Source organism: Cellulomonas sp. T2.31MG-18 (assembly GCF_964266755.1).
In the GTDB taxonomy this organism is placed as follows: domain Bacteria; phylum Actinomycetota; class Actinomycetes; order Actinomycetales; family Cellulomonadaceae; genus Cellulomonas.
In genome coordinates this window covers 672750-788092 of the sequence record NZ_CAXWGW010000002.1, presented here as the reverse complement: position 1 = coordinate 788092, position 115343 = coordinate 672750, and the positions used below count along the sequence as shown (strand labels likewise).

The window sequence follows — 115343 nt, the reverse complement described above, 5'->3', positions numbered from 1 at the left end:
GGAAGCAGGACGCCCTCGCCGCCAACGCCCAGGCGGTGCTGTCGCTGGGCAAGGAGCTGCACGGTCGGCTCGCGACGATGGGCTCGCACCTCGCGCGGCTGGGCCGGGCGATCGACGCGACCGCCTCTGCGTACAACCAGACGGTCGGCTCCCTCGAGACGCGGGTGCTGGTCAGCGCCCGGCGGTTCGCCGACCTGCACGTCACCGACGCCGAGCTGCCCTCACCACCGCCCGTCGACCCCCGCCTGACCACGCTGACCGCACCGGAGCTGCTGGCCTCGACCGACGAGCGGCTGGTGGTGCTGGAGCAGGCCGCGCTGGCGGAGGAGGACGGTCGCCGGGACGCCGCCGCGCTGCGCGCCGAGGCGGCCTCGCCGCACGCCGGCCCGACGGAGGTCGCGGGCTGACCCTGGGGCGGCAGCGGTGCCGCGTGAACGGCCTGCGCGGGCGGACATCCGTGCCGCGAACGAGCGGACCGGCCCGACGTCGGCCGAACGCTAGACGCCCTGGACGTCCAGCGAGCGCCGGCCCTCGCGCGCCGGCCGCGTCTCGGCGCCCGCCGCCTTCAGGTCGGCGCGCAGCTCCCGCGGCAGCGAGAACATCAGGTCCTCGGTCGCCGTGCGGACCTCCTCCACGTCGCCGAAGCCGAGCTCGGCCAGACGGGTCAGCACGTCCCTGACCAGGATCTCCGGCACCGAGGCGCCGGACGTGACGCCCACGGTGGCCGCCTCGGCCACCCAGGCCGGGTCGATCTCCGCGGCGGTGTCGATCCGGTGCGCCGCGCGGGCACCCGACTCGAGCGCCACCTCCACGAGCCGCACGGAGTTCGACGAGTTCGCCGAGCCGACCACCACGACGACGTCGCACGACGGCGCCATCTTCTTCACCGCCACCTGGCGGTTCTGCGTCGCGTAGCAGATGTCGTCGCTCGGCGGGTCCTGCAGCGCGGGGAACCGCTCACGCAGCCGTCGGACGGTCTCCATCGTCTCGTCCACCGACAGGGTGGTCTGCGAGATCCACACGACACGCTCGGGGTCGCGGACCTCGACGGCGTCCACGTCGTCCGGGGAGTTGACCACCTGGATGTGCTCGGGCGCCTCCCCCGACGTCCCCTCGACCTCCTCGTGCCCGGCGTGGCCGATCAGCAGGATGTCGAAGTCGTCGTCGGCGAACCGCACGGCCTCCTTGTGCACCTTGGTGACCAGGGGGCACGTCGCGTCGATGGTGCGCAGGGAACGAGCGGCGGCGGCCGCCCGCACCGCCGGTGAGACGCCGTGCGCCGAGAACACCACCCGGGCGCCCTCCGGGACGTCGTCGGTGTCCGCGACGAACACGGCACCGCGAGCTGCCAGCGTGTCCACCACGTGCCGGTTGTGCACGATCTCCTTGCGCACGTACACCGGCGGGCCGTAGTGCTCGAGCGCCTTCTCCACGGCCACCACCGCACGGTCCACGCCGGCGCAGTACCCGCGCGGCGAGGCGAGCAGCACACGACGGGCCACGTCGGACGACGGGCTCGCCGCACCCGCGTCGAGCACGGCCAGGTCCACGGCCTTGTCCACGGCACGGTCGACGGCGTGGTCGACGGACGGACGGTGGGGGTTCACCGCACCAGTCTAGGTCGGGCCTCGGGACCGTCCCTGGGCGGCCGGCGGCGGACGCGTGCAGGTGCCGTGGGCGGCATGGGGCAGTCTGGTGACCGTGAGCGCATCGGCCGATCGGGCGACGGACCGGGCAGCGGAGCGCGCGACGTTCCCACCGCCCGGCAGCCCCGTCGTCCGCCCGCAGGACCCGGACCTGACGGCCCGCGGCCCGCTCCCCCTCCGCGCGGCCGACACCACGCCGGACCGCCCGTGGCCGGTCCGCCACCTCGCCCCGAAGATCGCCGACTACATCGCCCGGATGCCGCCGGTGTGGGTCGAGGGCCAGGTGCTCAACCTCAAGCGGTGGAACTCCCTGTACTTCCTCACGCTGCGGGACACGGACCTCGACATGTCGCTGTCCGTCACCGTCCCGGCGGGCGCGATCGCCTCCGTCGCCGACCGGCTCTCCGACGGCTCGCACCTCGTCGTGCACGCCCGGCCCCGGTACCACGAGAAGCGGGGCGAGCTGACGTTCGCAGCCGACGCCGTGCGGCTGGTCGGCCTGGGCGAGCTGCTCGCGCGGATCGAGCACCTCAAGGGCGTGCTGGGGGCGGAGGGCCTGTTCGACGAGGACCGCAAGCGGCCGCTGCCCTTCCTGCCGGCGGTGGTCGGGCTCGTGTGCGCGCAGCAGGGGGACGCCGAGCACGACGTGGTCTCCAACGCGCGGGCCCGCTGGGCCGCGGTGCAGTTCGAGATCCGGCGGGTCACCGTCCAGGGCCCTCGCGCGGTGCCGGAGGTGACGGCCGCGATCGCCGAGCTCGACGCCGACCCGCGGGTCGAGGTGATCGTCGTCGCGCGGGGCGGCGGGTCGTTCGAGGACCTGCTCCCGTTCAGCAACGAGGCGCTGGTGCGCGCGGCGGCGGCCTGCCGCACGCCTCTGATCAGCGCGATCGGGCACCACCTCGACTCTCCGCTGCTCGACCTGGTGGCCGACTGGCGCGCCTCCACGCCGACGGACGCCGCGAAGCGCGTGGTCCCCGACGTCACGGAGGAACGCGCCCGCCTGACGCAGGCGCGCCACCGTGCCCGCGCGGCGGTGCTGGGCCGCCTGACGCGTGAGCAGTCGACGCTGGACCACTGGCGCGGGCGGCCGGTGCTGGCACGTCCCGTCACGCTGGTCGAACCGCACCAGCTCGCGCTCGACCGGCTGGTGGACCGCGGCCGCCGGACGGTCGGCGCTGCGCTCGCGGAGGCAGGCATCGCCACGGCGCGCCTCGCCGCACAGGTGCGGGCGCTGTCCCCGGCCGCGACGCTCGACCGCGGGTATGCGGTGGTGCAACGCGCTGACGGCGGGGTGGTGCGCGACCCGGCGGAGGTCGCCGACGGCGAGCCGCTCGCGGTCCGCGTGGCGCGGGGCCGGTTCGCGGTGACCGTCTCGACGCCCGCGACGGCAGCGCAGCCGGACGGGGCCGCCGGCCGTCGCACGCCGCGTCGGTGAGGGCTGGTTGACTTCTCCCGTGCCGAAGCCAGCCGTACCGCCGACCGATCCGAACGCCGACGTGCAGGGCCTGGGGTACGAGCAGGCACGTGACGAGCTGGTGGCCGTGGTCGCACGCCTGGAGAGCGGCGCCGGCTCCCTCGAGGAGGCCCTGGCGCTGTGGGAGCGGGGCGAGGCGCTGGCCGCGCGCTGCCAGCAGTGGCTGGACGGCGCGCGCGAGCGGCTGGCCACCGCGGCGGCACCCAGAGGCGCAGGTCAGACGAGCACGGCCGGCGCGGCCGGCGCGCAGGACGAGCGGCCGCAGCAGCAGGCCGGTAGCGACGACGAGGACGGGGACGACGAGTGAACGACGCACGGGCGCTGGTGATCGGTGAGGCGCTGGTCGACGTGGTGGTGCGCGAGGACGGCAGCCGTGAGGAGCACCCCGGCGGCAGTCCGGCGAACGTGGCCCTCGGCCTCGCCCGGCTGGGCCGCGAGGCGGACCTGCTGACGTGGCTGGCGCCTGACGCCTACGGCGACCGCGTCCGTGAGCACCTGGCCGCGTCGGGGGTGCACGTCCTCACCGCGCCGGTGCACGCCACCCGCACCCCGGTCGCCGTGGCGCATCTCGACGCCACCGGTGCCGCGACCTACGAGTTCGACCTGGAGTGGGACCTGCCGGCGACGTGGGACGGCGACGACGTCGACCCGGTCGTGGTGCACACGGGCTCGATCGCCACCACGTTGCAGCCGGGCGGCGGCGCCGTGGCGCGTCTGGTGGCGGCGCGCCGTGCCACGTCCACCATCAGCTACGACCCCAACATGCGTCCGGCGCTGATGGGTTCGCCCGCGCAGACCCTGCCGGTGGTGGACGCCCTGGTCGCCGCCGCGGACGTGATCAAGGTCAGCGACGAGGACCTGCTGTGGCTGCACCCCGACGAGGCGCCGGACGACGTCGCGGCCCGATGGGCGACGGCCGGACCGGCCGTCGTGGTGGTGACCCACGGCGGTGAGGGCGCCTTCGCCGTCACGTCCACCGGTCTCCGCGTGCAGATCGTCGCGCCACGCGTCACAGTGGCGGACACGGTCGGTGCCGGGGACTCGTTCATGAGCGGCCTGATCGACGGCCTCTGGACGGCCGGGCTGCTGGGCGCCGACCGGCGCGCGGCGCTGCACGCGATCGACGAGGGGACGCTGACGGCTGTGCTCGAGCGGTGCGCGCGGATCGCCGCCATCACCGTGTCGCGCGCCGGGGCCAATCCCCCGACTGCTGCGGAGGTGGATGCATGACGAGCACGACCGATCGACCGACGACCCCGGGACAGGCCTGGGCCGCGCTGCTCGAGGGCAACGAGCGGTTCGTCCGGGGCGAGATGGTGCACCCGTCGCAGGACGCGGCGCACCGCGCGGCGCTCAGCTCGAGCCAGGCGCCGTTCGCGGTCGTGTTCGGCTGCTCCGACAGCCGTGTCGCGGCGGAGATCGTGTTCGACCAAGGGCTCGGCGACGCCTTCGTCGTCCGCACCGCAGGTCACGTCATCGACACCACGGTGCTCGGGTCGATCGAGTTCGGCGTCGAGGTGCTCGGCACGCCGCTGGTGGTGGTGCTGGCCCACGACAAGTGCGGGGCGGTCGCGGCTGCCGCCAAGACGCTCGCCAGCGGTGAGCAGGCGCCGGGGTTCGTCCGCGCGGTGGTCGACCGGGTGATCCCGAGCATCGTCGGGCTGACCAGCACCGGGAAGCCGCTGGACTCCTTCGACGCCGCGGAGCTCGGGCACGAGCACGTCCGGCAGACCGCGCACATGCTCAACGACTACTCGGCCGTGCTCTCCCGGCGGACGGCGGACGGCAGCTGCGCCATCGTCGCCGTCGAGTACACGTTGGAGGACGGCCGCGCGAAGCTGGTCGAGACGGTCGGCCGCCTCGGCTGACCTGCGCTGTTCCGCGCACACTGTGCGCGTGCACAGTCGCTTCCGCCACGTAGATCTCACCTCTCGATCGTCGCCAGGGCGCCTCGGACTGGGAACGTGTACAGTCCCCGGCAGCCCTGGCGACGTCGTCGTCCCCGGGTAGGCCGGAGTGCACGCCGGCCGTTCCTGTTCGAGCGATGACGATCGAGGGGAAGACCACATGCACGCACGTCTGCGCGGTCCGGCGTGGGCCGTCGCGACCACCGTCACGCTGGGAGTGCTGCTGCTCGCCGCCGCACCCGCCACGGCGGACCCCGGCAACGGCCAAGGGCCGGTCCCGGCCGGCATCGTCGTCCGCAAGGTCGACAACCTGCCGCCCGACTTCGCCTCGGGCGTCGACGTCTCCACGGTGCTGGCCGAGGAGGCGAGCGGCGTCGTCTACCGGGACGCCGACGGCCGCCCCACCGACCTGTTCACGCTGCTCAAGGCGTCGGGTGTGAACTACGTCCGGGTGCGGGTGTGGAACGACCCGTACGACACGGCCGGTCACGGCTACGGCGGCGGCACCGTCGACATCGACAAGGCCGTCCAGATCGGTCGCCGCGCGACGGCGGCGGGGCTGCACCTGCTCGTCGACTTCCACTACTCCGACTTCTGGGCGGACCCGAGCAAGCAGCGGGCGCCCAAGGCCTGGGCCGGGTACTCCGTCGCACAGACGGTGGCGGCCGTGGGCGCCTACACCGCCGCGAGCCTGCAGAAGCTCAAGGCCGCCGGCGTCGACGTCGGCATGGTGCAGGTGGGCAACGAGACCAACAACGGCGTGGCCGGCGTCACCGGCTGGCCGGCGATGAGCCAGGTGTTCTCCGCGGGCAGCGCCGCTGTGCGGGCGGTGTTCCCCCAGGCCCTCGTCGCGCTGCACTTCACCAACCCGGAGAAGGCGGGCTTCTACTCGACCGCCGCCGCCCAGCTTGCTGCGAACCACGTGGACTACGACGTGTTCGCCAGCTCCTACTACCCGTACTGGCACGGGACGCTGGACAACCTGACGGCCGTGCTGAAGCAGGTGGCGGACACCTACGGCAAGAAGGTGATGGTCGCCGAGACCTCGTGGGACTACACCCTCGCCGACGGCGACGGTTTCCCCAACACGGTCAACGCCTCCACCGCGACGGACCAGTACCCCGCGAGCGTCCAGGGCCAGGCGAACGAGGTCCGCGATGTGATCCAGGCCGTCGCCAACGTCGGCGCCGCCGGCATCGGCGTCTTCTACTGGGAGCCGGCGTGGGTGCCGGTCGGGCCGCCGAGCGCGCTGCAGCACAACATCGCGCTGTGGCAGTCGACCGGGTCCGGCTGGGCCACCAGCTACGCCGGCTCGTACGACCCCGATGCCGCCGGTATCGCCTATGGCGGTTCCGCCTGGGACAACCAGGCGATGTTCGACGCCACGGGGCGGGCTCTGCCGTCCCTGTCGGTGTTCCGCTACGTCCGCACCGGCGCCACGGCTCCGCGGGCCGTCTACACCGTGCAGCACGTGACGGCGGCGGTCGACGAGGGGACGCCGGTCAGCCTGCCGACCACCGTCCAGGTCACCTACAACACCGGTGCGGTCAAGGCTGAGCCGGTCACCTGGAGCGACGCCCTGCAGTGGATCTCGGGTCCGGGGACCTACACGATCCCGGGATCCACCCACTCGGGCACGCAGGTCAGCGCGACGGTCACCGTGACGGCGCCGAACTACGTGGTGAACCCGAGCTTCGAGCAGTCGGACCTGTCGATGTGGCAGCTGACCGGCACGGGCGCGTCCATCAAGTGGACGTCCGACGCCTCCGACGGGCACGAGGCGCTCGCGTTCTGGGCCGCCCAGCCGTACGCCTTCACGCTGACCCAGCACGTCACCGGCGTGCCCGCGGGTGCGTACACGCTCACCGCGACCGGTCAGGGCGGGTCGCTCGGCGCCAGGGACTCGGTGCTGCTGGCTGCCACGACGACGGCCGGCACGACGACGGCGCGGTTCGCGCTCACGGGGTGGCAGCAGTGGTCGCACCCGTCGGTGCCGGTGCAGGTCGGTGCCGACGGCGCCGTGACGGTGACGGTGACGGGCTCCCTGTCCGCCGGTGCGTGGGGTGCCGTGGACGACGTACGGCTGGTGCGGGCCCACCCCACGGTGGACCGGACGGCACTGAAGGCGCTGGTCGACCGCGCGACGGCCGTGGACCAGGCCCGGTGCACACCGCCGACGGCGCGCGCGCTGCAGCGGGCGATCGAGATCGGCCAGGTGGTGCTGCAGGCCCAGTCACCGGCCGGCGACGTGGTGGACCGCGCTCAGCAGGTGCTGACGGCGGCCCTCGACGGGGTCCGGCCCCTCGGCGGCGGGCGCTGACCCCAGTCCGTCGCAGGGCGGCGGCGACGACCCCCGCCCCGGAGCGGCGGCCGCGGCCGGACCGGTCTCCACGACGGTCCGCCGCGGCCACCGCGGTCCTCGCGGCGCGGCGCGGGCTGCTGCGACGCCTGCGGCAAGATGGGTCCATGACCCCCACCACCGGCAGTGCCGCCGTGCCCGCGGACGCGGGCTTCCGCATCGAGCACGACACGATGGGCGAGGTGCGCGTCCCCGCCTACGCCCTGTACCGCGCGCAGACGCAGCGCGCCGTGGAGAACTTCCCGATCTCCGGCAGCCGTCTGGAGCGGGGTCACATCGAGGCTCTGGCGCGGATCAAGAAGGCGGCAGCCCGGGCCAACGCCGAGCTCGGCGTGCTGGCCGGTGACGTCGCCGACGCGATCGTCGCGGCGGCCGACGAGGTGGCGTCCGGCGCGCACGACGAGCACTTCCCGGTGGACGTCTACCAGACCGGCTCCGGGACCAGCTCGAACATGAACACCAACGAGGTGATCGCCACGCTGGCCACCCGGGCGCTGGGCCGCGAGGTCCACCCGAACGACCACGTCAACGCCTCGCAGTCGTCCAACGACGTGTTCCCCACCTCCGTGCACGTCGCGGCGACCGCCGGCGTTGTGCGTGACCTGGTGCCGGCCCTCGAGCACCTCGCCGAGGCGTTCGAGGCGAAGGCCACCGCCTGGGCCGACGTCGTGAAGTCCGGCCGCACCCACCTGATGGACGCCACGCCCGTGACCCTCGGCCAGGAGTTCAGCGGCTACGGCGCAGCGATCCGGTACGGCGTCGAGAGGCTGCAGGCCGCTCTGCCGCGCGTCGCCGAGGTGCCGCTGGGCGGCACGGCGGTGGGCACCGGCATCAACACGCCCGCCGGCTTTCCGCAGCGCGTGATCGCCCTGCTGCGCGAGGACACCGGCCTGCCGCTGACCGAGGCGCGCAACCACTTCGAGGCGCAGGGCGCCCGCGACGGCCTCGTGGAGCTGTCGGGCGCGCTGCGCACCATCGCGGTGAGCCTGACGAAGATCTGCAACGACCTGCGCTGGATGGGCTCCGGCCCCAACACGGGCCTCGGTGAGATCGCCATCCCGGACCTGCAGCCGGGCTCGTCGATCATGCCGGGCAAGGTCAACCCGGTCGTCCCGGAGGCGACGCTGATGGTCGCGGCGCGGGTGGTGGGCAACGACGCGACGGTCGCGTGGGCCGGTGCGAGCGGCGCCTTCGAGCTCAACGTGCAGATGCCGGTGATGGCCTCGGCGTTGCTCGAGTCCATCCGCCTGCTGTCCAACGCCTCCCGGGTGCTGGCGGACCGCACGGTGGACGGCATCACGCCCAACGTCGAGCGGTCCCGCGCGCTCGCCGAGTCGTCACCCTCGATCGTCACCCCCCTCAACCGGGTGGTCGGTTACGAGGCGGCGGCGAAGATCGCCAAGCACGCCGTCAAGGCCGGCATCACCGTCCGCCAGTCGGTGATCGACCTCGGTTTCGTCGACCGCGGCGAGATCACCGAGGAGCAGCTCGACACGGCGCTCGACATGCTGGCGATGACGAGGCCGCCGCAGACCCACTGAGCGCAGCAGCGGCCCGGCCACCCTGTAGAGGGTGCCGGGCCGCGCCCGTTCGGCGGCTGGGCCGTCGTGGGCCGCAGCCGTGCCGCAGCGGACCCCTCAGGCCGCAGCTGCCGCCGGCGCCTCGTCCGGCACGCTGCGCCGCTGCGCGCGCTGACCGTGCATCAGCAGGGCGGACACCAGCCCGAGCGCGAACACCGCGACCGCCAGCAGCATCGTCTCCGCCACGGCGGTGGCGAAGCCGTGGTGCACCGCCTGGAGCGCCGCGGCCTTGATCTGGTCGGCGACGGCCGGCGGCACCGACGAGGGCAGCTGCGGGGCCGAGGCGGACCCGGACGAGAACGCGGACCCCGACAGGTGCGAGAACCGGTCGAGGAACTGGCCCCGCACGGCGTCCGGGAGCGACGCCGCGGCGTCCTTCGCCGCCGCCGGCACCGTGTGACCGAGCCGCGACGTCAGCATCGCGACGATGGCCGCGGAGCCGATCACACCGCCGATCTGGCGGTTGGTGTTGAACGCGCCCGCACCCGCGCCCGCCGTCCGGTGGTCCAGCCCGCTGGTCGCCAGGTTGGCGAGCGGGGAGAACACGCAGGACGTGCCGAGCCCGAAGAACGCCATCGGGAGCAGCAGCCGCCACGGTGACGCGTCGGGGTCGATCCAGCGCGACACCCACGTGATCGAGACGATGAACATCACGAAGCCGAAGGTGACCACCCACTTCGGCGGGATGCGGTCGGAGAGCCGACCGGCGATCGGCGCCACCACCCCGGACACCAGCGAGGACGGCAGCCCGACCAGCGCCGCGTGCAGCGGCGAGAGACCTGCGACCTCCTGCAGGAACAGCGTGAACGGGAAGAAGATGCCGATCATCGCGAAGCCGACCGCCGCACCGGACACGTTGGCCAGCAGGAAGTTCCGGTTCCGGAACAGCCGCATCGGCAGCAGCGCCTCCTCGCCCCGCCGCACCTGCAGCCAGCCGAAGACGAGCAGCACCGCCACCCCGACGCCGATCACGCCCCAGACGGTGACCGGTCCGCGGATGGTCCCCCAGCTGTACGTCGACCCCTCCTGCAGGCCGAAGACCAGCAGGAACATCCCGCCGACCGACATCACCATGCCGAGCAGGTCCACCGAGCGCACGTGCCGCTCGAGCGACGGCAGCCGCGTGAGCGCGAACCACAGGGCGACCAGCCCGACCGGCACGTTGACGTAGAAGATCCACTCCCAGCCGACCGACTCCACCAGGATCCCGCCGAGCAGCGGACCGGTGATGGTGGCGACACCGGCCACCGAGCCCCAGATCCCCAGCGCCGCGCCGCGCTGCTGCGGCGGGAACACCCGGGTGATCATCGACATGGTCTGGGGCGTCATCAGCGCGCCGCCGATGCCCTGCACCGCGCGGGCGGCGATCAGCAGGCCGATGGACCCCGACAGGCCGCACGCCAGGGAGGACAGCGTGAACACCACCAGGCCGGCGATGAACACCGGCCTGGGGCCGAAGGTGTCGCCCATCCGGCCGGTGACGAGCAGCAGCACGGCGAACGTCAGCAGGTAGGCGCTGTTCACCCACCCGACCGTGGTCAGGTCGGCCCCGAACGACTTCACGAGGGTCGGCACGGCGATGTTCACGATCGTCGTGTCGACCATGATCATGAAGAAGCCGAGGCACAGGGCCGGCAGGATGCTCCACGGGCTGCGCCCGTGCAGGTCGACGAGCGCGCGTGGCGCGGTGGTGGACTGCCCGTTGCGGGACATGGGACCTTCCTCAGGGGCTGGCTGGGGCTACGGAGCAGCGTGCAGCACGCCACCGACAGAGCCGGTGCGTGCCAGGTAGAGGTCCGACTCCCAGGGCTCGGGGTCGGCTTCGAGACGGGCGACGACGTCGTCGAGCCAGGCGATCTCCGCGGCGAGCATCGCCCGCTCGTGGTCGACGTCGAGGACGAACCGCAGCGGCAGCTCACGCTCCGTCCGCAGCTGGGTGAGCGTCGACGTCGTGGACGCGTGCGCCGTGGCGAGCCGCTCCCGCCGCGCCGCGAGCGCGGCGAGGGCCTGGTCCCGTGGCAGGTGCGGCGCTTCCGCGAGACCGACGGCGAACGGCGGGTACGTCCGCTCGTCGTCCGCCAGCAGGCCGGTGAGCCGCGGGATCAGTGCCGCGGTGCCCGCGTCCGTGGCGCGGTACGTCGTCCGCTCCGGGCGCCGGCCCTGCCGCTCCGTCCCCACCGCCTCGGCGAGGCCGTCGGCGACCAGGCGTTCCACCGCGTGGTAGACGGCACCGACGGTCACCCGGGTGAGGCGGGTCTCGGCGCGCTGCTCGAGCGTGCGGAACACCTCGTACGGGTGCATCGGCTCCTCGTGCAGCAGCGCGAGCGTCATGACGGCGACGACCGACAGCTGCGGCATCTGCGCTCCCCTCAGTATGTTCCCTGCGGAATAGTCCGTGGAAACCATAAGGGGATGCCGCGACGCTCGGCAAGCGCACGAGCAGACGGGCGGTGCCGGGCCCTCCCCCGGCACCGCCCGTCTGCGTGCGGCCGTCCCTCCGCCGCGACTACCGCCTGGTGACGGTGACCGCCGTCTGCACCACGGGGGTAGCCCGGATGATCGGGGAGGACAGCCTGGCCGTGAGCGTCTGGGTCCCCGGCTGTCGCGCGGTGGCCCGGTAGCCCAGGCTGACGGACCCGCCGGGGGTCGGCGGGGCGGTGGTGATCGCCCACTCCGTCCCGGAGGCCGCGGTGATGTTCACGCCACTGGTGCCGTCGCGGTTCTCGGCCCCCGACGACAGGGGCGCACCGGCGGACCCGCCGAGCGTGCCGTAGGAGAACCACTGACCTTCGGTGGTACCCGTCTGGATCCAGATCTCGAACGAGCTGGCCGGACCGTGGCCCCAGGCCTGCACCTGGTCGTAGTCGACGACGAGCCAGTGGTTCGTCCCGTCGGACAGCGTGCCCACCCGGACGGCGCCGCCGCCGGTGGCCGGGTCGAGCGACAGGTCCGTCCAGTACGGGGCCAGCACGTTGTTCGGCCTGGCCGGGTCGGGGAACGTCTGCGTGCTGCAGCAGTCGTTGTCCTCGGCCGTTCCGCCGCCGACGACGACGTACCCGTTGGAGTCGATGGCGATCCGCGTGTACGTCTCCCCGCCGTACTGGAACGCCGGCACGTCGTAGTTGGTGATCGTCTCGTCACCGAACCCGGTGGCCGCCGGGATACCGAAGGACGACAGCGGCAGGTACCCACCTGCGGGGCTGACGCCGGGGGCGATGGACGTGATCGTCGGCGGCAGCGCCGGGCTCAGCGTGCCCGTCCAGCGCAGCCCCGACCGCGTGGCCGTCCCGGGCGCCGCCACCGAGGTGATCGGCAGACCGGGCGTCGACGAGACCTCGACCGTGGTGGGTGCAGCCACGGCGGCGAAGTTCGTCGCCGTCACGGTGCAGTCGGTGCTGGCACCCCGCGCCAGCGTGGTCGGGTCGCACGTCTGCGTCAGGTGGACCGCCGCGTCACCCGTGTTCACCACCACCGGCAGCACCGCCGGCACCGCTCCGCCGCTGGTCAGCGTGATCTGGCCGCTGTGCCAGCCGTGCGCGGTCGCCGTGCCGTCCACCAGGATCCGCAGCTTCTGCGTCTGGCCCGGCCGCAGCGTGAACCGCGCGGGCTGCACGGTCACCTTCAGCCCGTCGGCTCCGGTGGCCGTCGCCGAGAACGCCAGGGTGCGTCCCGAGACGTTCTTCGCCGTGCGCGTGGTGAGCAGCGCCCCCGGGAGCGGGTTCACCGCGATGCTCGGCAGGTCGAGGTCCACGCGGTGCAGCGGGTCGGTGGCACTGGCCGCCATGTCCTTCGCCGAGACGTCGAACGTCAGCGTCGGCTGCACCGCCCGGTCCGCCCGGATGGAGCCCGCACCGCGGTCGAACACCCCGGCCGGGCTGCCGTCGGCGTTGACCACCTGCTGCAGCGAGGAGGTCATCAGCGCCGACTTCACCTGTCCCGGCGTCCAGTCCGGGTGCGCCGCGCGGACCAGGGCGGAGATGCCGGTGGCGTGCGGGCTGGACATCGAGGTGCCCGCGATCGCCTGGTACAGCTGGCCCTTCGGGCCGGCGGGGATGTCCACCGGTGTCGGGGTGTTCCCGGCGAGCACCTGGACGCCCGGCGCGGTGATGTCCGGCTTGAGGAAGTCGCCCACCGGTCCGCGGGAGCTGAACCCGGCCATCACGTCGCCGGTGGCGGGCGTCAACGCCCCGGTCGCCCAGGTGGCCGTCACGCCCGTGTGCGCCGCGAGGAAGGCGAGCAGCTCGTCGTTGGGACCCTCGAGGTGGATGGCCGGCAGGAAGTGGTTGTCGGTCTCGGTGTCCGAGGCCGTCAGGTTGTACAGCACCATGCCGGCCGCACCGCCCTGGCTGGCGAAGTACCCCTTCTCGACGCGCCCGCCGCCACCGCCGCCGCGCTCGCAGACCACCACCTTGCCGGTCAGCGAACCGGCGGCGAACGGCTTGAGGCAGTACTGGCCGCCGGTGTAGCCGGGCACGTCCGCGGCGAGCACCACCGGAGCGTCGGTGACACCCGTCGTCAGCGTGGCGCCCGGCTTGCTGTACGTCGCGCCGTCCGCGGCCGTCAGGTGCAGCACCGAGCCGAACGCGCGGTCCGACGTCGACGCCCCGACGGTGGTCACCCAGGGACCGGCGTGGTTCGCGGTGCCGGCGGTGGGGCCGTCGTTCCCGGCGGACGCGTTCACGCTGATGCCGGCCTCGTAGGCGTCGAGGAACGCCAGCTCCACCGGGTCGGTGTACGCCGACGTGCCGCCGGAGATCGAGTAGTTGATCACGTCGACCCCGTCGAGGATCGCCTGCTGCACGGCCGCCACCGAGTCGGACTGGTAGCAGCCCGCCACGGCGCAGACCTTGTACGCGATCACCGACGCACCGGGCGCCATGCCGGCGACCGGACCGCGGTCCGTGCCGAGCAGCGGCGCGCTGGCGACGTAGCTGCCCGCCGCCGTCGTGGCCGTGTGCGTGCCGTGACCGTCGGCGTCGCGCACGGAGCACGCGGTGGCCGAGCAGTACTCGTCCTTGCCGATCGCGCCCTGGGCTCGGGCCGTGTCGAGGAAGGCGTACGCGCCGATCAGCTTGTCGTTGCAGGTGAACGCCGCACCGAGCGCCGGGTCGCTGCCGTCGCCGAACTGGCACGCCCACGGGCCGCCGGCCGGCTTGGGCAGCCCGACGTCGGTCAGCATCGGGTGCTCGGGCCAGATGCCGGTGTCCAGCACGCCGACGATGACGCCCTGACCGGCGTGGTCACGGCCGCCGAGCGAGGGCCACACCTTCTCCGCGCCGACGAAGGCCGTGGTGCCGTTCTCGAGCGCACCCGCGGTCGGGGTCGCGGTGGTACCGGCGAGCGCCGTCGTCGAGGTCCCGGAGCCCAGCTCCGTCTGCACGTGCTCGAGCGCGTCCTGCTGCACGGCCACCACGCCGGGCACCTTGAGCAGATCCTTGGCACGGTTGGCCGGGAGCGTGACCGCCAGACCGCCGTACGCGAGGTTGTAGGTGCCGCGGACGGTCGCGGACGGCACGGCGGCGCGCACGGCGGCCGAGGCCTTGTCCGCCTTGCCGCCCAGCAGGCGCAGGTACGACGAGACGTTCGAGTCGCTCGTGCGCAGCGCCTTGCCGGTCACCTCGGGGCTGGTCGCCGCGAAGCCCGCCACGTCGCCGGAGTAGGCGGCCGCCGCGTCGTAGTCGAGCTTGACCATGATCGTCGTCGGGGCGGTGTCCGTCCGCGCGAGCAGGGCGGGATCGCTCTGCGCGAGCCGCGCGCGGCTCGCCTTCGGGGTGTCGATCGGCGCCGACGAGGGGGTCACCGCCGCCGCCGTGAAGCGGTTGGTGGCACCCGGGTCCGGCGGCGACGCCTGCGCCGGGATCGTGCCGAGCGCGGTCGCGACCGCAGCCCCCACCGCCACTGCCCACATTCGGGTCCCCGACCGTCGAGTCATCGACGCCCCCTCTGTCAGTCACCACAGGTGTTACACAAGTTGGCCGGAACCGTAACGGGTGCGGGGCCGCGCTGACCAGGGGTTGACCAGGACGAATCGTCGGGCGCACACTCGCGCGCCCGTGTGCGGTGGCCGCACGTTGACCCGTCCTGTGACAAGACGTGTGACAAGACGTGTGACAAGACCTGTGACAACCGACCGCCGGCGGTGAGACGCCGGAGGGCGGGGACCCACGGTCCCCGCCCTCCGCGGCCCTTCGGCGGCGCTCTACGCCTCGATGCCCTCGAGCATCTCGGTGACGAGGGCGGCGACGGGCGACCGCTCCGACCGGGTCAGCGTCACGTGCGCGAACAGCGGGTGCCCCTTGAGCGCCTCGATCACGGCGGCCACGCCGTCGTGCCGACCGACCCGCAGGTTGTCCCGCTGCGCGACGTCGTGGGTGAGCACCACCCGCGAGCTCTGGCCGATCCGGGACAGGACGGTCAGCAGCACGTTGCGCTCCAGGGACTGGGCCTCGTCGACGATCACGAAGGCGTCGTGCAGCGAGCGGCCGCGGATGTGGGTCAGCGGCAGCACCTCGAGCAGGTCGCGGTCGAGCACCTCCTCGACCACCTCCTTGCTGACCAGGGCGCCGAGGGTGTCGAACACGGCCTGCGCCCAGGGGTTCATCTTCTCGGCCTCGTTGCCGGGCAGGTAGCCGAGCTCCTGACCGCCCACCGCGTACAGCGGCCGGAACACCATCACCTTGCGGTGCTGCCGCCGCTCCAGCACCGCCTCGAGGCCGGCGCACAGCGCCAGCGCCGACTTACCGGTGCCGGCGCGGCCGCCGAGGGACACGATGCCGATCTCCTCGTCGAGCAGCAGGTCGATGGCGATCCGCTGCTCGGCGCTTCGACCGTGCACGCCGAACACGTCCTGGTCACCGCGCACCAGCTGCACGTGCTTGTCGGCCGTCACGCGGCCGAGCGCCGAGCCTCGCGGGCTGTGCAGCACCAGCCCGGTGTGGCACGGCAGGTCGCGCGGGCCGTCGCCCGGTGCCAGCCCGTAGGTGAGGTCGATGTCGGCCAGTGCGACGCTCTCGTCCTCCCAGAGGTGCGACATCTGCTCCTCGGTGAGGTCCAGGGCGTCCATGCCGGTCCAGCCGGAGTCCACCGCGAGCTCGTGCCGGTACTCCTCCGCCCGCAGCCCCATCGCCGACGCCTTGACCCGCATCGGCAGGTCCTTGGACACGACCGTGACGTCGCACCCCTCCGCCGCGAGGTTGGCCGCCACCGCGAGGATCCGGGTGTCGTTGTCCCCCAGCCGGAACCCGGCGGGCAGCACCGTGGGGTCGATGTGGTTCAGCTCGACCCGCAGGGTGCCGCCCGCGTCGTTGACCGGCACGGGCGCGTCGAGGCGGCCGTAGGTGACGCGCAGGTCGTCGAGCGCACGCAGGGCGCTGCGGGCGAAGTAGCCGAGCTCCGCGTGGTGGCGCTTGGCCTCGAGCTCGGTGATGACGACCACGGGCAGCACCACGTCGTGCTCGGCGAAGCGCGCGATGGCCTTGGGATCCGAGAGCAGGACCGAGGTGTCCAGCACGTGCGTGCGGCGTCCGTCCCCGCCCGTCGTTCCGGACGTCGGGCTCGGGCTCGTCCTCGTGCTTGTACCGGGGGAGGTCGATCCGTTCTGCGCAGTGCTGACCACGGCAGGCTCCCTCCGGCGCATCAGCGCCGTGTCGGGCACCTCACGCCGACGTCCCCGCAGGGACCGCCGACGAGCGGCGACGGGGTGCGGTCGGCCGGCCCTGGTTCGGGCCGGACCGGCCCTCCTCCGCGGAGCGGATGCTCCATGGGCTGGCCTCCCGGGGACGGCGGGAGCCGTCCACTGAGCCGACGCTAAGTCCGTCGGGACGCCACCTCGCGCCGCGACACGCCCCGCTCGGAGGGATCATCCGGCCGACGACGAAGAGTTCACCTGGTCGTCGCACGGACGTCGTCGTGCGTCTCCTACAGGCCGAGCCGGCGCTCCCGCGCGGCGTACGAGCGCACCGCTCGCAGGAAGTCGACCTTGCGGAAGCTGGGCCAGTACGCCTCGCAGAAGTAGAACTCCGAGTGCGCGCTCTGCCACAGCAGGAACCCGCCCAGGCGCTGCTCCCCGGAGGTACGGATCACCAGCTCGGGATCCGGCTGGCCCTTGGTGTACAGGTGCGCCGCGATGTGCTGCACGTCGAAGTCGGCCGCCAGGTCGTCCAGGCTCGCACCCTTCGCGGCGTTCTCCCGCAGGTACGACCGGACTGCGTCGGCGATCTCGTGCCGCCCGCCGTAGCCGACCGCGACGTTGACGTGCAGGCCGACGACGCCCTCGGTGGCGGTCTCCGCGTCCTTGAGCGCCCGCGCCGTCTGCTCGGGCAGCAGGTCGAGCGCGCCCATCGCCTGCAGCCGCCACCGCCGGGTCGCCGCGAGGTTGCGCACCGCGCCCTCGATGATCTCCAGGAGCGGCCCCAGCTCCTCCGGGTCCCGGGACAGGTTGTCCGTGGACAGCATCCAGAGGGTGACCACCTCGACGCCGACGTCCTCGCTCCACTCGAGCAGCTCGGCGATCTTGTCCGCGCCGGCGCGGTGGCCGGTGGCCGAGGACAGCCCGATGCTGCGGGCCCAGCGGCGGTTGCCGTCGAGGATCACGCCGACGTGGCGCGGCACACGGTCCCGCGGCAGGCTCGCGGCCAGACGGCGCTCGTAGAGCCCGTAGAGCGGGTGTGGCAGACGCACGCCGACGACTCCTCCGGGTCGGGGTGGTGGCGGGAGAGCACCCCCGCTCGGCACGGGATCACGGTACTCCGCCGCCCTGGTGCGGGCCGCTGACGGAGGACCCCGGCGTCGACACCCCGAGCTACGCCCACGTAACCTACGGTGTCGTAGGTTCGTGTCAGCCAGCCGAGGAGACGCCGTGAGCTCGAGCCAGGTCCCCTCCACCGGGCACGGCGCGCCGGACCGGTCGCAGGCCGCGCACCAGGTGACCGAGGGGCTGTCCCGGGTGGGTCAGACGATGGCGGACCAGGTCAAGCCGCGGCTGCGCGGGTGGATCCACGCCGGGGTCGCGCCGCTGGTGCTGGCGGCGGCGATCGTGCTCGTCGCCCTCTCGCCGACCCCCGCCGCACGGTGGTCGAACATCGTCTTCGGCGTGTCCGCCGTGCTGCTGTTCGGCACCAGCGCGGTGTACCACCGCGGTCGCTGGTCGCCGCGCACCGCCGCGGTGCTGCGACGGATGGACCACACCAACATCTTCCTGATCATCGCCGGCACCTACACGCCGCTCGCCGTCCTGCTGCTGGACGCCCGGACGGCGCGCACGCTGCTGCTGGTGGTGTGGATCGGCGCCCTGATCGGTGTGCTGGGCCGGGTGTTCTGGCTGGGCGCGCCGCGGTGGGTCTACGTGCCGATCTACCTCGCGCTCGGCTGGGTGGCCGTCGGGTTCATCCCGTCGTTCGGGCGCACGGGCGGCGGTGCCGTCGCGTGGCTGGTGATCGCCGGCGGGATCGCGTACACCGTCGGCGCGATCGTCTACGGCACCAAGCGGCCCAACCCGAGCCCGCGCTGGTTCGGGTTCCACGAGGTGTTCCACACGCTGACGGTGCTGGCGTTCGCCTGCCACTACGCCGCCGTGTCGATCGCCACGTACCGCCTCCGCTAGCGGCGGCAGGGGCGTCGCGCCGGAGCAGGACCGGCGCGAGGGGCGGGGGTCAGCGCGGGACGACGGCGTACCGGCGGTTGGCCAGCGACGGGTTGGCGGCACGCACCTGGTCCAGCCGGTCCGCATCGAGGTCGACGGTGCGCAGCGCCGGCTTCTCGTCCATCTCCAGGCCCACCACGCCGTCCGGGCCGACGACGATCGAGCGGCCGACCACCCCCCTGCCGGCCTGGCCCACCGCCACCACGGCGCAGGTGTTCTCGATCGCCCGGGCGATCGCCAGCGCGCGCCAGTGCATGGCCTTGAGCGGTCCGTCCGCCCACGCCGCGGGCACCACGAGCACGTTCGCTCCCGCGTCCACCAGCCGCCGGGCCGACTCGGGGAACCGCAGGTCGTAGCACGTCAGCACGCCGAACCGCAGTCCCTGCAGCGACAGCACCAGGGGCGTCGCGTCGGCGGGGCCGGCCTCCAGCACGTCGGACTCGCGCGCGCCGAACGCGTCGTACAGGTGCACCTTCCGGTACGCGCCGACCAGCTCGCCCGCGCCGTCCACGGCGACCACCGCGTTGACGGCGTGCGCCGGGTCGGCCGACGGAAGCAGGGTCCCGGCGATCACCGCGACGCCGGTCCGCACCGCCTGCTCGCGCAGCAGGGTGACGAACGGCCCGTCGAGCGGTTCGGCGAGGTCGACGGCCACCGCTCGAGGGTCGAAGGCGCTCGTGTACTCGGGCAGCACCAGCACGTCGGCCCGGGCGTAGGAGGCCGTGCGGAACGCGTCGCGGACCGCCTCCCGGTTCGCCGCCCGGTCGGTGCCGGTGCTCAGCTGACCGAGCGTCACCCGCACCGAGGGACGCTCCGGCGGGACGGGACGGTCGGCCATGCGGACCTCCTGTGCAGGGGGCTGTGCGGGGTTGGCTGCGTGCTGAGGCTGCGGTACCCGACGACTGCGTCAGCCGGCGGTCGGCGGGGTGCCGCGCCCGTTCGGTCCGGCGCTCGGCGCGTCGATGCGGTCGTCCGTCGGCTCGGCGACCGAGGAGGTCGGTGGACCGCTGGGGCCGGGGGTCGTGCCAGGTGCGTCGAGGCGGGCGCTGTTGCGCTCCATCCGGCGCATGCCGCGCACCAACGAGATCGCCAGGCCGATCACCACCACCGCGAGGGCGAAGGTGAACAGGAAGCCCGCCAGACCGGGTGTGCCGCCGCCCGCCGGGTTGTCGTCCAGGTTGCCCACCGGCCCCGGTGCCGGCGTCGCGGCGGTCACCACCCACACCGCCAGTCCCGTCACCGCGCTCATCGACCCTCCACCAGACCCCGCACGCCCGCGAACAGGTCGTCCTCGGGCAGCTCCACCGGGACGCGCGCCTCGGCGAGCTCGAACTCCTCCCAGGGCCACACGCGGCGCTCCAGGTCACGGGGCGCGGCGAAGAACCACCCCTCGGGGTCGATCTGGGTCGCATGCGCCCGCAGGGCGGCGTCACGGCGGTCGAACCAGTCGGCGCAGACGATGCGCGTGGTGACGGGTCGCTCCGGGATCTCGCGGGCGGCGCGGGAGTCGATCCAGTCGCCGAACGGGCTCTCCAGCCCGGCCGCAGTCAGCGCGTCGTGCACGGCACGCATGCGGGACAGGGAGAAGCCGTGGTCGTAGTAGAGCTTGCGCACCGACCACGGCTCGCCGGTGCCGCGGTAGCGCTCGGGGTCGGCGGCGGCCGCGAACGCCTCCACGCTGACCCGGTGGCACATCACGTGGTCCGGGTGGGGGTAGCCGCCGGTCTCGTCGTACGTGGTCATGACGTGCGGCCGGAACTCGCGCACCAGGGCGACCAGCGGTTCGGCGGCGACCTCGAGCGGCTGCAGCGCGAAGCAGCCCTCCGGCAACGGCGGCAGCGGGTCCCCCTCCGGCAGGCCGGAGTCGACGAAGCCCAGCCACGTCTGGCGGATGCCCAGCGCAGCCGCGGCAGCGGCCATCTCCTCGCGGCGCACGGCACGCATCTCGTCGAGGTCGGTGATCTCGCGGCCGTAGCGGGGGTTGAGCACGTCGCCGCGCTCACCGCCCGTGCAGCTGACGACGAGCACGTCCACACCCTCGTCCACGTAGCGCGCCAGCGTCGCGGCACCCTTGCTGGACTCGTCGTCGGGGTGCGCGTGCACCGCCATCAGCCGCAGTCGCTCGTCGGCCACCGGACCTCCCCTGCTCGCTGCGTACCGCGCCCCGGGAGCCCGGGGCGCCGCGTCCCTGCTGCCTCGGACGCCGCCGGGCCGAGCCCGACGAGTGACAATGATCGCGCACGTCGCCCCGCCACCCGCAGGCCGCCGTCCGGAACGGCTGCGGACGGGACCCCGACCACCGCAGGAGCCGCCCCGTGACCACGGTCCCGACCCGCCCGCCGGCGGGCCGCTACGGCCCCGAGCCGACCACCGGCCGACGTCTGTGGGCACGCATCGGACTCGCGGCGCTCGTCGTGGCGACCCTCGCCGTCCTCGCGTGGCTCGGCTGGGGCGTGTTCCGCGACCCCGTGCAGTGGCGTGACGTGGGGTTCCACGTGGACGGCGCCTCGTCGATCGCAGTGACGTTCGACGTCACCAAGGCGCCCACGGCCACCGTCAGCTGCCGCGTGGTGGGGCTGTCGAAGTCGTTCGGGCACGTCGGCGTCAAGGACGTGACCGTGGGTCCGGCCAGCACGGGGACCGTGCGCGTGACGGCGACCGTGCCGACCGCCGAGGCGGCGGTGAGCGGCACGGTCACCGGGTGCGACGTCGTGACGTCCTGAGGCCGGCGCCGGGTAGCCCGCCGGGACGCGGGTCCCGGAGGTCAGAACGGACGCGCGGCGACGATCTCCACGCCGATGTCGCGGCCGTTCGGCGCGGTGTAGGACGTGGTGTCGCCCACCTTGCGGCCGTTGATGGCCGCGCCGAGCGGCGAGGTCGGGGAGAAGACGTCGATGTCGGCGCTGCCGGCGATCTCGCGGGAGCCGAGCAGGAAGGTCATCTCGTCGCCCGCGACGCTGGCCGTGACGAGCATCCCGGGCTCCACCACGCCGTCGTCGGCGGGCGTGCCGATGTGCACGTTGGCCAGCTTCGCCTTCAGCTCGCGGATGCGGGCCTCCTGCTTGGCCTGCTCCTCGCGGGCGGCGTGGTAGCCACCGTTCTCCTTCAGATCGCCCTCGTCGCGCGCCTTGGCGATCTTGTCGACGATGTCGCGGCGCCCCTCGCCCTCGAGGTGGGCGAGCTCGGCCGTGAGCCGGTCGTAGGCCTCCTGCGTCAGCCACGTGGCCTCGGTCGTCTCGGTCACGATCGCTCCTTCCATGCAGTTCACGTGCGTCCTCGTCGGGCGTACCGGTCGGCGAGCGGGGTGATGACCTCGCTGACACCTGGGCACGGCGCGACGACGGACGCGACGGTCGGGGTACCGGCCCGGTGATCGGCGGACGACGGCGACCCGGAGCCGGTGTGCGACGGGCCGCCCGTCCCCTCGCGGGGTCGGCGTAAACGGTCATCCTACCCGGCGATCCCGGAAGGGCCCGGTGAGGCGGTTCAGTCGAGCGCGACCGTGCCCTGGACGCCGAGCACCGTGTCGCCGCCCACCCACACCTGCTCGCCGTCCCGCGCGATGCGGATCAGCCCGCGCCGCCCGAGGACCGTCCCCTGCCGGATGGTGAAGCGGTCGGGCAGCCGCCCGGCTGATGTGAGCCACTGCCCGAGGCCGGCCGCGAGGCTGCCGGTGACCGGGTCCTCCTGCACGCCGACGCCGGGGTGGAAGGCGCGGACCTCGACGTCCGCGGGTCCGCCGGCAGGGTGCGGTGCGACCAGCCCGACGGCCTGGGCACCGATCAGGTCCCGGTCCGCCCGGGCCTCGAGCACGTCCTACGCGGTGGCCAGCAGCAGCGCCGCCCAGCCTGGGCCGTTGTCCACCCACTGCGCGGCCTGCACCCGGTCCGCCGGCACACCGACCGCCCTGGTCAGCCGCTCGCCGGTCGCGTCGTCCACCGGTCCGCTGCGCCGCAGCGGCGGTGCCGCGAACGCCGCCCGGCCCGCCACCGTCTCGTCGAGCCGGATCGGCACGAGGCCCACCGCGCACTCCTGCACCACCGTGCCCGGGTTCGCGGGGAGGCCACCCGCTGCGAGCCACGCACGGGCGGAACCGAGGGTCGGGTGGCCGGCGAACGGCAGCTCACCACCAGGGGTGAAGACGCGCAGGCGGTAGTCGGCACCGGCCTGGGTGGGTGGGAGCAGGAACGTCGTCTCGGACAGGTTGGTCCACCGGGCGAACGCCTGCATCCTCGACTCGTCCAGGCCTTCGGCGTCGTGCACCACCGCGACGGGGTTGCCGAGCGTGAGGGTGTCGGTGAACACGTCGACCTGGCTGAAGCGCATGGGTCTCTCCTCGCGGGGTGGGAACCGGTGGGTCAGTCGGACAGGCGGTAGCCGGTGTCGCGCAGGCGGCGCACCAGCTGGGTGCAGTGCTCGGGACCCTTGGTCTCGACGTGGACCTCGATCGCGACCTCGTCGAACGCCAGGTCGCCGCCCGTGCGTGCGTGGGCGACGTCCATCACGTTGCCGCCCAGGGCCGCGACGTCCCGCAGCACGCCCGCGAGCGCGCCGGGGGTGTCGGAGATGCGGATGCGCAGCTGCAGGAACCGGCCGGCGGAGGCGAGACCGTGCCGGACCACCCGCATCAGCACCAGGGGGTCGATGTTGCCGCCGGAGAGCACGGCCACCACGGGTCCGCGCCCGGCGAAGTCGCCACCCGCCGCCATCAGCGCCGCCACGGCGGCCGCACCGGAGGGCTCGACGATCAGCTTGGCGCGCTCCGCCACCAGCAGGAGGGCCCGGGACAGGTCCTCCTCCGAGACGGTCCGGACCGGCACGTGGTGGGTGGACAGCACCTCGAACGGCACCGCGCCCGGCATCCCGATCGCGATGCCGTCGGCCATCGTGCGCAGCTCGGGGGCCTTGACCGGGTGACCCGCGGCGAGCGAGGGCGGGTAGGCGGCCGCCCGGGCGGCCTGGACGCCGACCACGCGCACGTCCGGCCGCTCGTCGAGCGCGGCCGTGATGCCGGCCGCCAGTCCCCCGCCGCCGACCGGCACGACGATGGTCGCGACGTCCGGCACCTGCTCGAGGATCTCCAGCCCGATGGTGCCCTGGCCGGCGTCGATGTCCGGGTGGTCGTACGGGTGGATCAGCACGGCACCCGTCTCATCCGCGTGCGCGTGCGCGTGGGTCAGCGCCTCGTCGACGCTCGCGCCGACCAGCTCGACGTGCGCGCCGTACTGGCGGGTCGCGGCGATCTTGGGCAGCGCCGCGTCGACGGGCATGAAGACGACGGCCTTGATGCCCAGCAGCGAGGCGGCGAGTGCGACGCCCTGGGCGTGGTTGCCGGCGCTCGCGGCGACGACCCCACGGGCCTTCTCGTCGTCGGACAGCCGCGACATCCGCGTGTAGGCGCCGCGGATCTTGAACGAGCCGGCGCGCTGCAGGTTCTCGCACTTGAGCCAGACGTCGGTGCCCGCGATGGCGGTCAGCGCGCGGCTGTACTGGACCGGGGTGCGGTCGGCGACCCCCTCGAGCAGCTGTGCGGCGGCGCGGACGTCGGCCGGCCCGATCACCGACCCACGCCCGCAGCGTCGAGCGCCTGCGCCAGGTCGGCGACCAGGTCGTCCACGTCCTCGATGCCGACCGACAGGCGCACCAGGTCGTCCGGCACCTCCAACGCGGTGCCGGCCACCGAGCCGTGCGTCATCCGGGCCGGGTGCTCGATCAGCGACTCGACGCCGCCGAGCGACTCGGCGAGCGTGAACAGCTGCGTGGCGCCGCACACCGCGACCGCGCTGTCCGCGGAGCCGGTGCGGAACGACACCATGCCGCCGAAGCCCCGCATCTGCCGCGCGGCCACCTCGTGACCGGGATGGCTCTCCAACCCGGGATAGAGGACCTGGGTGACGCCGGCCCACTGCTCCAGGAACTCGGCGACGGCAGCGGCGTTGGCCAGGTGCCGATCCATCCGCACGGCCAGGGTGCGCAGCCCGCGCAGGGTCAGCCACGCGTCGAACGGTCCGGCGACCGCCCCGGACGAGTTCTGGTGGAACGCCACCGCGTCGCGCACGTTCGTCGTCCCCGTCGGACCTTCCAGGCCCACCGGCAGCTGGGCGCCGTCGGCCACCACCAGCGCACCGCCCACCACGTCCGAGTGCCCGCCGATGTACTTGGTGGTCGAGTGCACGACGACGTCCGCACCCAGGGCGATCGGCTGCTGCAGGTACGGCGTGGCGAACGTGTTGTCCACCGCCAGCAGCGCCCCCGCCGCCCGGGCGTGCGCCGCGATCGCGGCGATGTCCGCGATGCCGAGCAACGGGTTGGTCGGCGTCTCCACCCAGACCAGCTTGGTGCGGCCGGGCTGGATCGCGTCGAGAACCGCATCGGGGTTCGACAGGTCGACCGGCGTGTGCTCGATCCCCCACGGCCCGAACACGCGCGCGACCAGGCGGTACGTGCCGCCGTAGGCGTCGTTGGGGACGATCACGTGGTCGCCGGGACGCAGCACCGCGCGCAGCAGCGTGTCCTCCGCGGCGAGGCCCGACGAGAAGGCGAAGCCGGCGGCGCCACCCTCGACGGCCGCGAGCGCCGCCTCGAGCGCCGCACGGGTCGGGTTGCCGGACCGGGAGTACTCCCAGCCGCCACGCAGCCCGCCGACACCGTCCTGCTTGTAGGTGGACACCTGGTAGATCGGGGGCACCACCGCACCGGTGGCGGGGTCCGCCTCCTGTCCGGCATGGATGGCGCGGGTGGCGAAGCCCTGGTCGTCGGTCACGGGGTCAGGCTAGGCCGTCGGACCGACGGCGCCCCAGCCCGGCGGACCGCGTCGGCGCGAGCGCGGAACACCCGGGCGCGGGGGCCGGTTGAACGCCGTGGAAGGGAGCAACACATGAGCTGGCTGTTCGGATCCGCGCTGCGCACGACGATGGTGGAGCGCGCCGATGCACTGCCCGGGCGGGACGCCCCGGCGTTCGAGGTGCCGACGACCCACACGGTGCTCGGCACCCCGCTGGCCGGCCCCTGGCCGGAGGGTACGCGGGTGCTGTACCTGGCGTCGGGCTGCTTCTGGGGTGCCGAGAAGGCCGCGTGGCAGCTGCCCGGCGTGGTGACCACCGCCGTCGGGTACATGGGCGGGTACACCCCCAACCCGACGTACGAGGAGGTGTGCACCGGCCGCACCGGGCACGCCGAGACGGTGTTGGTCGCGTACGACCCGACGCGACTGAGCGACGTCGACCTGCTGCGGCACTTCTGGGAGGAGCACGACCCCACCCAGGGCTTCCGGCAGGGCAACGACGTCGGCACCCAGTACCGGTCGGCCGTCTACACCACGACGCCCGAGCAGCAGGCGGCGGCGCTGGCGACGCGCACCGAGTTCGCGCCGCGGCTGCGGGCGAACGGGTACGGGGACATCACGACGGAGATCCGGCCGATCGCGGACGCCGGACCGTTCTTCTACGCCGAGGGGTACCACCAGCAGTACCTGGACAAGAACCCGGCCGGGTACTGCCCGATCAACTCGACCGGGGTCGCCTGCCCGGTGCCGACGGGCGCCTGACCGGACGCCGGTCGTCCTCGCCGATGCGGGGACGACCGGCGCGGTGCCGACCTCCGCGGCCTGCCGACCCTCAGCCCTTCAGCGCGCCGACGACGGACTCGACGCGGCGGACGCGTGTCTCCGGCTTCTTCGCCGCCTCCACGGCGAGCACGTGCTGACGCTGCTGCGAGTAGCTCAACGCCTCGAAGGCCGCCTTGGCCGCGGGCTCGGCAGCGAGGGCCGCCGCGAGGTCGCCCGGCACCTCGACGGTGCGGGGCGCGGAGTCGAGCTCGACGTCGAGCTGCACCGCGTCACCCGCGGTCAGTCCGGCCGCTGCGCGGTTCTCCGCGCTGACACCGAGCCAGAATTCGCCGCCCATCCGGGCGATGCTGGTGCGCCACGTGTGGCCGTTCACCGTCGCGACGACCTTGGGTCGGTTCCCGCCGCCCAGCTCCGCCACGACCCCGTCGGGAATCCGGATGCCCGTCGTCGTGCCGCCCGTGGCGGTCAGCTCGCTCACCAGGTGCATCGGGCCATCGTCGGTCGGCGGCCCGGGCATGTAAACAGCGTCGGGACGTCGACGCGCCGCTGGCGGCACGGCGACGACGTCGGGCGGATGTCGGTGGCCCGCGGCACCATGACGGCCATGCGCCTGGTGCACATCGCGGAGACCTCGGTGGCCGTGGCCGCCACCCGGTCCCGGCTGGCCAAGCGTGAGGCGCTCGCCGCGACGTTGCGCGCCGCGGCCGACGACGGGCCGGACGATGTCGCCCTGGCCACCCGCTACCTGGCCGGACAGCTGCGGCAGCGGCGCACGGGCCTGGGCTGGCGGTCGCTGGCCGGCCTGCCCGGTGCGGCAGCCGAGCCGGGCCTGACGCTCGTCGAGGTGGACGCGGCGTTCGAGACGATGGCGTCGCTCTCGGGTGCCGGTTCCGCGTCGGCCCGGACGGCAGCCGCCGTACGGCTGTTCGGCGCCGCCACCGCGGTCGAGCAGCGGCTGCTGCGCGGCCTCGTCACGGGTGAGCTGCGCCAGGGCGCCCTCGACGCACTGGTGCTCGATGCGGTCGCGGCAGCCGCCGGCGTGCCCGAGGCGGCCGTGCGACGCGCGGCGATGCTGGCCGGCGACTCGGCACCCGTGGCGGTGGCCGCCCTCGGTGCATCCGGCAGCGCCGCCGCACTGGTGGCGCTCGAACAGTTCGCGCTGACCGTCGGCCGCGCGGTGCGGCCGATGCTCGCCCAGTCGGCTCCGGACGTCGCGGCGGCGTTCACGTCGCTGGGCGTCGACGGCGCCGCCGACCGACCGGCCGTGGTCGACGTGAAGCTCGACGGGATCCGCATCCAGGTGCATCGGGACGGCGACCAGGTGCGGGTGTTCACGCGGAGCCTCGACGAGATCACCGACCGGGTACCGGAGGTCGTCGCCGCCGTCCGCAGCATGCCCGCGCAGTCCGTCGTGCTCGATGGCGAGGCGCTCTCGCTGGACGAGGCCGGCCGGCCTCGTCCGTTCCAGGAGACGTCGTCCCGCACGGCCACCCGCGACGCCGACGTGGCGGCCGGCACCGCGCTGACGCCCTTCTTCTTCGACGTGCTGCACCTCGACGGCCGCGACCTGCTCGACGCGCCGCTGCGCGAGCGGCTCGCCGTGCTCGACTCCGTCGCCGTCGGCCACGTGGTGCAGCGCCTGGTCACGGCCGATCCTGCGGAGGCTCAACGCCAGTTCGCTGCGTGGGTGGCCGACGGGCAGGAGGGCGTGGTGGTCAAGGCCGTCGATGCCCCCTACGAGGCAGGGAGGCGCGGCGCTGCGTGGGTGAAGGTCAAGCCGCGGCACACGCTGGACCTGGTGGTGCTGGCGGTCGAGCGCGGTTCCGGCCGGCGCGCCGGCCTGCTGTCGAACATCCACCTGGGCGCGCGCGACGGCTCGGGTGGGTTCGTCATGCTGGGCAAGACGTTCAAGGGCATGACGGACGCGATGCTCGCCTGGCAGACCGAGCGGTTCCGCGAGCTCGCGACGTCCGACGACGGCTGGGTGGTGCACCTGCGGCCGGAGCAGGTGGTGGAGGTGGCGTTCGACGGGCTGCAGCGCTCGAGCCGCTACCCCGGCGGCGTCGCGCTGCGGTTCGCCCGCGTGCTGCGGTACCGCGAGGACAAGCCGGCGGACCAGGCCGACACGATCGAGATGGTGCGGACCCTGGCGGGCCCGGCGACTCGCACCTCGTCGTGAGGCACCGACTGCGCGGCATCCCTGCCAAGCAGGGGCCGCCGTCGAGCGGTGCGTCTGTTCGCGCCCACCTCCTTGCCGCGCTCCCGGCCTGACGGCCGTCCCCCGTCGCCTCAGTGGGATGACTCGGCGTCGTCGCCCCGCTGGCCGGCTGCCTCCCGTCTAGACGATCGGCCAGTCAATAAGACAACCCTCGCGACCCCGGCCACGACTCATGCTGACGGCCTGCCGCAGGATCCGAGCATCTCGCGTTGAACGCAGATGCGCACCGGCAGGCATACAGGCGTCTAGACAGTCATCTACTACTTGCATGCAGTCGAACAGTCATCTACACTGCCTGGTGTACCCGATGGAGGGAAGCCCAGATGTCCGAGCAGCGCACAGATCAACCGGAAGCGAAGAGGCGGGGCCCCGGCTTCCCGTCCATGACCCTGCACGACGCCGTCGAAGCGATCGTCATCGCTGGCCGAAACGGTCCTGAGCACAGTGAAGATGCCTTCGCCACCTACCTCGGACATAAGACGGCCAACAGCGGCGCCTTCCGCGCCAAGCTCGCGAGCATGCGGGACTGGGGTCTCTTGGCGCGGGGGAACCGCGACCGTGTCGCCCTCTCCGGGCTGGCACAAGAACTCGTGCTGGCGGCACCCGAGTACACATCCCAACAGTTGCTCGCGGCGTTTGAGTCTTGCCGTGTCTTCGGGATGCTCTACAACGACAGCGCGAAGAACATGCCCACGGATCTCTCCCGACTTCGGACCCAGGTCTTGATGCGCTACGGCGTCGCGAAGGACCAGGTCGACCGTTTCGTTGCCTCTTTCGTTCAGAGCGCCGCCTTCGCCGGGTTGGCGCAGACCGACGGCACGACGGTGACACTCTTCAATCGGGAGGCGACTGTCGGCGGCGGCTATGACGTCGGCGGCGATGTGGACCTGGCACCCGAACTGACCGCGGGTCAGCAGCCCATCGCCGCGCCCCACGCCCAGGAAAGCCCGGTGGCTTCTTCAGCGCACGCGGCCATCCCGACGGCGCTTCGTCAGCAGTGGCCGATCGACGGCGGCGAGATCGAGTTCGTGATCCGAACTGCTGAGGCCTTGCCGCCGAGAATCTACGTCCTCGTGGCAGAGATGGCACAGGTCGCCGAGAAGATGAAGGCAATGCTCGTGGGCCCAGCCTTCGAGCCCAGAACAGCCGACCCGGCAGCTGCGGACCGCCCAAGCAAGGCTCAGGACGACTGAAGAAGGGATGCGAGGTGAGTGTCGCGATGTACCTCGGATGGGCAACGGTCGCCATCGCGGTGATTGCGGCACTCTGCTTCTTGGCGTACCTCCTGTTCCTCCGCTTCGTCATCAACAAGACCGGCGAGACGGATGGACTCAAGGACGTCGCGCGCGCGATGGACGCGTACCGCGTGCCCCTGGTCACGCGGTCGCGTCGGCGCACGCTGCCGTGACGGCCATCCGTCGCCGACCACCAGCACGACTTTCAAGGGCGCAGCCGACGAGATGCTCACCTGGCGGACACAGCGGTTCCGTGAGGTGGCGGTCTTCGACGACGACTGGGTGGTGCGCTCCGGCTCGAGCACGTGGTCGAGGCGACGTCCGACGAGTTGCAGCGCTCGAGCCGTCATCCCGGCGGCGTGACACTGCGGTTCGCGCACGTGCTGCGCTACCGCGAGGACAAGAGCGCCGGGTAGGCGGACACGATCGACACGGCCCAAGTCGTCACGGTGCCGGTCACGGTCTCCTGACACGCCGCCGGCGCGGCGCCCCTGCCCAGCAGGAGGCCGCGCCGTCGACGAGCGGGTCAGTGGGTGCCGAGGATGTCCACGACGAACACCAGGGTGTCGCCGCCGCGGATGCCGGCCTGCGGCACGCCGCGGTCGCCGTACCCGAGGTGCGACGGGATCGAGAGCAGCACGCGGGAGCCGACCTGCTGGCCGACCAGGCCCTCGTCCCAGCCCGCGATGACGGCGCCGACGCCGATCGGGAAGCTGATCGACTCGCCACGGTCGTACGAGTTGTCGAACACCCGGCCGCCCCAGCTCTGGCCGAGGTAGTTCACCTCGATGTCCTGACCCGCCTCGACGAGGTCGCCGTCGCCCCGGCTGAGCACCTGTACCTCGAGCTCGGCGGGCGCCGCCGAGTCCGGGAAGGTCAGCGTGGGCTTGTCTCCGAACGAGCCCGAGGCCTCGGGCAGCACTGCGGCCATGGGGATGTCTCCTCACCGGTTCGTGGTCCGGCCACGTGCGCGGCCGGTGGCCCCGGCCGCGCGGCCGGGTGCCCGGACATCCTGCCCTGCCCGAGCCGAAGAGCGCTCATCCGACCTCTTGCCAGAGTTGGCTAATGGCATTAGCTTTCTGGTCATGACGAACCAGATCGAGCTTCTCGACCGGCCCGAGGGCCGGGTCGCGTACACCGTCGAGGGACCGGCCGACGGCCCTCTCGTCGTCCTCGTGCCGGGGATGGGCGACCTTCGCGGCACGTGGCGGGCGCTCGTCGGCCCGCTCGTCGCCGCGGGCTACCGCACGGCGGTCACCGACCTGCGGGGCCACGGAGACTCCGACACCACCTTCCGCCTCCACGGCGACCTGGCGACCGGATCGGACGTGATCGCCCTGGTCGAGCACCTCGGCGGTCCCGCCGTGCTGATCGGCAGCTCCATGGGCGCCGCGTCGGTCGCTTGGGTCGCCGCCGAGCGGCCGGACCTCGTCGCCGGCCTCGTGCTGTCCGGTCCGCTGCTGCGCAACCCCCCGACCAGCCCGCTCCTCGAGCACCTGATGCACGCCGCCTACCGCCTGATGTTCGTCCGGCCGTGGGGCGCCGCCCTGTGGGCGAGCTACTACCGGTCCCCGCTGAGCCGTGGCCGTCGGGCCCGGTGGTTCGACGAGCACCTCGCCGCGGTCCGCACCGCGATGAGCGACCCGGCGCACCTGCGCCAGTTCCGCCGGCTGACGCTGCAGCTCACCCACGCCCCGGTCGAGCCGCGCCTGGTGGACGTCCACGCGCCGGCCCTCGCCTTCATCGGCCGCCGCGACCCGGACCTGCGCGACCCCGCTGCCGAGGCGGCGTGGATCGAGCAGACGCTCGACGCCCGCGCCGTGCTGCTCGACGACGTGGCGCACTACCCGCACCACCAAGCTGCCGACGACGTCGTGCCCGCGACGCTGGCGTGGCTCGCCGAGCGGCCGCGTGACACGTCGGGCCGCCTGGTCCTCCCGGTCCGGGGCGACCGCACCGACCCCGCGGACCGCTGACGTGCCCCGCGCAGGACTCGACCCGGAGGCCGTCGTCCGGCTCGCCCTCGCGGTGGTCGACGACGGCGGCCCGACGGGCTACGCCGACCTGACCCTCGCCGCGGTCGCGGCACGGGCCGGCGTCGCGGTGCCGAGCCTGTACAAGCACGTCGCCGGCCTGCCCGCGCTGCGCCGAGCTGTGGCCCAGCGGTGCATCGAGCAGCTCGCCGACGCCCTCGAGGAGACGGCTGAGGGCCGCCAGGGTGCCGACGCGCTGGTCGCGCTGGCGTGGACGATGCGGCGGTTCGCCCACGACCACCCCGGCCGCTACGCCGCGACGCAGACCGAGCTGCTGGGCGTGCCGGAGGAAGCGACCGAGCTGCAGGCCGCGGCGACCCGCAGCGTGGCCGTCGTCGCCCGGGCCGTCGGCGAGCTCGGCGTGCCCACCGACCGGCACGTGGACGCCGTCCGCGCGGTCCGGTCCGCCGTGCACGGATTCGTCGTCCTCGAGGCGGCCGGGGGCTTCGGGATGCCCGACGACCTCGAGGTGAGCTTCGACTACCTGGTGAGGGGGCTGGTCGGCGCGCTGGCCAGCACGTCGGCGAGCCAGCGCAGCTGACGGTCGAGCTGGAACCCGAGCCCGCCCTCGTGCTGGTTGAACTCGTACACCTCGATGTCCCGGTCGGGCCTGGCGCCGACGGCGAGGGTCCCGTAGTGGTTGTACGCGGCGAAGACGGTGGACGGCGGGCACGTCTGGTCCCGCAGCGCGACGGAGAACAGCGCCGGTGCGGACGCCCGCCGGCCCAGGTGCACGCCGTCGACGTACGACAGCGTGCGAAGCACCTGGTCCACCTGGTCCCGGTGCACGGCGAGGTACTGGACCACCTCGCCGTACGGGAAACCGTCGGTGATCGCCATCGCCCGCGGGAAGTGGCAGAGGAACGGCACGTCGGGCATCGCCGCGACCAGGCCGTCCGCGAGCCCCGACACGGCGAGCGCGAGCCCGCCGCCCTGGCTGCCACCCGTCACGGCGACGCGCGCCGGGTCGACCCCCGGCATGCCGCGGACGGCGTCGACCGCGCGCACCGCGTCGGTGATCAGGCGGCGGTAGTAGTACGTCGCCGGGTCGAGGATGCCCCGGGTCATCACGCCGTTCGCGGCCGGGCCGCTGCCCTCCGGGTCGGGGGTGTGACCGCCGGTCCCCCACGTGGAACCCTGCCCGCGCGTGTCCATCAGCAGGTGCACGTACCCGGCGGCAGCCCAGGCCAGGTGCTCGTGCGCGAATCCGCGTCCGCCGCCGTAGCCGATGTACTCGACGACCGCCGGCAGCGGCTCGGTCACCCCTGCGGGCCGGGTCAGCCAGGCGCGGATCGGGTCGCCGCCGAAGCCGGCGAACGTGACGTCGAACGCCTCGATCAGCCGCAGCCCCGTGTCGGCCGGCTCGACGGTCAGCGCCAGGTCGTGCCCCCGCGCCTCCGCCAGCGTCCCGGACCAGAAGTCGTCCAGGTCGGCGGGCTCGTCCAGCTCCGGCAGGTACGCCCGCAGCTCGGGCAGGGACAGGTCGAAGATCGCCACGTTGCTCCTCGTCTCGCACGCGCCGCCCCGGCGCGACGGGCACGAGGCTAGAGCACCGAGCGACGGTGCCCGCGCCCCCGGCTCAGCGGGCCAGGAACCCCAGCAGGTCGTGCCGGGTCAGCACGCCGACCGGCTGCCCGTCCTGCACCACCATCAGCGCGTCGGCACCCTGCAGCGCCGTCCGTGCGGCGTCCACCGGCTCACCGGAGCCGATCAGCGGCAGCGGGGGCGACATGTGCCGGGCGACGCGGTCGGCCAGCGCCGCCGAGCCGCCGAACACCGCGTCGAGCAGGCTGCGCTCGCTGACCGACCCGGCCACCTCGCCGATCTTCACCGGTGGCTCCGCACCGACCACGGGCATCTGCGAGACGCCGAACTCCCGCATGATCTCGATCGCGTCCCGCACCGTCTCGGTCGGGTGGGTGTGCACCAGCGCCGGCATCGCGCCGTCCTTGGTGCGCAGCACGTCCGCGACCGTGGCGCCCTCCCCCGCGGCGAGGAACCCGTAGGACCGCATCCAGGAGTCGTTGAAGATCTTGGACAGGTAGCCGCGACCGCCGTCCGGAAGCAGCACGACGATCACGGCGCGCGCCGCCGCCACTGGGTCCTCGTCCTGCAGCCGTCGCGCCACCCGCAGCGCCGCCTCGACAGCCATTCCCGACGAGCCACCGACCAGCAGCGCCTCCTCGCGCGCGAGCCGGCGCGTCATCGCGAACGAGTCGGCATCGGACACCGGGACGATCTCGTCCGGCACCGACGGGTCGTACGCGCGCGGCCAGAAGTCCTCCCCCACGCCCTCGACCAGGTACGGCCGCCCGTCACCGCCGGAGTAGACCGACCCAGCCGGGTCCGCGCCGACCACCCGCACCCGTCCGCCGAGCTCCACCGGCCGGTCCGCCGACACGTCGTGCAGGTAGCGCCCGGTACCGGTGATCGTCCCGCCGGTGCCGACGCCGGCGACCAGGTGCGTGATGGTCCGGTCGGTCCCCTCCCAGATCTCCGGACCGGTGCTGGCGTAGTGGCTCGCCGGCCCGTTCGGGTTGGAGTACTGGTCCGGCTTCCAGGCGTCCTCGATCTCGCGGACGAGGCGGTCCGAGACGGAGTAGTACGACTCCGGGTGGTCGGGCGGCACGGCGGTCGGGGTGACGACGACCTCGGCGCCGTACGCGCGCAGCACGTCGCGCTTGTCCTGGCTGACCTTGTCCGGGCAGACGAACACGCAGCGGTACCCCCTGCGCTGCGCGACCAGAGCGAGCCCGACGCCGGTGTTGCCGCTGGTCGGCTCGACGATCGTGCCGCCGGGGCGCAGCGCGCCGGACTGCTCGGCCGCCTCGATCATCCGCAGGGCGATCCGGTCCTTCACCGACCCACCGGGGTTGAGGTACTCGACCTTCGCCAAGACGGTGGCCGCCAGGCCCGCCGTCACCGAGCTCAGCCGGACCAGCGGCGTGTGCCCCACCAGCTCGGAGATGTGCTGCGCGTACGTCACCGGCCCACCTTCTCATCGCCGGCCTGGTCACCCACCGCCACGCCCGACGGACGGCGAGCCGGAGCATCGACCGGGTATCTGGTCGGTCAAACCGGCCCCAAGACGAGCCCTCATCGCCTACGGTCGTGTGGGGTCGTCGAGCAGTCGGCGCGTTCCGCAGGTCTCCGGCCCCACCTCACAGGACGAGACGGACGGTCGGACGATGCGAGCGGGACGGCGATGATCGAGGCACACGGTCTGACGAAGCGGTACGGGCACACCACCGCGGTGGACGGGGCGAGCTTCACCGTGCAGCCCGGACGGGTCACCGGGTTCCTCGGGCCCAACGGGGCGGGCAAGTCCACCACGATGCGGATGATCGTCGGCCTCGACCGGCCGACCGCCGGCGACGTGACCGTCAACGGCAAGCACTACGCCGCGCACCGGTCGCCGCTGACGGAGGTCGGGGCGCTGCTCGAGGCGCGGGCGGTCCACCCCGGACGCACGGCCCGCGGGCACCTGCGCGCGATGGCCGCCACCCACGGCATCGGCAACCGTCGGGTCGACGAGGTGATCGAGCTGACCGGCCTGGGTGCCGTCGCCGGCAAGCGGGTCGGCGGGTTCTCGCTCGGCATGAACCAGCGGCTCGGCGTTGCCGTCGCCCTGCTCGGCGACCCGCACACGCTGATCCTCGACGAGCCGGTGAACGGCCTGGACCCCGAGGGCGTCATCTGGGTCCGAACGCTGGTCAAGTACCTCGCGTCGCAGGGCCGGACCGTCTTCCTCTCCTCGCACCTGATGAGCGAGATGGCCGTCACGGCGGACCACATCATCGTGATCGGCCGCGGTCGGATCATCGCGGACGCGCCCGTGGAGCAGGTGGTCGCCGGTGCGACCCACTCCACCGTCCGGGTGCGCAGCCCGCGCGCGACCGAGCTGGCCGACGTGCTGCGACGGGCGGGCGCGACCGTCGACAGCGCGGAGCCCGGCGTGCTCCAGGTGGTCGGCACGGGGCCGGAAGCCGTCGGCGAGGCAGCCGCGGCGCACGGCATCGTGCTCCACGAGCTGACGCCCCTCAGCGGCTCGCTCGAGGATGCCTACCTCGCGCTGACCGCCGAGGAGGTCGAGTACCACTCGGGTGTGGCGGTCCCGGCAGATCCGCGCACGGGCTACCCCGGCGGCGGGCAGGCCGTGCCCAGCGGGCCGCCGTCCACCGCCCGACCCCCGGTGCCACCGACCGCGCCGGCTGCCGGCGCGCAGACCGACGTGCAGGAGGACGTGCGATGAGCACCGTGACCACGACCCCGGCAACCACGCCCGCGCAGCAGCCCGCACGATCGGACCTGCGACTCTCGCCGCTGCACGTGCTGCGGTCCGAGTGGCTCAAGTTCTGGACGGTCCGCTCGACGTACTGGACCCTTGCGCTCACGGCAGCGGTCTTCGTCGGCCTGGTGGTGGCGGTCTCCTTCGGGATGCGGGCGCTGAGCGCCCAGCAGCAGGTCAACGAGGCGGGTCCCCTCCCCCTGATCCCGCTGAGCGCCGGCGCCCAGCTGGCGATGATCCCGCTCGCCGTGCTCGGTGTGCTCACGGTGACGTCCGAGTACAGCACCGGCATGATCCGCGCCAGCCTGACGGCGGTCCCCACCCGCCTCCCCGTTCTGTGGGCCAAGGCTGCGGTGGTGGCTGTCGTCACCCTCGTGCTCACCCTGGTGACCGTGCTGCTCAGCGCCGTACTGGCGTCGGCGATCCTGCACTCCACGGGCGGCAGCCTCGACGCCGGTGACCCGCAGGTGCAGCGCATCGTCCTCGGCACCGCGCTCTACCTGACCACGACCACCCTGTTCGCGTTCTCCCTCGGCGCGCTGCTGCGCCACTCGGCGGCAGCGCTGGGCGTGGTCCTGACGCTCCTGCTGGTGATCGAGAACGTGCTGAACGTGCTGGCCCAGGTCGTGTGGAAGTGGCTGCAGCACGTCACGCCGTTCCTCCCCGCCTCGGCGGGCAGCAGGTTGACGATGACGGAGCAGCAGCTCACCGCGACCAACGACGCGAACCTCTACCACGTGCACCTCAGCGCATGGCAGGGCTACGCGGTGCTGGTCGCCTGGGTCGTGGTCATCCTGGCCTTCGCGGCCGTCCGCCTCCGGTCGCGCGACGCCTGACCGTTCCCGGGAGCACGACGGCTGGGCACCTCGCGGTGACCCAGCCGTCGTGCTGTCCAGCCCTGCAGGCGCAGCTCAGAGCTCGCCCATCGCCTCGCCGGGCGTCAGCTCCGCCGCACGGGCGCCGACGTTCCACCGGGACCACAGCGTCTTCTCGCCCGCTGCCCGAGCCATCACGTGGCTGGTCAGCGCGAACACCACCAGACCCACGCCCAGCACCACGACGGCGACCCAGAAGGGCGCCTTGAGCCCGACGTGCTCGGCGACCAGGCCGGAGATCACCGGCGCGGGCGCGGCGAAGCCCCACCGGACCAGGTTGAAGGCACCCGTGGTGGACCGCCGGTCCGGCAGGCCGGTGGCCAGCGCCAGGTCGGTGAGGTTCGCGTTGCAGATCCCCATGCAGATGCCGGCGACCACCAGCACGACGATCGACACCGTGGTGCTGGTCGACAGGGCCAGGCCGACGAGGCAGCCGGTCAGCACCAGCACCGCGAGGCCGACGGTCGCCACCGCACCGATGCGGTGCGCGAGCCGGTGGCCGACCACCAGGATCCCGAACGCGAGGCCGATCCCCCACGCGGTGAACACCAGGCCGAGCGGCACCACCGACAGGTGCAGCGCCACCGGTGTGTAGCCGAGCACCACGAAGAAGACGAAGTTGTAGGTCGCGGTCAGCGCGCACAGCGCGATGAACGCCGGCTTGCGGAACGAGGCGAAGACGTCGGTCAGACGGAGCCGCGACGGCTTCTCGTCGGGGTCGCGCAGGCGGGACACCGACATCACGGCAGCGGCGACCATCAGCACACCGCACGCCATGAACGGCACCCGCCAGCTGATCCTGCCGAGCAGGCCGCCGATCAGCGGCCCGACGGCGAACCCGAGGCCGACGCACGTCTCGAAGAGCTCGACCACCCATTCGCTCTGCCGCGCGAGCGCCACGAGCAGGCTCATCGCCGTCGCGAAGAACATCGCGTTGCCCAGGCCCCACAGCCCCCGGAGCGCCGCGAGCTGCCCGATGCCGCCGACCGCCGACGCCGCCAGAGCGGCGACCGCCACGACCGAGACCCCCGCGGTGAGCACCTTCTTGTACCCGAACCGCCCCGTGGACATCACGGCGGGCACCATGCCGAGGGCCATCACGGCGATGTAGGCCGTGAACAGCAGCTCGATCTGCCACGTGGAAGCGCCCAGCGAGCTGCCGATGACGGGCAGGATGGGATCGACCACGGCGATGCCCGCGATCGCGAAGAAGGCGGTCAGCGCGGTGGCGTAGATGGCGGTGCGGTGCGGTTCGTCGCGCGTGGTGGCGCTCATGCGGCTCCCTGTGGAGGACGGTGGTGCGCACCTCGTCGTGCGGCCGGTGCATCGATTGCTGTATGCACCAGTGATTTACTTGTACCATACACCTGGTTCGGGGGGATGTGTCATGACGGCAACGGCCCAGACGGCCCCGAGGTCCGACGACTGCGTCGGGCGCATCGAGACCGAGGTGGCGCTGCTGCTGCGCCTCTCGGACCGCAACCGTCGCCGCTCCCGCCTGATGGACGGGGCCCTCGAGCGATCCGCCTACCTGGCGCTCCGGCTGCTGGAGTCGAACGGGCCCTCCACCATCACCCGCATCGCGGACGAGCTGCGGCTCGACGGGTCGACGGTGACCCGGCAGGTCGTCGCGATGGAGGAGGCCGGCCACGTCCGCCGCGGCAAGGACCCGCGCGACGGACGGCACCAGGTGATCTCCGCGACGTCGGAGGGTCTCGACGCGCTCGCACACACCCGAGCGGCGCGCAACGCCGTCTACCGCGAGGTGCTCTCCGCCTGGTCCGAGGAGGACCTCGGCACGCTGGCGCACATGCTGCGACGGCTCAACGCGGACCTCGACGCGCACCTCGACTCCTGAGGCCGAACCGCTCCCACGCGGCGTCGTCCTCCGCTACCGTCCGGCCCATGCTGCGCGTGCTGCCGTTCGCCCTGGACCTGGCGCTGCTCGTCTTCTGCCTGATCGACTGCATCCAGGCCGACCCGGGCGCGGTCCGGAACCTGCCCAAGGGTGGCTGGATCGTCCTCATCCTGCTGTTCCCGCTGGTCGGCGGCGTCGCCTGGCTCGTGGCGGGCAGGCCGGTCGGGCCGGGTCCACGTCGCGTCCCGTGGCCGTCGACCGCCACGGCCGGCTTCCCGGAGTACGAGCGGCCCCGCCCCGTCGCACCCGACGACGACCCAGCGTTCCTCGCCGGGATCGCCGAGTCGAACGCCGAGCACGAGAAGCTGCTGCGCGCCTGGGAGGACCAGCTGCGCGAGCGCGAGCGCCGCCTCGCGGAGCGGGACGACGGCGACGGGGCTACCCCGCCACCCGCATCGGACCACTGAGGCCGCCAGCAGCGCTACGCCGTCGTACCGTCCGGTCGGGCCGCCTCGTCGGAGGTCAGCAGGATGACGTTGCCGTCGGGGTCGTCCACCATCGCCGCGTAGGGCCCGGCGGTCCGGGTCGGTGCCATCCGCCCGTGGTAGCCGGCCCCGGTGAGCCGGGCCCACTCGGCGTCCACCGCGTCGTCGTCACCGGCGTAGAACTCCACCAGCTGCTGGTAGCCACGCTCCGGCCTTACCCAGTCCGGGTCGTACCGGGCCGCGAACTGCTCGGTGAGCACCAGCTTGGCGCCCGGTCCGAGCCGACAGATCGACACGGGGCGGTCCGACCGCGGGTCGGGGACGTCGAGCCCGAGCAGTCGGTAGAACTCGATGGAGCGCCGGAGGTCGCGCACCTCGAGGACCAGCATCGCGAACGTGGGACTCATCGGGTGACCGTCCCACCAGGGTCCGACAACGTTCGCGTGGGCGGCCGCGGGACGCCTGGTGCCGCGCGGCGGCGCCTTGACCGGGCGCCGCATCCGCGCCGCAGCCGGACGTTTCAGGGCGGTGCACCCCAGGGCGCCGTGGCGGTGCCCCCGCCGGGACTCGAACCCGGACTGAGCCGGTTTTAAGCCGGCCGCCTCTGCCGGTTGGGCTACGGGGGCGCAAGCCCCATCGTGCCAGCCGGCGGCCGCCGCGTCGGAGGGCTCAGCGCGCGCCGGCCACCGACGGGTCGGCCTGCTCCGCGGCGGGCTTCGGCTTGGGCCGCACCGCCGCGGCGCGGAACTCGGCGCGGGGGTCCTGCAGGGCGCCGAGCGAGACGACCTCGCGGCGCAGCAGCAGCGACGACGTCCAGCCCATCATGATGCGCAGCTTGCGGTTCACGGTCGGCATGGCGAACACGTGGTACGTGCGGTGCAGCACCCAGGCCAGGAAGCCGCGCACCTTGATGCGGCCGAACATCTGCGCGACGCCCTTGTACATGCCCAGCGAGGCGACGGCGCCGATGTTCTTGTGCTTGTACTCCGTCGGCGGGGCCGAGCTGAGCACCCGCGCCAGGTTGTCGCCCAGGTGGTTGCCCTGGCGCAGCGCGTGCTGGGCGTTCGGCGGGCACGTCTTGCCGGGGTTCACCAGGTCCGGGACCGCCGCGCAGTCCCCCGCGGCGTACGCGTCGGGGATGACCTCGCCGTCAGCGGTGGTCACCTGCAGGTACGCGTTGGTGATCACGCGGCCGGTCTTGTCCAGCGGCAGGTCGGAGTCGGCAAGCACGGGGTTCGCCTTGACGCCCGCCGTCCACACGACGGTCTCGGTGTCGAACTCGGTGCCGTCGGACAGCACGATGTGCCCGTCGACGCAGGAGTTGAGGAAGGTGGACAGGTAGATCTCGATGCGCCGCTTGCGCAGCTGCTCGAGGGTGTAGCCGCCGAGCTCCTCGCTGACCTCCGGGAGGATCCGCGGCGAACCCTCGACCAGGACGAACCGCAGCTCGTCCTCCTCCACCTGCTTGTAGTGCCGGATCGTGTAGCGCGCGAGGTCCTCGACCTCCGCGAGCGCCTCGACGCCCGCGAAACCACCGCCGACGAAGACGAACGTCAGCATCCGCCGACGCAGCTCCGGGTCCCACGTGCTGGCGGCAAGGTCGATCCGGTCCAGCACGTGGTTGCGCAGCGCGATGGCCTCTTCGACCGTCTTGAAGCCGATGCCCTCCTCGGCCAGACCCGGGATCGGCAGCGTCCGCGCCACCGAGCCGAGCCCGACCACCAGGTGGTCGTACTGCACCCAGTACGGGTCGCCCTCCTCGGGCGTGATCTGCACCCGCCGGCCGGCGTGCTCGATCTGCGTCACCTTGCCCTGCAGCACGTCGACACCCTTGAGTGCCCGGCGGTGCGGGGCCACCACGTTGCGGGGGTCGATCGACCCGGCCGCCGTCTCCGGCAGGAACGGCGCGTACGTCATGTAGGACCGCGGGTCGACGACGACGATCGCCGCGTCCCGCTTGCCGAGTCGGCGGCGCAGCCGCCGGGCGGTGTAGAGCCCCACCGTGCCGCCCCCGAGGATGAGCACCCGAGGCGACTTGCGCGGCTTGGCCGGACGCGCGGGTGCCTCCGACGGGACCGGCGCGGAACCCTGGACGGCAGCGGGATCGGACATGTCTCAACCGTAAACCGGGACTTTCGTCCCCGCCGTGGCGGTGTCGCGTGATCCTCCGCACAGCGGGCGCCCAGAGGCGGCCGGCCTGCGCCGGGACCGCCCGGCCGGGATCCCGCTCGCGGGCAGCGCGGTCAACCGTCGCCTGCGAGCACGAGCTGTGGGGCCGGCGTCCCGACGGCGAGCCGATGGTGACGTTCGACCTGCTGGCCCCAGGAGGTCGACGCGATGATCAGGGCCGCTCCGACCAGGCCGAGAGCCGTCAACGGCTCGCCGCCGAGACCGGCGCCGACCGCGACGGCCCAGACCGGTTCGGTCCCCAGCAGCAGGCTCGCCCGGCTGGCCGACGTGCGCCGGATGGCCCACGTCTGGGCAAGGAAGGCGAACACGCTGCAGGCCAGCGCGAGGTAGGCCAACCGGCTCCATCCGACGAACGACAGGTGCGGCACGGTCGAGGCGAGCCGGTCACCGGCGGCGGCGCCGAGCAGCACGGTGCCCACCACCGCCTGCACCGTGGTGAGCGACAGCGAGCTGTGCTGCCGGCCGCGGGTGAGCCGACCGATCAGGGTGACGTGCACGGCGCGGACCGCCGCGGCGGCGAGCATCAGCACGTCGCCCACCGTCGGAGCCCGGAAGCCGTGACCGGACACCAGCAGCGCCACGCCCAGCACGGCGAGGACGGCCGCGACGAAGAACGACACCGGCAGCCAGGCGCGCGACCACAGGCTCTCCAGGACCGGGGTGAAGACGATGGTCAGGCTGATGATCAGACCCGCGTTGGTGGCCGACGTCGTCGCGACGCCGAAGGTCTCCAGGGTGAGCACCGCCGCCTGGGTGCAGCCCAGCAGCACACCGACGCGCAGCTCCCGGCCCCGCGGGGACGGCACCCGTCGCACCAGGCACACCGCCCCGAGCGCGACGGCCGAGATCACGTAGCGCAGGGCCAGGACGACGAGGACCGGGGCGGCCGTGGTGAGCTCCTTCGCGACCAGGTAGCTGCTCCCCCAGACGAGCGCGACGCCGAGGAGCACCGCGTCGACGGCGGAGCGGGACCGAGTGGTGAGCACGGGCCGACCTTGCAGCTGCGGACCGTGAAGATCAACGACGTGTTTCTCGAGCATCCTTTTAGGATGACTTCATGGACCTGCGACAGCTAGTCGTCCTCCGGGAGCTCGGCGACCGCGGCAGCGTGACGGCGGTCGCCACAGCGCTGTTCGTCACCCCGTCGGCTGTGTCCCAGCAGCTGGCCGCGCTGCAGCGCAGCACCGCCGTTCCGTTGACCGAACGGAGGGGGCGCACGCTCGTCCTGACGGACGCGGGCCGCGCCCTCGCGGCTGCTGCGGCCGACGTCGCCGCCGCCGTGGCCCGCGCCGAGCGTGCGGTCGACGAGCACCTGACCGACCCCCGCGGCACCGTGCGGGTCGCGGCCTTCCACAGCGCGGCCGCCACCGTGTTCCCGCGACTGCTCCAGGCCGGCGGGGACGCCGTCCTCGAGCTCGCCGACCAGGACGTCGAGCAGGCCCGGTTCCCCGCGCTCACCTCCGACCACGACATCGTCATCGCGCACCGCCCCGACCACAGCCCACCGTGGCCGGCCGGCACGTCGGTGACCCCGCTGCTCCACGAGCCCCTCGACGTCGCCCTGCCCGTCGGGCATCCGCTCGCCGCCCGAGCCGACCTGTCGGTGGCGGACGTCGCCGACCAGCCGTGGATCGCCGTGCAGAGCGGCTACCCGTTGCTCGGGTCCCTCGAGGCGATCGCCGCCGCGGCAGGCCGGCCGGCGCGGATCCGCCACCGGATCAACGACTTCACCGTCGCGGCCGCCGTCGTCGCAGCCGGAGGCGGCATCGCCCTGATGCCCCGCTACACCGCACCGGTCCGGCCGGACGTGGTGCTCCGTCCGCTGCGCGACCTGCACGTCGCCCGGCGCGTGGACGCCCTGGTGCGACCGGAACGCGCCCTGCGCAGCGCGGTGAGCAGCACCCTCGGCGTGGTCCGGGACATCGCACGCGGGCTGACCGAGGCCCCCGGCACGACCCCGACGGTCTAGTGGGTCAGTCGGTCGCGGGCGGCTGGTCGCGGTCGGCGGCGGAGCCTGACACCCGGCCCTGCAGCACGGTGGGATCACCCTCCGGGTCGAGCCGCACGGCCGCCACGCGGTGCCCGTCCACCGCCGTGACCTGCAGCGTGGCGTTGGTCAGCCCCGAGCGCACCGTCTCCACCGGCACGCGGTCGCCGATCGCCGCCATGCGGCCGAGCCGCGACAGCACGTAGCCCGCGACCGTCTCGTACGGACCGTCGTGCAGCAGCACGCCGGTCCGGTCGGCGAACTCCTCGAGGGTCAGCCGCGCGTCCACGTCGGACCCCGTGCCGCTCGTCTCCGGCTTCACGTCGTGCTCGTCGACGATGTCGCCGACCAGCTCCTCGAGCAGGTCCTCCAGGGTGACGATGCCGTCCGTGCCGCCGTACTCGTCCACGACCAGGGCGATGTGGGTACCCGTCCGTCGCATGCTCGACAGCGTCGGCAGCACCTTGTTGGTCCCGGGCAGCGACGGGATGGGCCGGGCGACGTCGCCGACGGTGGCCTCCGGCTCGTCGCGCACGCCGTCGCCGAGGTCCACCGCGACGTCCGCCACGGCCGCGAGCAGGTCCCGCACGTGCACGAAGCCGACCACGTCGTCGAAGTCGGTCCCCGTGACCGGGTAGCGGGAGTAGGGCAGCTGCCGCACCTCCGCCGCCGCGTCGACGGCCGACTGCGCGGCGGACAGGAACCGCACCTCGCCGCGCGGACGCATCGCCTCGACCAGCAGCCGGTCACCCGCGTCGAACACGTCGTCGATCAGCCGGCGCTCGTCCTCGGGCAGGTCCGGGTGCGTGGCGACGAGGTCGCGCAGCTCCTCGTCCGTCACCGCCTCGCCCTTGGCCCTCGGGTCCTGGCCGAGCAGTCGCACCACACCGTTGGTGGACACGGACAGCAGCCAGATCACCGGCGTCATCACCCACGCGAGGCGGTCGACCGCCGAGCCCACCGCGGTGGCGATCCTCGCCGGCCGCTGCATCGCCAGCCGCTTCGGCACCAGCTCGCCGAGCACCAGGGACAGGTACGCGATCACCAGGGTCAGCGCGATCAGCCCCACCGTGTCCGCCGCACCCTGGGACAGCCCCCAGCGCACCAGCACCGGCGAGACGTGCGGCGCCAGCGTCGACGCGCCGAACGCCGCCGAGAAGAAGCCGGCCACCGTCACGCCGATCTGCACCGCCGCGAGGAACCGGTTGGGGTTGCGCGCAACCCGTGCGACGCGGGCGCCACGGCCACCCTGCTTGTCCAGCTGCACCAGCTGGCTCTCGCGCAGGGACACCAGCGCGAGCTCCGTGCCGGAGAACAGCCCTCCGATGCCGATGAACAGGAGGACCAGGGCGATGTCTGTCCAGATCTCGGTGGTCACGTCTCATCCCGGGGTCGGTGAAGCTCCAGCCTAGGCACAACGTCGCGGACGGACCCGGCGTCCCCTGCGGGGCACGACGCCGTCAGCCGGCGATGCTCCAGGCGATGCCGTCGAGGATGTCGTGCTCGCTGGTGACCACCTCGGTGAGCTGGCGGCCGTCGCGCGCCACCTCCGCCTGCACCCGCGCGATCACCTCGGACCAGATGAGGGCCCCGGCGCCGATCACGTCGACCCGCCCGGGGTGCATGAAGCCGAGCGCGCTGCGCTCCGCGCGGCTCCGGTGCAGCAGGTCGTCGCAGGCCGCCTCGACGGTGCGGACGTCCAGCACCGCCCCGTCGATGGCGGTCCGGTCGTACCGCGGCAGGCCGAGCGTGTGCGCTGTCACCGACGTCACCGACCCCGCCAGACCCACCAGCGTGACGGCCCGACCCAGGGGCACCGTTCTCTCCGCCTCGTCCAGCGCAGCCGCCACGTCGGCGCGTGCCGCGGCGATCTGCACGGCGGTGGGCGGGTCGGACCGCAGGTGCCGCTCGGTCAGCCGCACGGACCCGATGTCCATCGAGACGGCCGCCTCGGGCTCGTGGGTGCCGAGCACCAGCTCCGTCGAGCCACCGCCGAGGTCGACGACCAGGAAGGGGCCCGGATGCGTCGCGGCGAGCACACCTGTCGCCCCACGGAACGAGAGGGCGGCCTCCTCGTGGCCGGTCACCACCTCGGGGTCGACGCCCAGCGCGCCGCGCACCCCCGAGACGAACTCGTCGCGGTTGCGGGCGTCCCGCGTCGCCGACGTCGCGACGAACCGCACCGCCTCGACCCCGTGCTCACTGCAGGTGGCGGCGTAGCGCGCCGTCATGTCCAGCGTCCGGGCGAGCGCCTCGGGCGCCAGCTCACCGGTCCGGTCGACGCCCTGGCCGAGCCGGACGATCTCGGCCAGCCGCACCACCTCGGTCAGCGTGCCGGCCGCCACGTCGAGGTCGGCCACCAGGAGCCGGATGGTGTTCGTCCCGCAGTCGATGGCTGCCACGCGTGTCACCGGCACATCGTGCCATCCGCCCCGGACACCGGCCGGGCCGTCCGGCCTGCCCTCAGCGGCTCAGCACGTGCACCTGTCGGGCCGCCACGTGTCCCTGATCAGGGCGAGCACCTCGTCACCGACCGGGTTCACGCCGGGACCGGCGGCGAGCGCGTGGCCGACGAGCACGTGCAGGCACTTCACCCGCGTCGGCATCCCCCCGGCGGAGATCCCCGCGATCTCGGGCACGTGGCCCAGCGCCTCGCGGTCGGCGAGGTACGCCTCGTGCGCCCGACGATGCCCGGCCGCCAGCTCCTCGTCGACCGCGAGCCGTGCCATCAGCTCCTTCATCAGACCCGTCGCCTCGAGCGTGCTCACCGCCGCGACCGCCTGCGGGTTGGTGAGGTAGTACGTCGTCGGGAAGGGGGTGCCGTCGTCCAGCCGCGGCGCCGTCTGCACCACCGTCGGGCGTCCGCAGACGCAGCGCGCGGCGATCCGCACGACGCCGCGGGCCGGCCGGCCCAGCTGCTCGGTGACCACGGCGAGGTCACCCGGGTCGACGGCGGGGTACGGCGGCACGTGCTGCTCGGTCATCGGGAGAGCGTCCTGTCAGGAGGGGGCCTCCATTGTCCCTGACCAGGGTCGGCCGGCCGTGCCGCCCGTCGGCAGACCGCCCGTCGGGCGCTACCGGCCGCTCCCCACCGCTCGGACCGGGCGAGGTCTCAGGGCTTCGCTGCGCCCGTCGCCGCGGTGGGTGCACCGGTCGGCGCCCCGGTCGGCGCCGCGGTCGGCGCGGAGGTCGCACCCGACGTCGCCTTGGTCGCCGGCACCGCGGCCGCCGTGGGCGCGGTCGTCGGCGCCGCAGCCGCACCAGCCGCCCGGACCGACTGCCACACGTCCAGGTACCACGGCTGCGTGGAGCCGACCGCGCCGGACCCGTCGCTCGCACCCGTCTTCGGCGCGTTCGGCGCCGTGTCCGGCACGGTCTGCGGGTCCACCACCCGGAAGGCCGTCTCGCCCGGCATCACGAAGTTGAGCCGTTCCCGCGCCTGCGCCTTGACGTACGCCGGGTCGTCCCAGCGCTTGAGGTCCGCCTGCAGGTCGGAGTTGTGCTGCTGCGCCGCGGCCACCTGGGTGCGCAGCTGCGCGAGCTGCGTCTGCTGCTCCAGGTAGGAGTGCAGCGTCGGGTACACCAGCACGAAGGCGAGCAGCAGCACCAGGCCCAGCACCATGGCGCGCACCGTCAGCATCCGCGGGAGCCGCTGCTGGACCACCTCGGCACGCGGCGTGCCGCGAGGCGGGGTGACGGACGACGGCCGGGTCGACGCCCGGGCCGCCGCCGGACGACGGGACGCGCGCGGCGGGCTGGTGCGCGGCGCGGTGGTCCGCGGCGGGGCGCCCGTCCGTGGTGGGGTGGTGCGCGGCGTGACGCCCGAAGCCGCACGCTCGGCCACCCGGGGTGTGCCCGCCGAGCGCGCGCCGGGCGCGGCAGGACGACGGGCGGACGGCATGTGCTCGATTGTGCCCCGGCACGTCGCCAACCCCGGGTACCCGGTGCCGCTCCGCCGTGTCCGGGCGCGGCGGACGGCGGACGACGCGGCGCGCCCGCACCTGGGTCGTAGCAGGAGCGCGTGGCCGACGCCGAGCTGGTGCACGTGGCCGCACGTGTCCGAACCCGGACGCGCCGAGGGCCGGCGACCTGACGGTCACCGGCCCTCGGGGTGGTGCTGAGGTGCGGGACGCCTCAGCGCTGGAAGCGCGGGAAGGCGGACGCACCGGCGTAGGTGCCGGCGTCGTCCAGCTCCTCCTCGATGCGGAGCAGCTGGTTGTACTTGTTGATGCGCTCGCCACGGGCCGGCGCACCGGTCTTGATCTGGCCGGCGTTCGACGCGACGGACAGGTCCGCGATGGTGGTGTCCTCGGTCTCGCCGGAGCGGTGCGAGGTCATCGTGCGGAAGCCGTTGCGCTGGGCCAGCTCGATCGCGTCGAGCGTCTCGGTCACGGTGCCGATCTGGTTCAGCTTCACCAGGAGGGCGTTGGCCGAACGCAGCTTGATGCCCTTGGCCAGACGCTCCGGGTTGGTGACGAACAGGTCGTCGCCGACGACCTGGACGCGGGAGCCGATGCGCTCCATGAGGGCGCCCCAGCCCTCCCAGTCGTCCTCGGACAGCGGGTCCTCGATGGAGACCAGCGGGTAGTCCGCGACGAGCTTCTCGTAGTACTCGATCATCGCGGCCGACTGCAGCTTCTGGCCCTCGAACGCGTACTTGTCCTCCGAGAAGAACTCGGTGGCCGCGACGTCCAGCGCGAGGCCGACGTCCTTGCCGGGCACGTAGCCGGCCTTCTCGATCGCGACGACGATCAGGTCGAGCGCGTCACGGTTGCTCGGCAGGTTGGGGGCGAAGCCGCCCTCGTCGCCGAGGCCCGTGGACAGGCCCTTGCTCTTCAGCACGCTCTTGAGGGAGTGGTACACCTCGGCGCCGGCACGCAGCGCCTCCTTGTACGTCGGCAGGCCGAACGGCGCGACCATGAACTCCTGGATGTCCACGTTGGAGTCGGCGTGCGACCCACCGTTGAGGATGTTCATCATCGGGACGGGCAGCACGTGCGCGTTCGGGCCACCGAGGTAGCGGAACAGCGGCAGGTCGGCCGAGTCGGCCGCGGCCTTGGCGACGGCGATGGACACGCCGAGGATGGCGTTGGCGCCGAGCTTGCCCTTGTTGGGCGTGCCGTCCAGGTCGATCAGGGCCTGGTCGACCAGGCGCTGCTCGGTCGCCTCGTAGCCGATGAGCTCCGGGGCGATCTCGTCGATCACGGACTGCACCGCGCCGGTCACGCCCTTGCCGAGGTACCGGCCCTTGTCGTCGTCACGACGCTCCACGGCCTCGAAGGCGCCGGTGGAGGCGCCCGACGGGACGCCCGCACGAGCCAGGGTGCCGTCGTCGAGGGCGACCTCGACCTCCACGGTGGGGTTGCCGCGCGAGTCGAGGATCTCGCGGGCGCCGACGGCCTCGATGGTGGCCATGGGTGCTCCTTCGGACAGATGGTGGGTTTGCGAAACCACCCTAGTGCGGGCGGCCTCGGGCAGCGCCAGGACCTTGGGCCGAAAGGCCCTCAGAGAGCAGCGAGGATGGCCTCGACCTGGGTCTTGGCGTCGCCGAACAACATCGCGGTGTTCTCCCGGTAGAAGAGGGGGTTCGGGACCCCCGCGTAGCCGGTGGCCATCGACCGCTTGAAGACGATCACCTGGTGCGCCTCCCACACGTGCAGCACCGGCATGCCGGCGATCGGCGAGCCCGGGTCCTCCAGCGCGGCGGGGTTCACGGTGTCGTTGGCGCCGATCACCAGGACGACGTCGGTGTCCTTGAAGTCGTCGTTGATCTCGTCCATCTCGAGGACGATGTCGTACGGCACCTTCGCCTCGGCGAGCAGCACGTTCATGTGCCCGGGCAGGCGGCCGGCGACCGGGTGCACCCCGAACCGGACCGTGACGCCCTTCTCCCGCAGCCGGGTCACCAGCTCCGCCACCGGGTACTGCGCCTTGGCGACCGCCATGCCGTAGCCGGGGGTGACGATGACCGAGCGGGCCGACGACAGCAGCTCGGCCGCCTCGGCGGCGCTGACCTCGCGGTGCTCACCGCCGACCGCGGCGGCGCTGACCTTGCCCCCCTCGGCACCGAACCCGCCGAGGATCACCGAGATGAACGACCGGTTCATCGCCTTGCACATCAGGTAGGAGAGGATCGCACCGGAGGACCCGACGAGGGAGCCGGTGACGATCAGCAGGTCGTTGCCGAGCATGAAACCGGCGGCGGCCGCGGCCCACCCGGAGTACGAGTTCAGCATCGAGACGACCACCGGCATGTCGCCGCCGCCGATCGCCGCGACCAGGTGCAGACCCAGCGCCAGGGCGACGACCGTCATGATCGCCAGCGGCCAGATCGACGGCGCCGCGACGAACCAGCCCATCAGCGCGAACGACACCACCAGCGCGCCGAGGTTCAGGAGGTTGCGGCCCGGCAGGGTCAGCGGGTTCGACTTGATCCGCGCCGACAGCTTGAGGAACGCGATGATCGAGCCGGTGAACGTCACCGCACCGATCAGCACCCCGAGGAACACCTCGACCAGGTGCGCGCCGCCGGCCTTCTCGGTGAGGTACGAGTTGTAGCCGATGATGACGGCCGCGGCGCCGACGAAGCTGTGCAGCATCGCGATCAGCTCGGGCATCTGCGTCATCTCGACCGTGCGGGCGCGCCACGTGCCGATCACGGCACCGACCACCAGCACCAGCGCGATCAGCAGCGCGGTCACCCACGGCGACCGCACCGAGTCCTTGAGGGACAGGACGATGGTGGCGACGAGCGCGACGCCCATGCCGACCATGCCGAGGACGTTGCCGCGGCGGGCGGTCTCCTGCTTGGACAGGCCGGCCAGCGACAGGATGAACAGGACGGCCGCCACGAGGTAGGCGGCCTGGGCCACCGTGGTGAGACTCACGACGGTCACGCACCCTTCCGGAACATGCCGAGCATCCGGTACGTGACCAGGAAGCCTCCGAAGACGTTGATGCTCGCGATGGCCGCCGAGACCACGGCCAGGACCGTGACCAGGGTGTCCGCCGAGCCGATCTGCAGCAGCGAGCCGACCAGGATGATCCCGGAGATCGCGTTGGTCTGGGACATCAGCGGGGTGTGCAGCGAGTGGCTGACGTTGCTGATGACGTAGTAGCCCACGAAGACGGCCAGCACGAACACCGTGAACGTCGCGAGGAACGCGACGTCGGTGAACGCCAGGGCGATCGCCAGCACGGCACCCGCCGTGACCATCAGCGTGAGGCTGCGTCGCGATGCTGCGGCCTTCTTGGCGGCCGCCTCGGCGGCGCGCTGCTCGGGGGTGCGCTCGTCGGCCGCCGCCGGGGCCGCCGCGGGAGCCGCCGAGACCTGCACGGGCGGTGGTGGCCAGAGGACCTCGCCGTCCCGCGTCACGGTCATGCCGCGCTGCACCGGGTCGTCCAGGTCGAGCACCAGCTGCCCGTCCTTGCCCGGGGTCAGCAGGGCCATCAGGTTGACCACGTTGGTGCCGAACAGCTGCGACGTGTGCTGCGGCATGCGGCTGGTCAGGTCCGTGTAGCCGAGGATGACTACCCCGTTGTCGGTGACCACCCGCTCCCCCGGCACCGTCAGCTCGCAGTTGCCGCCGCCGGACGCCGCCAGGTCGACGATCACCGATCCGGGGCGCATCGCGGCGACCATCTCCGCGGTGATGGTGCGCGGCGCCTGGCCCCGGACGAGCGCGGTGGTGATGACGATGTCGGCCCGCGCGGTCTCCGCGGCGTACAGCGCCAGGGTCGCCTTCTCCTGGTCCTCGGTCAGCGCCGCCGCGTACCCGGTGGCCGACCGCTCCTGCTGGGCGGCGGCCGACGCTTGGACGAAGGTCGCGCCGAGGGACTCGATCTGCTCACCGGCCTCGGGCCGCACGTCGAACGCCCGCACCTGGGCGCCGAGCGACGCCGCGGCCCCGATGGCCGCGAGCCCGGCGACGCCGCCGCCGATGATGAACACGGTGGCCGGTGCCGTCTTGCCGGCGGCGGTCACCTGGCCGGTGAACATGCCGCCGTACTCGGCGGCCGCCTCGATCACGGCCCGGTAGCCCGCGACGTTGGACATGGTGGACAGCACGTCGAGCGCCTGCGCCCGGCTGATCCGCGGGACCGCGTCCAGCGCCAGCGCCGTGACGCCCCGCTCGGACAGGGTCTGCACCAGCTCGGGGTGCAGCGCGGGGGCGAGGCTGGCCACGAGCACCTGCCCGGACCGCAGACCGGCCAGCTCGGCGTCGGAGGGCGTGTTCACGGCGGTCACCACGTCCGCCGCCCAGACGGCCTCCGCGTCGGCCACGCTCGCACCCGCCGCCACGTACGCCTCGTCCGGGATGCTCGCCGCCGCACCCGCCCCGGCCTGCACCACCACGTCGTAGCCCAGCTTCACCAGGCCCGCGACGGTACGTGGCGTGCCGGCCACCAGCCGTTCCCCGGTTCGAGACTCCGTCGGGATCCCGATCAGCATCGATCACTCCTCTGGCTGTGGCCTGCAGCAACAGGCCGTCCCATGGTCCTCACCACGCCACGACGCAGCACTGGACCAAAGGCCCAGGTCAGCGCAGTGACGAGGCACGTCATCAGCTCGGCGCGTCCGGAGTGCGCGGGTTGTCGGGTGTGGTGCCGACCTCCTCGCCGGATGCCGTCGCGGTGACCTCGACGTCGCGGAGCGTGGTCTCCCACGCCGCCGCGGCACGGCGCAGCGCACCCTCGGCATCCACGCCCTGGGCGTGGGCCCGCCGCACCAGCTCCAGCAGCTGCGCGCCGAGCTCGTCGTCGGCCGGCACCGGTGCGTCCAGGCCTGCCCGGGCGGCCCGCGAGGCGATCTTCTGCGCCCGGGCGAGCGCCGGCAGGGACGCGGGCACGCCGTCGAGCGCCGAGCCGCGGTCCTTCTTCTCGGCCCGCTTGATGCGGTCCCACTGGGTGTGCAGCGCGCCCATCGAGGCGACCTCGGCGTCGGCGAACACGTGCGGGTGCCGGCGCACCAGCTTGGCGACCAGGTCCCGCGCGACGTCGTCGAGGTCGAAGGGGTCGTCGGGGTGCTCGGTGGCGATCCGCGCGTGGAACACCACCTGGAGCAGCACGTCGCCGAGCTCCTCACGCAGCCCGGCGCGGTCGTCCCCCTCGACGGCCTCGGCGAGCTCGTGCGACTCCTCGAGCAGGTACGGCAGCAGCGAGGTGTGCGTCTGCGCCGCGTCCCACGGGCAGCCGCCGGGTGAGCGGAGGCGGTCCATCACCGCGACGAGCTCGCGCAGCGCATCGCGTGCGGCTGCCGGCTCGCCGTCCGGTGCGGTGGTCACGAGGAGGTGGTCAGCAGGTGCGGTCGGTCACGGGGTGGCGCTGGCCGACGGCTGCGGGGTCGGCGCCGCGGAGTCGCCGGGCGCGGGGGTGGCCTGCGCTCCCTGCGTCACGATCCACGGCGAGGCCGTCGGCGCGGCGACGCCGGCCGCCGTCGGGTCGAACGTGCCGTAGCGCGGGTTGACCGTCACCTTGAGTGCCGCCAGGCGCTTCTGCAGGTCCGCGACCGCGGTCGCGGAGTCGGACAGACCCTGCACGTTGTTCGCGGCGAGCTGGTACCGCGCGATCGCCATCGCGCCGGTCGAGTAGTGCGCCGGCGCCGCGACGCCGGCCCCCTGGAACGACTGGGCGAGGAACTGCGTCGCCTCGGCGTCGTTGATGCCGACCCCCTTGTCCGAGGCGAGCTGCGTCAGCGTCGGCTCGTCGATCAGCACCTGCAGCACCAGCTGCGGCGTCGCACCGTTGAACAGCGGGCCGAGCTGGCTCAGCGCGTCCGACACCTCGGAGGCCGGGATCGTGCGTCCGTCCACCACGGCGGCCGTCCCCGGCCGGGCGCCGTCGGCGCAGCCCGCCAGGACGCCGGTCAGCAGCACCAGCGATCCCACCGTGCCGACCGCCCGGCGCAGCCCCGTCCTCGCGTCGCGCTGCAGCCTCACAGGTCCTCCTCGAGCATCGACCGCTGGTCCGGGCGACATCGTAGGCGGTCCTGCTGACGGTCCCGTGCGCCCGGTCGGCACGCGGTCGCCCCCGCCGCCGGCGTCAGCGCGCGGCCGTCCCGACGCCCGCCGCGGCCGACACGTCGCCGCGGACCACCGCGTCCACCACGGTCCGCGCCCACTCGAGCAGCGCCGCACCGTGCAGCGGCTTGCCACCCACCCGGGCGGTCGTGGGGAACGGCACCAGGATGGTGCGCACCGCCGGCTTCAGCACCGTGCCGGGGTACAGCCGCTTGGCCCGCAGCTGACCGGACTCAGCGAGCTCGACGGGCGCGAACCGCACGTAGCGGCCCTGCGCCGTGATGTCCGTCAGCCCGGCGGCACGCGCGTGCTGCCGGAACGCCGCCACCTCGAACAGGTTGTCCACCGCGGCGGGGACCAGGCCGTACCGGTCCAGCAGCTCCGCGCGGACCGCCTCGAGTCCCGCCTTGTCCGTTGCCGCGGCGATCTTCTGGTACGCCTCGAGCCGCAGCCGCTCGTGCGCGATGTAGTCGTGCGGGATGTGCGCGTCCACCGGCAGCTCGAGCGTGACGTCCGGCTGCTCCTCCGGCTGGTCGCCGCGGAACGCCGCCACGGCCTCCCCCACCATCCGCACGTACAGGTCGAAGCCGACGCCCTCGATGTGACCCGACTGCTCGCCGCCGAGCAGGTTGCCCGCGCCGCGGATCTCCAGGTCCTTCATCGCGACCGCCATGCCGGCACCGAGATCGGTGTTCGCGGCGATCGTGGCGAGCCGGTCGTGGGCCGTCTCGGTGAGGGGAGCCTCCGGCGGGTAGAGGAAGTAGGCGTAGGCCCGCTCCCGACCGCGGCCGACGCGGCCGCGCAGCTGGTGCAGCTGGGACAGGCCCAGCCGGTCGGCGCGCTCGAGGACCAGCGTGTTGGCGTTGGAGATGTCCAGGCCGGTCTCGACGATCGTCGTGCAGACCAGCACGTCGAACCTCTTCTCCCAGAAGTCGAGGATCACCTGCTCCAGCTGCTTCTCGTGCATCTTGCCGTGGGCCACGGCGATCCGGGCCTCCGGCACCAGCTCGGTCAGGCGCTGGGCGGCCCGCTCGATCGACTCCACCTTGTTGTGGATGTAGAACACCTGGCCCTCGCGCAGCAGCTCGCGCCTGATCGCGGCGGTGATCTGCTTCTCGTCGTACGCGCCGACGAAGGTGAGCACCGGGTGCCGCTCCTCGGGCGGGGTGGCCAACGTCGACATCTCTCGGATCCCGGTGACCGCCATCTCGAGCGTGCGCGGGATGGGCGTGGCGCTCATCGACAGCACGTCCACGTCGGTGCGCAGCGCCTTCAGCGTCTCCTTGTGCTCGACGCCGAACCGTTGCTCCTCGTCGACGATCACGAGCCCGAGGTCCTTGAACCGGACCCCGCCGGACAGCAATCGGTGCGTGCCGATCACCACGTCGACGCTGCCGTCGGCCAGCCCGTCGAGCACCTCCTTCGACTCCGACGCCGTCTCGAACCGCGACAGCGCCTTCACGGTCACCGGGAACGGCGCGTACCGCTCGGAGAACGTCTCCAGGTGCTGGGAGACCAGCAGCGTGGTCGGCACCAGCACCGCGACCTGCTTGCCGTCCTGCACGGCCTTGAAGGCCGCACGGATGGCGATCTCCGTCTTGCCGTAGCCGACGTCGCCGCAGATCAGCCGGTCCATCGGGACGGACTTCTCCATGTCCGCCTTGACCTCGTCGATCGTGGCGAGCTGATCCGGGGTCTCGACGTAGGCGAACGCGTCCTCGAGCTCGCGCTGCCACGGGGTGTCCGGCCCGAAGGCGTAGCCGGGCGTCGCCATGCGGGCCGAGTACAGCCGGATGAGCTCGGCGGCGATCTCCTTGACGGCCTTGCGGGCGCGACCCTTCGTCTTGGCCCAGTCGGCGCCGCCCATCCGGTTGAGGGTCGGTGACTCGCCGCCGACGTACCGGGTCACCTGGTCCAGCTGGTCGGTCGGCACGTACAGCCGGTCGCCCGGCTGCCCGCGCTTGGCAGACGCGTACTCGATGACCAGGTACTCGCGGGTCGCGGCCGTCGGACCGGTACCGATGGTCCGCTGCACCAACTCGACGAACCGGCCGACACCGTGCTGCTCGTGCACCACGAAGTCGCCCGGGCGCAGCTGCAGCGGGTCGACGACGTTGCGGCGGCGGCTCGGCATGCGGCGCATGTCGCGGGTCGACGTGCCGGCGCGGCCGGTGAGGTCGGACTCGCTGAACAGCGCCAGGCGCAGCTGCTCGGACGCGAACCCGGGGCCCGCCGGTGCGGGCACGACGAGCACCACCCCGGGGTCCAGCTCGTCGGGCACGCCGGACACCAGCCGGGCCGGGACGTCCGCCGAGCGCAGCTGCTCCACCATCCGCTGGGCCGAACCGTGCCCCTCGGTGGTCAGCACCATCCGCCAGCCGTCCTGCTGGTGAGCGTGCAGGTCGGTGATCGCGCGAGCGACGTCCCCGCGGTAGTGCTCCACGTCCCGGGCTGCGACGAGCAGGGTGGTCGCGTCCGACGAGACCGCCGGGCCGTCGTCGGCCGCGTCCTCGTGCTCGCCGTCCGCACCCGCCGGAGCGGCCGCCACCTCGAGCGAGAACGACGACAGCGTCCACCAGCCCAGCCCGCGCACCGCCGAGAGCCCGCGGACCTCGGCGAACGAGTGGAAGGACGCCGCCGAGAGGTCCAGCGGGGTCGCGCCACCGGCCGCGGCGCCGGTCCAGGCCGCCGCGAGGAACTCCTGCGTGGTCGCCACCAGGTCGTGCGCCCGGCGCCGCACCCGCTCGGGGTCGGCGACCACCAGCAGGGCGTCGTCGGGCACCAGGTCCAGCACCGGCACCATCCGGTCGACCAGCACGGGCGCCAGCGACTCCATGCCCTCCACGGCCATGCCCTGCGCCAGGCGGTCGAGCATGTCGACCGCGCCCGGCAGCTGCTCGACCAGGGCGGCGGCCCGCTCGCGCACCGCGTCGGTCAGCAGGATCTCCCGGCACGGGGGCGCCCACAGGCCGCGGTCCGCCACCTCGAGGCTGCGCTGGTCGGCGACGGAGAACCAGCGGATCTCCTCGACCTGGTCACCCCACAGCTCGAGGCGCAGCGGGTGGTCCTCGGTGGGCGGGAACACGTCGACGATGCCGCCGCGCACGGCGAACTCGCCGCGGCGCTCCACCATGTCCACCCGGGTGTACGCGGCGTCCACCAGCCCCTGCGCCAGCTGGTCGAGGTCCACCCGGTCCCCCACGGCGAGCTGCACCGGGACCAGCTCACCGAGCCCGTCGACCACCGGCTGCAGCAGCGCCCGCACCGGCACCACCAGCACCCGCACCGGTCCGGCCGGCCCCGGCTCGCCGGGGTGCGCCAGCCGCCGGAACACCGCCAGGCGGCGGGCCACCGTGTCGCTGCGGGGCGACAGCCGCTCGTGCGGCAGCGTCTCCCAGGCCGGCAGCACCGCCACGTCGTCGTCCGGCAGGTAGCAGCGCAGCGCGCCGGCCAGCTCGTCCGCGTCGCGGCCGGTGGCGGTGACGACGACGAGGGGCCGGCCGGCCGCCGCCACCGGCGAGCCCGCCGGACGTGCCCCGGCCATCGCCGCGAGCAGGGGTGGCCGCACGCCGGCCGGGCTCACCACGTCCAGCTCGCCGCGGGCACGCACCTGCTGCACGGCCTCGGCGGCCGCCGGGTCGGCGAGCAGCGCAGGCAGCAGTCCGGTCAGGTCCATCGGTCCTCCGCAGCGGGACGGCACCCGGCTCGCAGGCCGGGCGATCGGCACCGCGCCACCCGGACGCGGGCAGCACGACAGGCCGGATCCGTTGCCGGACCCGGGGATGGGACAAGTCTACGAAGCACCACCGACATGCCCCCGGCGCGGCGACGGCATCGCGGCCCCGACGCCCCGGGGGCCGGACGACGTGGGGCCCGGACGACGTGGTGCCCCGGACCGAGACCCGGTCCGGGGCACCACGTACCACTCCTGCCTGCGCCCGGGGCTGCCGGGCTGAGGTCGCCGCGCTAGACGACCAGGCTCAGCAGCATGATGAACGCCAGCGCGACCACCGACAGGACGCACTCCATCAGCGCCCACGTCTTGAAGGTCTGGCCGACCGTCATCCCGAAGTACTCCTTGACCAGCCAGAACCCGGCGTCGTTCACGTGGGACAGGAACACCGAGCCCGCGCCGACGGCGAGCACCATCAGGGCGACGTGCGTCGCCGGCAGACCGGACGCCAGCGGCGCGACGATGCCGGACGCCGTGATGGTCGCCACGGTCGCCGAGCCGGTGGCGATGCGGATCAGCACCGCGACGAGCCATGCGGCCAGCAGCGGGGACAGGGCCGACTTCGCCAGGCCGGACGCGATCACGTTGCCGACCCCGGTGTCCACCAGCGTCTGCTTGAAGCCGCCGCCGGCACCGACGATGAGCAGGATCCCGGCGATGGGCCCGAACGACGAGCCGACGATCGCGGACACCTTGTCGCGACCGGTGCCCAGCGCCGTGCCGAGCAGCACGAGCGCGAGCAGCGTGGTGATGAGCAGCGCGATCAGCGGGGTGCCGACGAACGTCAGCGCCTGACCGACAGCCGACTTGGCGAAGCCCATCGTCTCGGCCAGCGTGGCGAGCAGCATGAGGACCACGGGGAGCAGCACGACGAGGAGCGCGACGCCGAACCGCGGCCGACGCTGGCCCTCCTCGTGGCTCGCCTCACCGAGCAGCGCGGGCGCCTCGATCGGCACCCAGCGGGCCATGTAGCGGGCCAGCAGCGGACCGGAGATCGCGACGGTCGGCAGGGCGACGAGCAGGCCGAGGCCCAGGGTCATGCCGAGGTTCGCCTTGAGCGCCGCGATGGCGATCAGCGGCCCGGGGTGCGGCGGGATCAGGCCGTGCAGCGCCGACAGGCCGGCCAGTGCGGGGATGCCCAGCAGGATCAGCGGCACCTTGGCCCGGCGGGCGGCCACCATCACGACGGGGATCAGCAGCACAACGCCGACCTCGAAGAACAGCGGGATGCCGATGATGAAGGCGACCAGCGCCAGCGCCCACGGCAGCCGCTGCAGCGGCGTCTTGGCCAGGACCGTGTCGACGATCTCGTCGGCACCGCCCGAGCGCACCAGCAGCGTGCCGATGGCGGCACCCAGCGCGATCAGCACGCCGACGCTCGCCACCGTCGAGCCGAGCCCGGTGCTGAAGCTGTTGAAGGCCTTGAGGTACGGGACGCCGGCGATGACGGCCATCAGGCCGGCGCCCACCGTCAGCGACAGGAACGGGTGCAGCTTCAGCCACACGATGAGCAGGATGATCGCGGCGATGCCGATGACGGCTGCCACGATGAGCTGCGGGGTGCCGGCCGTTGTGGTCGGCGCCGCGAGGAGCAGGGACGACATCAAGACTCCTTTGTCTGTTCTGGTGCTGCGGTGGATTCGGAGGGTGTGCCGGAGGACTGCTCACCGGACGGGTGCGGGCCGGACGCATGCGGCCCGGACGGGTGCAGGCCGAGCGCGACGAGCGCGGCGTCGACGACGGAGTTCGGCGAGACGGACACCGGGACGGTCACGCCGTCCTCGTCGGGCTCGAGCGGCTCGAGCGTGGCGAACTGCGAGGGCAGCAACGTGGTGGGCATGAAGTGGCCCGTCCGGTGCGTCATCCGGTCGCCGATCAGCTCCGGGGAGCCCGCGAGGTGCAGGAACCGCACCCGTCCCGGCGCGGCGGCGAGCACGTCGCGATAGGCGCGCTTGAGGGCCGAGCACGTGACGACGGACGAGCGGCCCGCCGCGTCCTGCTCACCGATCCACGCGGCGATCGCCGCCAGCCACGGCCAGCGGTCCTCGTCCGTCAGGGGGTGGCCGGCGGCCATCTTGGCGACGTTGGACGCGGGGTGGAACTCGTCCGCCTCGGCGACCACCCAGCCGAGCCGCTCGCCGAGGAGGTGCGCGACCGTCGTCTTGCCGGACCCTGCCACGCCCATCACGACCACGTGCTGACGCTCTTCCACTGCCCGCTCCTGACCTCGTCGTCACCCGTCGACGTCGACGGCGAACACTGTCCCTCAAAGGTGACACCTTTGGCTACCCAAAGGTCATACTTAATGACGTGACGCCCGTCACATCGTGCGGCCGCTCCGCGCACCCGGCCACCGGTCCCGTCCCACGCGCCTTGCAGGGCGCTACCCTCGCCAGACCGGGGGGAGGACGACGGGCGATGGGCGCGGTGCTGCACGACGGCCTGCTCGACGCGCTCGGCCGCGAGATCGTCGACGGCATCACCCCCGTCGGCTCCGCGCTGACGCTGGACGGCATCTGCGTCCGGTTCGGCGTCTCCCGGACCGTCGCGCGCGAGGCGATGCGCATGCTCGAGTCGATGCGGCTGATCACCTCACGCCGGCGCGTCGGCCTGGTGGTCCGCCCGCGCGAGGAGTGGGACGTCTTCGACCCGCGACTGATCCGGTGGCGGCTGGACGGCCCCCAGCGTGCCGACCAGCTGCGCTCCCTGACAGAGCTCCGGCTCGCCGTCGAGCCGCACGCGGCGGCGTGCGCCGCGGCCGCGGCCGGCCGTCAGGAGGGCGACGAGCTGGTGGCGCTCACCGCGCGGATGCGCCGCCTCGGCGAGGAGGGCCGGCTCGCCGAGTTCATGGAGCTCGACATCGAGTTCCACGCGCGCCTGCTGCGCGCCTCGGGCAACGAGATGTTCGCCGCGCTGACCGACGTGGTGGCCGAGGTGCTCCGCGGCCGCACCGAGCACGGCCTGATGCCGCCGCACCCCGAGGAGGAGGCGCTGGCGGCCCACGAGGCGGTCGCCGCCGCCGTCCGGGCCGGTGACGCCGAGGCGGCCGAGACCGCGATGAGCCTGATCACCACCGAGGTGCGGCGAGCGCTGGCCGCTGCTCCGGCCACCCCTTCGTCCAGCTCGGGTCGCTGACCAGCGGGACCCATCGCGGTGACGGCGTCCGCCGGACCCGCTCGCCGAGCGCCCGCAGCGCCACCCCGGCCCGCAGCAGGCCGATGCCGAGCCGCGCGCGCAGCGGTGACCACCGCCGCAGGGCGAGCGTCGCCTTGCCGGTGAACAGCAGCCGCATCTTGGTCGCCGAGGAGTTGCCCCCGGACGAGGCGCCGACGGCGTGCAGGGCCACCGCGTCGGGCGTGATCCGGGGATGCAGCCCCGCGGCGGCGGCGCGCAGCGACAGGTCGGCGTCCTCGCCGTACATGAAGTAGCTCTCGTCGAGGCCGCCCAGCAGGTCCCAGGTGGTCCGCTCGGCGATGAGCAGGCACCCGGTGACCACGTCGACCCGACGAGGGGTGTCCCGCTGCCAGCGCCCCAGCGACTCGGGGTCGAACAGCCGCGAGCCGCGCAGCGCCGAGCTGAGACCGGTGGCGAAGCAGAACCAGCTCCACAGCGTCGGACGTCCCCAGCACGAGCTCGGGTCGACCGAGCCGTCCGGCCGGACGGTCCGGCCGCCCACCAGTCCCGCTTCCGGGTGCTCGTCGAGCGCCCGCACCAGGGCGTCGACGCAGCCGGGACGGACGACCGCGTCCGGGTTGAGCAGCAGCACCCGCCGGCCGGTCGTCCGTGCGACCCCCAGGTTGCAGCCACGGGCGAACCCGACGTTCTCCCCCGCGACCAGCACGTCGACCCGGTCGGCCCAGCGTTCGAGCAGGGCGAGCGTCTCGGCGCCGGAGCCGCTGTCGACCACCACGGTCTCGACGCTGACCGACGGCCGGCCGTCGCCGGTCAGGGCCTGCAGGCACCGCTCCAGCCACTCGGCACCGTCGTGCGACACGACGACCACGGACACCTCGGGCACGGCGGTCACGGTGCCACCGCCGACCCGGGGTCGTCGGTCGGCACGTAGCCGTCCCGCCAGCCGACCACCCGTGCCGGGCTGCCCACCGCGATGCAGTGGGCGGGCAACGAGCGCGACACCACCGAGGCGGCGCCGACGACGGCACCGTCGCCGATCGTCACGCCGGGCAGCACCACCACCCGGGCGCCGAGCCACACGTCGGAGCCGATCACCACGTCGGCCTCGCGCTTCGGCTGGTCCATCACGGGCGTCCCGTGGGCCAGGCCGTAGTTGCTGGCCGTGATGAACACCTCGGGCGCGAGCAGCACCTTGTCGCCCAGCACGATCCGCCCGGTCGAGTCCCCCGCCCACAGGAAGCAGCGCTCGCCCACGTGCACGTCGCTCCCGAGGACGATGCGCTCGCCGTTGCGCAGGCTCGCGACGGGCGACATCCGCAGCCCCGGACCGGCCGTGATCCGGCGCCGCGGCTGCACGTGCGCGTAGGAGTAGAACCGCGCGACCTTGGCGAGATGCACCAGCAGCCCGGGGTCGGCGACCCGTCGCAGCGCCCCGAGCAGCCCCTCACGGCGTCCGTGCCCCGGGACAGGGCCGCGCGTCCCGGCGCTCATGCGGCGACCCGCGAGGTGAGGTCCGTGCCCCAGCGCCGGTCGCCGCGCAGCCGACGCACGGCCGCGACGCACCGGCTGGCGACCGTGACGAGCAGGAACGCCGCGGCATCGACCAGGCCGACCTGACCGCTCCGCACCGAACCGCGCAGGCCGCCGGCGTTGGTCGGGCCGTCCTCCGCACCGAGCCGCACCGCGAGCTCCCGGTTGCCGTTCACGATGCGGGCCCGCCGCGACACCAGTGCACGGGTGGTCCGGGCCGCGTGGGCGACGAACGGCTCCGGCACCAGCACGCGCTCGTGCGGGGCGAACGACCGACGCACCCACCCGTCGTCGTTGGTCACGTCGGGCAGGTCGCCGAGGCGTCGCCAGCCCGGCTCGTTCAGGGCGAAGACGCCCGAGCCGACCATCCCCTCGCGCACGTACGGCAGCGACGTCCACACCCGGTAGAACCGGCGCACCAGTCCCGACGAGGCCCCCGCGGCCACCGTCAACCGCGCCGAGGCGACGGTGGGGACATCGGTGGCCAGCGCATCGGCCAGCGCCCGGGCGGTCGCCGCGGGAAGCTCGCAGTCGGCGTCCAGGACGATCACCGGCCACACCTCGACGGCGGCGAGACCCGCGCGGAGCGCGCCGATCTTCCCGGCCTGCGCCAGCTCGAGGGCCTCGACGGCGTGGCCGAGCTCCGCGGCGGCGCGCCGGGCCACGGCGACCGTCCCGTCCGACGAGCCGTTGCTCACCACCAGCACCTTGAGCCGGCCGGGCGGCACGTCCTCGAGCAGCACCCGGAGGCACCGGCCGATCACCGCGGCCTCGTCGTGCGCCGGTACCAGCACGGTCGCCACGGCGCCGCCGTCAGCCCCCGAGCCCTCCATCGCGCACCCCCATCACCGCACGCCACCACCCGACGGCCAGTCGAGGCTATTGCACCTTCTGCCCCGATTCAGGACGGGCGACGGTAATCACCCGGCACATCACCCGTGCGGCGGCACGGCACCGCCGGGTGATCTCTGCCGGCGCCCCCACCGCCGGTCCCCGGCCGTGGAATCCTGCCGTCGACACCGGCATCCGAACGGTGCACCGAGGAGATGGACGAGATGGCACACGTGGTCGTGGTCGGCGCGGGGATCGTCGGGCTGGCGACCGCGGCACGGCTGGCTGCGGACGGTCACCGGGTGACCGTGCTGGACAAGGAGCGGCGGGTCGCCACCCACCAGACCGGCCGGAACTCCGGCGTCATCCACTCCGGCCTCTACTACGCCCCGGGCAGCCTCAAGGCGACGATGGCGGTCGCCGGGTCCCGCAGCATGGTCGACTTCGCCACGCGGCACCTGGTGGACGTCCGCGTGACGGGCAAGCTCGTCGTCGCGTCGACGGACGACGAGGTCGACGGCCTGCACAGGCTCGCGGAACGAGGCGCCGCGAACGGCGTCGCCGCACGGCTGGTCACCTCGTCGCAGGCGCGCGAGCTCGAGCCGCACGTGGCGTGCGTCGAGGCCCTGCGGGTCGAGCCGACGGGGATCGTCGACTACGTCGGGGTCTGCCGCGCTCTCGCCGACGAGGTGCGCGCCGCGGGCGGCGAGGTGCTCCTCGGCGCCGGGCTGGTCGCCGCGCAGGAGGACACGTCCGGGGTGCGGGTGCGTGCGGCTCACGGTGACGGGTCGGGCCGTCTGGACCTGCAGGCGGACGGGCTGGTGTCCTGCGCCGGCCTGCAGGCGGACCGCGTCGCGCGGGCGTGCGAGGTGGACCCCTCGGCACGGATCGTGCCGTTCCGCGGCGAGTACTTCACCCTCGCGCCGCGGGCGGCCGCGCTGGTCCAGGGCCTCGTCTACCCCGTCCCGGACCCCCGCTTCCCCTTCCTCGGCGTCCACCTGACGCGCGGGGTCGACGGCGGCGTGCACGCGGGGCCGAACGCGGTGCTCGCCCTCGCCCGGGAGGGCTACACCTGGCGGGACGTGGTGCCGGGCGACCTGGCGGACGCGTTGTCCTGGCCCGGGACGTGGCGGATGGCGGTGCACAACGTCGTCCCGGGCGCGCGTGAGGTGCTGCGCTCCCTGTCGAGGAAGGCGTTCGCCGCGAGCGTCGCGCGCATCGTGCCCGGCATCCGGGAGGACGACCTGCTCCCGGCTCCCGCCGGCGTCCGCGCGCAGGCCGTCGAGCGCGACGGCACCCTGGCGGACGACTTCGTCATCCAGCGCACCGCTCGGCAGGTGCACGTGCTGAACGCACCGTCACCCGCTGCGACGGCGGCGCTCGAGATCGCCCGGCACATCGCCGCCGAGCTGGCGCTCTGACGCTTCGCACCCGGGTGAATCCTGGAGGACCGCCCTCCCGTCCCACGCCGCCGTCCTAGGGTTGACCTGTCCCGAATGTCCGTTTGGGGCAGGTATGCCGTGGTGTCGGAGGCGCGTGATCATGGGTCGTCCAGCGAGACCGTCGGCAGCTCGCACCCTGGCGTGGGGAGCGCTGGTCGGGGCGTTGCTCGGGCTGACGGGATGCACCGCCGCGCACCAGGCGACGGACGCGAGCACGGCTGGTGCCGCCCACGCAGCAGCAGACGGCGCGACCACGGGCACGCAAGGGTCGTCCGGCGGCACCGGGGACGGCACGTCCGGCTCGTCGTCCGGGGCGCGCGGCAGCTCGCCGGCGTCCTCGGCCGCGCCCGGGCGCGAGCAGGCTCCGGGGCCGGCGGCACCTCCGGTCGTCGCGCTGCCCGGCCTGCAAGCGGCGCCGACCGCCCCCGCGGCCGAGCCTCTCCTCACCGGGGCCGCACCGGCGACCGCCGAGCGCAACGGTGCCGTCGTCGCGGGCTTCCCCGTGAAGGTGGTCCCGGTCCCGAAGGGCGTGACGGTCGTCTCGAGCTCCGTCTCCAGCGAGGGCGCCCGGGTGCAGGTCGGAATGCAGGCGTCGAGCGCGGCGACCCCGGCCCAGGTGCTCGGCGCGTACGACGAGGCGTTCGGCGCGAGCGGCTTCACCCCTGCCAGCAGCCCCGCCCTGCCCGGGACGTCGGCGCACCTGTACCAGCACGGGACGGACGGCATCGTCGTGACAGTGAAGGCACGCCTCGGCGGTGGGACCGAGATCGCCGTCGCCGGCAGCCTGACCACGGCCGGCTGACGCCGTGCGGAGCACCTCGTCCGCCGAGACGGTGGCCGCGGCCGGTGCCTCCTCCGCCACAGCCGTCAGGCGGACCGGCTCACCTCGCGCCTCGTCACGACCCGTGCGGGTCTCGTCGGTCGTCGTCGCGCTCGGGTTCGTCAGCCTGCTGACGGACATCTCGTCGGAGGCCGTCTCCGCGGTGCTGCCGCTGTTCATCACCAGCGCGCTCGGCATGTCCACGCTGACCTACGGGTTCGTCGACGGCCTGATGCAGGGTGCCACCGCCCTGGTGCGCGTGGTGGGTGGCTGGGCGTCCGACCGCGGCGACCACCCGAAATGGGTCGCGTTCCTCGGCTACGGGGTCTCGGCGCTGACCAGGGCGGGCCTGCTGCTGGCGTCCGGGTTCCTCGCGATCACCGCGCTGGTGGCGGTGGACCGGGTGGGCAAGGGCATGCGGACGGCACCGCGGGACGCGATGATCGCCGCCTCGTCGGACCCGCGCACGCTGGGCCGGTCGTTCGGCGTGCACCGCACCTTCGACACCGTGGGGGCGGCGCTCGGTCCCCTGGCTGCCTTCGTCGTGCTCTGGGCGATCCCGAACGGGTACCGGACGGTGTTCGTCATCTCGTTCGGCTGCGCCGTCCTCGGTCTGGCGGTCCTGGGACTCATGGTGCCGGACCTGCGGCCGCGTCGCGCCGCCTGGCTCGAGCGGCACCGCGCACGCGAGGAGCGCGGACTGCCCAAGTGCAAGGGCTGCACGTGCGACCTGACGGCGCTCGCACCCGGCGGCAAGCAGTCGTTCAGCTGGCGGTTCCTCACCGAACCGGGGGTCCGACGGCTCATGGGCGTTGCCGGCCTGCTCGCGCTGCTCACGGTGGGCGACGGGTTCGTCTACCTCTCGCTGCAGACGCGGGACGGTTTCGCCTCCCAGTGGTTCCCGCTGCTCTACGTCGGCACCAATGCGGCGTACATGTGCCTCGCCACGCCGATGGGTCGCCTCGCCGACCGCATCGGACGGGCGAAGGTGTTCGTCGCCTCGCACGTCGCCCTGCTGGGCGCATACCTGTGCGCGGCCGTCGTCGGCGGCGGCACGGCGTCGACGGTCGCGACGCTGGCCCTGCTCGGCCTGTTCTACGCCGGCACGGACGGGGTGCTGTCGGCACTGGCGGGCCGGCTGGCCGGTCCCGCGGTGCGCGGGTCCGCGATCGGCACGGCGCAGGGCGTGGTGGCCGGTTCCCGGATGTGCGCCTCGTGGCTGTTCGGACTCGCCTGGTTCACGCTGGGCCGCAGCCCCGCGATGCTCGTGGTCGCCGGTCTGCTCGCGGTGGCCGTCCCCGTCGCCTGGCGCACGCTCCGGCCGCTCGACGCGCGCCTGCGGACGCAGGCCGCGGCATGAGCCGGCCCGCACCGCGGCTGGTCGCGCTGGTCGCCGTGGTGCTCGTCGTGACGGTGGGCGTGGGGTGGTACGTCCTCCGGGCCGCCGCGAGCCACCGGGCCCTGGTGTCCTCCGCCCCGTCTGTCGCCAGCACCGACCTCGGCTCCGCCACCACGGTGCCGCACGTCGTGTTCCGGTCCACGCTGCCGGGGACGCACTACGGAGAGGTGGCGGTGGTGCCGCTGACCGACCCGGCCGGGCCCCGGGCGTTCACCGACGCGGCGTGCGACCAGCTCGACACCGTCGGCACCACCACGGTGTGCCTGCGCGTCGTGCGCGACGTGGTCACCCGCTACGAGAGCGCGGTGCTCGACGCCTCGTGGCGGCCCACCGTCACGTGGCCGCTGCCCGGGGTCCCCAGCCGTTCCCGCATCTCGCCGGACGGCGGCCTGGTGGCGACCACCGCCTTCATCACGGAGCAGGCCTGCTCCAAGGCGGGCTCGTCGACCGAGACCCGGATCCATCGGGCCGACGGCACCGACCTGGGAAACCTCGAGGAGTGGGCGCTCACCGTCGACGGCAAGCCCTACACCGCGACGGACCGCAACTTCTGGGGCGTGTCGTTCGTCGACGACGAGACGTTCTACGTCACGGCCGCCTCGCAGTCCGCGAACGCCACCTGGCTGGTGCGGGGAACAGTCTCGGCCCGGACGCTGACCGCCGTCCGAACCGGTGGCGAGTACCCCTCGGTCTCCCCCGACGGCACACGGGTGGCGTACAAGAAGCTGCTCCGCACCGATGCCGGCCAGAAGGTGTGGGCGTTCGCCGTCCTGACGCTCGGCACGGGGACGGAGACGGTGTACGACGCCACCGCGGGGACGGACGACCAGGCCCAGTGGCTCGACGACACCACGATCCTGTACGGGCTGGCCCGGGCGGACGAGCCCGGCACCACCGACGTGTGGTCCCTCGACGTCGGCACGCTGGCGGCCCGGCCGACCCTCTTCATCCCGGGGGCGTGGTCCCCGGCCGTGGTTCGCTGACGGTTCTCGGATCACCCGGCAGACACCGCGGCGGCACTGGGCGCGCGGGTCCGGGTACCCCACACTGGGCGTCAGCCGGCGCCGGTGGGACACGCTCCCGCCGCTGCGGCGCTCGTGGCAGCCGCCGAGGACCGAGGAGTGACCGCCCGTGAGACGACCGACGCCGCGGCTCGTGGCTCTCGTGGCCGTGGTGCTGGTGGTCACCGCGGGCGTCGGCTGGTACGTGGTCCGGGCGGCCGGCAGCCAGCGTCACCAGGTGGCGTCCGCGCCCTCGGTGGCGAGCACGGACCTCGCCTCGGCCCTGGCCACGCCGCACGTCGTCTTCCGCTCCACGCTTCCCGGCCCCCAGTACGGGCAGGTGGCGGTGGTCCCGCTGGCGGCCCCCGCCGGACCGCGCGCCTTCGCCGACGCCGCGTGCGACCGGCTCTACACCGTCGGCACCACCACGTCGTGCCTGCGCATCGTCCGGGGTGTCGCCACGCGGTACGAGACCGACGTCCTCGACTCGTCGTGGCGCACCACCGCGACCTGGCCGCTGCCCGGCATCCCGAGCCGGTCGCGGATCTCCCCCGACGGCAGCCTGGTCGCGACCACGGCGTTCGTCACCGGCCACTCGTACGCGCAGGTCGGCTTCTCCACCGAGACCGAGATCCACAAGGCCGACGGCACGGACCTCGGCAGCCTCGAGGACTACGCCCTCACCGTGGACGGGAAGCCCTACACGGCGTCCGACCGCAACTTCTGGGGCGTGTCGTTCGTCGACGACGACACCTTCTACGCGACGGGCGCCTCGCAGTCCGCCAACGCCACCTGGCTGCTGAAGGGCAGCGTGTCGGCACGGACGTTGACCGCGTTCCGCAGCGGCGGCGAGTGCCCGTCGATCTCCCCGGACCGCGCGCACCTCGCCTACAAGAAGGTGGTGCGCACCGACGCCGGCCAGAAGGTGTGGGCGTACGCCGTGCTCACGCTGGCCACCGGGAGCGAGACGCTCTACGACGTGACGGCGGGCTGCGACGACCAGATCGAGTGGCTCGACGACACGACGATCCTGTACGGCATGGCGCGGGCGGACGAGCCCGGCACCACCGACGTCTGGTCGCTGGACATCTCGACCCCGGGTGCGAAGCCGAAGGTGTTCATCCCCGGGGCGTGGTCGCCGGCAGTGGTGCGCTGACCTGGTCGTCCGGCCCGGCCGCCGCACCGCCGCGCGCCCGGACGAACTCCTCCAGGCGGTCCAGGTCGACGGCGTCGGCCGGCACCTGCGGAGAAGGGTCGACGAACGGCCCCGGACCCGACGCGTGCCCGGTCAGCGAGTCGAACGTGTGGACGTACGCGGTCGCCTGCGGGGACCAGTCGAGCTCCGCGACCACCCGGTCGCGGGCGCGCAGCGAGAGGTCGACGCGCAGGTCGGGGTCGTCCAGCAGCCGCTCGACGGCATCGGCGAACGCCGACACGTCGCCGGACGGCACGTACAGGGCCGTGTCCTGCGCCGACACCCGCGTCTCCACCAGGTCGAAGCTGACCGGCGGGACGGCGAACGCCATGTACTCCATGGTCTTGTTCATCGTCGACCGGTTGTTCAGCGGCGTGTTGCGGTCGGGGCAGAGGCCCACGCTGGCGGCCGACAGGTAGGCGGCGATCTTGTCCGGACCGACGCGGCCGGTGAACTCGACGACGTCGTCCAGCTCCAGCTGGTGGCTGAGCGCCCGCAGGTCGGCCAGGCAGTCGCCGAACCCGAGCAGCGCCGCCCGCACGTCGGTGCGGCCGCGCCGGTGCACCAGCTCGTCCATCACGCGCAGCACCAGGTCGACGTCGTCCTGCGGGCCCATGATGCCGAGGTAGACCAGCAGGTGGCCGCCGCGCGCGAGGTGGTCGGTGCCGTGCACGGGTCGCATCACGCGGGTGTCCGGACCGGAGCGGACCACCGTCGTGCGGTCCCTCGGCACGCCGCCACGGGTGAGCGCGACGTGCCGGTAGGACTCGTTGGTGGACACCACGCGGTCGGCCGCCCGGAAGGTGCGACGTTCGAGCCAGCGCAGCCCTGCCAGCTCGGTGCGAGCCTTCGCGCCGGCCGGCTCGCCGAAGCGGGACACGAACAGCTCGGGGTTCAGGTCGTGGTGGTCGAACAGGAACCGCACGCCTCGCAGCCGCCAGAGCCGGGCGAGCAGCCAGTAGGTGTCCGGCGGGTTGCACGCCTGGATCACGTCGAAGCCGCGCTCCCGCCGCACGGTCAGGGAGAGCGCCGCGGTCCGCAGCCACGAGTACGCGAACTCGACGACGAAGCCGAGCAGCCCCTTCGCCTCCGGCGCGGGCCGGTACTTGTAGATCGCGACGCCGTCGATCGTCTGGCGCGCGGGGTCGCCCGGACCGCGTGGGCAGATCACCGAGACCTGGTACCCCGCCCTGGTCAGCGCCCGGCACTCGAGCCACACCCGCCGGTCCAGCGGGACGGGCAGGTTCTGCACGATGATCAGGACCTTCGTGCGCGGGACGGCCATGACGGCGGCACCTCCGGGTCGACGGTGGACCGTGTGCGGTCGCTCTCGGCACGGTATCGCCGGACAGATCCGGCGCAAACCGGATCAAACGGATGTCACCCGGCTGCGGCGGCACCTTCACCCGGACGGACGCGCAGGCTCTCCTCCGCAGCGGCGACCACCTCGGAGGCCGCGCGCTCCCAGCTGAAGTGCCGCCGCCGCCGGTCGGCCGCCGCGGCGCACGCCGCGTACAGGGCGTCGTCCGCGAGCGCCTCCGCGACCAGCGCGGCCAGCTCGCCCGGGTCCTCCGAGCGGACCAGGCGCCCCCCGTCGTCGTGCCCGATGATCTCCGGCATCGCGCAGGCGTCCCGGCCGATGCACGGCAGGCCGCGCGTGAGCGCCTCGACGAAGGCGATGCCGAAGCCCTCCATCCGCGACGGCATAACGAACAGGTCGTGCGTGTCCATGAGCTGGCCGACCTGCGCACCGGGGACCCGGCCGAGGAACGTCACGCCGTCCGGCACGGGCGAGCGCAGCGGCCACTGCGCCGGGCCGGCCACCGTCAGCGTGACGTCGGGCCCGAGCTCGCGACGCAGCAGCTGATGGGCCGCCACCACCTGCGCCCCGCCCTTGGTGTCGAAGTCCCGGCCGACGAAGAGCAGCCGGCGCGCGGTGCCGACCCGCCGGACCGGTACCGGGGTGCCCACGGCGACCGCCGCGTTGGCGCCGGGGTTGACCACCCGGACCCGGTCGCCGGGGACACCCTGGGACCGCAGGTGCGCGGCGAGCCACTCGCTCATCGGCAGCAGCAGCGCCGCCTGGGCGTAGACGCGGTCCTGCGCCCGGCGCAGCCGGTCGATCCGCCGCCTGCCGAGGGCGCGGAAGTGCGGCACCCCGTCCGGGCCGTAGGCGTCGAGCAGCAGGCCGTAGCTGAGGTCCTGCAGCACGGCGAACGGGGTCGAGGTCACGCCGAGGTCCTGGATCTGCAGCACCAGGTCGGGGTGCTGCCGTTCCGTGGCGGTGCGCAGCTGCCGCCGGATCGCCACCCGGCTCAGCGCACCGTGCCGCCAGGTGGACGTCCACCCGTGCGGCGTGCGCCGAGCCCCGAGGACGCGCGCCACCTGACGCAGCGGCGGTGCCAGCTCGAGCGGCAGGTCCTGCACGTCCGCCACCTGCTGCAGAGCTGCCCGCAGGTGCCACGGCGTGCCGGACCAGCTCTGCTGCGGCGGCTGGGTCCAGTGGCAGGCGAAGCCGATGCGGATCGGCGACCGCTCCGCTCCTGTCCCGTCCTCCGCCACGGTGGCTCCCTTCGCGCAGCGCCAGGGTAGAGGACGGTCCGCCGCCGGTCAGCGGCGGCCCGGTGCGAAGATGCAGGTCGGACCGCCGGTCGGGCGGGTCGATACCGACGGAGGAGGCCGCACCATGAGCCCTCGCGCGCTGCCCGGCCCCCTGGCCGCCCTGGGCCCGCGGGGACGTCGGGCCCTGCGACGGACGGCCGACGCCGCGCTGCGTCCGTTCGGATCGGTGAACGGCGGGCACGACGCCCACCAGGTCGCGGTCACCTTCGACGACGGACCGGACGGCACCGTGACGCCCCAGCTGCTGGCCGTCCTGGCACGGCACGGTGTGCGCTGCACGTTCTTCTTGCTCGTCGACCAGGCCGAGCGCCACCCGGAGCTGGTCCGCGCGGTGCGCGACGCCGGCCACGAGATCGCGCTGCACGGCCTCGACCACCGGCCGCTGCCGCGGATGGGCCACCGCGGTGCGCTGAGGTACCTGCGCGATGCGCGACGCCGGCTCGAGGCGGTCGCCGGCACGACGGTGCGCTGGTACCGGCCTCCGTACGGGCTGCAGTCACCGGCGAGCTGGGCCGCCGCCCGGCGCGCCGGGCTCGACGTGGTCGTCTGGTCGGCCGACGCGGCCGACTGGGAGGACGACCCCGCCGACGTGGTCCTGGCACGCGCCGCCGCCGGCCTGACGCCGGGCGGCGTGCTGCTGCTGCACGAACGGCTGGAGCCGGGACCCGACGGGGAGCCCGTGCACACCCGGTTCGACAGAGCCGCGCTCGTCGACCTCCTGCTGACGGAGGCCGACGAGCGCGGCATGACTGCTGTGACGGTCGGTGAGCTCAGCCGCGGTGGGCCGAGACGGACCGCCTGGTTCCGCTGACCGGGGTCAGGGGTTCACCACCGTGCCGTTGACCAGCGTGTTGCCGTACCAGGTCACCGGGACGTTCACGTTGTCCGGTCCGTACCCGGAGCCGCCGAACACGTTGTTCCGCACCGTGATGTTGCCGACGTAGTACGTCCCGTTGGCACCGTCGACCACGTACAGGGTGAACCCGCCGCCCGCGAGGTAGTTGTTCTCGACCAGGACCGGTCCAGCGGTGCTGGGGCCGAGGTCAGGGGCCAGGAACAGGGCGGAGTTCGCCCCGTTGGTCGACGTCATGTCGATCGTGTTGTGGCGCACGACCAGGTTGGTCACACCGGACTGCATCTGGCCGCCGTCGGAGTGCGCCCCGGCCGCCGGCGTCAGGTCGTGGATCCAGCTGTCCTGCAGCGTGGTGCTCGACCCGAGCTTGACCCCGTCGCCGGTGTCGCCGTGGATGTTCAGGCGCAGGCCCGTCCAGTGGTCGTAGCCGATGGCGTTCTCGAACCCGTAGATCTCGCTGTCCTGCACCGTGACGCTGCCGGACAGGACCCGGACGCCGTCACCGGAGCCGGAGCCGTGGATCCGGCTGTTCTGGATGACGACGTTCGGCGCGTCCACCGTCACGCCGCCGGTGATGTCGAGGTTGCTGATCACCTGACCGGCCGTGGTGGCGTGGATGGAGCCCGACGGGGTCAGGACGGTCCCGGCCGGGACGCCGGTGTTGGTGGCGCCGGGCATCGCGGTCGACGTGCTCACCGGGGTGCTGGTCGCCGTCGGCGAGGGGCTCGCGGTCGGCGTCGCCGTGGCGGTCGGGGTGGGCGTGGCGGTCGCCGTCGGCGACGGGCTGGCCGTCGCGGTCGGGGTGGGCGTTGCCGTGGCCGTCGGCGTGGGGGTCGCGGTCGGCGTGGCGGACGCGGTCGGCGTCGCCGTGGCGGTCGCCGTCGGCGTGGCCGTCGGGGCCGTGGACGGGGTCAGGGCCACCGCCGCGTACGACCAGCTCGAGCTGGCCGGAGCGCTGGTGCCGACGACCAGGGAGCCGGTCGTCGACGGCGTGGTCTTCTGGAACCAGTAGGTGTCACCGACGGACGCGAGGTACTGCGCGGTCAGTGCCTCGTTCGCCAGGGCCGTCCGCTGCGCGGCGGCGTTCCAGTCGTTCCCGACCGCCAGCACCAGCGCACCCGCAGGGGCGTTCACGGTGGTCGCGGCGGCGCCGGACCGGGCTGAGGTCCCGGCCGAGGCCGTCACGGTCCCGCCGGAGACGGCGTACAGGGAGGCGGCGCCGAGGTAGCCGGTCTGCGCCAGCTTGGCCGACGGGGCGCACGAGGTGAGCGCCGTCGGGGCGGCCGCCGACCACACCTCGGAGGTGCCCTGCGTGCCGTTGGCGCGGCGGACGAGCGACCACGTCAGGCCGCAGCCGGAGACGGAGGAGACCGACTGGGTGCCTGCGCTCGGCCCGTCGGCCGCCACCAGCAGCACCAGCTGCGACGCCGCCGACGGCGACACGGCCGCCGCGGCGATCGCGGACGACGGGCTGGTGGTGGTGCGAGCGCTGGTCGCCAGCACGCTCATGGTGGTGCTCGTGGCGGTGGCGGGCGCCGCCGAGGCGAGCTGGGCCGCGCCGAGGGTCCCGGCGCCGACGACTGCGAGCGCGGTCGCGGCGGCAGCCTGTGCGACGGCGCGGCTCGGTGCCGAGGTGAGGCGGCGGGCGCGGGGGGTCCGGACGGCACGAGCCGTGCGACGGTGCACGGCTCGCGTGACGCTGCGAAGTGAGTACATGGGGAAGAGCTGTCCTTCGGTCGTGACGTCGAGGTCGGTCGACGTCGCTGGCACCGCGCGACACGGTCGGGTGGGTTCACCCGTTCGTGTCACTGTAAGGAAAGCAATTCACCCCTTTGGTCCAACGCCTCCGTGATCTGTCTGTGATATGGGGCAGAGGACGTTCACGACGTAACCGGACAGACCGTCCGGCCAAATGTGTCGTAGATCACACAGGGGCTGGCCCAAATTCGCCACCGCGGCGAACAAATACCTGGTACGAGCGGTCCCACCGCTCGATTCACCCCGCCACCGGCTCCCAGGCCGCGACCAAGGTCCCGTCCACGCGACAGACCTGCAGGTCACAGTCGCGCGCCACGATCGGTGCCACGATCGGTCCGACCCGCCTCAGAGGGTGAGCGGCCGCCCCGCCGCGTCGACGTTCCCGGTGAAGGTGACGGGGACGGTGATCCGGAACTCCCCGTAGCCGGAGTTGGCCCCGAAGCGGTTGTCGCTGATCGTGATGTTCCGGACCACGTAGCGACCGTTGGCACCGTCGAGGCAGAACAGCGCGTAACCGCCGTAGTCCAGCCAGTTCCCGGTGATCGTCACCGGTCCGTCGGTGCTCGGACCGAGGTCCGGCGCGAGGAAGATCGCGGAGTTCGCGGGGTCACCGGGCTCGATCGTGTTGCCCGCCACCAGGAGGTTGCTCACACCGTCCTGCATCTGCGCGCCGTCGGCGTGGGCGCCGGGCGCCGGCGTCAGGTCGTGGATCCAGCTGGCCCGCAGCGTCACGCGGCTGCCGAGCTTGACGCCGTCACCGGTCACCGAGTGGATGTTCACGCGCTGCGCCGTCCAGTCGTCGCCCGCGATGGCGTTCTCGAAGCCCGAGATCTCGCTGTCGACGACCGTGACGCTGCCCGACTGCACCAGCACCCCGTTGGTGTCGGTGCCGGTGATCCGCGACGCCCGGATCACCACCCCCGGCGCCTGGATCACCACGCCGCCGTGGATGTCCAGCCCGCTGAGCACCTGGTTCGGCGTCGTGACCGTCAACCCGTCGGCCGGCGAGAGCACCGTCCCGGCGGGCACACCGGTGTTGCCGGCCCCCGGTTTGGCGGAGGCGGGCGGCAGCGGCGCGGCCGGTGCGGGAGCCGCAGGTGGCGCCTTCGCCGGCGGGGCCGCCGCGCCCGCGCGGGGGCTGGGGCGCGGCGTCGGCGCCGGCGTGCTCGGCGCCGCGGACGGCGTCGGCGTGGGTGTCGTGGCAGCGCTGGCCGACGGCGTCGGCGGCTCCGGAGCCGGGACCTCGGAGAGCGTCGTCGTGGGTGACGCTGCCGGCAGCACCTCCGGACTGGCTCCGGGGTCGCCACGGAAGACGACATCCACCCAGTACTGCGACTGCCGCCAGCTCTGCGTCGGGAACACGTCGTCGCCGCCGTAGCCGTAGACGCCCGACGCGCCCGGGTCCACCTGCAGCAGCGGCGACCGGGAGCCGCCCAGGAACCCCTCGGTCACGGGGTAGCGGCCGGAGGTCACGTGGTAGGAGACGACGTACGCCGCACCTGCGCTCAGGCGCACCGGGTGGGCCAGCATGACGGTCTGCCACCCCGCGGCGCTCGCCGGTCCGAACCGTGCGCCGGCCAGGAGCTGCCCCGCGGCGTCCCACAGGCCGCCGTCGGGTCCGGCCGACGCGGCTGCGGCGCTCCAGTAGCGCAGCCCGACGACGACTCCTGAGACCGTCGGACGGAACGCGGTCCCGACGTTCACGGCGAGCGGGTCGACGGCGACCCGCACCCCGGGCGGCGCTGCATCGCCCCACATCGACTCCGCCGCCGCGGGCGCCGGGCGGTCGGCCACGAGCAGGACCGCAGCGAGAACCACCGCCACGACGGCCACCGCGCCGCGTCGCAGCCACCGCGTCGCGCGCGCACCCGGGACGAACCGTCGCGGCAGACCGCGGGGCGGCAGCGTCACGGGCCGACCTCCGTCGCAGTGCAGCACGGGACCTGGATCCCGTCGCCGGACGTCCCGGCGCCACCCAGTGCACCATCCGACGGATCCCGGCGGAACCCCCACGATCCCGACATCCCGGATCATGGACCGGCCGCCGGCCTGCCGGGTCAGGGGGCGGCCGGGTCAGGGGGCGCGGTCAGGTCAGGGCCGTGAGGTCAGGGCCGTCAGGTCAGGGCGGTCAGGTCAGGGCCGTCAGGTCGGGGCGGTCAGGTCAGGTCGGTCTCGGCGGGCCGGCGCGGGCGAGGCGCACCCGTGGACCGCCGCAGCCGCCACCACGTCCCGAGCGCGACGGCGCCGGCCAGGACCGTCGCCCCGAGGGCTCGCGTGCGGCTGCCCTTCTGGACGGTGTACACGGGGTCGGCCGGGCTCAGCCGCACGCGCACCCGCTGATCCGCCGGGACCGACTCGCGATCCTGGATCTTCGTCAGCTCCGAGCCCACGTGGGCGAGTCCCAGCCCGAGCTGCGTCGCCGCGACCTCCTGGGTCGGGCCCACCGCCTGCACGTCCACCACCGGGTCCTGGAAGGAGGTCTCCCACTGACCGCCGAGGCTGGGCTGACGCACGCTGTAGCCCAGCCGCACGCCCTGGCTGGCCAGCGTGACGTCCGAGTCCACCGTCTGCGGCCCCTCGAACCCCTCGACGCCGCGCGCGACGACCCCCGCCAGGCTGATCAGGGAGGTCGTGGTCTCCGCGAGGGCGTTGGGCAGCGCGTGGTCCGGCGGCAGGAGGACGACGCGGACCTCGCCGACCACCGTGGCCGACGGCTGCTCCCAGGCGTTCCACGCCGCGGCACCGGTCCCGAGCAGCAGGATCGTCGCCGCGACGGGCGACCGCGCGGCGCGGACCACCGTCCGGTGCAGGCTCACCGCATCTCCACCAATTCACCTCGTCACGATCCGGCGCCCAGTTCGTCGGATGAGAGCATTGTGACAACGTCCGAGCCGAGCGGACCGTCGCGACGAGGAGCATCCCGGATGGAGTTCAGCGAGATCCTCGCCCAGCTCCGCCGGCGATGGTGGCTGGTCCTGCTGGGGCTCCTCGCGACCGGGGCCATGGCCTACGGCACCACGCTCGCCGTCGCGGTGCAGTACACCGCCCAGTCGTCGCTGGTGCTCATCCCGCCGCAGACCACGACGGACGCCCCCGCCAACCCCTTCCTCGGCATCGGCGGTCTGAACCCGGCGGCCGACGTCCTGGTCCGTGCACTCAACAGCGGCACGTTCCACGACCAGCACGCCCCCGCCGGCGGGTCCTCGAAGTACACCGTCGCGCGCGACACCGACGCCAGCGGCCCGCTGCTCGTCGTCGACGCGTCGGCGGCGACCCCGCAGGCAGCGATGGACCTGCTCGATGCCGTGGTGCGGGAGGCTCCCGTCCGGCTGGCTCAGCTCCAGAAGGACGTCGGTGTGCAGGACTCGCTCGCGATCCGGATCACCGAGGTCGCCCGGGTCGCCGCCCCGACGCGCGACACCAAGAGCCAGACCCGCGCGATGGTCGCCGTCGCCGTCGTCGGGCTGGCCGGGACGGTGCTCGTCGTGCGGGTCGTCGACACGCTGATCGGGCGTCGCGCACGGCGGCCGCGCCGTCGCCCGGGCACCCCGCCCGCACCGCGACCGGCTGTCCCCGACCAGGCCCAGCCGACCCACGAGACCGTGCCCCACGAGACCGTGCCGACCGACTCGCATGAACCGCACGGCGCGCGGCGCTGACCTCTCGACGCCGTTCGAGCCCACGCCGGACGTGGTCGACCTCGGCGCCCGCCGCCCGGACGCCGCGAGCCTCCTGCGGCTGTGGGCGGTGCTGCTGCTCGTGCTGCCCGCCAAGCTGGTGCTCGCACCGCTGGGCTCCGCCGGCAGCCCGGCGCAGGTGCTCGGGATGGCCGGTGCCTTCTGGTGGGCGGCGAGCCACTTCCTCGCCCGCCTGCCGCAGGTCCGCACCCGGCGGCCCGTCCAGCTCGCGATGGGCGTGTTCTGGTTCGCGACCCTGGTGTCGTACATCGTCGCCGTGACCCGACCGATCGAGGGGGTCGAGCTCAGCGCCGCGGACCGCGGCATGCTCGTCGTCCTGTCGTGGGCGGGGATCCTGCTGGTCGCCGGCGACGGCATCACCAGCAGGGAGCGGCTCGACGACGTGCTCCGGGTGGTCGTCGCCGGTACGGCGGTCGGTGCACTGGTGGGGCTGCTCCAGTTCACCACCGGCACGGCCTTCGTCGACCGGATCGTCATCCCCGGCCTCACGCAGAACAGCGCCGTGACGGGGGTGTTCGCGCGGAACGGCTTCTCCCGTGCGGCGGGCACCTCGACGCACCCGATCGAGTTCGGCGTCCTCCTGACGATGGTGCTGCCGCTCGCCCTGCACCTGGCCCTGAACGACCGGCGGCGCGGACCGGTCCGTCGCTGGTTCCCCGTCGTGGCCATCGGTGCGGCGATCCCCGTCACCCTCTCGCGCTCCGCCATCCTCGGGCTGGCCCTCGTCCTGGTCGTGGTGCTGCCGACGTGGCCCAAGGAGCGGCGCCGCTGGGCCTACGTGGCGCTGGTCGGCGGCTTCGGTGCCGTGTACGTCGCGGTGCCGGGCCTGCTCGGCACGATGACGCGGCTGTTCACCGGCATCTCCTCGGACAACAGCGCCCTGTCGCGGGTGGACTCCTACGGGATCGCGCTGCAGTACGTGGGCCTCGACCCGCTGTTCGGACGGGGCTTCGGCACCTTCCTGCCGCGGTACCACATCCTCGACAACCAGTACCTCGGCACGGTCGTCGAGACCGGACTGGTGGGCCTGGCCACGTTCCTCGCCCTGCTGGTCACCGCGGCCGTGGTCGCGGTGCGGATGGGCCGGCGCCTCCCGTCGGTGGCCGATCGCAGCCTGGCCGTCAGCCTCGTGGCAGGCCTGGCCTCCGCCGCCGCGGCCGCCGCGACGTTCGACGCGCTGGGCTTCCCACAGGTCGCCGGCTGCCTCTTCCTGTTCCTCGGTCTGGTGGCGGCCCTGTCGCGACTGACCACGCAGGCCGGCGCACGTCCGGACCCGACGGCGGTCGCTGCTGCACCGGCGCCGGGCGCGGGTGATCTTCCCGGACCCCTCCCGGCCGGCCGGACCTGAGTGGTTACTGTGGCCGCGTGCCCCGCCGAGCCCGCGCAGCCCGCGCACGTCCGGCGAGCCACCGGGACCTCGTCACCGGTGCGCCGTGAGCGGTCTGCGTGACCGCCTCGCCGATTCGGCGCGGCTCGCGACCTCGGGCGTCCGGCACCTGCGGCCACGCCAGCTGCCCCAGCTCCGGGTGGGCCGGCCCGTGGGACCGCCGACCGCGTACTACCTGACCCCGCACCTCGACAGCCCCAGCGGCGGCGTCCGGGTGCTCTACCGGCACGTCGACACCCTCAACGCCATGGGCATCCCCGCCGCTGTGCTGCACGCACGCGAGGGGTTCCGGTGCACCTGGTTCGACAACGACACGCGGATCGTCTACCCCCGTGACCTGGTGCTCTCACCGCAGGACGTCCTGGTCGTGCCCGAGTACTACGGGATCGGGCTGCACGCGCTCCCGGCGGACGTGCGCGTGGTGGTGTTCAACCAGAACGCCTACCGGACGTACGACGAGCTGCCGGCGACCGCGGGTCCCGGTGCGCCGTACGCCGGTCTGCCGTCGCTGGTCGGGCTGATGACGGTGTCGGAGGACAACCGGCGGTTCCTGGAGCTGGCGTTCCCGCAGCTGCCGGTGCACCTGTGCCGGCCCGTGGTCGACGGTGCCGTGTTCCACCCCGGACCGGACGGTGCTCGGGAGCCGGTGCTCGGCTACGTGCGTGCCCACCGGCGGCGTGAGGCGCAGCTGCTCGAGCACGTGATGGCCAGCCGCCGGCCGGGCTGGACCACGGTGGCCGCCTCCGGGCTGAGCGAACGGGCGATCGCGGACCTGATGCGCCGCTGTTCGGTGTTCGTCAGCTTCTCCGAGCTGGAGGGGTTCGGGCTGCCCCCGGCGGAAGCGATGGCCAGCGGCTGCTATGTGGTGGGCTACACCGGCGGTGGCGGCGACGAGTTCTTCGACCCGCAGCTGTGCCGCCCGGTGACCGGCACGCTGGAGCTGGTCGAGGCGACGCTCGCCGCGACGGAGCTGCCGGAGGCGGAGCGACGCCGGCTCGGCCGGCAGGCGTCGCAGGCCATCCTCGGCCGGTACTCCGACGAGGGGCTGCGCGAGGACCTGGGCACGGCGTTCCGGACGATCCTGGGCTGACGTCGGCGCCACGACACCGGCCGCCGCGTGGCGCGCACCGGGCGGACGGATCGGTCAGCGCGTGCCGCCGTACACGCCGTGCCGCTGCCAGCGCCAGACGGCGCGCTCGGCCTCCATGCGCGACGCCGCGGAGGCGAGCACGGCAGCGGGACGCCGGGGCGACCAGCCACCCGGCGCCTGCAGCCGGCGCTGGAGCCGCACCCAGGCAGGCTGCCCGACGACCTCGGGCCATGCGCGGAGCGCGACCGCGGCCAGTCCCTGGGTCACCGACTCCGACGCGCGGCCCCGGTCCAGGCGGTGCGAGGCGATCTCGAGAGCCCGCAGGGCGACGGCGCGCAGCGCGGTGCTGCGGAGCACGGCGGCGCCCGGAACCTCCCCGACGACGCCGGCGAACAGCACCTCGAACGCCTCGAGACGCTGCTCGAGGTCCTTGACGTCGTCCACCTTCCGCGCGGAGAGGCTGTCCGCGTGCTCGCGGTGCAGCGCCTGGTCGCAGCCCCGCACGTACGCGACGTCGGCGAACGCCGCGATCCGGAACCACATCTCCATGTCGTGCGTGTGCGCGAGCGGCTGCTGGCCACCGACGCGCTCGACCACCGACATGCGCATCACCACCTCGGGCGAGGTGATCACGTTGGTGCCGTCGGCGCAGCGGTCCGCGAGCCACTGGGTGCCCGGCCACACCGTCCACCCGCTGGCCCGGTCCCGACCTCGGCGCGGCGCCGGTGGGTCGCCGTGGAAGTGCACCGGGTGCCCGTACACCAGGCCGACGTCGGGCAACGCCTCTCCGACGGCCACCGCGCGTGCCAGCGAACCGGGCGTGAGCAGGTCGTCGGCGTCGAGGCGGACCAGGTAGTCGCCGCGCGCGGCCGCCAGACCGTCGTTGAACGTCTCGACCGGGCCGCGGTTGGACTCGTGCGCGATCACCTGCACCCGCGGGTCGGCCGCGGCCAGCGAGCGCGCCACCTCGAGGCTGTCGTCCGTCGACGCGTCGTCGACCACCACCACGCTGACGTCCACCCCCGGCTGGGCCAGCACGCTGCCGACCGCCGCGGGCAGGAACCGGCCGTAGTTGAAGCACGGGACCACGACGGCGACGTGCGGACGTCTGCGCAGCGCCACCGGCACGATGTGCAGGACCCTCCCCGAGCGGGTGCGCGCGAGGGTGCTGCGATCGGCGGTCACGGCGCCACCCCGGTCGCACCGAGTGCCGCGCCGGCCACGGTGCGGCCCGGCGTGACGGGGTCCGCCTCGACGGGTGCCGCCACCTCGGACGCCGGGTCCGGCTCGACGTCCGAGGTTCCGCCGCGCAGGCCCGCGACGGCGCCGCGGAACCACCGGAGGGTGAGCGCCGCGTACACCGCGCCGCCCACGACGCAGCCGACCACCAGGGACACCGCGGGGGGCGACACCACGTGGGCGAGACCACCGGCCGCCGCACCGGCGAGCGCCGACGTCGACGCGGGACGGACGAGCGCGCGGCCGAGCGGCCGCCACGGCACACCGGCGCCACGCAGCGCCCACACGTAGGCGGGCAGCACCACGACCAGGGCGACCACCAGGTGCGCCCAACCGGCCCCGGCGATGCCCCAGCCGCGTGCGCCGACCACCACGCCGACGACCAGGGCGACGAACCACACCACCTGCACCAGCAGCACCGCGCGGGACCGACCCCTCGCGAGCAGGTACGACGCGAACAGGTCGAACAGCACGCGCATCGCGCCGAAGAGCCCCAGCGCGGCGAGCACCGGCACCGAGGGTCGCCACACGTCGCCGTAGACCACGCGGACGACGGGGGTCGCCAGGGCGGCGAGCAGCACCCCGGCCGGGAGCGCCGCCGCGGCGGCCAGCCCGGCGGCCGGCGAGAGGTCGTCCCCCCCCGGCCGACCGTGGTCGGTGCGCGCGCGGCCCTGGACCGCGAACGCCGGCAGGGCGACCGACCGCACCACCTGCCCGATCGCGGACATCGGCCAGTTCGAGATGTTGAAGGCGAGCACGTAGAACCCGAGCGCGGTGGAGCCGAGCAGCCGGGCGACCACGACGTTGTCCACGTTGAGCAGCGCCCAGGACAGCAGGTTGGCCCCCGCGACGGGCAGGCCGAACAGCAGCGTCGGCCGGAGCACCGCACGGTCGAGCCCGAACCGCGGCCGCGTCCGGGTCAGCGCGAACTGCAGCACCAGCGTCACCAGCTGCGCCGCCACGCGACCGATGGCCAGAGCCATCGCGCCCCAGCCGGCGGCGAGCAGCCCGAGCGTGACGGCGGTGCCGACGACGAAGTCGACGACGGCGATGGAGAAGATCTTCTTCTGCTCGAAGGCCCGCTGCAGCGCGGCGTACGGCACCACCCCGGCGCCTGCCAGCAGGAGCGTCGTGGACAGCACCGCGACGACGGGCGCCGACTGGGGGCTGCCCATCGCGGTCGCCACGAGCGGGGCCGTCGCCACCATGCCGGCGGTCAGCACGCCGCCCGCGACCAGCGAGAGCAGGCCGACCGTCGGCGCGAGCCGCTCCGGCTCGTGGGACCGGATCAGGTCCGCGCTCAGCCCCAGGTCGGCGAGGGTCACCAGCACCGCCTGGACGGTCAGCGCGACGGCGTACACGCCGAACTCCGACGGTCCGAGCACCCGGGCCAGCACGATGCCGACCAGGAACCCGCCGACCCGCAGCGTGACGGTGCTCAGCGCGCTCCACGCCAGCCCGCGGCGCACGTGCGCTCCGAGGGCTCCAGCCGCTGCGGTGCCCGTCATGCGACCACCTGCGCAGCCGTGCTCCCGGCGTCCTCGGCGGCAGGCCGCTGGCCCAGACCGTCGCGGGCGAGCGCGAGCTTCAGCCGCGCGACCCGTCCGGCGGTGGCGACGACGTCCGCGATGCGCCGCGTTGTCGTCGGCTGCTCGTCGACCGCGCGCTCGTAGAGGTCCACCAGCCAGCGACTCGCGCGCTCGAGGCTGAAGCGCTCCTGGACCAAGGCCCGACCCTCCGCCCCGAGCCGTGCGCGCAGCCCGTCGTCGTCGAGCAGCGGCTGGAGGGCGTCCAGCAGGTCGGACCGGCCTCGGCCGCCGACGCCCCACCAGCCCTGGGCGAGGAACTCGTCGACCGTCGTCGGGTCCAGCCGCCGCCAGAAGCCCTCGGCACCCTGGACCACCAGGGGCTTGCCGAAGGCCATGCCCTTCAGCGCCGAGCTGCCCATGCCGAGGACCACGTCCGCGGCGGCGTACGCGTCACGAGGGTCCAGCAGCGGGCCGGTGACCACGACCACGCGGCGGCCCCGGCGGTCGTTGACCTCCTCGGCCGCCTGACGGACCGCCGCGAGCCCCGGACCGCCGCCGGCGACGACCAGGCGCACCCCTCGGTCGGCCAGCTGGTCCACCACGGCGATCGCGTCGAGCACCCCCGGCAGCTTGCCCAGGTCGTCCACCAGCCTGCCGACCACCGCCAGCACCACGTCGTCGGGCTGCAGGCCCAGGGCGGCGCGCGCCTGCGCCTCCGCCCCCGGCGCGTTGCGGCGCGTGTCGATCGGCGGCTCCATCAGGAGCGTGGGGCCGCGACGTCCCGCGGAGCCGGCGACGAGGTCGGCGGTCCCGACGACCAGCGGCACCTCGCGAGGCACGACGTCGGGGACCGACATCGACAGCACCGTCACGACCAGCGGCACGCCAGCCACCAGGTGCGGGCCCAGCGCCGCGTCGACCGCAGGGCCCCACTCGTACGCGTGGACGACGTCGATCGCGCGGTCCCGGACGAGCCTGCGCAGCGCGGCGGTGCCGGCGCGGGTGGGCCACGCGTTCTCACGCGGCGCGACGACGTGCTCGAGGCCGGACGCCAGCACGCGCTCGACGAGCACGCCGGGCGGTCCGTACACGACCACCTCGTGACCGAGATCGCGGACCGCGGCCGCCAGCTCGATCGCGTTGAGCTGGCTGCCGCCGATCTCCATCATCGCGGGGCACACGAGGACCCTCATCGCGGCCTCCGTGCGTCGGCAGCCTCGTGCCGCCGGGTTCGGCTGCGCACCCCCGGCCGCTCGGGCTGCGGCGTCGTCACGGAGCCGTCCGGGCCACGGACCTGGCGAGCTGCTCCACCACCTGCTCCTGCTGCCCGGAGGTGAGGTGGGGGAACATCGGCAGGGACAGGATGCGGTCCGCCGCCGCCTCGGCCACCGGGAAGGCACCGCGGCCGTGGCCCAGGTCTGCGTAGGCGGCCGTCAGGTGCACCGGCGTCGGGTAGTGGATGCCGACCCCGATGCCCGCCGCCGACAGCTCGGCCAGGACCCGGTCGCGCTCCTCCACCTGCACCACGTACAGGTGCCAGATGTCCTCGTTCCCCTCGGCCGTCGTCGGCAGCTGCACCGCGTCGAGACCGTCGAGCAGCGCGGCGTAGCGGGCCGCGGCGGCCCGGCGGGCGGCGTTCCACGCCTCGAGGCGACGGAGCTTCGCAGCGAGCACGACGGCCTGCACCGTGTCGAGACGGGAGTTGAAGCCGATCACCTCGTGGTCGTACTTGTGCGCCGAACCGTGCGCCGCGATGACGCGGACCGACCGGGCGACCTGGGCGTCGGACGTCGTGACCGCCCCACCGTCACCGGCGGCACCGAGGTTCTTGCCCGGGTAGAAGCTGGTGCCGGCCGCGAGCCCGAACGTGCCGGCCGAGCGGCCGTTGCGGCGGGCACCCTGCGCCTGGGCGGCGTCCTCGATCAGCGGGACACCCGCGTCGGCGGCGATCTTGCCGAGCTCCTCGACGGGCGCCACCTGGCCGAACAGGTGCACCGGGACGATCGCCTCCGTGCGCGGACCCACGGCGGCCCGGACCGCCGCCGGGTCCATCAGCAGGTGCACGGGGTCGACGTCCACCGGCACCGGCACGGCACCGATGCGCGAGGCGGCCTCCGCCGTCGCGATGAACGTGTTGGCCGGGACGATCACCTCGCCACCAGGGCGTACGCCCACGGCCCGCAGCGCCAGCTCGAGCGCGTCGGTGCCGTTGGCGACGCCGATGCAGTGCGCCGCGCCGACGTAGGCGGCGTAGTCCGCCTCGAAGGCGCTGACCGCAGGGCCGCCCACGAACGCCGTGGCGGCGAACACCTCGTCGAGGCCGGCTCGGACCTCGTCGGCCACCTCGGCGTGCTGGGCCAACAGGTCGACGAAGGGGATGCTCATGCTGCGCCTGCTCTCTGCTCGTCCGGGACCGTCGCCGGCCCCGCGTCGTCCGTCGTCTCGACCCGTGCGCTCACGCCGTGCCGGGGTGCCCGCACGGCGGCGGCGAGGTGACGGGCCGGCACACCCGCCCACGTCTGCCCCGCCGGCAGGTCGTCGACCAGCGCCGCACCCATGCCGAGGGTCGCGCCCGCACCGACCTGCACGTCCTCGCGGACCGTGGAACCGGTGCCGAGATACGCCGCGCGGCCGACGCGGACGCGGCCGGCCAGGTGCACGCCGGCGCACACCGTGGCGTAGTCCTCCACCACGTCGTCGTGGGTCAGCGTCACGTGCGGCATCACCGCGACGTGCCGACCCACGGTCACCGCGGCGGTGAGCACCGTGCCCGCCAGCAGGATGCTGCCGGCGCCGACGCTGCAGCCGGGTGGCACCTCCACCCCGGGGTGGACCACGGTGGCGTACCGCTGCTCGTCGACGCCGAGCTGCTCGAGCCGGCCCACCAGGGCCTCGCGGACCGACCCGCGGCCGGCGCACACCAGCACCTGGACGTCGGGCCGGTCCCGGAGCGCCTCCACCGGCCCGAGGACGGGGACGCAGTCGACCGTGGTGCCCTGCCGGACCGGGTCGTCGTCCACGAAGCCGACCACCTGGTACATCGGGTGCATCCGGAGCAGCGCGAGGACCTCCCGCGCCAGGCCGGAGGTGGTGACCAGGACCAGGGGCGTGCCGCTCATGCGGACTGCCCGGCGCTGCGGAGCGCGTCGACCACGCGGTGCTGCTCCGACTCCGACATCTGGTGGAACACCGGCAGGATCAGCGTGGTGTCGGTCAGGTGCTCGGTCACCGGCAGGGGCACGTGGTCCGTCGCGGCGTACGCGGGTTGACGGTGCGACGCCATGATCCCGCGCCGTGCGGAGATCTCCTGGTCGGCCAGGTGCGCGAGCAGCCCCTCACGGTCGAGCGGGTACTCCGATCCCACCTCGACCCAGAACGACTGGAAGTTGCACGTCCCCCAGGCGGGGTCGGCCACCGCGCGGAGCCCGGGGATCTCGGCGATGTGCTTGGCGTACGTCGCGGCGATCTCCCGGCGGCGCGCCACCACCTGCGGCAGCTTGCCCAGCTGGACGATCCCGACCGCGGCCTGCAGGTCCGTCATCCGGTAGTTGTAGCCGACCTCGAGGTACTCCTCGGGCGGGGCGAGCACGCTGGCGTGCCGGGCCGCCGCGGAGACGCTCATGGCGTGCTCCCGCAGGCGGCGTGCCCGCGCGGCCCACTCCTGGTGCGGGGTTGTCAGCATGCCGCCCTCGCCCGTGGTGACGATCTTGCGCGGGTGGAAGGACCACGCCGCCACGTCCGCGCCGGCACCGACGGGGCGCCCGCGGTACGTCGAGCCGGCACCGCACGCCGCGTCCTCCACGACGACGATCCCGCGCGGGTCGGTGACGGCCCGGATCGCGTCCAGGTCCACCGGGACGCCACCCTGGTCCACCACCACGACGGCGCGGGTGCGGTCGGTCAGCACGGCGGCCACCGTCTCGGCGGTCAGGTTGCCGGTGACCGGGTCCACGTCGGCGAACACCGGCCGGGCCCCGACGTACGTCGGGGCGTTCGTGGTGGCGATGAAGGAGAACGACGGCACCACCACCTCGTCGCCCGCCTGCACGCCGGCGACGACCAGCGCCAGGTGCAGCGCGGTGGTGCAGGACGAGGTCGCGACGGCGTGCGGCACGTCCATCGCCTGCGCGAACGCCTGCTCGAAGGCGGCGACCCGCGGGCCCTGCGCCACCCAGCCGGAGGAGATCACCTCGGTGACCGCGGCGATCTCCTCGGGGCCCAGCCAGGGCTGCATCACGTTGATCCGCGACATCAGGCACCCGCCCCGCTCAGCGCGCGGCCCGCCGCGATCTGCTCGCGCTGCGGGCGCCACCACTCCACCAGCTCCCGCAGCCCGTCCTCCAGCCCGACGGTCGCCTCGAACCCGAGGTCGACGCGCGCGGCGGTGGTGTCCGCGAGCCGCCGGGTCACCCCGTTGACCGCCCGCTCCGGGCCGTGCTCCACCTCGAGGTCGGAGTCCATGGCGCGCAGCAGCGCCTGCGCCAGCTCGAGGAGGCTCGTCTCCGTGCCGCTCGCGATGTTGTACGTCCCGTCCCGCACGTCGCTGGCGGCCGCCAGCAGGTTCGCGCGGGCGATGTCGCGGGTGAAGACGAAGTCCATCGTCTGCTTCCCGTCACCGAAGATCAGCGGCGGCTTGCCGTCGGCGATCCGCTCCATCCACCGCACCAGCACCTCGGTGTACAGCCCGTGCACGTCCATCCGCGGCCCGTACACGTTGAAGTAGCGCAGCACCACGTAGTCCAGGCCGTACATCGCCCGGAAGCTGCGCAGCATCCCCTCGTTGAACGACTTCGCCGCACCGTAGAACGTGTCGTTGTTGTGGTGGTGGTGCCGCTCGGTGGTCGGGAACTCCTCCGCCAGCCCGTACACGGACGCGCTCGAGGCGGCGACGACCTTGTCGACCTTGGCTGCCACGGCGGCCTCGAGCACGGTGAAGGTGCCGTCGACCAGCACCTCGAGCGCCAGCCGCGGGTCCTCGGCGCACTGCGTGATGCGGATGGCGGCCTGGTGGAACACCAGGTCCTGGCCCGCCGTCACGTCGTGCACCAGGTCGCGGTCCCGCAGGTCCCCGACGACCAGCTCCACCTTGCCGCCGGCCATCGCGTCGGCCAGGTTCTCCCGGCGGCCACGCACCAGGTTGTCCAGCACGACGACGTGCGCGGCGCCCGCGTCGAGCACCTGGTCGACGATCGTCGAGCCGATGGTCCCCGCGCCGCCCGTCACCAGGACGCGCGCTCCGGAGAGGGCGGTCATGCGCGCACCCCCGCCATCGGCAGCGCGACGGTGTCACGGAGCTGGGTCAGCCGACCGCCGTCGGTGAGCGAGAGCGAGGCCGCCTCGAGCACGTCCAGGACCCGGATCCCGGCGCTCGCGTCGGTACGTGGTGGGCGCCCATCACGGATGGCCGCCGCGAGCTCGCCGACCATCACGCCGAGCGCCTCCCGCTCGGGCAGCGCGGGGGCCCAGGCGTCGCCGAGCCGGTAGGAGATGTTCACGGCCTGCTTCTGCGCCGCGTCGGCGCCCGCGACCAGGTCGATCCCGCGGTCGTACACCGTCACCCGCTGCTGGGGCTGCAGGTCGTCCCACACGATCGTGCGCTTGCTGCCGCCGATCACCACCTGCCGGATCTTGGTGGGGCTGAGCCAGTTGACGTGCACGTGCGCGATGGCGCCGTCCGGCAGCGGCAGCGTCAGGTAGCCGACGCAGGCCTGGCCGACACCGAGCGGGTCGGCGCCCTGCGCCGCCACGCCGGTCGGCACCAGGCCACCGGGGAGGATGAAGTCGAGGATCGACAGGTCGTGCGGCGCGAGGTCCCAGAACACGTCCACGTCGGGCTGCACCAGACCGAGGTTGATGCGCACCGAGTCGACGTAGTGGATGTCGCCGAGCGCGCCGTCGGCGATCAGCTCGCGGATCTTCAGCACCGGCGCCGTGTAGCAGAACGTGTGGTCGACCATCAGGACGCGGTCCACCTCGGCCGCCAGGGCCCGCATCTGCCGTGCGGCCGCGCCGCCGTCGGCGATCGGCTTCTCCACGACGACGTGCTTGCCGGCGCGCAGGGCCGCGGTGACCAGTGCTGCGTGCGTGCGAGCGGGTGTCGCCACCGCCACGGCGTCGATGTCGTCGCGGGCGAGCAGGTCCTCCACGGACGTCATCACCTCGACCGTCGAACGGGCCCCGACGACGCGGCGGGCACGGCTCTCGTCCAGGTCGCACACGGCCACCAGGTCCCAGTCGGGGCTGGTGCGGAAGTTGCGGGCCAGGTTGGGGCCCCAGTAGCCGGCGCCGATCACGGCGGCGCGCAACTGGTCGGTCATGACGTCCCTCGATTCGCTCGGTCCGTCCAGTCTCACGGGCGACGCGCCCGCTGTGACCCGGTATGTCGGGTTTTCACCCCGGTGGTGCGGGGTGAACAACCCGATCGGAGCAGCGCGACGCCGGACGGTCCGCGGTGTCGTCCGCGGAACCGTCCGGCGTCGAGCGGCTCGCGTCAGCCCGCCGGGACGAACACCAGGTCGACCCCGTACCAGGAGTTCGACGACGAACCGGGGAACCCGGAGCCGTAGACGTAGGCACCGGCGCCCGCCGGTGTGGACAGCACACCGGAGGTGACGGGGCTCGCGAGCATGTTGGGCGTCACGGCGTACCCACCCGTCGAGGACAGGTACGACGCCGTGTACGTCTGCCCCGCCGTCAGCGTGACGGGCGCCGGGAGCGGAACCGTCTGCCAGCCGGACGCCGACTCCGACGTGGACGGCGCCTGAGCCATCAGGGTCTGGCTCGGGCCCCACAGCATGACGGTGTGCGTGCCGGTGTTCGCCGCTCCCTTGTAGAAACGGATCGCGGTCACGGAGCCGGCCACGCTGGCGGTGAACCGGGTGCCGACCTGCACGGTGGCCGGGTCGTTCCACGACGGGTACGTCGGGACGGTGCTGTCCGGCCAGATGGTGACGGCCGTCGGCGCGGGCGCCGCGGTGGTGAACGTCCACGACCCGCCCGTCAGTGCCGTCCCGCCGAGGCTGACCGCCGCCGAGTACGACGTGCCGGCCGCCAGAGCCGCGGACGGCGTGAACGTCACCGTCAGCGAGGTGCTGTCGTAGGACACCGCACCGGCGACAGCACCGGACGGACCGGTCAGGGCCAGTGTGGGCGTGCCCGACGCCGGCGCCTTGGACAGGGTCGCCGAGATGGTCGCGCCCGTGGAGACGCCGGTCGCACCGGCCGGTGGCGCCGTGGACGTCACCGTCGGCGGGCTGGGCGGCGCGAGGGTGAACAGCACGTCGACGAAGTAGTTCGACTGCTGCCACGTGCTGGTCGGGAAGCCGCCGCCGTACAGGTAGCGCCCGTTGCCGGAGGCCGGTGCCGTCAACGGCCCGCTGACGACGTCGGCGGTGAAGAAGTTCGACGTCACCGCGTAGTGACCCTGGGGCGCGAGGTACGAGACGACGTAGGTGGTGCCGACCGTCACCTCGTACGGCGTGCTGAAGGTGGCCGTCTGCCACCCGCTGCTCGACTCACCGGTGAACGTCACGGTCCGCAGCGCCGTCCCGGTCGAGCTCCACAGGGTGCCCGTGTGCGTGCCGCCGTTGCCCGTCCCCTTGTAGAACCGGACGCCGGTGATCAGCCCGCTCTGCGTCGGCGTGAACGCGACACCGAGCTCCACGGAGGACGCGTCGTTGGCGGCCGCCGTCTGCGGTGCGACCGAGCCGAACAGCGTGCACGGGCAGCCGCCCGCGCTGGCGGTGGCGAACGACCACGTCACCGGTGCCGACGTCACGCCACCGGTGGAGGTGAGCGAGCTCGTCGTCGCGGTGTACGTCACGCCGGCGGCCAGCGCGGCAGCCGGAGTGAACGTGAGGGTCAGCCCGTCGCCCGACAGGGCGCTGGTACCCGTGACGGGGGTGGACCCGGCCGCGAGCGACAGCGTCGCGCCCGACGCCAGCGGCGCGCTCATGGTGACGGAGACCGTGGTCCCGGTCGCCACGCCGACGTCGCCGGCGGCGGGGGTCTGGGAGACGACGGTGAGCGGCTGGACCGCCGGGGTGAACACCACGTCGACCAGGTAGCTGGTGGACGTGGTGGAGCCGGGGTACGCGTCGGCGTAGGAGTACATGCCGCTGTCGCTCGCCGTGCGCAGCGGTGCACGCTGCACCCCCGTGCCGGAGAACGCGCCGGCGGTGGCGGAGTAGCGACCGACCGTCGTGCGGTACGAGACGACGTACTCGGTGTCATGGGTGATCTTCACCGGCGTCGAGAACGTCGCGGTCTGCCAACCCTCGGTGCTCTCGTTGGTGAACGTCACCTGGGCCAACGGCGTGCTGGAGCCGACCGCCCACAGGGCACCGACGTGCGTGCCGCCGTTGTTCGGTCCCTTGTAGAACCGCACGCCGTTGACGACGCCGTCGGAGCTGCTCGCGAACCGGGTGCCCAGCGTCACCGCCGAGTAGTCCGGCACCTCGAGCGTGGCCGGGGTCGCGGAGTCGTTGTAGAGCGACACGGGTGAGCCGCCGGCCACCTGGTCGGGCGCTGCCGTGGTGAAGCTCCACGACGCCCCGCCGCTGACGCCGCCGGTGTTCGACGTGGCCGCGGCGGTCACGGTGTACTTGGTCGACGCCGCGAGCGCGGCGCCGGGTGTGAACGTCGCGACGCGCGCGGTCGAGTCGTAGGTCGTCGTACCGGCCACCGACGTCCCGCTTCCGGACACCATGGTGAGCGCCACGGACGACGGTGTGACGTCCTTGGAGAACGTCACCTGGACCGGGGTCCCCGGCGGCACGCTGGTCGACCCCGGCAGCGGCGTCTGACCGCTGATGGTCAGCGGGGTGGTGTTCACGTCCGAGAACAGGACGTCCACGTAGTACTGCGACGCGCCGTACGTCTGCGTCGGGAAGGCACCCGCCGCCGCGTAGACGCCGCCGTAGCTGCCGAAGCCGCCGGGCGCCGCCAACGGCGCCTGCGTCCGACCGGCGTACCAGAACGCACCGCTCTGCACGGCGTACCCGCCGGCCGGCGCGGTGTAGGAGACGACGTACGTGGTCCCGGCCGACACGGCGACCGCCTGGGAGAACGTCGCCTTCTGCCAGCCGCTGGCGGACTCGCCGGAGAACGTCACCGACGCGAGCCGCTGCCCCGAGCTGGTCCACAGCGAGCCGACGTGCGTCCCGGTGTTCGCGGTGGACTTGTAGAACCGCACGCCGGTGACGTAGCCGGCGGTCGTCGTGGAGAACTTCAGACCCAGCTCGACGGCCGACGTGTCGGACGCGGCCGGCACCGCCGGGACCGTGGACGCGTACAGCGTGCAGGGGCAGGAGACGCCGACGGACACCGAGGCGGCCGTGCCGATGTTGGCGCTGTCGTCGATGGCCCGCGCCAGGATCGGGGTGCTACCCAGCCCCGCCTGCTGGTAGGTGTACGACCAGCTCGTCGTACCCGTCGCCGGATGCCACGTCGTCCCACCGTCGGTGGACACCTCGACACCGGCGACGACCCCGCCGCCGCTGTCCGACGCCGTGCCGGTGACCGTGACGCTCGTGCCGTTGGGCACGGCGGCGCCGGCGATCGGCGACGTGATGACGGTGGTCGGTCCGACCGTGTCGGTGGACGCGGTCGCCGCCGTCAGGCCCGCCGCGAGGGTCAGCGGCTGGGCGCCCATGTCGGCCAGCAGGTTGACCGTCGCCTGCCGCATCCGCGGGTCGGCCGCGGCGCCGTCCCCGTCGTGCGTCTGGTCCAGACCCCACGACCACTGGATCGAGCCTGCCGAGAACACCAGCGCACCACTGGAGGCGCGGTACAGCGAGAGGTGCTGGGTGGTGGTGCCGGGCTGGACCACCGTCCCGAAGTCCTGCAGGTACTGCGGGACCGCGCCGACCGTCGTGGACAGGAAGATCTGCCCTGCCGGCCGGAAGCCGTTGTCCGGGCTCTCGTCGGACTCGTAGCCGACGGTGTGGGCCGCGAGGGTGGCCGTCGTGCCCGGGGCCAGCGACGTCAGCGACGTGTTGCGCCACAGCCGCAGCTTGCCCTCGGTGGAGGAGACCTGGACCGCCAGGTCGGTGTTGTTGGACATGTACAGCGTGCCGGTCAGACCGTTCTCCGGCAGGCCGCCGCCGTTCGCCTGAGAGGCGAACCGGGGGTCGCGCCACGTGCCGGTCCACTGCGGCGACGGGTCGATCTTCGCGTCCGACCAGGTCTCCTTGTAGGACACCAGCGTCCGGTAGCTGGTCGACGTCCCGTCGATCGACGGTTCGTAGCGGGTGCGCCAGTACACCTCGTTGCCGCTGAGGAACACGAGGTTCACCCCGGCGTCCCGCGCCGCCTCGACGTTGGCCCGCTGCGCCCCCGACCAGTACTCGTCGTGGCCGACGGACAGGAAGGTCTTGTGGTTCTTCAGCAGCGCCCCGTAGCGGTCGGTGTCGACGCCGGACAGGTAGCTGACGTCGTACCCGTTCTGCTCGAGGAACCGGACCGTGGCGTACTCGGAGCTGAAGTAGAAGTCGCGGCCGCTGTTCAGGCCCCGGGTGGAGACGGGCCGGTTGTAGCTGATCTTGTAGGCCCGGCCGTTGGCCGCGCCCTGGTAGAAGTCCGAGCCGCCGTACGTGTTGTAGGCCTGCCAGGTCGGGTCGGACGTCTGCATGACGATGCTCGAGTGGCTCGAGTCGTCGCGGACGACGAACGTGATCTGGCTGGAGTCGTTGAGCTTCGGGTCGGTCAGCTTGGCGACGTAGACACCGGACACCGCCGTGGTGGGGACCGTCCACGTGGCCGAGACCGCCCAGTTGCCGCAGTCGTAGTTCTCGGTCGTGGCGTCGCTGATGCACTGCGGCTGCTTCTGCGGCAGCGCGGCCGACGGCGTCACCGAGGCGATCTTGCGGGCGCCCAGCCCGCCGTACCAGCCGGTCCGGTAGATGTCGATGGTGTAGGCCGTGGCGGCGGTGTCGATCTTGAAGCCGATCGTCCCGCCGACGTTGACGGAGATGTCGGTGGCGAAGCCCTGGATGCTCGCGTCACCGGCCCCGGTGATGTCCCACACCGAGGGGTCGGTGCCCGGCTTGGAGTTCTCGCACACGATCGGGTTGCTGCCGGTGCCGCACGGGTCGGCGGCGCTGGCCGGCACCGCGAGGGCCACGAGCCCCAGGGCTCCCGCGACGGCGGCGACGGTCCATGCAGCGACTGCCCGGCGGACGGTGGTGGTGCGACGACCCATGACCTGCTCCGGTCCCGTTCTGCTGACCGTCACGCTCACCGGCGAGTCCGGGTACGCGCGACGTACGACCGGCTGCTGTACCGGTCCATATCCGGACAATAGGGCCCTAACCGGGCAGCGGATACGTCCTCGTCGAAGATCACCCGCGCTGACCGGTGGGTGGTCCGACCGGCCCGGCATGATGACCGCGGCGGCTGCTGCAGCGACCGCCGCAGAGCCAGCTGGAGGCACCCATGTCCGATGAGCCCCACGCAGCCGCGTCCGGTGAGCACGACGCCGCCGCCGGACCGACGATCGCGGCGACCGCCGACGTCGACCCGCGCGCCTCCGTCGGTGCCGGCACGCGCGTGTGGCACCTCGCGCAGGTGCGCGAGGACGCGGTCGTCGGGGCCGACTGCATCGTCGGCCGAGGCGCCTACATCGGCCCCGGCGTCCGGGTGGGCGACCGGTGCAAGATCCAGAACCACGCGCTGGTCTACGAGCCGGCCGTGCTCGAGGACGGCGCCTTCGTCGGGCCGGCGGTGGTGCTGACGAACGACTTCTACCCGCGGGCGGTCAACCCGGACGGCACCCTGAAGTCGGCCGACGACTGGCACGCGGTCGGCGTGACGGTGCGGACCGGGGCGTCCCTGGGCGCGCGTTCGGTGTGCATCGCGCCCGTCACCGTGGGGCGCTGGGCGCTGGTGGCCGCCGGTTCGGTGGTGACGACGGACGTGCCGGACTTCGCACTCGTCGCCGGGGTGCCGGCTCGGCGGATCCGCTGGGTGGGACGCGCCGGGCACCCCCTTGAGGACGCGGGCGAGGGACGGTGGCGGTGCCCGGTGACGGGCGAGCTCTACGTGCAGGACGGCGAGACCCTGACGCCGGTCGACCGGTCCGCCTGAGCCCCGGATCAGCGGGGCGACCGTGAGGGGCTACGGTCGCCCGTCCGGGCGGCGGACCGGCCGCCGGCAGCTGGTGCCGATCCACCGGGACGGAGGCCCTCAGTACGCGCCCGCCGAGCCCAGCACGGCACGGCCCGTCTTCCACAGGATGAGCAGGTCCATCGCGACGGACCAGTTGTCGACGTACCGCAGGTCCAGGCGCACCGACTCGTCCCAGGACAGGTCCGAGCGGCCGCTGACCTGCCAGAGGCCGGTCAGCCCGGGCCGTACGTGCAGCCGGCGGAAGACGGCGTCCTGGTAGGCGCTGACCTCCTCCGGGAGCGGCGGCCGCGGGCCGACCAGGGACATGTCGCCACGGGCGACGTTCCACAGCTGCGGCAGCTCGTCGATCGAGAACCGACGCAGCACCCGACCCACCGGTGTGACACGGGGGTCGTCGTGCATCTTGAACATCAGGCCGTCGCGGTCGCTGCGGTCCAGCAGCGCCGCCTTCCGCTCCTCGGCGTCCATGTACATGCTGCGCAGCTTGACCATGGTGAACGGCCGGCCGTCGATGCCCACCCGCTCCTGGCGGAAGAACAGCGGACCGGGGCTCGACAGGCGAACACCGAGCGCCGCGAAGGCGATCACCGGGGCGGCCGCGATCAGCAGCCCCGTGCCGAGCAGCCGGTCGAGCAGGCTCTTGACCAGCAGCCGTCGCCGCGGCGCGACCGTCTGGACCTCCAGGAGCGAGAGCCCGGCGGTCGGACGCACGCTGACCCGCGGACCGAGCACCTCGACCAGGCCCGGCGCCACGACGAGGTCGGCACCGGTGCGGCCGAGCGCCCAGGACAGCCGACGCAGCGCGTCTCCCGTCAGCACCGCCCCGGCGACGACGACGGTCTCGATCCGGTGGTCGTAGGCGACCTGCGGCACGTCCGCGAGGGCACCCAGCACCGGGACGCCGTCCTGCGGCGGCTCGTCGGTCACCGACGGCAGGCAGATGCCGACGACGCGGTACCCGTGGTGGGTGGACGCGCGCAGGTCGGTGATCGCCTGGTGCACGGACGACGGGTCGCCGACGACCAGGGTGCGCGCCATCGCCAGACCGTCGCGCCGGTTGCCGTGCAGCCACCGCCGCAGGACGTAGCGCCCGACCGACACCGCCATGGTCAGCAGGACCGCGAGCACCACCACCAGCAGGCGGGGGAACGCCACACCGACGAAGGCGCCGGCGAGCGCGGGGACCACCACCGCGGCGAGGCCCGCCCACAGGATCGCCTGGAACTCCCGGGGTCCGTCGCCGACGGCCGTCCGGTCGTACCCGTGGCCGAGCACGATCGTGCCGAGGAACGCCACGACGGCCGCACCGACCGCGGGCAGCGCAGGGACCTCGAGCTGGGCCAGGACCACCGCCCACGTCGCGCAGGCCAGCGTCAGGCCGAGGTCGAGCAGCACGGCGCGGCGGGTGTAGCGGGCCGACGCCGGTCGCCAGGACTCCGCCTCGGCGCCCTCCAGAGCCACCTGCTCGCCGGCCACGAACGGCTGGGTCGAGGCCCACGACCGGCGCGGTCCGCCCGCGGCGCGTCGGCGCTCCGTGAGCGCGGCCAGCTCGGCCGTCGTCACGGTGAAGTCCCGAAGATCCGTCATGCCCCGCCCCCCGATCAGGTGTCGGGGTTGAGGCTATTGCGGATGTTCTGTGGGGATAAGACCCAATTGTCCGATTCGGGACCTTTCACCCGCTTCGTGCGGGTGATCTAGCCGGGGTCCTTGGTGTGGAACCGCTGCTGCGCGACGTGCAGGCCCTCGAGGACGACGACCTCGACGGCGTCCGCCGCGTGGTCCACCAGCCACGGCACCTCGGCCCGCTCGGCCGACCCGAAGTCGTGCAGCACGTAGTCGGCGGCGTCCATCCGGCCGGGTGGCCGGCCGATGCCGACGCGGACGCGGACGTAGTCCCGCGTCCCCAGCGCCCGGCTGGTGTCGCGCAGACCGTTGTGGCCGCCCTCTCCCCCACCCTGCTTGACGCGGACGTCGGCGAACGGGATGTCCAGCTCGTCGTGCACCAGCACCGTCCGCTCCGCCGGGACGCCGTAGTAGCGGGCGAGGGCCGCGACAGGACCGCCGGACTCGTTCATGTACGTCGTCGGCCGGGCGAGCACCACGCGCGGGCCGGGCGCTCCTCCGGGCAACGTGCCCAGCCGCGCCTCCGCGACGGTCGCCTGCGGTCGACGGCCCGCGAGGCCGCCGGGACGGCCCAGCGTGCTCCCGGTGCGGCGAGCCAGCTCCTCGACCACCATCGCGCCGAGGTTGTGCCGGTTGCCCGCGTACTGGGATCCGGGGTTGCCCAGCCCGACGACGAGCCACGGCGAGTCGGTCACCAGGTCACTCTCCCGTCTGTCGCTTCACGTGCCCGGACGTGGGACGCGCCCGGCACCGTGTCGGTGCCGGGCGCGTCACGCAGCGTCGCTCGATCAGGCCTCGGCGGCCGCGGCGCTGGCGGCGGACTGCTTGTCGGCCAGCTGGGAGGCGGCCTCCTCGATGGCGAGGTCCTCGGCGGAGGCGCGCGGCACGGAGACGGTCAGCACGATGTGCTCGGCGTCCGTCAGCAGCGTGGCGCCGGCCGGCAGGGTGATCCCGCCGGCGTGCACGATCGCACCGTCCTCGAGGCCCTCGATGGACACCTCGACGCGGTCCGGCAGCGCCGTCGCGTCGGCCTCGAGGGACAGCGTCTGGGTCTCCACGACGTGGATGGTGCCGGGGGCCGACTCGCCGACCACGTGCACCGGCACGTCGACGGTCACCTTCTCGCCGCGGCGGACGATCAGCAGGTCCACGTGCTCGATGACCTGGTGCACCGGCTCGACCTGGACGTCCTTGGCCAGGGCCAGCGTCGTCTTGCCGTCGAGCTCGATCGCCAGCAGCGCGTTGGAGTGCTTGACCGCCAGCATCAGCTCGTGGCCCGGCAGGGCGACGTGCACCGGCGCGGTGCCGTGGCCGTACAGGACGGCGGGGATCTGGTGCGCGCGGCGCAGGCGACGGGCCGCACCCTTGCCGAACTCCGTGCGGGCGGTGGCGACGAGCTTGGTCTCGGCCATGGTGTCTCCTCGTGGTCGGTGTCGCGGCCACGAGGCGCACGACGGAAGTCGGAAGCGATGTAGAGCGATCAGGTCGGTGGGCCTCGACGCGGGGCGCTGGACGGGCAGGCGGAGGCATCCGCACCCAGTCGATCACGGAGCCGGGACGCCCGTTCGAGGCCCACATCGCTGCGGGTCCCACGGCCGACCGTCCGACATCCCTCGCCGAGGCAACCCGAGGATCTTACCGGTCGCCGGGGGTGGCTCCCAACCCCGGCCGACCGGTGCGTGGTGCGAGGGTCAGGCCTGCCCGTCGAACAGCGACGTGACGGAGCCGTCGTCGAAGACCTCGCGGATCGCGCGGGCCAGCAGCGGGGCGATGGACAGCACCGTCAGCTTGGGGAACTGCACCTCTTCGGCGATCGGCAGCGTGTCGGTGACGACGACCTCGCGGGCGCCGCACGCCTCGAGGCGCGCGACCGCCGGGTCGGACAGCACGCCGTGGGTCGCCGCGACGAGCACGTCCTTCGCACCGGCCTCGAGCACCACGCGGACCGCCTCGGAGATGGTGCCCGCGGTGTCGATCAGGTCGTCGACCAGCACGCAGTTGCGGCCCTCGACGTCACCGACCACCCGGTTGGCCACGGCCTGGTTGGGCCGGCGGATGTCCCGGGTCTTGTGCACGAACGCCAGGGGGCCGCCGCCGAGCTTGGCCGCCCACTGCTCGGCGACCCGGATGCGCCCGGCGTCCGGCGAGACGACCGTCACGTTGGAGGTGTCCACCCGGGTACGGACGTACTCCACGAGGATCGGCATCGCCCACAGGTGGTCGACCGGCCCGTCGAAGAACCCCTGGATCTGCGCGGCGTGCAGGTCGACGCTCATGATCCGGTCGGCGCCGGCCGTCTTGAACAGGTCCGCCATCAGCCGGGCGGAGATCGGCTCGCGACCGCGGTGCTTCTTGTCCTGGCGGGCGTAGCCGTAGAACGGGGCGACGACGGTGACGGTCTTGGCCGAGGCGCGCTTGAGCGCGTCGACCATGAGCAGCTGCTCCATGATCCAGGTGTTCACCGGACGGGTGTGCGACTGCAGGACGAACGCGTCCGCACCGCGCACGGACTCGCCGAACCGCGTGTAGATCTCGCCGTTGGCGAAGTCGTATGCCGTGGTCGGGACCAGCTCGACGCCGAGGTGCTGCGCCACGTCGGTCGCGAGCTCCGGGTGAGCACGGCCCGAGACCAGCACGAGTCGCTTCTCACCGTCCGTGGTGATGATGCCGGTCATCGGGCGGTGTCCTTGTCCTCGGGTGCAGGGGTGGGGTCGGCGGCGGGGGCAGGGTCGTCGGGTGGGCGCAGGCCGCGGGCGCGGGCAGCGGCCTCGGCCGCCGCCGAGTCGGGCCGGGTGCGCTGCACCCAGTTCTCCACCGTGCGCTGGCTGGTGGCGTTCACGGCCAGCGCGCCCGGCGGCACGTCGCGGCGGACGACGGTGCCGGCGCCCGTGAACGCGCCGTCGCCGACGGTCACCGGCGCGACCAGCATCGTGTCCGCGCCGATGCGCACGTGCGAGCCGATCGTCGTGCGGTGCTTCGTCGTGCCGTCGTAGTTGGCCGTGACCGAGGCCGCGCCGATGTTGGTGTGGTCGCCGATCGTCGCGTCGCCGATGTACGACAGGTGCGGCACCTTGGACCCCGTGCCGATCACCGCGTTCTTCGTCTCGACGAACGCGCCGATCTTGCCGCCCTCGCCGAGCACCGTGCCGGGACGCAGGTAGGAGAACGGGCCGACGGTCGCGCCGGCGGCGATCACCGCGAGCGAGCCGTGGGACCGGACGACGGACGCACCCGGGCCGACCTCGACGTCCGTCAGCGTGGTGTCCGGGCCGATCGTCGCGCCGCTCGCCACCGTGGTGGCGCCGAACAGCTGGGTGCCGGGCAGCAGCGTGACGTCCTGGGCGAGGTCGACGTCCACGTCGACCCAGGTGGTGGCCGGGTCGACCACCGTGACCCCGGACCGCATCCAGTCCTCGAGGATGCGGCGGTTCAGCTCCGCCCGGAGCACGGCCAGCTGCACGCGGTCGTTGACGCCCTCCACCGAGAGCGTGTCATCGGTGCGCAGGGCCCGCACGCGGCCGCCGTCGCCACGCGCGATGGCCAGGACGTCCGTCAGGTACACCTCGCCGGCCGCGTTGTCCCGGCCGAGCCGGGTCAGCGCCGAACGCAGGACCGCCGCGTCGAACACGTAGGTGGAGGTGTTGATCTCGCGGATCTCGCGCTGCTGGTCGTCGGCGTCCTTCTCCTCGACGACCCCCGCGACGTCACCGGTGCCCGGCTCGCGCAGCACGCGCCCGTAGCCCGTCGGGTCCGCCACCTCGGTGGTGAGCACCGTCACCGCGTCGGCGTCCTCGTGGTGCGCCAGCAGCAGCTGCTGCAGCGTGCCGGCGTCCAGCAGCGGCACGTCGCCCGCCATCACCACGATCGAGCCGTCCACCTGCTGCGCCGCGTCCAGCGCCGCGAGCGCCACCTGGACCGCACGGCCCGTGCCCGGGATCTCGTCCTGGTCGGCCACCAGCGCCTCGGGGTCGATCTGCGCGAGGTGCTCGACGACCGCCTCCCGCCCGTGCCGGACGACCACCACGACGCGTTCCGGCTCGAGCGCGCGGGCGGTGGTCACCGCGTGACCGAGCATCGACCGACCGGCCAACGTGTGCAGCACCTTGGGGACGGCCGAGCGCATCCGGGTGCCCTCCCCCGCGGCGAGGACGACGACGGCTGCGGGGCGGGGGATCGTCACCTTCAGGGTGCTCCTCGCGGGCTTCTGCGGGATCTGCCGGGCGCGACGCGCGCCGGGCGGGGCGGACCGTGCACCCGAGTCTACCGCCGCGGCACCGGCCGCCCGGCCGCCTCGGACCGGCGCCGACCTCGTCGGACGCTCGCCCCGGGGCGACCGATCAGCCGATGACGACGAAGTCCGAGCCGTCCTGGGCGATCGCGAGGAGCAGCCCGTCGAACCCGAGGAGCCGCGGGTGGCCGGCCGGTAGCGGGGCACGCCACAGCACCGCACCCGTCCGCAGGTCGAGCGCCGCCACGTCCGTACCCAGCGCGACGATCAGGACGCGGCCGTCGGTGACCGGGGGCAGCTGCTGGACCGGCAGGGCGGCCTGCCATCGCACCGCCCCGGTCGACCCGTCGACCGCCGTCACACCCCCGTCCCGGGTGACGTACACGACGCCGCCCAGCACCACGACGCCCGCCGGGGAGGCACCCGGCAGCTGCCACAGCTGCCGGCCGTCGGGGTCGAAGGCCCGCAGGACGCCGCTCCGGAGGAGCGTGAGGCCGGGAAGGCTGCCGTCGTCGGACGCGATGCCCACCGGGACACCGTCGAGGTGCAGGTCGCGGTCGGGGCCGACGACGAGCGTGCCTGCCGCGTCCGGCAGCACCAGCCGGCCGTCCGCCAGGGGCTGCGCACCCGCGTAGCCCCGCAGGCCGACGGAGCGGCGAACCTTCCCGTCCGGGCCGAGCAGGTCCAGTGCCGTGTCACCGGCCACCGCCACCAGCTCCCCGACGCGCACCACGCCGTGGCCGCTCCCGTCCTGCAGGACGGACGGCGCCGTGCGCCACCGCTCGACGCCCGAGCCGGTGTCCACGCCCACCACCTGGTGCCGGGTGGAGGACACCAGGACCGCCAGCCCGCTGCGGAGAACGACACCGAGGTGCGAGAGGTCGGCGGCGATGGCGTGACTGGCCCGTACCGAGCCGTTCCGCGGGTCGAGCACGACGAGATGGGCCTGCGTCGCCTGCGAGGTGCTGACGGAGGGCCCCGCGGTCACGACGACCGCGTCCGTGAGCAGGCAGACGATGCGGGACGCGTCGTCCGGGACCCGCTCGCAGGACCCCGTCGGGCGGAGCGCACCCTCCTTGGCGCTCCGGGCGGTGTCCGGTCCGATCACCGACCTGGTCCAGCGCACGTGGCCGTCACGGCCGTCGAGCTCGACGACGCCGATGGAGCCGTCCGCCCCGAGGAGGGGGCCGACGACCGTCCCGCGCCAGGCGACACCCTGGCTGACCGACACGAACGTGGACGGGCCGAGCGACCAGCGGACCGTCAGCGACCGGTCGACCGGCGCGACCACCTCCGTGCGGTCGGACAGGCGCTCCCAGCGGGCGCGGGCCCAGGCGTCCGCGGCCCACTGGCCGGCGACCAGTGCGAGCACGACCGCAGCAGCGCCCCCGAGCAGCCACACCCGGGTGCGGCCTGAGGGCGGCCGGTGCCGCGGACCCGGCGCCGGCGCACGCTCGTCGTCGAGCTCGATGGGCACCATCGCGGAGGGCACCAGCCGACGGTAACCAGCGGGAGGCGCCACCGGGTGCGGATCGACGTGGGCCGCGGTTCCGGGAGGCGGCGCTGGCATGATCGGCGCCGTGGCGGCGAGCGGCGGGCTGGTGGTCGTCTCGCCGCACCTGGACGACGCCGCCCTGTCCCTCGGCGCGCACATCGCGCGGCGGGTCGCGGCCGGCGAGGACGTGGAGGTCTGGACGGCGTTCACGCAACCTCCGGTGGCCGGTCAGGTGCCCCGCGGGTTGCGGCGGTTCGCCGACTACACCGCGCGGCTGGCGGAGGACGACCGTGCGCTGGCCCTTCTCGGTGCCGGTGCTCGTCGCCTCGACGTGCCGGAGCGCGTGTGGCGGCGGCCCCCGGCACGAGGTCTGCGCGCCGCCTTCCGGACGCCTGCCGGCTCCTCCGGGTTCGAGGAGCTGGGCCACCTGGAGGACCTGGTCGCCGAGGCGCTCGCGCGTCCGGGGGTGCGCGTGCTGGCGCCGCTCGGGATCGGTCACCACGTCGACCACGTCGAGGTCGCGGTCGCGGCCCTCACCGCCGCCCTGCGCATGGAGGCGACCGACCGGGTCGCCTTCTACGAGGACTTCTACGCGCTGGGCAACGGCGCGCGCCACCGGCACCCGGTCACGCGGATCCACGCCGGCCCGCTGTGGCGCCGGCTGCGCGAGGCGCCCGGGTGGGCGGGTCCGGCGGAGGGCGTGGTGCTCGCCGGGACCGCCGCGATCGGCGTGGGACCGTCGCTCGACGCGTACGTGCCCGGGTGGACGTCGCTGGCCTGGCGGTGCACGGTGCACCCGGTGGACCGCTGGTCGCAGGACCGCCACCTGGCCGCGGTGGCGGAGTACCGCAGCCAGACGCCGGCCCTGGGCGGGATGCGTCAGCTGGGGCCGATGCTGCGCCGCGCGCACCGGCTGCGCGGCGGCGACGTCATCTGGTCGGTACGGCCTCGCTGACGGCGTCGACCGGACGCCGTGCCACCGACGGGACGGTGCCGTCCCAGAGGTCCGCCGCCGCGAGGGGCACCGCGCCGTCCCAGAGGTCTGACGCGCCGAGCGCCGCACCCGTGGTCCGGCCTGCGGCGAGGCCGTCGGCCGGACCCGGGGTCAGGTCATCGACGGGGTCGGCGCCGGGGCCGCCGGCGGCGCGGCAGATCACGTCCGCCAACCGAGCGCACTGCTGACCCTCCCCGAGCTGCCGCGCGCGCAGCTGCGCCGCGGCACCCAGGCGCTCGCGCAGCGCCCGGTCCCGCAACGTGCCCAGCGCCTGCGCGTACGACGCGGGGTCGGGCGGTACGACGAGCGCCGACACACCGTCCTCGACGACGCCGTTCGCGGTGTCGGACACCAGCAGCGCCAGCCGCTCGTGCGCGGCCTCGTTGAGCACGTACGCCTGCGTGTCCACCACCGAGGGGAAGGCGAACACGTCGGCGCTGGCGTAGACGCCCCCGAGCTCGCCCCGCGGGTACGGACCGATCACCGTGACCCGGTCGGCGACGCCCAGCCGCTCGGCCTCGACGGCCAGCCGCTCGCGCAGCGGCCCTCCGCCGACGAGCGCCAGGTGCACGTCGACGCCCTGGTCGACCGCGCGCCGCACGGAGTGCAGCAGCACGGGCAGGTTCTTCTCCGGGGCGAACCGCCCGACGTACAGCATCCGCAGGGCACCCGGACGCCAGACGAGCTCGGTGGGCACGGGGGCGGCGGGCAGCCGGTCGATGCCCGTCGGCAGGACCGTGACGTGTGCGTCCGGGCAGAGCGCTCCGTAGGTGGGCAGGCCCTTGCGGGAGAGCAGCACCACCTCCCGCGCATCGGCGTGCAGTGCGGCGGTCGTCCGGTCCACCAGCCGGCCGGCCCGACGGTCGGGCTGGTCGCCCGTGGCCGTCGGCCGCCGCAGGAACGCCCTGCGGGCACGCGCGGACACGGTCAGCAGCAGCAGCGGCTTGACGCCGCCGGACCAGACCGCGCGCAGGGGGTTGTAGTAGGCGGTGGCACCGGTGGTGTCCGTGGACACGACCATCACCAGGGGGATCGAGTAGAACGCCGCCAGGATGATCCCCAGCACGCCGACCCGGCCGAGGGTCGAGACGACGACGACGTCCGGACGGTCCTTGCGCGCCCGGAGCAGCTCGCCGAGCACCGAGTACCGCGCGTGGTGGTCGCCGGGGTACCCGACGTCGTGCAGGGAGCGGAAGATCACCTGCTCGTCGTCGCGACGGTGCCCCCCGATGCCGCCCGCTGGGGCGAACGTCCGGGGCTCGAGCCCCAGCATCCGCAGCTCGCGCTGCCAGGACTCGACCATGTACGACGGACCCGCGGCCTGCCCGAGCGGCAGGTCGGCGAAGACCCACACCCTGACCACGTCCGTGAACCGCCCCTCGTGCCCTCGATGGTGTCGCACCGGCCATGCCACGCGGAACCGGGACGAGTATCGGGCACGGGGCTGGGTCCTGGTGCCGAACGCCATGCCGACATCGTGGCGGGGCCGGCGTGCGGAGCACCATCGGGTTCTCCCCCCATCGGACCCTGAGGTTGACCCGCAGGCACGGGGCCTGTCCCAGGCACCGCTACGCTTCCGCACGACACACGGGAGCCCCGGCAGGGGCTGAGAGGTAGCCGACGCCGCTACGACCGTCGAACCTGATCCCGGGTCATGCCGGCGGAGGAAGTGGGACCGATGACATCTGCCCGGCAGGCCGTGGACGGCACCGCATCCGGCGACGCGTCGGCTCGGCCGACGTCGACCCGGCCCACGTCGACCCCGCGCCCCTCGGACCGGGCCGACGGCGGCCGGCGCGCCGTGCGCGGGGGCGCGCTCGGCAACTACGTCGACCAGTTCGACATCATGCTGCCGGTCGTCACCATGACGCCGGTCGCGGACCGGGTGTTCGGTGCGCAGCACGTGGTCGCCGCGACCGGGTGGGTGTTCGTCGCGACGCTGCTCGGTCGCCCGCTCGGCGCCGTGGTGCTGGGCCCGCTCGCCGACCGCCTCGGCCGGACGGCGACCACGCAGGTGGCGCTCGCCGGCATCGCGCTGACCACGGCCCTGGTGGCCGTCGTGCCGGACCACCGGGTGCTCGGCGCCGGCACGATCGCCCTGGTGGTGCTGCTGCGGTTCCTCGGCGGTGTGTTCGTCGGCGGCGAGTACTCGGCCGCGATCCCGTTGGCGATGGAGTGGAGCGCACCGCGTCGGCGGGGGGCGCTGAGCGGGCTGGTGATGGCGATGTCGCCGTGGGCCAACGCCACGATCTCGGCGGTGGTGCTGCTGCTCACGTCGGTGCTGCCCGGCGGGGCGTACGCCGCCTGGGGCTGGCGCGTGCCCTTCGTCGTCGGCGCCGTGCTGGCCGGCGCACTCTCCCTGTACTACCGGTCGCTGGTGCCCGAGTCCGACTCCTGGCGGGCGGCGGCCCCCCGCACCAGGCCGCTGCGGGAGGTGCTGGTGGGCAGCCACCGCCGCGCGCTGTGGCAGGTGTTCGTGCTGATGAGCGGCCTGTGGCTGCTGACCCAGATGGCGGTGCCCACGCTGACCGCCCAGCTGCGGGCCGGCGGGCACCTCGACGCGCGCCAGCTGTCGTTCACGCTGCTGGTGGCGACGGCCGGCTCGGCCGTCGCGATGCACCTGGCGGGCGGCGCCTCGACGCGGCTGCGGCGCCGACGCTTCTTCCTGGGCTTCGCCGCCGTCGTGGTGGTCGCCGCGCCACTGACCTGGGCCGGCGTGCTCGCGGCCCGGGGGCTGGTCACCGTCGCCGTGCTGGCTCTGGTGCTGCAGGTGGTGACCGTGACCGGGTACGCGCCGGTCGGCGCCTACCTCGCCGAGCGGTTCCCTGCCGGCGTGCGGGCCAGCGGGTACGGCGTCGGGTACAGCCTCTCGCTGGTGGTGCCGGCCCTCTACCCGCTCTGGCTGCCCGTGCTGCAGCGCACGGTCGGGGCCGGCGCCGCCGTGCCCGCCGTGCTGGTGCTCGGCGGGCTGCTGCTGGGCGTCGCCGCGTGGTGGGGACCGGAGCCGGACGTCGACGCTCCGCTGGCCTGAACGTCCGGCGGAGCTAGGCCCGCGTCGACCGGACGGCGTCCCGGGCCTCGACGAACGCCTGCACGCACGTGGCGATGTCCTCCGGCGAGTGCGCGGCGGAGATCTGCACGCGGATCCGGGACCTGCCCATCGGCACCACCGGGTAGGAGAACGGGATCACGTACACACCGCGCTCGAGGAGGGCGTCGGCGATCGCGACCGCCTCGTGGGCGTCCGGGAACATCACCGGGATGATGGCGTGCTCGCCCGGCAGCAGGTCGAACCCGGCGGCCTCCATCCGGGCCCGGAAGTCCGCCGCGTTGGCCCACAGCCGCGCGCGCTGCTCCGCACCGTCCGCGACCAGGTCGAGCGCGACGAGCGAGGCGGCGACGACCGACGGCGGGACGGCGTTGGAGAACAGGTACGGCCGGGCCCGCTGCCGCAGCAGCTCGACGATCTCGGCGTGCGCACTGATGTAGCCGCCGGAGGCGCCGCCGAGCGCCTTCCCGAGCGTCCCGGAGACGATGTCCACCCGGTGCTGCACCCCGAACAGCTCCGGGGTGCCGGCACCGGACGGGCCGACGAACCCCGCGGCGTGCGAGTCGTCGACCATCACCAGCGCGTCGTACCGCTCGGCGAGGTCGCAGATCGCGTCGAGCGGGGCGAGGTAGCCGTCCATCGAGAAGACGCCGTCGGTGACGACGAGGCGGCGCCGCGCACCGCTCGCGGCCTGCAGCTGCGCCTCGAGGTCGGCCATGTCGCGGTTGCGGTAGCGCAGCCGCTGCGCCTTGCACAGCCGGATGCCGTCGATGATCGACGCGTGGTTCAGCTCGTCGGAGATCACCGCGTCCTCGGCACCGAGCAGCACCTCGAACACTCCCCCGTTGGCGTCGAAGCACGACGGGAACAGGATCGTCGCCTCCGTGTGCAGGAAGGCGGAGAGCTTGCGCTCCAGCTCGACGTGCTGCGTCTGCGTGCCGCAGATGAACCGCACGCTCGCCATGCCGAAGCCCCACTCGTCGAGCGCGGCCTTCGCGGCGGAGACCAGCCGCGGGTCGTCGGCGAACCCGAGGTAGTTGTTCGCGCAGAAGTTCAGGACGTCGCTGCCGGCCGACCGCACGTGCGCCGCCTGCGGTGAGGCGAGCTGGCGCTCCGTCTTGTACAGGCCCGCCTCCCTGATCTCCGCCAGGGTGTCCTCGAGCTGGCCGCGAACGCTGGAGTACATGGTCTAGTCCTCGTCCCAGTCGATGATGACCTTGCCGCGGTCGCCGCTGCGCGCGGCGGCGAACGCCTCCTGCCAGCGGGAGGCCGGGAAACGGTCGGTGATCACGCCCGTGACGTCCAGGCCGGTGCTCACCATCGCGGTCATCGTGTACCAGGTCTCGAACATCTCGCGGCCGTAGATGCCCTTGATGGTGATCATGTGCGACACCACCTTCGCCCAGTCGACGGCGATGGGCCGGCTCGGCAGCCCGAGGAGAGCCACCCGCGCACCGTGGGTCAGGTTGTCCAGCATCTCCGGCAGCGCGTTGGCGTTCCCGCTCATCTCCAGGCCGATGTCGAAGCCCTCCTGCATGTGCAGGCGCTCCTGCGCGGAGGCGATCCGGTCGTGCGCGACGTTGACCGCCAGGTCGACGCCCATCGCGCGGGCGAGCTCGAGGCGGGCCTCGTTCACGTCCGTCACCACGATGAACCGGGCGCCGACGTGGCGGGCGACCGCCGCGGCCATCAGCCCGATCGGCCCGGCGCCGGTGATCAGCACGTCCTCGCCGACCAGCGGGAACGACAGGGCGGTGTGCACCGCGTTGCCCAGCGGGTCGAAGATCGCGGCCAGGTCGGGGTCGATGTCGTCCGGGTGGTGCCAGACGTTGCTCTCCGGGACGACGACGTACTCGGCGAACGCCCCGTCGCGGTTGACCCCGAGGCTCGAGACGCGGATGCACAGGTGCCGACGGCCGGCGCGGCAGTTGCGGCAGTGGCCGCACACGACGTGCCCCTCGGCGGACACGACGTCGCCGACCGCGACGGTGTGGACGTCGGCCCCGACCTCGACGACCTGGCCGGAGAACTCGTGGCCCGGGACCAGCGGCGCGTCGATCGCCCCCGCGGCCCAGCTGTCCCACTCCTCGATGTGCAGGTCCGTGCCGCAGATCCCGGTGCGTCGCACCCGGATCTTGACGTCGGTGCGTCCGGGGGTCGGTTCGGGCCGTTCGGTCAGGGTCAGACCGGGCGCCGCAGCACTCTTGTAGAGAGCCCTCATCGCGCGAACTCCTTCAGGTGTCCGGCTGCTGTGCCGGCTACGGGGGTGGCCCGTCGTCGCAGCGTACCGAGGAGCCCCGACGGGCAGCCGCGCGACGCGACTCCCGGCCCGGTGCGAGCGATCCACTCATCGGGCACACCCGGGCACGATCGGATTCATTCGAACGGCCGATCATGTCCGTTCGTACGTGCGCCGATGACCATCGGGACCACCCACGCCGACGTGGAGGACCCATGGCCCGACTGCCGAGCGCACGCCAGATCGCCCGCATGACGCCGCAGGAGATCGACGAGACCGCGACCCGCCTCGAGGCGCAGGTCGTCGAGCTGTCCTCCGAGCACGGCCGCACCGAGCAGATCTTCGGGCAGACCACCGGCGTCGCCGCCGCCTGGGCGGCCTCCGACTTCCAGATGCAGCTGCTGCAGGGCAGCCCGCGCGAGCAGGCGCGCAAGATCGACGAGGTGCGCGCCTGCATCGGCCAGCTCGACGCCGAGCACGACCGCCGCGGCGGCTGGACCCGCGTCTTCCTCACGGTGGCCGGCGGTCCTGCGCAGGCGCACGCGACGACGGCGTGCCCGGCCGCGGCGGGGCGCGAGCACGTCCGGCTGCCCGAGTGGTCGGGGCGGCCCGTCGCCGAGGTCGCGGAAGCGGCCGGTGCGCGAGCGTGCCCGACGTGCTACCCCGACGTCCCCTACCACTGGCGCGCCCGCGCCACCCGGCTCCTCTCGCCGGCGGAGCGAGCGACGTGGCAGGCGACCGGCGTCGCCCCTGCGGTCTCCACCGCCGCACCCGCGCTCGCCTTCACCGACGTGCAGGGACAGCCCGTCCTGACGCCGGACGGCCAGGTGCTGCGCACCGTGGACGCTGCCGTCGACGAGTACGCCCGGGCCGCGGCCCAGCTCCGCTGGTACCGGGAGAACGGCCGCTCGGTCGCCGGCCTCGAGGTGCAGCAGGCGCTCTGCACCTACCTGCTCGAGGCGATCGCGGTCCATCGCGGCACCGGCATCGAGGCGCAGGAGCACCAGCTCGAGCGGCACGTCGAGGCGCGTCTTCGTCGCGACTGGGGCTGACCGCCGGCTCGCGTCGGGCCCCGGCTGCGCCTGCCGGAAGGGGCCGGGCTGGGCCACCGGCTGGGTGGTCTGCCGGCCGTGCCGTGCTCCGCCCCCAGGATTCGAACCTGGACCGCAAGGCTCCAAAGGCCTGCGTGCTGCCGTTACACCAGGGCGGACCGACGCGATCGTCGGTGCGCAAGTCTGCCAGCCGGCGGGGCGCGCCAGCGGCGGGACGGCTGGTGACGGCTGCCCGCGACGGGCCGGTGGCGGTGCTCAGCGGCACCAACGGTGGGACTCGCGGTGGCAGGCGGGCCACTGCCGCGCGGTATCGCCCGGCCAGCCCGCCCGCCGCGCGGGCGCCGGACGGCACAATGGCCCGATGGCCGCCGACAGCAGACGATCCGCGCGCTCGCGCATGACGGGCACGCAGCGGCGCGCGCAGCTGCTGGACGTGTCGCGGCACCTGTTCGCCGAGAAGGGCTTCGAGAACACCAGCGTCGAGGAGATCGCGGCGCGCGCCGAGGTGTCCAAGCCGGTGGTGTACGAGCACTTCGGCGGCAAGGAGGGCATCTACGCCGTCGTCGTCGACCGGGAGATGCAGGCGCTGCTCGCGGCGCTCACGGGGGCGCTGGAGGGCGGTGGCCACCCGCGCGTGCTCGTCGAGCGCACCGCCCTGGCGCTGCTGGGGTACATCGAGGAGTCCGAGGACGGGTTCCGCATCCTGGTCCGCGACTCCCCCGTCGCGCAGGCGACCGGCACGTTCTCCAGCCTGATCGGGGACATCGCCACGCAGGTGGAGCACCTGCTGGCCGACCAGTTCAAGCAGACCGGCCTCGACCCGCGCACCGCGCCGATGTACGCCCAGATGCTGGTCGGCATGGTCGCCCTGACCGGGCAGTGGTGGCTCGACGCGAAGAGCCCCAAGCGCACCGAGGTGGCGGCGCACCTGGTCAACCTCGCGTGGAACGGCCTGCAGGGGCTCGAGCGACGGCCGCTGCTCTCCCGCACGCCGGCGCCCGCTCCCTCGGCGCGGAGCCGCCGAAACTCTCTCGACGTCGAGTAATCTTCGGACGTGTCCGATGCCGGTCCCCGCGACCACGCCCGTGCGGAGCTCGGCGCGGGCGGGACGGCACCTGCGGTCGACGAGGTGGACCGCATCGTCGCCGCCTGGCGTCGGGAGCGGCCCGACCTGGACGTCTCGCCCCTGACGGTCCTGTCCCGGATCAGCCGGCTGGCGCGGCACCTCGACCTGGCCCGGCGCAGCGCGTTCGCCCGGCACGGGCTGGAGACGTGGGCGTTCGACGTGCTCTCCGCCCTCCGCCGGGAGGGTGCGCCGTTCCGGCTCTCCCCCGGCGCGCTGCTCACCCAGACGCTGGTCACCTCCGGCACCATGACCAACCGCATCGACCGGCTCGCCGAGCACGGTCTGGTGGAGCGGCTGCCCTCGCCCGACGACCGCCGCGGGGTACTGGTGCAGCTGACGCCGGCCGGGCTGCGGACGGTGGACGACGCGATGGCCGACCTGCTGGCGGTGGAGCGGGAGCTGCTCGGCGACCTGCCGGAGCCGGACCGGGACCGGCTCGCCGAGCTGCTGCGCACGGTGGTGGCACCGTTCGACGCGTCCTGATCCCGGGGCGCTGAGCGCCGGGCGCTGGGCCGGGGACGCTCAGGCCCGGACACTCGGGCCGGGGTTCAGCGTGGGTCGTCAGCCGGCGGTCTCGGACGCCTCCAACCAGGCGTTCTCCAGCTCGTCCTTCTCGTCCGCCAGCACCCGCAGCTCGGCGTCGAGCGCCAGCACCGCCTGGTGGTCGGTGGCCTGTGCCGCGAGCTTCTCGTGCAGCTCGCTCTCGAGCACCGCGATCCGGGACAGGCGTCGTTCGATGCGGGCCAGCTCCTTGCGGGCCGCCCGGATGTCTGCCTGGGACGGCGCGGGCGCGGGCTCGTCGTCCGTCCCCGCTGACGCCGCGGGCGTGGAGACCGCATCACCGGCCTCGGCCGCGTCGATCGTCGCCCGGCGCAGGCGCAGGTACTCCTCCACCCCACCCGGCAGGTCCCGCACCGTGCCGTCGCCGAGCAGGGCGACCTGTCGGTCGCACACCCGCTCCAGCAGGTAGCGGTCGTGGGAGACGACCACCAGCGTGCCCGGAAAGCCGTCGAGCAGGTCCTCCAGGGCCGCCAGCGTGTCGGTGTCCAGGTCGTTGGTCGGCTCGTCGAGGAGCAGCACGTTGGGCTCGCCGACCAGCAGGCGCAGCAGCTGCAGGCGTCGGCGCTCGCCGCCGGACAGGTCGCGCACCAGCGTGCGGGCACGTTCCCGCGGGAAGCCGAGGCGCTCCACCAGCTGGGCGGCGGTCAGCTCCTTGCCGCCCACGACGATCTGACGGCGCTCGGACTCCACCACCTGCACCGCCGTGAGGTGGCCGATCGTGTCGAGGTCCTCGATGTCCTGGCGCAGCTCGACGGCGCGGACCGTCTTCCCCCGGCGGATGCGGCCCGAGTCGGGCGTGACGCGGCCGGACAGCAGACCGAGGAGCGTCGTCTTGCCCGCACCGTTCACGCCGACCACGCCGTACCGGTCCCCCGGTCCGATCCGCCACGTGACGTCGTCGAGCAGCACGTGGTCGCCGAACGCGAGCGAGACGTCCTCGACGTCGAGCACGTCCTTGCCGAGGCGCGCAGTGGCGGTGCGGGCCAGCTCGAGGCGGTCGCGGGGCGGCGGCTCGTCGGCGATCAGGACGGCGGCGGCGTCCAGCCTGAACTTCGGCTTGGACGTGCGGGCCGGTGCGCCGCGACGCAGCCAGGCCAGCTCCTTGCGGAGCAGGTTGGCGCGCTTGGCCTCGACGGTGGCGGTGTTCTGGGCGCGCTCGGCGCGGGCGAGGACGTAGGCGGCGTAGCCACCGTCGTACGGGTCGACCACGCCGTCGTGCACCTCCCAGGTCCGGGTGGTGACGGCGTCGAGGAACCAGCGGTCGTGGGTGACGACGACGAGGGCGCCGGAGCCCCGGCCGAACCGCTGCACCAGGTGCTCGGCCAGCCACGCGACCCCCTCGACGTCGAGGTGGTTGGTGGGCTCGTCGAGCAGCAGCACCTCGTCGTCCCGCACCAGGAGGGCCGCGAGCGCCACCCGGCGGCGCTGACCCCCGGACAGGGTGGCGACGTCCGCCTCGAGCGAGACGTCGGACAGCAGGCCGGCGTGCACCGAGCGGATGCGGGGGTCCGACGCCCAGCTGTGCGTGTCGGCACCCCCGTGCACCGCCGCCAGGACGGTGCCGTGCTCCAGGTCGTCGCGCTGGTCGAGCATCGCCACGCGCACGCCGGCGGCGCGGGTCACCCGGCCCTCGTCGGGCGTCCGCGTGCCCGCCAGGACGCGCAGCAGGGTGGACTTGCCCGCGCCGTTGGGGCCGACGACGCCGATCCGCGCGCCGTCGTCCAGGCCGAGGGACACGCCGTCGAGCACCCGCCGGGTGCCGAGCGCGAGTGCGACGCGGTCGGCGCCGAGCAGATGAGCCACGGGGCGCCACGGTACCCGGGCGCCGCGTCTCGGCCGATCCGGCCGATCCGGCCCGGGCGGCAGCGATCAGGCGCCGCCCACCCAGCGGTACTCGACCTCGGGGCGCCCGGCACTGCCGTACCGGGAACGCCGCACGACGAGGCCCGCGTCGGCCAGGTGCTCGAGGTAGCGCCGCGCGGTCACGCGGGATGCGCCGACCTGTCCGGCGACCTCGGCCGACGAGCGCGCCTCGATGGCCGACCGGAGCACCGCGACCACGGCGTCGAGGGACTCGCGGCTCATCCCCTTGGGCAGGCTCGACGGGTCGTGCCCGCGCAGGGTGGCGATGATCCCGTCGACCTCGTGCTGCCCGCTCGCGACGTCCCCGACCAGCCGGCCGCGGTACGCCGCGTAGCGCTCGAGCTTGTCCCGCAGCGCCGCGAACGTGAAGGGCTTCAGCAGGTACTGCACGACGCCCTGCGAGACGGCCGCGCGCACCACCTCGAGGTCGCGCGCCGAGGTGACGGCGATGACGTCCGCGCGATGCCCTGCGCTCCGCATCGCCCGCACGACGTCGAGGCCGTCGAGGCCCGGCGGCAGGTGCAGGTCGAGCAGCACCAGGTCGATCGCGGAGCCGCTGGAGGCCAGGAGGCGCAGCGCCGCGGCGCCGTCGTGCGCCAGTCCGCGCACCACGAAGCCGGGGACGCGTTCGACGTAGGTCCGGTGCGCCTCGGCCGCGACGGGCTCGTCCTCCACGATCAGCACGCCGATGTCGGTCATCGCGCCACCTCGACGGCGACGGGCAGCCGGACCGTGAACACGGCACCCGGGTACGGCGGCTCGCCGGTGCCGCGGACCTCGACCGTGCCGTTGTTCCGGCGGGCCGTCTGGCCGACGAGCGCCAGGCCCAGCCCGTGCCCCGCCAGTCGCTGGTCAGTCTTGGTGGACCAGCCGCGGGTGAACGCGCGAGCGGCCGTCTCGTCGCTCAGCCCGGGACCGGTGTCGCTGACCTGCAGCACGACGACGCTCTCGATGCCGCCCTCGGTCCGCGCGTCCTCCACCCAGCCGCTGAACCGCACCCGGCGCGGCCCGGGCGTCGAGGCTGCCGCATCGATCGCGTTGTCCAGCAGGTTGCCGACCACCGTGACCACGTCGCGGGCCGGCAGCAGGCCTTCCGGCACGGAGGTCGCGGCGTCCACCTCGAGCTCGACGCCCCGCTCGTTGGCCTCGGCCGCCTTGCCGAGCAGCAGTGCGGCCAGGACGGGCTCGTCGACGGCTCCGACGACCAGGTCGGTCAGCCGCTGCGCCGCGGCGAGCTCCACCGTGGCGAAGTCGAGCGCCTGGTCCGTGCGACCCAGCTCGATCAGGCTGATCACGCTGTGCAGGCGGTTCGCCGCCTCGTGCGCCTGCGAGCGCAGCGCCTCCGCCAGGCCGCGTGCCGAGTTCAGCTCGCCGGTCAGGGCCTGCAGATCGGTGTGGTCGCGCAGCGTGACCACGGCACCGAGCTCACGGCCCTTCCAGCGTGCCGGCGCGCGGTTGACGACGAGGACCCGGTTCGCGGTCAGCTGGATCGCGTCCTCGACCGTGCTCCCGCCGGTCAGCGACGCGGCCATCGGCGCGGGCAGCCCGAGCTCGTCGAGGCGGCGGCCCTCCCAGTCGGGGCCGAGGTCCAGGAGCCGGCGCGCCTCGTCGTTGGCCAGGACGAGCCGGCCGTGCGGGTCGAGCAGCACGAGACCCTCGCGGACCGCGTGCAGCACGGCGTCGTAGAACTCGTACATCCGCCCGAGCTCGGCGGGCCCGAGGCCGTGGGTCTGCCGACGGAGCCGGCGCGCCACCAGCACGGCGCCGAACGCCGCCAGGCTCAGCGCCACCGCCCCCGCGCCGAGCAGCCGGGGCACCTGCTGCGCGAGGGCCCGCGAGACCGTGCCGCGGCTGACGCCGACCGAGACGAGCCCGACGACGGTCCCGGCGTCCGACCGGACCGGGACGACGGCACGTTCCGAGGGCCCGAGCGTGCCGGTGTAGGTCTCCAGGACGACGCCGCCGGCGAGCGCCGCGTCGATGTGCCCGATGAACGGCTGGCCGATCAGGCTGGGGTTGGGGTGGGAGTAGCGGGTCCGGTCGGTGCCCATGACCACGACGAAGTCCGTGGCGGTGTCGCGCCGGACCTGCTCGGCCAGCGGCTGCAGGACCGTCGACGGGTCGGGGGTCGTCAGCGCGGCCCGCACGTCCGGGGATGCCGCGACGGCCCGGGCGACGGCGAGGACGCGGCTCCGGGTGGACTCCTGGCTGCTCTGCCGGGCCTGCAGGTAGGCCGCCGCCCCTCCGGCGAGCAGCACGACCGCCACGACCACCAGCTGCAGCGTGAACACCTGCCACGCCAGGCTCCACCGTCGAGGGTCCATGCGCCGTCGCATGCGCAAAGTGTGCGTCACGTGCGCCGGT

Annotated in this window: 99 protein-coding genes, 2 tRNA genes and 1 riboswitch (1 of these 102 only partly in view); of the genes, 36 read left to right on the top strand and 65 right to left on the bottom strand. The window is 73.7% G+C overall.

Translation table 11 applies throughout. The features are described from left to right. Nucleotides 1–407: the final stretch of a DNA recombination protein RmuC gene (locus tag ACFQTY_RS11505; protein WP_378100486.1), read on the top strand. 979 nt of this gene lie to the left of the window's left edge; the window shows 407 of its 1386 coding nt (coding positions 980–1386); its start codon lies beyond the left edge, outside the window; it ends in the stop codon at nt 405–407. Between the two features lie 90 nt (nt 408–497). On the opposite strand, the gene ACFQTY_RS11500 is transcribed toward ACFQTY_RS11505, so the two are convergent. After that, a complete protein-coding gene (locus ACFQTY_RS11500) occupies nt 498–1538 on the bottom strand; it encodes a 4-hydroxy-3-methylbut-2-enyl diphosphate reductase (protein ID WP_378100731.1) in 1041 nt (346 codons plus the stop codon). A gap of 259 nt (nt 1539–1797) precedes the next feature. Between ACFQTY_RS11500 and xseA the strand changes: the two genes are divergently transcribed. The 6 genes from xseA to ACFQTY_RS11470 all read left to right on the top strand — a co-directional run bounded on the left by xseA (nt 1798) and on the right by ACFQTY_RS11470 (nt 8927). Beyond that, nucleotides 1798–3081, top strand: a complete 1284-nt coding sequence (gene xseA / locus ACFQTY_RS11495; protein ID WP_378100729.1) for an exodeoxyribonuclease VII large subunit — start codon at nt 1798–1800, stop codon at nt 3079–3081. 7 nt (nt 3082–3088) lie between these two features. After that, nucleotides 3089–3427: an exodeoxyribonuclease VII small subunit gene (locus tag ACFQTY_RS11490; RefSeq protein WP_378100484.1), complete on the top strand. Its 339-nt coding sequence runs from the start codon at nt 3089–3091 to the stop codon at nt 3425–3427. Further along, nucleotides 3424–4350 (top strand): carbohydrate kinase, encoded by a 927-nt coding sequence (locus tag ACFQTY_RS11485; protein ID WP_378100482.1) that lies wholly within the window; start codon nt 3424–3426, stop codon nt 4348–4350. The genes ACFQTY_RS11490 and ACFQTY_RS11485 overlap by 4 nt, the downstream gene beginning before the upstream one ends. Next, the gene (locus tag ACFQTY_RS11480; RefSeq protein ID WP_378100480.1) at nt 4347–4988 is read left to right on the top strand and encodes a carbonic anhydrase; all 642 of its coding nucleotides are present in this window, start codon (nt 4347–4349) and stop codon (nt 4986–4988) included. The genes ACFQTY_RS11485 and ACFQTY_RS11480 overlap by 4 nt, the downstream gene beginning before the upstream one ends. 199 nt (nt 4989–5187) lie before the next feature. Beyond that, entirely contained in the window at nt 5188–7347 is a 2160-nt protein-coding gene (locus ACFQTY_RS11475) for a glycosyl hydrolase 53 family protein (RefSeq protein ID WP_378100478.1), read from the top strand. A 146-nt stretch (nt 7348–7493) separates the two neighbouring features. Next, nucleotides 7494–8927 carry a class II fumarate hydratase gene (locus ACFQTY_RS11470; RefSeq protein WP_378100476.1) on the top strand — a complete coding sequence of 478 codons (1434 nt, stop codon included), beginning with the start codon at nt 7494–7496 and terminating at the stop codon, nt 8925–8927. Between the two features lie 96 nt (nt 8928–9023). Here the strand turns inward: ACFQTY_RS11470 and ACFQTY_RS11465 are convergent, their stop codons facing one another. From ACFQTY_RS11465 to ACFQTY_RS11445, 5 genes are all read right to left on the bottom strand, one after another. Continuing rightward, complete coding sequence (locus tag ACFQTY_RS11465) at nt 9024–10679, bottom strand: DHA2 family efflux MFS transporter permease subunit (protein WP_378100473.1); 1656 nt, start codon at nt 10677–10679, stop codon at nt 9024–9026. Nucleotides 10680–10706: 27 nt separating this feature from the next. Then, on the bottom strand, nt 10707–11324 hold the full coding sequence (locus tag ACFQTY_RS11460; RefSeq protein WP_378100471.1) for a PadR family transcriptional regulator: 618 nt from the start codon (nt 11322–11324) through the stop codon (nt 10707–10709). A gap of 148 nt (nt 11325–11472) precedes the next feature. Next, entirely contained in the window at nt 11473–14865 is a 3393-nt protein-coding gene (locus ACFQTY_RS11455; RefSeq protein ID WP_378100469.1) for a S8 family serine peptidase, read from the bottom strand. A gap of 300 nt (nt 14866–15165) precedes the next feature. Beyond that, nucleotides 15166–16602 carry a PhoH family protein gene (locus ACFQTY_RS11450; RefSeq protein ID WP_378100467.1) on the bottom strand — a complete coding sequence of 479 codons (1437 nt, stop codon included), beginning with the start codon at nt 16600–16602 and terminating at the stop codon, nt 15166–15168. Nucleotides 16603–16883: 281 nt separating this feature from the next. Next, the gene (locus ACFQTY_RS11445) at nt 16884–17645 is read right to left on the bottom strand and encodes an isoprenyl transferase (protein WP_378100465.1); all 762 of its coding nucleotides are present in this window, start codon (nt 17643–17645) and stop codon (nt 16884–16886) included. A gap of 178 nt (nt 17646–17823) precedes the next feature. Between ACFQTY_RS11445 and ACFQTY_RS11440 the strand changes: the two genes are divergently transcribed. Next, nucleotides 17824–18567, top strand: coding sequence for a hemolysin III family protein (locus tag ACFQTY_RS11440; protein WP_378100463.1), 744 nt, complete (start codon nt 17824–17826; stop codon nt 18565–18567). A gap of 49 nt (nt 18568–18616) precedes the next feature. Here ACFQTY_RS11440 and ACFQTY_RS11435 read toward each other — a convergent pair whose 3' ends face one another. The 3 genes from ACFQTY_RS11435 to mca form a co-directional block, all read right to left on the bottom strand. Then, entirely contained in the window at nt 18617–19444 is an 828-nt protein-coding gene (locus ACFQTY_RS11435) for a carbon-nitrogen hydrolase family protein (protein WP_378100461.1), read from the bottom strand. 69 nt (nt 19445–19513) lie between these two features. Continuing rightward, the gene (locus ACFQTY_RS11430; protein ID WP_378100459.1) at nt 19514–19855 is read right to left on the bottom strand and encodes a hypothetical protein; all 342 of its coding nucleotides are present in this window, start codon (nt 19853–19855) and stop codon (nt 19514–19516) included. Then, entirely contained in the window at nt 19852–20715 is an 864-nt protein-coding gene (mca, locus tag ACFQTY_RS11425) for a mycothiol conjugate amidase Mca (protein ID WP_378100727.1), read from the bottom strand. Before mca ends, ACFQTY_RS11430 begins: the two co-directional genes overlap by 4 nt. A 206-nt stretch (nt 20716–20921) precedes the next feature. Here mca and ACFQTY_RS11420 point away from each other — a divergent pair, with 206 nt between their 5' ends. Next, complete coding sequence (locus ACFQTY_RS11420; RefSeq protein WP_378100457.1) at nt 20922–21329, top strand: DUF4307 domain-containing protein; 408 nt, start codon at nt 20922–20924, stop codon at nt 21327–21329. A gap of 41 nt (nt 21330–21370) precedes the next feature. Here the strand turns inward: ACFQTY_RS11420 and greA are convergent, their stop codons facing one another. The 5 genes from greA to ACFQTY_RS11395 form a co-directional block, all read right to left on the bottom strand. Beyond that, entirely contained in the window at nt 21371–21850 is a 480-nt protein-coding gene (gene greA, locus ACFQTY_RS11415) for a transcription elongation factor GreA (RefSeq protein ID WP_378100455.1), read from the bottom strand. Between the two features lie 242 nt (nt 21851–22092). Then, entirely contained in the window at nt 22093–22419 is a 327-nt protein-coding gene (locus ACFQTY_RS11410; protein WP_378100453.1) for a PhzF family phenazine biosynthesis protein, read from the bottom strand. Between the two features lie 3 nt (nt 22420–22422). Next, on the bottom strand, nt 22423–22932 hold the full coding sequence (locus ACFQTY_RS11405; RefSeq protein WP_378100451.1) for a PhzF family phenazine biosynthesis protein: 510 nt from the start codon (nt 22930–22932) through the stop codon (nt 22423–22425). 32 nt (nt 22933–22964) lie between these two features. After that, nucleotides 22965–24167 (bottom strand): threonine ammonia-lyase, encoded by a 1203-nt coding sequence (gene ilvA / locus ACFQTY_RS11400; RefSeq protein WP_378100449.1) that lies wholly within the window; start codon nt 24165–24167, stop codon nt 22965–22967. After that, nucleotides 24164–25369: a cystathionine gamma-synthase gene (locus ACFQTY_RS11395; protein ID WP_378100447.1), complete on the bottom strand. Its 1206-nt coding sequence runs from the start codon at nt 25367–25369 to the stop codon at nt 24164–24166. The genes ilvA and ACFQTY_RS11395 overlap by 4 nt, the downstream gene beginning before the upstream one ends. Nucleotides 25370–25483: 114 nt before the next feature. Here ACFQTY_RS11395 and msrA point away from each other — a divergent pair, with 114 nt between their 5' ends. Further along, nucleotides 25484–26152, top strand: a complete 669-nt coding sequence (gene msrA, locus ACFQTY_RS11390) for a peptide-methionine (S)-S-oxide reductase MsrA (RefSeq protein ID WP_378100445.1) — start codon at nt 25484–25486, stop codon at nt 26150–26152. A gap of 70 nt (nt 26153–26222) precedes the next feature. Here msrA and ACFQTY_RS11385 read toward each other — a convergent pair whose 3' ends face one another. Beyond that, entirely contained in the window at nt 26223–26660 is a 438-nt protein-coding gene (locus tag ACFQTY_RS11385) for a YdeI/OmpD-associated family protein (protein ID WP_378100443.1), read from the bottom strand. Between the two features lie 117 nt (nt 26661–26777). Here ACFQTY_RS11385 and ACFQTY_RS11380 point away from each other — a divergent pair, with 117 nt between their 5' ends. The 3 genes from ACFQTY_RS11380 to ACFQTY_RS11370 all read left to right on the top strand — a co-directional run bounded on the left by ACFQTY_RS11380 (nt 26778) and on the right by ACFQTY_RS11370 (nt 29799). Beyond that, nucleotides 26778–28352 carry an ATP-dependent DNA ligase gene (locus tag ACFQTY_RS11380; RefSeq protein WP_378100441.1) on the top strand — a complete coding sequence of 525 codons (1575 nt, stop codon included), beginning with the start codon at nt 26778–26780 and terminating at the stop codon, nt 28350–28352. Between the two features lie 362 nt (nt 28353–28714). Next, entirely contained in the window at nt 28715–29584 is an 870-nt protein-coding gene (locus ACFQTY_RS11375) for a hypothetical protein (protein ID WP_378100439.1), read from the top strand. Nucleotides 29585–29598: 14 nt separating this feature from the next. Then, nucleotides 29599–29799 carry a hypothetical protein gene (locus ACFQTY_RS11370; protein ID WP_378100437.1) on the top strand — a complete coding sequence of 67 codons (201 nt, stop codon included), beginning with the start codon at nt 29599–29601 and terminating at the stop codon, nt 29797–29799. Nucleotides 29800–30152: 353 nt separating this feature from the next. Here ACFQTY_RS11370 and ACFQTY_RS11365 read toward each other — a convergent pair whose 3' ends face one another. Further along, the gene (locus ACFQTY_RS11365; protein ID WP_263731749.1) at nt 30153–30557 is read right to left on the bottom strand and encodes an FKBP-type peptidyl-prolyl cis-trans isomerase; all 405 of its coding nucleotides are present in this window, start codon (nt 30555–30557) and stop codon (nt 30153–30155) included. A 154-nt stretch (nt 30558–30711) separates the two neighbouring features. Between ACFQTY_RS11365 and ACFQTY_RS11360 the strand changes: the two genes are divergently transcribed. Then, nucleotides 30712–31602 carry an alpha/beta hydrolase gene (locus ACFQTY_RS11360; protein ID WP_378100435.1) on the top strand — a complete coding sequence of 297 codons (891 nt, stop codon included), beginning with the start codon at nt 30712–30714 and terminating at the stop codon, nt 31600–31602. Nucleotide 31603: 1 nt separating this feature from the next. Next, nucleotides 31604–32200, top strand: a complete 597-nt coding sequence (locus ACFQTY_RS11355; RefSeq protein ID WP_378100433.1) for a TetR/AcrR family transcriptional regulator — start codon at nt 31604–31606, stop codon at nt 32198–32200. Here the strand turns inward: ACFQTY_RS11355 and ACFQTY_RS11350 are convergent. Further along, entirely contained in the window at nt 32140–33156 is a 1017-nt protein-coding gene (locus ACFQTY_RS11350) for an acetylxylan esterase (protein ID WP_378100431.1), read from the bottom strand. The two genes, ACFQTY_RS11355 and ACFQTY_RS11350, sit on opposite strands and share 61 nt — an antisense overlap. Nucleotides 33157–33238: 82 nt before the next feature. Further along, entirely contained in the window at nt 33239–34645 is a 1407-nt protein-coding gene (locus ACFQTY_RS11345; RefSeq protein ID WP_378100429.1) for a cystathionine beta-synthase, read from the bottom strand. A gap of 219 nt (nt 34646–34864) precedes the next feature. Between ACFQTY_RS11345 and ACFQTY_RS11340 the strand changes: the two genes are divergently transcribed. Both ACFQTY_RS11340 and ACFQTY_RS11335 read left to right on the top strand, forming a co-directional pair. After that, the gene (locus tag ACFQTY_RS11340) at nt 34865–35911 is read left to right on the top strand and encodes an ATP-binding cassette domain-containing protein (RefSeq protein ID WP_378100426.1); all 1047 of its coding nucleotides are present in this window, start codon (nt 34865–34867) and stop codon (nt 35909–35911) included. Then, nucleotides 35908–36783 (top strand): ABC transporter permease subunit, encoded by an 876-nt coding sequence (locus tag ACFQTY_RS11335; RefSeq protein WP_378100424.1) that lies wholly within the window; start codon nt 35908–35910, stop codon nt 36781–36783. The genes ACFQTY_RS11340 and ACFQTY_RS11335 overlap by 4 nt, the downstream gene beginning before the upstream one ends. 75 nt (nt 36784–36858) lie before the next feature. On the opposite strand, the gene ACFQTY_RS11330 is transcribed toward ACFQTY_RS11335, so the two are convergent. Continuing rightward, a complete protein-coding gene (locus tag ACFQTY_RS11330) occupies nt 36859–38097 on the bottom strand; it encodes an MFS transporter (protein ID WP_378100422.1) in 1239 nt (412 codons plus the stop codon). A gap of 112 nt (nt 38098–38209) precedes the next feature. Here ACFQTY_RS11330 and ACFQTY_RS11325 point away from each other — a divergent pair, with 112 nt between their 5' ends. Then, a complete protein-coding gene (locus tag ACFQTY_RS11325) occupies nt 38210–38680 on the top strand; it encodes a MarR family winged helix-turn-helix transcriptional regulator (protein ID WP_378100420.1) in 471 nt (156 codons plus the stop codon). 47 nt (nt 38681–38727) lie between these two features. After that, the gene (locus ACFQTY_RS11320; protein WP_378100418.1) at nt 38728–39147 is read left to right on the top strand and encodes a PLD nuclease N-terminal domain-containing protein; all 420 of its coding nucleotides are present in this window, start codon (nt 38728–38730) and stop codon (nt 39145–39147) included. A 14-nt stretch (nt 39148–39161) separates the two neighbouring features. Here the strand turns inward: ACFQTY_RS11320 and ACFQTY_RS11315 are convergent, their stop codons facing one another. From ACFQTY_RS11315 to ACFQTY_RS11300, 4 genes are all read right to left on the bottom strand, one after another. Then, on the bottom strand, nt 39162–39572 hold the full coding sequence (locus ACFQTY_RS11315; RefSeq protein WP_378100416.1) for a VOC family protein: 411 nt from the start codon (nt 39570–39572) through the stop codon (nt 39162–39164). A gap of 145 nt (nt 39573–39717) precedes the next feature. Further along, nucleotides 39718–39791, bottom strand: a tRNA-Leu gene (locus ACFQTY_RS11310). A 43-nt stretch (nt 39792–39834) separates the two neighbouring features. Next, nucleotides 39835–41277 carry an NAD(P)/FAD-dependent oxidoreductase gene (locus ACFQTY_RS11305; RefSeq protein WP_378100414.1) on the bottom strand — a complete coding sequence of 481 codons (1443 nt, stop codon included), beginning with the start codon at nt 41275–41277 and terminating at the stop codon, nt 39835–39837. 131 nt (nt 41278–41408) lie between these two features. Beyond that, nucleotides 41409–42341 carry a DMT family transporter gene (locus ACFQTY_RS11300; protein ID WP_378100412.1) on the bottom strand — a complete coding sequence of 311 codons (933 nt, stop codon included), beginning with the start codon at nt 42339–42341 and terminating at the stop codon, nt 41409–41411. 71 nt (nt 42342–42412) lie between these two features. Here ACFQTY_RS11300 and ACFQTY_RS11295 point away from each other — a divergent pair, with 71 nt between their 5' ends. Further along, on the top strand, nt 42413–43324 hold the full coding sequence (locus ACFQTY_RS11295; protein ID WP_378100410.1) for a LysR family transcriptional regulator: 912 nt from the start codon (nt 42413–42415) through the stop codon (nt 43322–43324). Nucleotides 43325–43328: 4 nt separating this feature from the next. Here the strand turns inward: ACFQTY_RS11295 and ACFQTY_RS11290 are convergent, their stop codons facing one another. From ACFQTY_RS11290 to ACFQTY_RS11235, 12 genes are all read right to left on the bottom strand, one after another. Continuing rightward, nucleotides 43329–44720: a hemolysin family protein gene (locus ACFQTY_RS11290; protein ID WP_378100408.1), complete on the bottom strand. Its 1392-nt coding sequence runs from the start codon at nt 44718–44720 to the stop codon at nt 43329–43331. A gap of 82 nt (nt 44721–44802) precedes the next feature. Beyond that, nucleotides 44803–45753: an exopolyphosphatase gene (locus ACFQTY_RS11285; RefSeq protein WP_378100406.1), complete on the bottom strand. Its 951-nt coding sequence runs from the start codon at nt 45751–45753 to the stop codon at nt 44803–44805. 60 nt (nt 45754–45813) lie between these two features. Further along, a complete protein-coding gene (locus ACFQTY_RS11280; RefSeq protein ID WP_378100404.1) occupies nt 45814–46326 on the bottom strand; it encodes a DUF501 domain-containing protein in 513 nt (170 codons plus the stop codon). A gap of 128 nt (nt 46327–46454) precedes the next feature. Then, entirely contained in the window at nt 46455–47243 is a 789-nt protein-coding gene (locus tag ACFQTY_RS11275) for a septum formation initiator family protein (RefSeq protein WP_378100402.1), read from the bottom strand. Between the two features lie 233 nt (nt 47244–47476). Continuing rightward, the gene (gene eno, locus ACFQTY_RS11270; protein ID WP_337974843.1) at nt 47477–48757 is read right to left on the bottom strand and encodes a phosphopyruvate hydratase; all 1281 of its coding nucleotides are present in this window, start codon (nt 48755–48757) and stop codon (nt 47477–47479) included. Nucleotides 48758–48846: 89 nt separating this feature from the next. Then, nucleotides 48847–50229: a Re/Si-specific NAD(P)(+) transhydrogenase subunit beta gene (gene pntB / locus ACFQTY_RS11265; RefSeq protein WP_378100399.1), complete on the bottom strand. Its 1383-nt coding sequence runs from the start codon at nt 50227–50229 to the stop codon at nt 48847–48849. A gap of 5 nt (nt 50230–50234) precedes the next feature. Next, nucleotides 50235–51794, bottom strand: a complete 1560-nt coding sequence (locus tag ACFQTY_RS11260) for a Re/Si-specific NAD(P)(+) transhydrogenase subunit alpha (protein ID WP_378100397.1) — start codon at nt 51792–51794, stop codon at nt 50235–50237. A gap of 112 nt (nt 51795–51906) precedes the next feature. Next, on the bottom strand, nt 51907–52626 hold the full coding sequence (locus ACFQTY_RS11255) for a YabN family protein (RefSeq protein WP_378100395.1): 720 nt from the start codon (nt 52624–52626) through the stop codon (nt 51907–51909). A gap of 27 nt (nt 52627–52653) precedes the next feature. Beyond that, the gene (locus ACFQTY_RS11250) at nt 52654–53280 is read right to left on the bottom strand and encodes a hypothetical protein (RefSeq protein ID WP_378100393.1); all 627 of its coding nucleotides are present in this window, start codon (nt 53278–53280) and stop codon (nt 52654–52656) included. 103 nt (nt 53281–53383) lie between these two features. Beyond that, nucleotides 53384–57037, bottom strand: a complete 3654-nt coding sequence (gene mfd / locus ACFQTY_RS11245; RefSeq protein ID WP_378100391.1) for a transcription-repair coupling factor — start codon at nt 57035–57037, stop codon at nt 53384–53386. A 290-nt stretch (nt 57038–57327) separates the two neighbouring features. After that, the gene (locus tag ACFQTY_RS11240) at nt 57328–58698 is read right to left on the bottom strand and encodes a gluconate:H+ symporter (protein ID WP_378100389.1); all 1371 of its coding nucleotides are present in this window, start codon (nt 58696–58698) and stop codon (nt 57328–57330) included. Beyond that, nucleotides 58698–59306 (bottom strand): gluconokinase, encoded by a 609-nt coding sequence (locus ACFQTY_RS11235; protein WP_378100387.1) that lies wholly within the window; start codon nt 59304–59306, stop codon nt 58698–58700. Before ACFQTY_RS11235 ends, ACFQTY_RS11240 begins: the two co-directional genes overlap by 1 nt. 206 nt (nt 59307–59512) lie before the next feature. Between ACFQTY_RS11235 and ACFQTY_RS11230 the strand changes: the two genes are divergently transcribed. After that, nucleotides 59513–60229 carry a FadR/GntR family transcriptional regulator gene (locus ACFQTY_RS11230; RefSeq protein WP_291763372.1) on the top strand — a complete coding sequence of 239 codons (717 nt, stop codon included), beginning with the start codon at nt 59513–59515 and terminating at the stop codon, nt 60227–60229. Here the strand turns inward: ACFQTY_RS11230 and ACFQTY_RS11225 are convergent. The 3 genes from ACFQTY_RS11225 to ACFQTY_RS11215 are packed head-to-tail and all read right to left on the bottom strand — an operon-like array spanning nt 60162 to nt 62562. Continuing rightward, a complete protein-coding gene (locus ACFQTY_RS11225; RefSeq protein ID WP_378100384.1) occupies nt 60162–61121 on the bottom strand; it encodes a glycosyltransferase family 2 protein in 960 nt (319 codons plus the stop codon). The two genes, ACFQTY_RS11230 and ACFQTY_RS11225, sit on opposite strands and share 68 nt — an antisense overlap. Beyond that, the gene (locus ACFQTY_RS11220) at nt 61118–61720 is read right to left on the bottom strand and encodes an acyltransferase (RefSeq protein ID WP_378100382.1); all 603 of its coding nucleotides are present in this window, start codon (nt 61718–61720) and stop codon (nt 61118–61120) included. Before ACFQTY_RS11220 ends, ACFQTY_RS11225 begins: the two co-directional genes overlap by 4 nt. Further along, nucleotides 61717–62562: a glycosyltransferase gene (locus ACFQTY_RS11215; protein WP_378100380.1), complete on the bottom strand. Its 846-nt coding sequence runs from the start codon at nt 62560–62562 to the stop codon at nt 61717–61719. The genes ACFQTY_RS11220 and ACFQTY_RS11215 overlap by 4 nt, the downstream gene beginning before the upstream one ends. A 252-nt stretch (nt 62563–62814) precedes the next feature. Here ACFQTY_RS11215 and lhgO point away from each other — a divergent pair, with 252 nt between their 5' ends. The 5 genes from lhgO to ACFQTY_RS11190 all read left to right on the top strand — a co-directional run bounded on the left by lhgO (nt 62815) and on the right by ACFQTY_RS11190 (nt 68408). Continuing rightward, nucleotides 62815–64011, top strand: a complete 1197-nt coding sequence (lhgO, locus tag ACFQTY_RS11210) for an L-2-hydroxyglutarate oxidase (protein WP_378100378.1) — start codon at nt 62815–62817, stop codon at nt 64009–64011. Between the two features lie 121 nt (nt 64012–64132). Then, complete coding sequence (locus ACFQTY_RS11205) at nt 64133–64834, top strand: hypothetical protein (protein WP_378100376.1); 702 nt, start codon at nt 64133–64135, stop codon at nt 64832–64834. A gap of 103 nt (nt 64835–64937) precedes the next feature. Continuing rightward, the gene (locus tag ACFQTY_RS11200) at nt 64938–66212 is read left to right on the top strand and encodes an MFS transporter (RefSeq protein WP_378100374.1); all 1275 of its coding nucleotides are present in this window, start codon (nt 64938–64940) and stop codon (nt 66210–66212) included. Then, nucleotides 66209–67234, top strand: a complete 1026-nt coding sequence (locus ACFQTY_RS11195) for a hypothetical protein (protein ID WP_378100372.1) — start codon at nt 66209–66211, stop codon at nt 67232–67234. The genes ACFQTY_RS11200 and ACFQTY_RS11195 overlap by 4 nt, the downstream gene beginning before the upstream one ends. Nucleotides 67235–67382: 148 nt before the next feature. After that, nucleotides 67383–68408 carry a hypothetical protein gene (locus tag ACFQTY_RS11190; protein ID WP_378100370.1) on the top strand — a complete coding sequence of 342 codons (1026 nt, stop codon included), beginning with the start codon at nt 67383–67385 and terminating at the stop codon, nt 68406–68408. Here the strand turns inward: ACFQTY_RS11190 and ACFQTY_RS11185 are convergent. Together ACFQTY_RS11185 and ACFQTY_RS11180 are read right to left on the bottom strand one after the other, a co-directional pair. Continuing rightward, on the bottom strand, nt 68371–69732 hold the full coding sequence (locus ACFQTY_RS11185; RefSeq protein WP_378100368.1) for a glycosyltransferase family 4 protein: 1362 nt from the start codon (nt 69730–69732) through the stop codon (nt 68371–68373). The two genes, ACFQTY_RS11190 and ACFQTY_RS11185, sit on opposite strands and share 38 nt — an antisense overlap. A gap of 95 nt (nt 69733–69827) precedes the next feature. Then, entirely contained in the window at nt 69828–71009 is a 1182-nt protein-coding gene (locus tag ACFQTY_RS11180; RefSeq protein WP_378100366.1) for a glycosyltransferase family 4 protein, read from the bottom strand. A gap of 124 nt (nt 71010–71133) precedes the next feature. On the opposite strand from ACFQTY_RS11180, the gene ACFQTY_RS11175 reads away from it, so the two are divergent. Then, entirely contained in the window at nt 71134–71880 is a 747-nt protein-coding gene (locus ACFQTY_RS11175) for a polysaccharide deacetylase family protein (RefSeq protein ID WP_378100364.1), read from the top strand. A gap of 6 nt (nt 71881–71886) precedes the next feature. Here the strand turns inward: ACFQTY_RS11175 and ACFQTY_RS11170 are convergent, their stop codons facing one another. The 3 genes from ACFQTY_RS11170 to ACFQTY_RS11160 form a co-directional block, all read right to left on the bottom strand. Then, the gene (locus ACFQTY_RS11170; protein ID WP_378100362.1) at nt 71887–73692 is read right to left on the bottom strand and encodes a hypothetical protein; all 1806 of its coding nucleotides are present in this window, start codon (nt 73690–73692) and stop codon (nt 71887–71889) included. 333 nt (nt 73693–74025) lie between these two features. After that, nucleotides 74026–75591 carry a DUF4082 domain-containing protein gene (locus ACFQTY_RS11165; RefSeq protein WP_378100360.1) on the bottom strand — a complete coding sequence of 522 codons (1566 nt, stop codon included), beginning with the start codon at nt 75589–75591 and terminating at the stop codon, nt 74026–74028. A 245-nt stretch (nt 75592–75836) separates the two neighbouring features. Continuing rightward, nucleotides 75837–76496, bottom strand: coding sequence for a hypothetical protein (locus ACFQTY_RS11160; RefSeq protein WP_378100358.1), 660 nt, complete (start codon nt 76494–76496; stop codon nt 75837–75839). Between the two features lie 108 nt (nt 76497–76604). On the opposite strand from ACFQTY_RS11160, the gene ACFQTY_RS11155 reads away from it, so the two are divergent. The 3 genes from ACFQTY_RS11155 to ACFQTY_RS11145 all read left to right on the top strand — a co-directional run bounded on the left by ACFQTY_RS11155 (nt 76605) and on the right by ACFQTY_RS11145 (nt 79855). Then, entirely contained in the window at nt 76605–77339 is a 735-nt protein-coding gene (locus tag ACFQTY_RS11155; protein WP_291763397.1) for a hypothetical protein, read from the top strand. Beyond that, complete coding sequence (locus ACFQTY_RS11150; protein WP_378100356.1) at nt 77314–78726, top strand: O-antigen ligase family protein; 1413 nt, start codon at nt 77314–77316, stop codon at nt 78724–78726. The genes ACFQTY_RS11155 and ACFQTY_RS11150 overlap by 26 nt, the downstream gene beginning before the upstream one ends. Before the next feature lie 85 nt (nt 78727–78811). Continuing rightward, the gene (locus ACFQTY_RS11145) at nt 78812–79855 is read left to right on the top strand and encodes a glycosyltransferase (RefSeq protein WP_378100354.1); all 1044 of its coding nucleotides are present in this window, start codon (nt 78812–78814) and stop codon (nt 79853–79855) included. A 54-nt stretch (nt 79856–79909) separates the two neighbouring features. Here ACFQTY_RS11145 and ACFQTY_RS11140 read toward each other — a convergent pair whose 3' ends face one another. From ACFQTY_RS11140 to ACFQTY_RS11100, 9 genes are all read right to left on the bottom strand, one after another. Then, nucleotides 79910–81040 carry a glycosyltransferase family 2 protein gene (locus tag ACFQTY_RS11140; RefSeq protein WP_378100353.1) on the bottom strand — a complete coding sequence of 377 codons (1131 nt, stop codon included), beginning with the start codon at nt 81038–81040 and terminating at the stop codon, nt 79910–79912. Then, nucleotides 81037–82602 (bottom strand): lipopolysaccharide biosynthesis protein, encoded by a 1566-nt coding sequence (locus ACFQTY_RS11135; protein WP_378100351.1) that lies wholly within the window; start codon nt 82600–82602, stop codon nt 81037–81039. The genes ACFQTY_RS11140 and ACFQTY_RS11135 overlap by 4 nt, the downstream gene beginning before the upstream one ends. Beyond that, on the bottom strand, nt 82599–83816 hold the full coding sequence (locus ACFQTY_RS11130) for a glycosyltransferase family 4 protein (RefSeq protein WP_378100349.1): 1218 nt from the start codon (nt 83814–83816) through the stop codon (nt 82599–82601). Before ACFQTY_RS11130 ends, ACFQTY_RS11135 begins: the two co-directional genes overlap by 4 nt. A gap of 76 nt (nt 83817–83892) precedes the next feature. Further along, nucleotides 83893–85008 carry a DegT/DnrJ/EryC1/StrS family aminotransferase gene (locus tag ACFQTY_RS11125; RefSeq protein WP_378100347.1) on the bottom strand — a complete coding sequence of 372 codons (1116 nt, stop codon included), beginning with the start codon at nt 85006–85008 and terminating at the stop codon, nt 83893–83895. After that, nucleotides 85005–85742, bottom strand: a complete 738-nt coding sequence (locus tag ACFQTY_RS11120; protein WP_378100345.1) for a NeuD/PglB/VioB family sugar acetyltransferase — start codon at nt 85740–85742, stop codon at nt 85005–85007. Before ACFQTY_RS11120 ends, ACFQTY_RS11125 begins: the two co-directional genes overlap by 4 nt. Then, the gene (locus ACFQTY_RS11115) at nt 85739–86875 is read right to left on the bottom strand and encodes a DegT/DnrJ/EryC1/StrS family aminotransferase (protein WP_378100343.1); all 1137 of its coding nucleotides are present in this window, start codon (nt 86873–86875) and stop codon (nt 85739–85741) included. Before ACFQTY_RS11115 ends, ACFQTY_RS11120 begins: the two co-directional genes overlap by 4 nt. Next, nucleotides 86875–87876 carry an NAD-dependent epimerase/dehydratase family protein gene (locus ACFQTY_RS11110; protein ID WP_378100341.1) on the bottom strand — a complete coding sequence of 334 codons (1002 nt, stop codon included), beginning with the start codon at nt 87874–87876 and terminating at the stop codon, nt 86875–86877. The genes ACFQTY_RS11115 and ACFQTY_RS11110 overlap by 1 nt, the downstream gene beginning before the upstream one ends. After that, nucleotides 87873–88940, bottom strand: coding sequence for a Gfo/Idh/MocA family protein (locus ACFQTY_RS11105; protein ID WP_378100339.1), 1068 nt, complete (start codon nt 88938–88940; stop codon nt 87873–87875). The genes ACFQTY_RS11110 and ACFQTY_RS11105 overlap by 4 nt, the downstream gene beginning before the upstream one ends. A gap of 173 nt (nt 88941–89113) precedes the next feature. Next, a complete protein-coding gene (locus ACFQTY_RS11100) occupies nt 89114–93823 on the bottom strand; it encodes a DUF4082 domain-containing protein (protein WP_378100337.1) in 4710 nt (1569 codons plus the stop codon). A 233-nt stretch (nt 93824–94056) separates the two neighbouring features. Here ACFQTY_RS11100 and ACFQTY_RS11095 point away from each other — a divergent pair, with 233 nt between their 5' ends. Beyond that, complete coding sequence (locus tag ACFQTY_RS11095; RefSeq protein ID WP_378100335.1) at nt 94057–94707, top strand: DapH/DapD/GlmU-related protein; 651 nt, start codon at nt 94057–94059, stop codon at nt 94705–94707. 99 nt (nt 94708–94806) lie between these two features. On the opposite strand, the gene ACFQTY_RS11090 is transcribed toward ACFQTY_RS11095, so the two are convergent. The 6 genes from ACFQTY_RS11090 to ACFQTY_RS11065 all read right to left on the bottom strand — a co-directional run bounded on the left by ACFQTY_RS11090 (nt 94807) and on the right by ACFQTY_RS11065 (nt 102092). Beyond that, on the bottom strand, nt 94807–96336 hold the full coding sequence (locus ACFQTY_RS11090; protein WP_378100333.1) for a sugar transferase: 1530 nt from the start codon (nt 96334–96336) through the stop codon (nt 94807–94809). 107 nt (nt 96337–96443) lie between these two features. Beyond that, nucleotides 96444–97067 carry an aminoacyl-tRNA hydrolase gene (pth, locus tag ACFQTY_RS11085; RefSeq protein ID WP_378100331.1) on the bottom strand — a complete coding sequence of 208 codons (624 nt, stop codon included), beginning with the start codon at nt 97065–97067 and terminating at the stop codon, nt 96444–96446. A gap of 93 nt (nt 97068–97160) precedes the next feature. Next, nucleotides 97161–97784: a 50S ribosomal protein L25/general stress protein Ctc gene (locus ACFQTY_RS11080; protein ID WP_291763426.1), complete on the bottom strand. Its 624-nt coding sequence runs from the start codon at nt 97782–97784 to the stop codon at nt 97161–97163. A 279-nt stretch (nt 97785–98063) separates the two neighbouring features. Then, entirely contained in the window at nt 98064–99047 is a 984-nt protein-coding gene (locus ACFQTY_RS11075; RefSeq protein WP_291763428.1) for a ribose-phosphate diphosphokinase, read from the bottom strand. Then, complete coding sequence (glmU, locus tag ACFQTY_RS11070; protein ID WP_378100328.1) at nt 99044–100552, bottom strand: bifunctional UDP-N-acetylglucosamine diphosphorylase/glucosamine-1-phosphate N-acetyltransferase GlmU; 1509 nt, start codon at nt 100550–100552, stop codon at nt 99044–99046. The genes ACFQTY_RS11075 and glmU overlap by 4 nt, the downstream gene beginning before the upstream one ends. A gap of 157 nt (nt 100553–100709) precedes the next feature. Next, nucleotides 100710–102092, bottom strand: coding sequence for a PQQ-binding-like beta-propeller repeat protein (locus tag ACFQTY_RS11065; protein WP_378100326.1), 1383 nt, complete (start codon nt 102090–102092; stop codon nt 100710–100712). A 76-nt stretch (nt 102093–102168) separates the two neighbouring features. Here ACFQTY_RS11065 and ACFQTY_RS11060 point away from each other — a divergent pair, with 76 nt between their 5' ends. Next, a complete protein-coding gene (locus tag ACFQTY_RS11060; RefSeq protein ID WP_378100324.1) occupies nt 102169–103050 on the top strand; it encodes a PIG-L family deacetylase in 882 nt (293 codons plus the stop codon). Here the strand turns inward: ACFQTY_RS11060 and ACFQTY_RS11055 are convergent. Beyond that, complete coding sequence (locus tag ACFQTY_RS11055) at nt 103025–104557, bottom strand: glycosyltransferase (RefSeq protein WP_378100322.1); 1533 nt, start codon at nt 104555–104557, stop codon at nt 103025–103027. The two genes, ACFQTY_RS11060 and ACFQTY_RS11055, sit on opposite strands and share 26 nt — an antisense overlap. Nucleotides 104558–104666: 109 nt before the next feature. Then, nucleotides 104667–104775: riboswitch (TPP riboswitch) on the top strand. Here ACFQTY_RS11055 and ACFQTY_RS11050 point away from each other — a divergent pair. Then, nucleotides 104768–106120, top strand: coding sequence for an MFS transporter (locus ACFQTY_RS11050; RefSeq protein WP_378100320.1), 1353 nt, complete (start codon nt 104768–104770; stop codon nt 106118–106120). (Overlaps the previous riboswitch by 8 nt.) Before the next feature lie 13 nt (nt 106121–106133). On the opposite strand, the gene ACFQTY_RS11045 is transcribed toward ACFQTY_RS11050, so the two are convergent. Further along, on the bottom strand, nt 106134–107324 hold the full coding sequence (locus ACFQTY_RS11045) for a glycine C-acetyltransferase (protein WP_378100318.1): 1191 nt from the start codon (nt 107322–107324) through the stop codon (nt 106134–106136). Nucleotides 107325–107327: 3 nt separating this feature from the next. Further along, nucleotides 107328–108359 (bottom strand): L-threonine 3-dehydrogenase, encoded by a 1032-nt coding sequence (tdh, locus tag ACFQTY_RS11040; RefSeq protein ID WP_378100316.1) that lies wholly within the window; start codon nt 108357–108359, stop codon nt 107328–107330. 233 nt (nt 108360–108592) lie between these two features. On the opposite strand from tdh, the gene ACFQTY_RS11035 reads away from it, so the two are divergent. Continuing rightward, nucleotides 108593–109429: a hypothetical protein gene (locus ACFQTY_RS11035; RefSeq protein ID WP_378100314.1), complete on the top strand. Its 837-nt coding sequence runs from the start codon at nt 108593–108595 to the stop codon at nt 109427–109429. Nucleotides 109430–109515: 86 nt separating this feature from the next. Here the strand turns inward: ACFQTY_RS11035 and ACFQTY_RS11030 are convergent. Then, nucleotides 109516–109587, bottom strand: a tRNA-Gln gene (locus ACFQTY_RS11030). 239 nt (nt 109588–109826) lie between these two features. On the opposite strand from ACFQTY_RS11030, the gene ACFQTY_RS11025 reads away from it, so the two are divergent. Together ACFQTY_RS11025 and ACFQTY_RS11020 are read left to right on the top strand one after the other, a co-directional pair. Further along, nucleotides 109827–110474, top strand: coding sequence for a TetR/AcrR family transcriptional regulator (locus ACFQTY_RS11025; protein ID WP_378100312.1), 648 nt, complete (start codon nt 109827–109829; stop codon nt 110472–110474). An 84-nt stretch (nt 110475–110558) separates the two neighbouring features. Continuing rightward, entirely contained in the window at nt 110559–111038 is a 480-nt protein-coding gene (locus ACFQTY_RS11020) for a MarR family winged helix-turn-helix transcriptional regulator (RefSeq protein ID WP_378100725.1), read from the top strand. 78 nt (nt 111039–111116) lie between these two features. On the opposite strand, the gene ACFQTY_RS11015 is transcribed toward ACFQTY_RS11020, so the two are convergent. From ACFQTY_RS11015 to ACFQTY_RS11005, 3 genes are all read right to left on the bottom strand, one after another. Further along, a complete protein-coding gene (locus ACFQTY_RS11015) occupies nt 111117–112919 on the bottom strand; it encodes an ABC-F family ATP-binding cassette domain-containing protein (RefSeq protein WP_378100309.1) in 1803 nt (600 codons plus the stop codon). Between the two features lie 66 nt (nt 112920–112985). After that, nucleotides 112986–113678 carry a response regulator gene (locus ACFQTY_RS11010; RefSeq protein ID WP_378100307.1) on the bottom strand — a complete coding sequence of 231 codons (693 nt, stop codon included), beginning with the start codon at nt 113676–113678 and terminating at the stop codon, nt 112986–112988. Further along, nucleotides 113675–115315 (bottom strand): ATP-binding protein, encoded by a 1641-nt coding sequence (locus tag ACFQTY_RS11005; protein ID WP_378100305.1) that lies wholly within the window; start codon nt 115313–115315, stop codon nt 113675–113677. Before ACFQTY_RS11005 ends, ACFQTY_RS11010 begins: the two co-directional genes overlap by 4 nt. Between the last annotated feature and the right edge of the window lie 28 nt (nt 115316–115343).

Coding starts and splice junctions, on each gene's coding strand:
- ACFQTY_RS11480 (WP_378100480.1), top strand. CDS start 4,347: ATGACGAGCACGACCGATCGACCGACGACCCCGGGACAGGCCTGGGCC.
- ACFQTY_RS11475 (WP_378100478.1), top strand. CDS start 5,188: ATGCACGCACGTCTGCGCGGTCCGGCGTGGGCCGTCGCGACCACCGTC.
- ACFQTY_RS11470 (WP_378100476.1), top strand. CDS start 7,494: ATGACCCCCACCACCGGCAGTGCCGCCGTGCCCGCGGACGCGGGCTTC.
- ACFQTY_RS11465 (WP_378100473.1), bottom strand. CDS start 10,679: ATGTCCCGCAACGGGCAGTCCACCACCGCGCCACGCGCGCTCGTCGAC.
- ACFQTY_RS11460 (WP_378100471.1), bottom strand. CDS start 11,324: ATGCCGCAGCTGTCGGTCGTCGCCGTCATGACGCTCGCGCTGCTGCAC.
- ACFQTY_RS11450 (WP_378100467.1), bottom strand. CDS start 16,602: ATGCGCCGGAGGGAGCCTGCCGTGGTCAGCACTGCGCAGAACGGATCG.
- ACFQTY_RS11435 (WP_378100461.1), bottom strand. CDS start 19,444: ATGGCCGACCGTCCCGTCCCGCCGGAGCGTCCCTCGGTGCGGGTGACG.
- ACFQTY_RS11430 (WP_378100459.1), bottom strand. CDS start 19,855: ATGAGCGCGGTGACGGGACTGGCGGTGTGGGTGGTGACCGCCGCGACG.
- mca (WP_378100727.1), bottom strand. CDS start 20,715: ATGGCGGTGCACGCGCACCCCGACGACGAGTCCAGCAAGGGTGCCGCG.
- ACFQTY_RS11405 (WP_378100451.1), bottom strand. CDS start 22,932: ATGCGCTTCAGCCAGGTCGACGTGTTCACCGACACCCTCACGCTCGGC.
- msrA (WP_378100445.1), top strand. CDS start 25,484: ATGAGCTGGCTGTTCGGATCCGCGCTGCGCACGACGATGGTGGAGCGC.
- ACFQTY_RS11385 (WP_378100443.1), bottom strand. CDS start 26,660: ATGCACCTGGTGAGCGAGCTGACCGCCACGGGCGGCACGACGACGGGC.
- ACFQTY_RS11380 (WP_378100441.1), top strand. CDS start 26,778: ATGCGCCTGGTGCACATCGCGGAGACCTCGGTGGCCGTGGCCGCCACC.
- ACFQTY_RS11375 (WP_378100439.1), top strand. CDS start 28,715: ATGTCCGAGCAGCGCACAGATCAACCGGAAGCGAAGAGGCGGGGCCCC.
- ACFQTY_RS11365 (WP_263731749.1), bottom strand. CDS start 30,557: ATGGCCGCAGTGCTGCCCGAGGCCTCGGGCTCGTTCGGAGACAAGCCC.
- ACFQTY_RS11360 (WP_378100435.1), top strand. CDS start 30,712: ATGACGAACCAGATCGAGCTTCTCGACCGGCCCGAGGGCCGGGTCGCG.
- ACFQTY_RS11340 (WP_378100426.1), top strand. CDS start 34,865: ATGATCGAGGCACACGGTCTGACGAAGCGGTACGGGCACACCACCGCG.
- ACFQTY_RS11335 (WP_378100424.1), top strand. CDS start 35,908: ATGAGCACCGTGACCACGACCCCGGCAACCACGCCCGCGCAGCAGCCC.
- ACFQTY_RS11330 (WP_378100422.1), bottom strand. CDS start 38,097: ATGAGCGCCACCACGCGCGACGAACCGCACCGCACCGCCATCTACGCC.
- ACFQTY_RS11325 (WP_378100420.1), top strand. CDS start 38,210: ATGACGGCAACGGCCCAGACGGCCCCGAGGTCCGACGACTGCGTCGGG.
- ACFQTY_RS11320 (WP_378100418.1), top strand. CDS start 38,728: ATGCTGCGCGTGCTGCCGTTCGCCCTGGACCTGGCGCTGCTCGTCTTC.
- ACFQTY_RS11315 (WP_378100416.1), bottom strand. CDS start 39,572: ATGAGTCCCACGTTCGCGATGCTGGTCCTCGAGGTGCGCGACCTCCGG.
- ACFQTY_RS11305 (WP_378100414.1), bottom strand. CDS start 41,277: ATGTCCGATCCCGCTGCCGTCCAGGGTTCCGCGCCGGTCCCGTCGGAG.
- ACFQTY_RS11295 (WP_378100410.1), top strand. CDS start 42,413: ATGGACCTGCGACAGCTAGTCGTCCTCCGGGAGCTCGGCGACCGCGGC.
- ACFQTY_RS11280 (WP_378100404.1), bottom strand. CDS start 46,326: ATGACCGAGCAGCACGTGCCGCCGTACCCCGCCGTCGACCCGGGTGAC.
- ACFQTY_RS11275 (WP_378100402.1), bottom strand. CDS start 47,243: ATGCCGTCCGCCCGTCGTCCTGCCGCGCCCGGCGCGCGCTCGGCGGGC.
- eno (WP_337974843.1), bottom strand. CDS start 48,757: ATGGCCACCATCGAGGCCGTCGGCGCCCGCGAGATCCTCGACTCGCGC.
- ACFQTY_RS11260 (WP_378100397.1), bottom strand. CDS start 51,794: ATGCTGATCGGGATCCCGACGGAGTCTCGAACCGGGGAACGGCTGGTG.
- mfd (WP_378100391.1), bottom strand. CDS start 57,037: ATGGACCTGACCGGACTGCTGCCTGCGCTGCTCGCCGACCCGGCGGCC.
- ACFQTY_RS11240 (WP_378100389.1), bottom strand. CDS start 58,698: ATGTCGTCCCTGCTCCTCGCGGCGCCGACCACAACGGCCGGCACCCCG.
- ACFQTY_RS11230 (WP_291763372.1), top strand. CDS start 59,513: ATGGGCGCGGTGCTGCACGACGGCCTGCTCGACGCGCTCGGCCGCGAG.
- ACFQTY_RS11220 (WP_378100382.1), bottom strand. CDS start 61,720: ATGAGCGCCGGGACGCGCGGCCCTGTCCCGGGGCACGGACGCCGTGAG.
- lhgO (WP_378100378.1), top strand. CDS start 62,815: ATGGCACACGTGGTCGTGGTCGGCGCGGGGATCGTCGGGCTGGCGACC.
- ACFQTY_RS11205 (WP_378100376.1), top strand. CDS start 64,133: ATGGGTCGTCCAGCGAGACCGTCGGCAGCTCGCACCCTGGCGTGGGGA.
- ACFQTY_RS11195 (WP_378100372.1), top strand. CDS start 66,209: ATGAGCCGGCCCGCACCGCGGCTGGTCGCGCTGGTCGCCGTGGTGCTC.
- ACFQTY_RS11185 (WP_378100368.1), bottom strand. CDS start 69,732: ATGGCCGTCCCGCGCACGAAGGTCCTGATCATCGTGCAGAACCTGCCC.
- ACFQTY_RS11175 (WP_378100364.1), top strand. CDS start 71,134: ATGAGCCCTCGCGCGCTGCCCGGCCCCCTGGCCGCCCTGGGCCCGCGG.
- ACFQTY_RS11155 (WP_291763397.1), top strand. CDS start 76,605: ATGGAGTTCAGCGAGATCCTCGCCCAGCTCCGCCGGCGATGGTGGCTG.
- ACFQTY_RS11150 (WP_378100356.1), top strand. CDS start 77,314: ATGAACCGCACGGCGCGCGGCGCTGACCTCTCGACGCCGTTCGAGCCC.
- ACFQTY_RS11135 (WP_378100351.1), bottom strand. CDS start 82,602: ATGACGGGCACCGCAGCGGCTGGAGCCCTCGGAGCGCACGTGCGCCGC.
- ACFQTY_RS11130 (WP_378100349.1), bottom strand. CDS start 83,816: ATGAGGGTCCTCGTGTGCCCCGCGATGATGGAGATCGGCGGCAGCCAG.
- ACFQTY_RS11125 (WP_378100347.1), bottom strand. CDS start 85,008: ATGAGCATCCCCTTCGTCGACCTGTTGGCCCAGCACGCCGAGGTGGCC.
- ACFQTY_RS11120 (WP_378100345.1), bottom strand. CDS start 85,742: ATGAGCGGCACGCCCCTGGTCCTGGTCACCACCTCCGGCCTGGCGCGG.
- ACFQTY_RS11115 (WP_378100343.1), bottom strand. CDS start 86,875: ATGTCGCGGATCAACGTGATGCAGCCCTGGCTGGGCCCCGAGGAGATC.
- ACFQTY_RS11110 (WP_378100341.1), bottom strand. CDS start 87,876: ATGACCGCCCTCTCCGGAGCGCGCGTCCTGGTGACGGGCGGCGCGGGG.
- ACFQTY_RS11105 (WP_378100339.1), bottom strand. CDS start 88,940: ATGACCGACCAGTTGCGCGCCGCCGTGATCGGCGCCGGCTACTGGGGC.
- ACFQTY_RS11100 (WP_378100337.1), bottom strand. CDS start 93,823: ATGGGTCGTCGCACCACCACCGTCCGCCGGGCAGTCGCTGCATGGACC.
- ACFQTY_RS11095 (WP_378100335.1), top strand. CDS start 94,057: ATGTCCGATGAGCCCCACGCAGCCGCGTCCGGTGAGCACGACGCCGCC.
- ACFQTY_RS11090 (WP_378100333.1), bottom strand. CDS start 96,336: ATGACGGATCTTCGGGACTTCACCGTGACGACGGCCGAGCTGGCCGCG.
- ACFQTY_RS11080 (WP_291763426.1), bottom strand. CDS start 97,784: ATGGCCGAGACCAAGCTCGTCGCCACCGCCCGCACGGAGTTCGGCAAG.
- ACFQTY_RS11075 (WP_291763428.1), bottom strand. CDS start 99,047: ATGACCGGCATCATCACCACGGACGGTGAGAAGCGACTCGTGCTGGTC.
- ACFQTY_RS11060 (WP_378100324.1), top strand. CDS start 102,169: ATGATCGGCGCCGTGGCGGCGAGCGGCGGGCTGGTGGTCGTCTCGCCG.
- ACFQTY_RS11055 (WP_378100322.1), bottom strand. CDS start 104,557: ATGGCGTTCGGCACCAGGACCCAGCCCCGTGCCCGATACTCGTCCCGG.
- ACFQTY_RS11050 (WP_378100320.1), top strand. CDS start 104,768: ATGACATCTGCCCGGCAGGCCGTGGACGGCACCGCATCCGGCGACGCG.
- ACFQTY_RS11045 (WP_378100318.1), bottom strand. CDS start 107,324: ATGTACTCCAGCGTTCGCGGCCAGCTCGAGGACACCCTGGCGGAGATC.
- tdh (WP_378100316.1), bottom strand. CDS start 108,359: ATGAGGGCTCTCTACAAGAGTGCTGCGGCGCCCGGTCTGACCCTGACC.
- ACFQTY_RS11035 (WP_378100314.1), top strand. CDS start 108,593: ATGGCCCGACTGCCGAGCGCACGCCAGATCGCCCGCATGACGCCGCAG.
- ACFQTY_RS11025 (WP_378100312.1), top strand. CDS start 109,827: ATGACGGGCACGCAGCGGCGCGCGCAGCTGCTGGACGTGTCGCGGCAC.
- ACFQTY_RS11010 (WP_378100307.1), bottom strand. CDS start 113,678: ATGACCGACATCGGCGTGCTGATCGTGGAGGACGAGCCCGTCGCGGCC.
- ACFQTY_RS11005 (WP_378100305.1), bottom strand. CDS start 115,315: ATGCGACGGCGCATGGACCCTCGACGGTGGAGCCTGGCGTGGCAGGTG.